The sequence below is a fragment of the Mesorhizobium sp. NPDC059025 genome, from assembly GCF_042739655.1.
Taxonomy (GTDB): domain Bacteria; phylum Pseudomonadota; class Alphaproteobacteria; order Rhizobiales; family Rhizobiaceae; genus Mesorhizobium.
The window spans coordinates 1-113,163 of sequence record NZ_JBHYIM010000007.1 but is presented as its reverse complement, the minus strand read 5'-3'; the positions used below and the strand labels follow the sequence as shown (position 1 = coordinate 113,163).

Below are 113,163 nucleotides of genomic sequence, written 5' to 3'. Positions count from 1 at the left end.
GGCGGTCAATTACGGGCTCATCAGCCAGCAGACGGCGGACGAGATCAAAGCCAAGACCGATGAGGTTCTGACCAACGAGCAGACGGCGCAGCCCGAGGGTACCCAGCAACCGGCGCCGCAGGCTCCCAAGCCTCCGTCGGCCGAGCCGTCGCAAACGCCGCCCTCCACGGGCAGCCAGGAACAGCCCCAGCCATCTCCGGTCAACTAGAGCAATTCCAGGAAAAGTGTGTAACGGTTTTCCGTCCGGACTTGCGAAAAAACAAAGGGTTAGAGTGTTCTCGTTAAAAACGGAAACGCTCCAGGCTACGGCCATAGCCCGGTAGCCATCCGGGGCGCTACCTGCCAGTCCCCGATGCGAAGTTTCTTCACCGCCCGGTGTCGAAAAAGATATTGACTAAATAGTTAGTAATAATAATCTCACGATCGGGAAAAGACCAGCCAGCCGGCGACTGCCGGTGAATGGCTGCCCCGTGGGAACACAAAGCGAGACCGTCCCCGGCAGTCGTCTGCCCGGGGCGAAATGGACCCGAGCGGGTCCCAAAGGGAGAAATGTGCATGAAGCTGAAAATGGCAGCAGCAGCGCTTGGCCTGTCGCTTCTGGCGGCAGGAGGCGCGGCCCACGCCGAAGGCGTGCTCAACATCTACAACTGGGGCAACTACACCAGCCCGGAGCTGATCAGGAAGTTCGAGAAACAATACGACATCAAGGTCACCGTCACCGACTACGATTCCAACGACACCGCGCTCGCCAAGGTGCGGCAGGGTGCGTCCGGCTACGACATCGTCGTTCCCTCGGCCAGCGTCATACCGATCTGGATCAGCGAGGGGTTGCTGCTCGAAACGCGCCCCGACCAGATGGAGAACTTCAAGAATGTCGACCCGCGCTGGGTCGACGTGCCGTTCGATCCTGGCCGCAAATACACCGTGCCGTGGCAGTGGGGCAGCACCGGCATGTCGGTCAACAAATCCGTCTATTCCGGCGACATCAACACTTCGGCGATCTTCCTCGACCCGCCGCCGGAGCTCGTCGGCAAGATCAATGTCGTGCCCGAGATGGGCGACATCATGTATTTCGCCATCACCTATTTCGGCGGCAAGTTCTGCACCGAAGACAAGGCGCTGCTGAAGAAGGTGCGCGACAAGCTGGTCGAGGCCAAGGCGAAGTGGCTTTCGCTCGACTACGCTGCCGTCGACGGGCTTGGCCGCGGCGATATCGCGGCCGGTGTCAACTGGAACGGCATCTCGCTGCGCCAGCGGCTGCAGAACAAGGACATCACCTACGGCTATCCGAAGGAAGGCTATCCGATCTTCATGGACAATGTCGCCGTGCTGAAGGATGCCAGGAACGTCGAGAACGCCAAGCTGTTCCAGAACTTCATCATGGATCCGGAAAACGCGGCGATGATCTCCGCCTTCGCCCGCTATGCCAACGGCATCAAGGGTTCGGATAAATTCATGCCCGCTGACATGAAGGGCGCGCCGGAAGTCGACATCCCGGCCGAGTTCCTTGCCAAGGGCGAAGTCATGCCGATCTGCCCGACGCCGGTGCTGCAGCTTTATACCAAGATCTGGACCGACATCCAGAAATAGCGCCTCTCACCAGCCAGTTCCGGGCGCCGCACCGCCCGGACAGCCATCCCTGGAGCGTTCTCACGGAAAAAGCGGAAACGCTCCAGCTCCTTGTTTTCACGCAATTCCAGACGGAAAACCGCACGCACTTTTCCTGGAATTGCTCCCAGACCACATTCGCGATCGCCCGATCGCCGGAGACCACGCATGTCCGATCTCGACCTTTGCTACATGCCAGCCAACAAGGCGCTGCAGCTTTTCAGGGCCAAAAAACTTTCGCCGGTGGAATTGATGCAAGCCACCATCAGGCGCGCCGAGGCTACGAAATCCTCGATCAACTGCCTGACGTTCACCTATTTCGATGAAGCCATGGCGCTCGCCAGGAAGGCTGAAGCCAAATACGCCAAAGGCGCCAGGACCGGCGCGCTCGAAGGCCTGCCGATCGGCGTCAAGGACGAGAGCTATATCAAGGGCAAGCCGACCTCGCATGGTTCGCTGCTGACCCAGGGCGCGGTGAGCGGCCACACCTCCACGATCAACGAACGCATCATCAAGGCCGGCGGCATCGTGCATGCGCGCACCGCAACGCCGGAATTCAGCTGCGCCGGCTACACCTGGTCGAAGCGCTGGGGTGTCACGCGCAATCCGTGGAATCCCGAGTTCACGCCTGGCGGTTCCTCGGGCGGCTCGGCGGCGACGCTGGCCGCGGGCACGTCGGCGATCGCGACGGGGTCCGACATCGCCGGTTCCATCCGCATCCCGGCCTCGGCATGTGGTCTCGTCGGCTTCAAGCCGCCCTATGGCCGCAACCCGGACGAGCCGCCGTTCAATCTCGATTTCTACTGCCACACCGGGCCGCTGGCGCGCAACGTCACCGACGCGGTCCTGCTGCAGAACGTCATGACGGGGCCGAGCCCGCTCGACATCTCCACCTTGCGTCCGAAGCTGAGGCTGCCGCTCGACTACAAGCCGATCAAGGGCTGGCGGATCGCCTTCTCCATGGACCTCGGCTCGTTCGAGGTGAGCCCGGACGTACGCAGGAACACGCTGGAAGCCTGTGAGGTTTTCCGTTCGCTGGGGGCGACTGTGGAAGAGGTCGATCTCGGCTGGGGCGACGAGGTGCTGAAATCCGGCATGGCCTATCTCGAGCATATCTTCGGCGCGTCGCTGGCCGGCCTGCTCAAGGAGCATGGCGACGACATGACGAGCTATGCCCGGCAGTTCGCCCTGGACGGGCAGAAATCGAAGGCGACCGACTTCGTCGCAACGCTGGAGGTGGCGGGGCGGATGTATCAGAGCCTCGGACCGCTGCTCGAGAAATACGATGTGCTTGTGTGTCCCACCAATGCGCTGCCGGCGGTGCCGGCCGAGTTCGACCAGACCAAGGATAGTGTGCAGATCAACGGCAAGACGGTGAACCCGTCGCTCGGCTGGGTGATGACCACGCCGTTCAACATGCTGAGCCGCTGTCCCGTTGTCTCGATGCCGTCTGGCCGGGCGACAAATGGCGTGCCGACAGGCATCCAGATTGTCGGGCGTACCTACAGCGATGCCGATGTATTCCGCGCGGCAATGGCCTATGAAACGGCACGGGGCCAATGGTATGGCGACGGAGCACGCCCGTCGCTGTGACCAAGGCGCATGTCGGCCCGAGACGAAATCAGCCGGCCCCGCGGATGAGCGCGTGGCCGGGCAGGGGACTGAAGCAGGATGGTTCAACGCAGCGCAGTCACGGCTGAAGGAAAGCAGGCCGTATCAGGCAAGCGCCCGGCTGCCCGCGACCGTCGGCGCGAACGCGGCGAGGCGAGCATCCAGCGCATCATCGACGCCGCCATCGACCTCATCGCCGACGAGGGCCTGTCCAGCCTGACCATGCAAGCCATCGCCAAACAGGCGGGAGCTTCCAATGCGCTGGTGGTCTTCCATTTCGGCAACAAGGAGAACCTGCTTCGCGCGGTGCTGCAGTATCTCAGCGATCAGTATGACGCGCTCTGGACGAGCATGGTGCGTGCGCCCGGCCTGTCGCCGGTGCAACGCGTGACGGGGGCGGTCGAATGCGGGCGCCGGTTTGCGCGCCAGCATCCAAAATGGGTTTCGGTCTTCGTCATCTTCGGCAGCGATCGCAAGAGCATGCAGATCTACAAGGAAATCGGCCTGCCCGGCGACCTTGCCTACAATGCCGAAGCCAGCGACCTGCTTGCCGAGATCGTGCGCCTCGGCAACTACACCGGCGTCGATCCAAGGGCGCTGTCCGAAAGCCTCAACTACCTGGTCCAGGGGGCCTGGTATTGGGGACACCTCAATCCACCCGATCGCGAGTCCGAAATTCCGGCCAAGACGATCGCGACGCTGCTGCATCATGCCTTCCCAAGGCATTTCGACCCGGCATGAAGACGAGCTCGGTGCCCCCGGATGACCATCTGAGGGCACTGTTCAGACCGACAGCTCAGGCTGCGGCGGCGGTGCGTACGAAACGAGCCTTTTCGGCGAGCTGCCTGGTGGCGTCGACAGTGTCCTGCGCGGCGTACCAGTAGCGTTCCTTCAGCTCGATGTTGAACAGCACACCGTCAGGGAACTCGCATTCGGCCATCAGCCTGTCCCAGGGAATGTCGCCCCAGCCGACCGGCAGATGAAGGTCGCCGTGACCGTAGGCGATGCGTTCGCCGTCGGTGAACATCCAGATGTCGTCCTGGCGGCCGAAGCTGTCGTGAACGTGCAGATGGCGCGCATAGGGTGCCAGCGCCTTCACCTCCTCGACGAATTCGTCACGACGGCCGTCGAAGTCGAGTTTCAGATAGGCATGGCTGAAATCGAGCGTGGCCATGACGTTCGGATGGTTGATCGCACCGAGCTCCGTGGCAAGCCGTGACGGCGAGGCCGCAAGCGCCTTGCCGTCATAGCCTGCGAACAGGGTCTCGACGCAGAGGATCAGCCCATGCTGGCGGGCGACGTCACCGCTCTTGGCCAGCCATTCGCGCTGCCGCTGATAGCCGGCCTCGACGCCGTCGGCCTGTTGCATCGGCATCAGGCCGGAATGGATCACATAATGCTCGGCGCCGACCTCGGCCGCCACTTCGAGCGACGCCTGCAGCACCTCGAAATGCCGCGGCAGCCGGTAAGCTTCGTCCATGAAGTTGATGGCGAGCGGGCCATGCACGGAATAGACGATGTCGCGGCCGGCGCAGGCGCGCGTCAGGGCGGCAAGCTGCGGCTTCCTGATCTTGCCGCCGACGACGATATCCATGTCGTAGGTCGGCAGTTCGATCGCCTCGACGCCCAGTTCCTCGATCATGTCGAGCTCTTCGGCGAAGTCCGAGAGATCGTTGGCGCGCTTGTGGGCGGAGATTCCGGTGCCGGTGACGGCTGACATGGGCTTGGTCCTTCAGTTTACGGGCTTGCGACTTTGCAGGCTGGATCTTGGGCAGGCTGGATTTTGGCCGAGCGGTGCTCGGCAGGCCGTTCGCGACAATGGCGCGCTTTCATGTCCGGCATCTGACCGGCGCATGACACTTCGCTGACGCGGCCTGGGGAAAACCATCTGCCGCTGCCTTCAATCGAGCCTCGACAGAAGCCGGCAAATGTCATTGAATCGTCACCTGATCGTCATGGATGAGGATTCGGGCTTTGCGTGGCATGGCTTTGCATTCGGCACTCCTGGTCGCTTCGCTGCTTCTCTCCGGCGAAACGAGCGCGGGCGATCTCACATCAGCCGAACTGAAGAACGAATTGGTCGGGCATTCCATCGCCTGGTGGGAGGATGGCGGCTGGCGCGGCGGTTCGCTGATCCTGGCACCCGACGGCTCCGCCGAGATCACGATCGACAATTCGGGCGACAACTCGGTCCAGCAGGGCGACAAGGGGCGGTGGGCGCTGCGCAATGGTGAACTGTGCACCGTGTGGAGCGAGATCCGCGACGGCGGCGAGAAATGCTACAGCGTTCGCCGCGGCGAGCGCGGGCGCTTCCTCACCAGCGGCGGCAATGTCTTCGAGATCCGCGACGCCGGTGTCTGATCCGGATTGACCGTTCAGGCCCGGCCCTGGCCCGGTTCTGCCTCTCAGAGGCGAATAACAGCTTTTGCTGGCCCGCGCCGGTGGGGATTGTCGTCATTTCATCACGAAACCACAACGCGGCTGTCATGTGATCTCTCTAGGGGAGGCGCCGTAGCGGGCGTTGCGCTCGCGCAGCAACCTTCCTGTCTGGAGAGGACGAATGAAACGATTAATCCTGCTCGCGACGACGGCCGTCGTGCTTGCTAGCGGCGCCAGCGCCGCCGAACGCACCAAATTCGAATTCTGGTACGGCCTCACCGGCGACCTCGGCGAAGTGGTGGCCAAGCACTGCCAGCTGTTCAACCAGTCGCAGGACAAATACGAAGCCGTCTGCACCGGGCAGGGTGGCTACGACAAGGCCGAGCAGAACACGATCGCGGCCTATCGCTCCAAGCAGCATCCGACGATCGTCCAGATCTATGATGCCGGCACCGTGAACTTCATGCTGTCGGGCGCCATCTATCCGGCCACCAAGTTCGCCAAGGATTACAAGCTCGACATCGACTGGAAATCCTATTTCCCGGGCATCGCCAACTACTACGCCACCTCCACCGGCGAGATGTGGTCGTTCCCCTACAATTCCTCGACCGCCGTCTTCTACTGGAACAAGGAAGTCTTCGCGAAGATCGGCAAGACCGAAGCGCCGAAGACCTGGGCCGAGTTCGGCGAAGACCTGAAGGCGATGAAGGCTGCCGGCGTTCCCTGCGGTTTTGCCTTCGACTTCGATTCCTGGATGGACCTCGAACAGTTCTCGGCGACCAACTCCATTCCGCTGGCCACGCTCGACAACGGCTACGGCGGTCTCGGTGCCGAACTCGCTTTCAACAAGACCGCCTTCGTCGGCCACATGAAGGATTTCAAGTCCTGGCTCGACGCCGGCTATGCCAAGATCCAGACCAAGCAGATGGGCAAGGACGTCGTCCAGGCGTTCGCCGACGGCACCTGCGCCGCCACCATCACCTCGATCGCCAACCACGGCACCGTGCACAACACCCAGGCCAAGGACCTGAAGTGGGACGTCGCCATGATGCCGGTCATCGATGCCGCCAAGCGCACCAATTCGATGGTCGGCGGCGCTTCGCTGTGGGTCATGGAAGGCAAGTCGCCGGCAGAATACGAAGCCGCGGCGGCTTTCCTGAAATACGTCACGGCTCCGGATACCGGCGAGAAGTACATCGCTGAAAACACCGGCTATATCCCGGTCACGACCAAGGGCTATGAGCTGCTGAAGGCAGAAGGCTTCTACAAGGATCCGAAGCGTGTCAACCGCGACATCGCGATCGCTTCGCTGACCGCGTCCGACGTCACCCCGCTCTCGCGTGGCATCCGTCTCGGCAACTTCACCTCGGTCCGCGCCGAGCTGCGCTCCGAGCTGGAAGCTGCCTTCACCGGCCAGAAGGACATGCAGACCGCCATCGACGCCGTCGTCGAACGCGGCAACCAGATCCTGCGTCGCTACGAGCAGACCTACAAGGGTGTCGCCCTGCCGTAAGCAGGCCTGACCTTATCCGGGCGTCGCGGCTGGCCGCGACGCCCCTTTCATAATCATGACCGGCAAGGAGCATCCGCGTGGAAAAGCGTGCGACTTTCTCCAATCTGTGGCTGGCGGCAGCTTTCATCGCTCCGCAGATGCTTCTGATCTTCGTTTTCTTCTACTGGCCGTCCGGCGAGGCGCTCTACTGGTCGCTCACCCTGGAGCCACCTTTCGGCGGCAGCAATCAGTGGGTTGGCCTGCAGAACTTCATGACCGTGTTCGAGGATCCGAAATACTGGAACTCGGTGCGGGTTTCGCTGACCTTCGCCTTCTCGGCCACGGTGCTCTCGCTTGCGATTGCCGCGTTGCTCGCGCTTTTCGTCGACCGCCGGCTGCCCGGCCACCAGGTCTACAAGTTCACCTTCTTCCTGCCCTACGCGCTGGCGGCCCCCGCCGTCGGCCTGGCGTTCCGCTTCATCTTCTCGCCGGATGCCGGCTTCGTGTCGGTGATCAACCATGCTTTCCCCGGTCTCTGGAACCCGGCGCTCAACGGCTACGACGCCTTCACGCTCATCGTGCTGGCGCAAAGCTGGAAGATGGTCGGCTACAATTTCATCTTTTTCCTGGCCGCCCTGCAGTCGATACCGCGCACGATTTCCGAAGCAAGCGCGATGGACGGTGCCAGTGTGCTGAGGCGGATGTGGGATATCCAGCTGCCGCTGATCACCCCGACACTGTTCTTCCTGATCGTGATCAACATCACCGACAGTTTCGTCGACAGTTTCGGCATCGTCGACATCACCACATCCGGCGGTCCGGCGCGGGCGACCGAACTGATGGTCTACAAGATCTACACCGACGGCTTCCAGGGCAAGGACTACTCGCTCGCCGCCGCGCAATCGATCGTGCTGATGGTGCTCGTCATCGCACTGACCTTCATCCAGTTCCGCTTCGTCGAGCGGCGCGTCCACTATCGCTGAGCGGAGGCCTGGCCGTGATCGAACGCACCCCCGTCCTCGATTTCCTCACCCACGCGCTGCTCATCTTCAGCCTCGCGGCACTGCTCATTCCGTTCTGGATCATCTTCGTGGCTGCGAGCCACGACTTCCATACGGTCAACCAGGTGCCGATGCCGCTATGGCCCGGCAGCCATTTCTTCGAAAACATGGCCACCGCCTGGGAACGCGGCAATTTCGGCCGGGTGATGCTGAATTCCATCATCGTCGCCGGCGGCGTCACCATCGGCAAGATCGTGATCGCCGCGCTTTCGGCATTCTCGATCGTCTACTTCCGCTACAAGCTGCGCATGGTGATGTTCTGGCTGATCTTCATCACCCTGATGCTGCCGCTGGAAGTGCGCATCGTGCCGACCTATGCGGTGGCGGCCGACGCGTTGAGGCCATTCAAGGCGATCTTCGGACTGTTCGGGATCTCGGTCGGATTGCCGGAGTGGAACCTGCTCAACTCCTATTCCGGCCTGATCCTGCCGCTGATCGCCACAGCGACCGGCACGTTCCTCTACAGGCAGTTCTTCCTCACGGTTCCAGACGAATTGACCGAAGCGGCCAAGATGGATGGCTCGGGCCCGGTCCGCTTCTTCCTCGAAGTGCTGATGCCGCTCTCCAAGACCAACATGGCCGCGCTCGCCACCATCATGTTCGTATGGTCATGGAACCAGTATTTGTGGCCGCTGCTGGTGGTGACCGACCAGTTGAACTTCGCCACCGCCACCATGCAGCTTCAGAAGATCGTGCCCGGGCCGGTGTTCGGCGAACCGCCGATCTGGAACGTTGCCATGGCCGCCAACCTGATCGTGCTGACCCCGCCGGTGCTGGTCACCATCTTCCTGCAGCGCTGGTTCGTGCGCGGCCTCATCTCCACCGAAAAATAAGGGATCACACCCCATGGCCGAAATCACCTTGCGCGACGTGCGCAAATCCTACGCCAAGAACGAGGTCGTGCACGGCGTGAATCTCGACGTCGCCAGCGGCGAGCTGATCGTCATTCTCGGGCCCTCAGGCTGCGGCAAGTCCACGCTGCTGCGCATGGTGGCTGGCCTGGAAACGATCACCTCGGGGGAGGTCACGATTGCCGGCCGCGTGGTCAACAGACTGGAGCCGCGCGAACGCGGCTGCGCCATGGTGTTCCAGAACTATGCGCTCTATCCGCATATGTCTGTCGCGAAAAACATCGGCTACTCGCTGAAGATCGCCGGGCTGCCGAAAGCCGAACGCATCGAACGCGTCAACAAGGTCGCGGCTACGCTTGGCCTGACCGATTTTCTCGAACGCAAGCCGGCCCAGCTTTCCGGCGGCCAGCGGCAGCGCGTGGCGATGGGGCGCGCCATGATCCGCGAACCGAAAGTGTTCCTCTACGACGAGCCCTTGTCCAACCTCGATGCAACGTTGCGCGTCGCCATGCGTGTCGAAATCCGCAAGCTGCACCAGCGGCTCGGCGCGACGACCCTGTTCGTGACGCACGACCAGGTCGAGGCCATGACGCTCGCCGACCGTATCGTCGTGATGAACAAGGGCGGCATCGAGCAGGTCGGGACGCCGAGCGAGGTCTATGGCCGCCCGGAAACCACCTATGTCGCCAATTTCATCGGCTCGCCCGGGCTCAATCTGCTGAAGGGTGCCGCTCATCCGGACGAAGGCGTCATCAAGCTGCCGGATGGCCAGCAGCTCGCCTATGACCGCAACCAATGGCCGGAGATCGGCCATGGTCCGGTCGTCGCGGGCTTCCGTGCCGAAGCGGTGAAATTCGGTTCCGGTCCGCTTTCCGCGCGCTTCGACTTTGCCGAAGAGCTCGGCATCGCCAAGCTGCTGCATGGCTCGTTCGGTGGACAGGGGATGATCGTGCACGTCGCGACACGCGCCGACCTGCAGCCGGGCCAGCCGTTCTTCTTCTCGGTCGATCCTGCCGATATCCAGTTGTTCGACGCCGACAGCGGTCGACGGCTGGAGGAGGTCAGCGCGCCCGTGGCCGCAGTGAAAAATACGACGCCTTCGCAGATCATCGCTTGACGACGACGACCACCGGCCGCCTTTCGGCTTACCGGTGGTTTACGACATCGCGCTAGGCTTGCTCATGTCCGATTCGTGAGGGAAGCCCCGTGAGCAAGATCGTCACTTCATTCGCCGTGGTTGCGGTGTTTTCCGCCTTGCTGATGGCGCTGAGCCTGGCGGTAGCGCAGCACGGCTATCCGTTCGGCGCCATCGGCGTGAAGCGGCTGGACGACATTGCGGATGCAACGACCTTCCTGCCGCTCGCCGCGCTCTATTTCTTTTCGGCCATGCTGATGATGGTGCTGCCGCTGCGCGCGGCGAGCATCGTCCTGCTCAATGCCGCCGATATCGTCGTCTGGGCGGTTGTGGTGCTGTTCGCCAGCATTGTCGGGTCGCTGGCGGCACGCTGGGCCTTCGGCCAAAGCAGCGCGCTGTGGGCATTGTGGAACTGGCGCTTCCTGTTTGTCGCGGCTGTGGTGGGCTGTCACCTCGTCATGAACGAGTTGAGGCGCAACGTTCTGTTGCGCAGCCTCTTCCTGGTCGTTTTTGCGGCAGCAACGCTCGCCTGCCTGTTCTGGTCCTTCGCGCTCTGAACCACGGTGGGGTGCAAGGAACGCGCCAACACTCGAAGCTACGTACCATGACTGCCGAAATCGATTTCGATTTTCAGGTCGATGCGCTAGCTTGGAGCTTCCGGCATGTGCGGGTTTACAGGCTATTATCCATTCCCGTTCATGCGATTTTATTGCGGTTAATTTAGAGGAAGGGCGAGGATAGCGCGTTCCTTCTTGGGTAGGGTGAGTATCGTGGGCGATGTAAAGTCGAAAATTCGTGAAATTCTGGCCGCGCGTGGCGGTTTGCCGGGCGGGATCGAAACGCTCGGCGACCAGTCGGACCTCTACGCGGCGGGATTGTCGTCCTTCGCCTCAGTTCAGATCATGCTGGCTCTGGAAGAGGCGTTCGACCTCGAATTCCCGGATTCGCTGCTCAACCGCAAAACATTCCAGAGCGTCGATGCGATTGCCGCAGCCGTGCAGGGCATCCTCAACGGGGCCACGGCGGCAGAATGAACGCGCCGGCCAGCACACGTCTTGCCGAACGCGCCGGCCGCGTGGCGGCGGTCGCCGCCGCTCATGCCGACGACGTCGACATCAAGAGCCGTTTTCCGCAAGAGGCGGTCGATGCCATGCGGCTCGAACGGCTGCTTTCCGTCCAGATCGCCGACGAGTTCGGCGGCGAGGATGCCACGATATCGGACGTTGCCGAAATCTGTTCGCTGATCGGCCAGTCGTGCGCCTCCGCGGCCATGGTCTTCGCCATGCACCACATCAAGCTTTCCAGCCTCGTTTCGCACGGCTCGGAGAGTGGCTGGCACCAGGCTTTCATGCGTCGCGTCGCCGACGAACAACTGCTGCTTGCCTCGGCCACCACCGAAGGGGGCATCGGTGGCAATCTGCGCAACAGCATCTGCGCCATCGAAGTGAACGGAGCCGATTGCCATCTGGAGAAGGATGCCACGGTCATCTCCTATGGCGAATATGCCGATGCCATCCTGATCACCTCGCGTGCCAATGCCGAAGCCGCTTCTACCGACCAGGTAATGACGGTGTTTGGCAAGGATCAATACACGCTGGAGCGTACCCAGGTATGGGACACGCTCGGCATGCGCGGCACCTGCTCCGACGGCTACCTGTTCAAGGGCGATGCGCCCGCCGTGCAGATCCTGCCGAAGCCCTTCGCCGAAATCGCAGCGCAATCGATGCTGGCGACCTCGCACCTTTTGTGGAGCGCGGTCTGGTACGGCATCGCCGTCAACGCCATGGCGCGCGCGCAGAGCTTCGTGCGCGCAGCTGCCCGCAAGAGCCCCGGCGCGCCGCCGCCAGGCGCGTTGCGGTTGGCCGAAGCGTCCAGCCTGCTGCAGCTCCTGAAATCCAACATCATTGCCGGACTGCGTGAGTTCGAGGCGGCGAAGGCCGATCACGATCGCCTGTCCTCCATCGGGTTTGCGGTGGCGATGAACAACGTCAAGATCGGCTCGTCCGAGACGATCCTCACCATCATCAACCACGCCATGCTGGTATGCGGTATCCTCGGCTACAAGAATGGCACGCCCTACAGCCTTGGCCGCCACCTGCGTGACGCGCACTCGGCGCAATTGATGATTTCCAATGACCGTATCCTCGGTAACACGTCGAACCTCCTGCTTGTGCACAAGCAGGACACGAGCCTGATGGGGTAAGCCATGGACCAGCAAACCTCGCTTCTGGACCGGCTGTTCGAAACCGGCCTGCTCATCGAAACCGGCGTCGAAGGGCTTTATGGCCGCAGCGGCCGGTTCGAGGACATCATCACCCGTTTCGAGGCTCTGATCGACAGGGTCGGTGGCGGTGACGGCGCCGAAGCGATCCGCTTCCCGCCCGGCATGAATCGCGCGCATTTCGAGGGCAGCGGCTACATGAAGAGCTTTCCGCAGCTCGCCGGCACGATACATTCCTTCTGCGGCAACGAACTCGACCACATGAATCTCCTGCAGTGCATGGAGACCGGCGAGGACTGGACCAAGACCCAGGAAGGCACCGACATCGTGCTGACGCCCGCCGCCTGCTATCCGCTCTATCCGACGGTGGCCAAGCGCGGTGCCTTGCCGGAGGGCGGCGGTCTGTTCGACCTGCAATCCTATTGTTTCCGGCGCGAGCCTTCCAATGATCCTGCGCGTATGCAGCTTTTCCGCATGCGCGAATATGTGCGCATGGGCACGCCGGAACAGGTGATGGCGTTCCGCAACGACTGGATGGAGCGCGGCAAGGCGCTGATGGCTTCCGTGGCGTTGCCGGTGGAGATCGACGTCGCCAATGATCCGTTCTTCGGTCGCGCCGGGCGCATGATGAAGAACAACCAGCGCGACCAGAACCTGAAGTTCGAACTGCTGATCCCGATCACCTCGACAGCCAAGCCGACGGCCTGCATGAGCTTCAACTATCACCAGGACCATTTCGGCAAGGGCTGGGAAATCAACACGGCCGACGGCGAAGTCGCCCATACCGCGTGCGTCGGCTTCGGGCTGGAGCGCATCGCGCTGGCGCTGCTGAACCACCACGGCCTCGATATCGATGCCTGGCCGGCGCCGGTTCGCAAGACCTTCGGATTCTGATCTTGACGCTGCCGACGGTCTTTGCCGGGCTCGACCCCGCCAGCTACAAACCACATGCGCTGCACCAGGCGGAGCGCATGTGGCCCGAGACCAATTGTTATGTCGATCTGTGGATCGAGACGCTGCACGCCTTCGGCAGCGAGCCGGAGGCGATGCTGGGTTTCACGCTGACGCAGGATTTCGAGGGCGACCAGTTCACCTTCTTCAAGGTGCCGCTGGAAGATCTCGAGGCACTGTACGGCATCCGTTGCACGGAACTCGCCATCTACGACCGCGTCGAGGCGCATGTCGCCGAACAGCTGAAGCGTGGCCGTCTGTGCCTTGTCGAGATGGACAGTTTCTATATGCCCGACACGCATGGTGTCGGTTACAGGCACGAGCACGGCAAGACCACGGTGGCGATCAACCGGCTTGATGTCGCCAGCCGCAGTATCGACTATTTCCACAATGCCGGCTTCTTCAACCTCGAAGGCGATGATTTCGACGGCTTGTTCCATATGAAGGACGGGCCGGAGGACCTGCCGTTCCTGCCCTATACGGAATTCGCCAAATTTCCGGCGCAACGGCCCGCGCACGACCATCTGCATTCGCATGCCGAGCGCCTGGCAATTCAGCATTTTGCGCGTCGGCCGGTCGACAATCCGGTGGCGGCCTTCGCCAAGGCCTTTCCCGGCCAGGTCGAAAAGCTGGCGGAGCGGCCGTTCGATTTCTTCCATAAATATGCGTTCAACACGCTGCGCCAGCTCGGTGCGAATTTCGACCTGGCCGCGGCTCACCTCGACTGGCTGTACCCCGACGGTTCCCTGGCCGGAGCGGCCGGTCATGCGCGGCGTATTTCCGAAGTTGCCAAGGCGGCGCAGTTCCAGGTGGCGCGCGCCGTGGCGCGGCGCAAGTTCGAACCGCTGGCCACCGCTCTCGATCCGGCCATAGAGGCCTGGGATGCCTTGATGCGCGACCTCGCCGGCAGGCTCGGCTAGAAGCGCCGTGAACGCGGCTACTCCAGCACGTGGCAGTCAGGGCGGCCTCCTCGTACAGGGCTGGCGGATGGCGCTCACACCTGCCGGTGCCTGGGATACGCCGCCGCCGGATGCAGGGCCTTTTCGGACGGTGTCAGCGCCTGTTCCCGGTACTGTTGCCGGTGCGCTGGAGCGGGACGGTCAGTTCGAGCGCACCGCGCCGCGACCGTTGAACACGTCCGACGCCTGGTACCTTCTCGATCACCTGGGAGAGCCGCCCGGACCGGCCATGCTCCATTTCGATGGGCTGGCGACCATTGCGGAAATCTATTGGAATGGCGATCTGGTCCTCACTTCCGGCTCGATGTTCATAGGCCATGAACTGGCTGTCACCTTGACCGGGAAGGACAGGCTGGCCGTCTGCTTTCGGGCGCTCGCACCCCATCTGGAAAAGCGGGGAACCCGCGCACGCTGGCGGCCGCAGATGATCACGCCGCCGGGTTTGCGCCTGGTTCGCACCACCGTGCTCGGCTACATGCCCGGCTGGTGTCCGGAGATCCATGCCGCCGGGCCCTACCGCCCGATCCGGCTGACCCGGCCGGACAGCGGCGAGCCGCAGGATGTCCGCGTCGCCGCGACGTTGGATGAGGACGGAACCGGCCAGTTGAAGGTAAGCTTCAAGGCGTCCGGCTTGAAGGGCACCGTCCACCTCATCTGCGCGGGCAGCGAAGCCGAGCTTTCGAGCGAGGGCGGGCACTTCGAAGGTCGCTTATCCATTCCGGATGTCGCGGTGTGGTGGCCGCGCACGCACGGAGCGCCGGTTCTGCACGATGTCGAAATCCTGGCGGGCGGTGAGCGCCGCACAATCGGCCGCACCGGCTTTCGGCGGATAGCCGTCGATCGAGGCCCCGACAGACGGGACTTCGCCCTTCTCGTCAACGGTGTGCGTGTCTTCTGCCGCGGAGCGGCCTGGACCAGCGCCGACATCGTTGACCTTCCCGGTGAGCGGGATCGCTACGCGCCACTTCTCGAACTCGCGGCCGACGCGAACATGAACATGGTCCGTCTTGGCGGAACCATGCTCTACGAGACGCCGGAATTCTTCGCGCTGTGCGATGAACTCGGCATTATGGTCTGGCAGGACTTCATGTTCGCCAACTTCGACTATCCGATCGGCGATGCCGATTTCGCGGCGTTGGTGCGCAGTGAGGCGGAGCAGTTCCTGCATGGCATTTCGTCCTCGCCGTCACTGGCGGTGCTGTGCGGAGGCAGTGAGATGGCGCAGCAGGCGGCCATGCTTGGGCTGCCGCCGGCATCGTGGTCGGGCCTGCTGACGGACGACCTGCTGCCCACCATTGCGACCGCGATCAGGCCGGACGTGCCTTACGTGCCGAACAGTCCAAGCGGCGGAGCGATGCCGTTTTCGCCCAATGAAGGCGTCACCCACTATTACGGCGTCGGCGCTTACTGCCGGCCGCTGGAGGATGCGCGTCGCGCCGGCGTCCGTTTTGCCGCCGAGAGCCTGGCATTTGCCAATGTGCCGGAACAGACGCTGCTCGACAGTGCGTTGCCGGTGCCGGCCGTTCATGATCCGCGCTGGAAGGCGCGCGTGCCGCGCGATCGTGGCGCGTCATGGGATTTCGAAGACATTCGCGAACACTATCTGGCACTGCTCTACGGTGTCGATCCGATACGGCTGCGTCGCGAAGATCCAGTCCGCTATCTCGACCTCTCGCGTGCCGTGACAGGCGAGGTGATGGAAGCGACCTTCGCCGAATGGCGCCGAGCGGGCTCAAGCTGCAACGGAGCACTGGTCTGGACGTTCCAGGATCTGCTGCCGGGTGCCGGGTGGGGTGTTGTCGATGCCAGGGGCATGCCAAAGCCAGCCTGGTATGCGCTAAAGCGCGCCTTTCGCCCGGCGCAGATCATGCTGACTGACGAAGGTACAAACGGTATCGACGTGCATGTCGTCAATGATAGTGGCATGGACCGCGAGTTCATCATCGAGATCGCCTGCCTGCGCGATGGGATGCAGCCTGTGGTGCGTGGCACGCAGACGATCATGGTTCCAGCCCGCCGGGGCATCGCCTTGCCGGCGACGGATCTGTTCGGCGCCTTTTTCGATACCGCCTATGCTTTCCGCTTCGGGCCGCCTGCGCACAATGTGACGGTTGCCCGGTTGGAGGACGACGGCGGTCAAGGCCTGGTTGCCGAGGCGTTTCATTTTCCGCTCGGGCGGGCCGAAGCTTTGACCGAAGCTGCCTTGACGGCGGTGCTGTCTGAAGCGGAGGGGCGCTGGCTGCTGACGCTCTCCACCGACCGTCTGGCCCAGTCGGTTCATATCGACGTGCCCGGTTTCCGGCCTTCGGACAACTGGTTCCATCTGGCGCCGGGAGACGCGAAGACCGTGCGGCTTGTTGCGCTTGGAGGCGTTGAAAAGCCGACTGGCGGTGTCAGTGCCCTGAATTCAAGGGCAACCGCACGGTTCTAACGGGACGTGGTGCAAGGTCGCGCAAGTCGAGCCCGATCTTCGAAAATCATCCGCCAGCTTGCGATGTCGGAGCGCCGTTTGCATGTGTGTTTGAACGTGCGCCGTCAGGTTCGCCCGCCTTCAGGGCAGCTTCAAGAATGCGTTCGCGCACCACAGCCTTGGCAGCAGGTGGCGAGATGTTGTGGTCGGCATCGGCAATGATATCCAACGTGGCGTTGCCGTAGCGTTTCAGCCCTTCGCCGTCCTTGCCGAAATGGAAGCGGAAGCGGTCCAGGCCGATATCGGTCGCGCTGTAGATCAATGTCAGCGGCATGTGCCGCTGGGCGAGGCGCTTGAACAGGGCATGTGTCGCTTCTCCCAGGCGAGCATATTTTGAAACCGGCGCCATCAGCGACGGCATCATCCCGGCGATGCGCCTGGCGACCTGCTTGCCGATGCTGGTTACGGCACTGCGGACATCGATGCGGCCGGCAAACAGGCGGCGCAGGGTATCGCCGCTGACCATGCGGCGACCATAATCTTCGAGCGATCGGGCATTGTAGCGCAAGGCGTCATCCACCGCCTCGTCCTTGTCCCAGACGAATGTGAAGGGATTGACCAGAACGGCGGCCTTGCAGCGGTCGTCGGCAATGGCACTGCGGAAGGCGAGATAGGCGCCGCTGCAGCGACCGGCGAGCACAGCCAGACCGAGTGCCAGCCCATCGAGCAGGTCAAAAGCGGCGATCACGTCGTCCACCTGATAGTCGGTATACAACGTCTGTTCGGGCGCCCCGACCACCGGTGGACTGTCACCGACGTCAGCCCCGTCGAAACGCAGGGAAGCCACGCCTTTGGCCGCCAGATAGCGGGCGGTTTCAACAGTCATGCGTGCCCAGCCGGCCTGGCGGTCGTAGCCACTTCCAAGGCAGATGACGGTGGCGCCTCGCCTTTGACCTCGAGGCTGGCAGAGAACACCATAGAGGCGATCGTCGGCACCGAAGCGCAGCGGAGTCTCCACGAAATCGGGACCTTCCAGTCGTGCCGCGCCGGGGACCTCCGATGCCTGCAGGTGCGCTTTCTTGCCCTTCGACTGCGTGGCTGCCTCGGACACCCATGCCACGACCTGGCCAATGACCGTGAGTGGCTGTTTGGCGAGTGTCGGGTTGGAAACCAGATCATCATAGCCCAGATAGGGCAGGCGGGTGACCTTGGCGCCCAGCGTGGCCAGATGTTTCGAGAGCGCGACTTCCTTGTCGTGTGCCGACCGCTCCAGCATCAGGACACGGCCCGCCGGTGGCGTGGGCAGCGCTTCGATGTTGAGCTTCTTGATCTGCGCAGCGATTTCGTCGGGCATGACCAGGCCCGCCACTGCGACATGATCGGCAATTCGTTGATCCTTTCGAAGGCCGAGTCCCTCGTCCACCATCTTTGACCAGGCAGCCAGCTCGCGCAGGTAGGAGCGGCCGGTGACGACCGGCGCCATCAGGACGGCTGCGTCGACGGCCGTGAGCCTGGGAGCGAAGCTTGCAGCCAGCGTTGCGCCGATGCCATGACCGATCAGGATCAGGCGGGCGGCGCCGGACAGGCGCCGCAATTCTTCGGCGGCGCCAAGCACAGCCCTCTCCCAGACAGCGAGACCGTCGGCGAAGTCGGCTCGGTCCAGCGCGTCGCCGGTCCCCGGGTAGTCGAAGCGCAGGCTGGCAATGCCGGACATCGCCAGGCGCTCAGCGAGATCGCGCCAGAGCTTGCGCGTGCACATCTCCTCGAGGCCCCATGGGCTGAGGAAAAGAACTGCGCTGTCGCGCTTTGTGGAACCAGCTGCCGCTTCAGCGTAGAGCCCGACTGTGCCGCAGAACGTCACGGGCTGTGCCGCGGCCCATTGCCTGCGCATCTGGTTCTCGGTCATGCCTGGTGCCTGGCTCGATGAAACAGGAACAGATGGAGCATTCATTTCGAAGCCTGTGAGGTGGAAGGCAGTGGTGCGATCAAACCGAACAACAATCGCGCCATTCGTCCGATGCCAGATGGAAGACGCGATTGCAGGCGATTGATGGCTGCCGCGTCCTCCGATGGTATCGCCGCCAGCAGACGCATTGCAAACGCGTACACAAGCGCGCCGACCGCGATGCCGACAACAAGGCCGAAAATCCCCTGCAATGCGCGTGCTGCCAGATATGCAGCGACACCGCAAGCGATAGCAGCCAAGGCTGTCCTGACCACGACGAGAACAAGATCCTTCGCCTTTCCTTCGAGGGTGATACGACTGGCGAGGAGTGCGCCCATGGCCAGAAAAACGAAACCACGAACCATCGCTGCGCCGGCCAGGCCCCATGAGGGCACCGCGACAAGGCAGCCTACAACCATCAACAGGGCGCCAATACTGCTGATGACCAGGCGATCCGTCACCTGGTTCCTGGAGTAAAGATACTGGGTGACGAGCAGCATGAAGACATAGGCAGGCGAGCCGACAGCCAGGATCGCCACGGCCATGGCGGCTGGTTGGAACGCATTGCCGAAAACGGCGACGACCAGAGGCGAGGCAACCGCGGCCAGACCGAAGCAGAGCGGCAGGGTGATATAGGACAGTGAGCGGACCACGGCGGCAAACAGGTCGGCAGAGCTGATATCGTGCTCGGTTTCGTGTCGTTCGGCATAGAAAGGGATCAGGCTTCCCGCCAGTTGCACAGGCAGCTGAAGTGCAAGGTTCGCCAGGGACAGCGCGACCGCATAGAAGCCGACATCCTGTGTGTCCCGGAAATGCTGCAGGAAGACCAGCTCCGGTCTGGTCAGAAAAACAGCAGTGATAAGGAATTCGAAGAACAGCAGGAGCGACGTCGCGGCGAGGGCGCGGCCGCTGTGCCCGGCCTTTCGGCGTCGGGTCGAAAGAATGCGCAGGGTGTAGATAAAGAACACCGATTGGCCGGCTATGTAGCCGACCAGGACGCCTTCGGTGCCGGCAAGTCGCGCACCGCCCAGAACGATGCCGAGCTGCAGGATCGATGCAATGACGGTGAAGATGAAGAAGGTGCCGAGACGCGTCTCTCCGATCAGGTAGTTCTTGGTGAAGGAGCCGATCGACTGGATGAACAGCAAGGCGATGGCGAACGCAGCCACGCTGGCGGTTGAGTTGCTCCATTCAAGGCCGCCGCCCTTCCAGCAGAACAGTGCATAAAGCGCCGTCAGCAAGCTCGTGGCGAGGACGACCGGCACGGCCAGAAAAGCGGCGAAACCGCGCCGTTCGTCCGCGTCCACGCCCTTGGCCTTCAATTGAGGCAGCAGCCTCAGCAACAGGATTCCCGTGCCCAGTTCGGCCACCAGCGAGCCGGTGGCCGCCACCCATAGCGCGAAAGCGACAGTGCCGCTGGCAGCGGGGCCGAGCAGGCGCGCGACGATAACCGAGCAAGCGAAGCCGGTGACCAGAAGCAGCATGCCTGCTGCCGCATTGATCAGCGAATTCGACATGATGCTTCTGCTCAAAGAGTTCCTCGCAACTGCGCTACACCCCACCCCGATCCTGGTCTCAGCTTAAACGGAATGGTGTTTGCGCACACTTTACAAACCGCTACGCGAAATCGGGGCGCCATGAGGCGAAATGGGTGTTGGGGCGGTGCGCCAACCGACCCAGCGGCCGGCGAAGATGCTCCACGAGCGGTATGCCATACCAGGTTTGCCGGTAAACGTATAAACGACGACCCCGGCCAAGGGGCGCAGGAGCCGCGGCAGGTAGTCACCGAAGCCATAACCATGCTTGCGCATTACGTAGCCGAGGCCCATTGAATAAAGGCGCATCTTGGCCACTGCGGCAGGCGTGGTCCGGTTGGAGCGATCGTCTGGGTGGTGGCCGATAAAAGCGGGATCGTACCATCCTGTTCGTCCCGCGGACAAAAGTCTCAGCGCCAGGTCCTGGATTTCATAGCCCCCCCACTGCGTATCGGAGCCCGGGCCGATCGCGACGTCGAAGCCACCGGCCGCGTCGAAGTCAGATCGTTTAACAACCAGCATCCATTCGATCAGGGTTGTCCAGACCGTCGCAGGCTCGATCGGTACCGCCTCCGCAGCGAAGTCGCCCATGATTGTTTGACCCAGCGCATTGGTGGCGCGACCGCAGTAGAAATCGGCGGGATGATCCTTCCTGAGGGTGTCTATGCGAGCGAGCAGGTCCAGCGGATACCAGCAGTCGTCGTCCGGAAACATCAGCCATTGGCCTCGGGCCCGGGCAGCGCCAAGATTGCGCGCGCGGCAGACACCCTTCCTGTCGGTACGCAGGTGGATGATGGTCATGAGCCCGACGAAGCTGGCCAGTACCGGGACCAGCCGGTCGTCGGGATTCTGATCGACAATGATCAACTCGAAGTCGCGACGCTCCTCGGCAGCCAAGGAGCGCAGCAGCACGGCCAGCTCGTGCGAACGGCCCAGCGTGGCGACGACCATAGAGGTCTCGATTTCCGGACCGTTCCGGGACATGCATGCCCTGTCTGCGGCGAGGTTGCGGCTGTCGGACGAGGCCTCGTCCTGATACCGGCCTATCTTGGCTTCGACGCGTTAAATTGACGTGAAACCAGCCTGGATCGGGCTTATTGATTTTGCGTTGGAGAGCGACGCAGCAGCCTGCCTGCCAATGTGATCGTGGCGATGCCAATGAGCCCGGCAGCTGCCTTGATGACCATGTCCTCGATCCGCCCGTGGCGACCGGGATCGATCAACTGAAGCAATTCCAGCACTGTCGCGATGCTCACGACGAAAACGGCGATGCGTAGCGTGTGCCGCGGGAAGCTCAGCGCCAACGCACTGCCCAGCAGCATATAGGCCAAGGCCCGCTCCAGATTGGCATCGCCGAGATGCGGTCTCAGTCCGATCGGCGAGAGGGTGGCGAAGACGATCAAAGCCAGGAGGAAGATCGAAGCAAGGCGGTAAAGAAGAATCATCGCGCGTAACTAATGTCGGATTCAGGCAGTTTAAAGCACGCTTTTTGTCGCTGCCCAAGGGATGCTGCCGGTCAACAGAATTTTACTGCAGAGCAGGCGGGCCAAGATTCAAACGGCCGATTTAGCGGTTTGTTAACCATAAATTGGAACATTCGCGATACGCCAATCTGCGCGCGGCAGTTCGTTGCGTGAGGCAGAATGGGGGTTAGGTCGTGCCGCTTGCCCAGGCTCAGGCGTAACGACTTTTATCTCGGGGCACCATGGACATAGATATCCTTCAACTGCCTGGGGTTCTCAGACGCCGGTGGCCTTATGTGGTGCTGGCGGTGCTGGCGTCCCTGGCGTTGGCGGTGGCCTTTCTCGCCACCCAGAATGCATACTATCGTTCTACCGTCGAAATCCTGCTGGATACCAGCCGTGACGCTGCAACGGGCGACACCGGTTCGGGCGAAGCACAGGTGAGCACGCAGCAAACCGTCACCAGCCAGATTTACGTGCTCCAGTCGCGCGAGACATTGCGCAAGGTCGTCGACAAGCTCGACCTGACAAACGATCCCTACCTGGCCGCCAGTGGTGGTGGCTTGTTGCAGATCTTCGGGGGAGGCACGCCGGCACCGGCGGATCGTACGGACGCGGTCGTCGATGCGCTGGTGAAGAACCTGACTGTCGCTCAGGCTGGAGATTCGCTGGTGCTGTCGGTGACGGTGAAGCACCAAGACAGCGAAAAGGCGGCCAAAATCGCGCAGGAGATTGCCGATATCTATCTCAAGAGCTCGAATGAGGCTCGGACCGATGCAGAAGAACGCGCCAACACCGCGCTGCAGCAGCAGGCGGAAACCTTACGGAAACGCCTGTCGGATGCCCTGGCCGCAGCCGAAAAATTCCGAAGCGAGAATGGGTTGATCACCGCCGGGCAACAGGGCCTGGTGACAGATCAGCAACTGGCGGGCATCAATCAGCAACTGCTTGCGGCGCGGCAGGCAGCCGAGCAGCAGAAGGCGATCGCCGACCAGGCCAGCCAGCTCAACATGTCCAATGTCGAGACCGGCGCCATTGCCGAGGCGCTGCAGTCGCCGACGCTGATCGACCTGCGCAGCCGCTATGCGCAACTGCTGGACAGACAAGCGGAGGTCGCAACCAGCCTCGGTGGGGAGCACCCGCAAATGCGGGCCGTGCGTTCGCAGATCGCCGCCATGCGCGTCTCGATCGAAAACGAACTCGAGCGTGTCCGCAGGACCGCACAGTCCAATGCCGATCGCGCGCGCGCCAATCTCAACTCCTTGCAGACGCGCTTCGACGCCTTGGCCGAGATGAACAGCGAGAAGGGTGATGCCCGGATCAAGCTGGCGCAACTCGAGAATGAGGCAGCCTCGATCAATTCCGTCTACCAGTCCTTCCTGAGCCGCTCGGAGGATCTGGTCAGTCGACAGAACATCGGCAAGGGCTCTTCGCGGATCATTTCACCGGCCATCGCGTCGACGAAGCCAGTGCAGGCGCCGAAGAGCCTGGTACTCATTGCTGCGCTGCTGTTCGGTACGGCAGCAGGATCGGTGCTCGCGGTGCTGCGCGATGCGATCAGTGGTGCCGTCCGTTCGGAACGGGAACTGGTAGCCACGACCGGCGCTCCGGTACTGCGCACCGTCACACGCCTTGTGGACAGCGGCAAGATCGGCTGGCGTCAGCGGTTGAGCCAGATCTTCCAGCTGCGTCGCGCAGACGCCCCACCCGCCGAGGTGAAGGGCCAGCAAATACCGGAAATGGGTCTCGCCAGGATCAACAATCTGACGGGGCTTCGACGTTCCGACGGACTGCCTACCGTCGTCGTCGTCGCGGCAGCCGATCCGACCGTGGTCAGCGAGCATGCGGCGCCAGGGATTGCCCGCCAACTGCACGGCCTCGGCGAAGAAGTCTACCTGTTCAATGGCGCGCTCCGTACCGAAGCGCGGGCAAGGCCTCACGGCCGCGCGGATCATCATCCACTTAAAGACGTGCTGGAATATGAGCACATTGGCGACAGCCGTTCGCCCGCGTTGCTTTCGTTGGCCGCGGAGCTTGAACGCGTTTCCGGCGCGGTGCCTCCTTTCTTTGTGGTCGATGCTTGCGGCACCGAGGCGCAGGAGCTGTTGCCAGTCCTGCTCAAATTTGCCGACGGCATCATTCTGCAATCTGAGATCGGTTCAACTCACAAGAACGAACTGGCCTTGCTGATCAGCGAGATCGAACCGTGGCGCGAGAAGCTGGTTGGCAACATCGTCGTCGGAAGAGCTGCGTGAGTATCGGGGCGGGATCATGACCGCAGCGTCCGCGACCGTCCAAGGCTTGAGCCGTTCCCAGTCGACTATGGCAGGATCGGCGGATGACACAATGCCGGGGCTGATTAGGTTCCTGGCAATCGCCGCGCTTGTCGCGGCACTGGTGTTCAACTTCTTCCTCTGTTTCGTGAACACCAAGCTGATGGGCATCACCGACGGCTATGTAATCCTGTCGGAAATGACGATTGTCGGCACCGCGTTTGTCGTCGCATTGACGCGGCGCGCGCCAATCTACCTGCTGCTGGGAGCCTTCATCAGCTACATGTTGTTCATCTTCGCCCTGAGAGGCGGTGAACTCAATCTGAAATCCGTGCGCGACATCCTGATCCCGATCGCCTTCTATTTCGCCGGCATGCGCCTGCGCGATCCGAAACTGGGCGACAGCCTCGTGCTGGTTTCGGGGATCATCGTGGTTGCCGCCGGGCTGTTTGAATATCTCGCTGTCGACACCTACGTGTCCTACTTCAATATCGTCGGCTACTACATCGCCCGAGGCACCATAACGGCCGACCAGATTTTTGGTGTCAGGGAGGGCCTGTTCATCTCCGGCATGCGACCAGAGCCGCGTACGATCCTGCCTTTCCTTGGTCAGCATCGCGTCTCATCGGTGTTCCTGGAGCCGGTGTCGATGGGCAACTTCGCGGTCATAATCTATGCCTGGGCACTCTATCGCGGCCGCGCCTTCAAGGGTTTTTGGCTGGCGTTGACCATGGCGTTCGCGGTGATCGCGCTGGCCGATGCTCGCTTCGGTCTCTATACCTGCGTCCTCATTACCGTGTTCTACCCGTTCTACAATCTTGTGCCGCGGCTCGCCTGGGCCATTCTTCCCTTCCTGCTGCTGGCTGTTCTGGCGGCCTATGGCACGGCAAGCGGCACTGACGGTGGTGCAAACGATCTGGTGGGCCGCTTCATGGTGACAGCCCATATCCTGACGCAGTTGTCACCGGCGGTTGTGCTGGGCTCGGAGCAGACCTCGCAGTTCACGGCCGATTCCGGTCTGGCCTACTCACTCACCGCCTTCGGAATCTTCGGCTTCGTGGTGCTTTGGGCAATCCTGGTGTTTGCACCGGCGGCCGAAGCACGTGCCTGGCGGTTCCATTGCATGGTGATGGTCTATCTGTTGCTGCTGATGCAGATCAGCGACTCGCTCTACTCGATCAAAACCGCGGCGCTGCTGTGGTTCCTGCTCGGAACGTCGAATGCCTACAAGTCGTTCGTCGCGGATGAGACTTCGCTCAGGCCGGCTGTGAGGCCAGCGCCCGCGCGATAGGATTGCCTGTCAGCTTTTCTTTTCAAGCGCGGGGCAAGAACCCCTCGCAGCCGGGATCGCTCCTGCCGCCTCCAAAGCTTTGAGTTGCGGACGATCGCCTGCCTTGGTCGGCTGGATGTTCAGGCCCTCGCTTTCCGGCCACCAGTCGCCACCTGCCCAATAGGTCCAGCCGGTCCATGTTTCCGGATTCTTGCCAATGAAATCGGCCATGGCGGTGATGCCATCCATGCAGACCTTGTTGGGAGCGCCGCCAAACTCTCCAAGGAAACCGCGCTTGCCGTTCTTCCGCAGCCACCCCGTGACGTCCCTGAGGGCGGTCAATGCATCAGCTGCCCGCGAGCATGTTTCGTTCGTGCCGGAGAAGTCGCTGTCGAGATACTGGTGGACTTCGTAAGCGTAGTTGTTTGCGCTATCCTCCACACCGAGCATCACCACGCCATTGGCCTGCTCCGGATCATCATTCAACCAGCTGTGCGCGCCGGTCCAGTTGGTCCCCGGTACCAGGATCAGGTTGCCGGCACGGGCCTGGCGTATGGCGGAAATGGCGGCATTGGCTGCCGAAAGCCATTGTGTGGCAGCGACATCATATGGCTCGTTCATCAGGCCGAACTGCACCGCCGGATCGTTGCGGTACTCGCTGGCGAGGCGCTTCCACAAATCCGCGAAGGCGGCATTGGGCACTGCTTCCGAGCCGATCAGCTGGCCGCGATAGCGGGCGTAATTGTGCACGTCGAGTATGACGGTCAGGCCGGCACCCTTGAGCCTGGCGATCGCATCGGTGAGACGCGCGTGTTCGGCCTTGTCAAAGGCCTTGCCGAGGTGCGGCTGCAGATGTTCCCATCGGAAGGGCAGGCGCACTGCATTGAAGCCTTTCCCTGCGAAGTAGCCGATCGTGGCGTCGCTGGGATAGATGTAATCCTTGCCGTAGACGCCTTCAGAATTCCCGAATTCGGCGCCAGCCAGGTTGACGCCTCTGAGGCAGCCGGCCGAGGCCGCATTTGATGCCAGGATCATGGATGCAACCAGGGTGGCCATGGTTCTCCAGGAGCGGGGACAGGATCGAGCCATGCGATGTCCTAGCCTGCTTCCGATGCGACCGCCATGGCCGCAGCTGGTGCGCTTGCGCCCAGGACCTCGCGGTAGACTGCGAGATAGCGTTCGGAAACGTGTTCCCAGGAGTAACCGTCAGCTGCTTGCATCGCAGCGGTGCGATAGCCTGCCGTGTCCGCCGCAAGCGTGTCAAACGCCGTTTCCATCGTTGTGGCGGTGGTTTCACTGTCCGCGAAGTCGCTTATGGAGATTTCGGCATGTTGCGAGGCCAGATCGCTATAGGCGGTGTTGGTGTTGAGCACCGGCATCAATCCGGCACTGAGGGCCTCCACCGCAACAAGACCGAAGCCCTCATAGTCCGAGGCCGAGGCAAATAGCGAGCAGTTGCCGAGTATGCTGCGGATTGTCTCGTTGGAGGGGCCGATATGCATGGTGGCATGGCGGCCAAGGTCGCGCGCGGTGATCATGTTTTCAACATCCGCCACGCTCTGGTCGCCCGGCACGCCGACAATGTCGAGATGCCAATCCCCGGATCTTGCGACCAGCGCCCGAATGGTATCGAGCAGATTGTCGAGACGCTTGTTGATCGAGAACCGGCCAAGCGTGACCACACGGCGCACTGCCCGAGGCGAACCTGCATCGACGAATTTTCGCGTGTCGACGCCGTTGTCGATCTGAATGACGCGGCTGCCGGCAATTGCCTGGAAAGTTCGCGTATCCTGGGCGCTGCAGCCGACAAGGCGGCGATAGGCACGCGCGGACAGCCGCGTCGCCGTGTTGAACCATACGGTCTTCAAGCCGGCGTATTTTTCGGTGTGGAAAAAGCCGCCATGCGTCGTGGCAATCATCGGTTTGCCGTGAAGGAAGCGTGTCCAGGCCAGTGCATCGAAGAAGAAATCGATGGCGTGCACGTGAACGATATCGGCGTCGCCGATATGCCGGAAAACCTGCGGCGCCAACGGATAGCGCGTGCTGCCGGAGAACGGAATCCGCACCACCTCGACCCCGTTGATGGTTTGCCTGGGCGGCAAGGTCTCGTGAAGTACGGTAAACCGCCGGTCGAGCGTCACGACGCGAACCCGATACCCTTGTTGCAGCAACTGGCTCGCCAGGTTGGCGACGACTTCCTCAAGCCCGCCTCTATTGGGCAGATATTGTCGCACCACCTGCACAGCAAGCGGAGCGCCGCGGTCGAAGGTGAGCTTGTCGGCTGTCAAAGACATGAAATTCTCGAGCTGCGGCGGCAGACCTTGGCATACCCGATATCACAAGGGGTGGTGAGAGGCTAAGACCTGGTTAATTGAAGCGGGGTCGACAGCCCTGCGGGCGCAAATTCATTGCGGGAGACGGTGAGCCGCCGGCATGCATCCGCCTATTTGCAGGTCACGTGCACTCGCCCATCAGCCTGTTTTGCCTCGCCGCAAGCAATTGGCTCAGACGTCTGAGAAGCAGGGGACGGGGTATTCAGTCGTGGGGCGGATGCCGTCCGGGCAGGCCGTCGCTTGCGCTGGACTACCGGTCTTTGCGGCGCAACCGGTTCTGCCGTCGGGCCAACCGGGAAGACCTCGGTGCCGCTTTCGACAGGTGGTGTCTGCACGGAGGGGGCGTCGTGCAGCCAGGCACGCCGCATGTCCATGGAGGGGGGAATAACGACGGTTCCATCATCGGTACGCGCACAGCCACCTGCCGCCATGGGCAGGCAGAAAATCATTCCCAGGACGTAGGGCCGTATCCGCATCATTCCGAAGACATCCATTACTCATATGTCGCATCCCCCGCAACTGCCTATCGGACAGAACAGGCTGGCACGTGCGCCGGTTCCGATTTGTTAAGGTTAATCGCCCATTAAACCTTCTCGGGCAGATTTGGCCGCCGGCTTGGGGAAGGCGGCGAGGCTTTTGGGCGAGGGGGTGGCTATGATGGACGACGCGATCGGAGCAGGCTTGTCTCCGGCGGCAAACGGACATGGCGTGGCCCACCTGACGACCGCCGATGACGCCTTTTCCCGCGAGACAGTTCACGAGTTGATCGAGGCCGACTCCGCCTGGTTGTGGGAGACCGATGCGGACCTGCGGTTCTCCTGGCTTTCCGCGAGTTATCACGCGGCGACAGGCAACGAGCCGGGCACCGTCATCGGGCATTTCCGCTTTGATTTTCTGGATCAGGTGCAAAAAGGCAGCGAGAATGCAGCCGCTCACCTGGAGAATCTGCAGGCGCGCCGCCCGTTCAAGGATTTTCTCTATCAACCCAAGGACAGTGGTCCCGGGTTCCGCTGGATCTCGACATCAGGATTTCCAAAATTCGATGCCGATGGCCGTTTCACCGGCTATCGCGGTATTGCCCGCAACGTCACCGCCATGGTCGAGGCAGTGGAGGATGTCAAAGGGCTGTCGAACCGGGGCGCCCAGCCGCGCGAGGAGCACATTGACCACATGATGGCAGCGCTCAACGCGATGAGCGATGCGATATGCTATTACGACGCCGAAGACCGGCTTGTGCTCTACAATCATGCCCTGCCGGCAATGTATCGCGGCATTGCCGACATCATCCACAAGGGCACCACCTTTCGCGATATCGTAGACGTCGGGCTGGAGCGCGGTTTCTGGGATACAGAAGGTCGGAGCAGCGACGAATGGCGCGCTGCAGTGCTGGACAAGCGGCGCAACGCGCAATCGTCGTCCTCGATCCTGCGCTTTGCCGACGGTCGCATCATCATGCATCGCGAAATGCATGGGGCCGAAGGCGGCACCATCTCTATCTGCACCGATATCACCGAATTCGAGGCGAATCGCTCCGAGGCGGCAGCGGCTGGCGAACGTGGCCGCGAGTTGGAGTCGGATCTGCAACGCACCATCGATTCCATGACCATGGGTGTGATCATTCTCGATGCCACGATGAATGCGGAGATCATCAATCGCGCATTCTATGACATCTGGAAGGTTACGCCCGAGCAGGTTGCCGTTGGTTGCCCGTTCCGCGCGCTGATGGACGTCAATCGCTACAACGGGGTTTACGATATCGCCGACGAGCATTGGGAGGACTATGTCGCTTCTCGTGTCGCGGAAATCAAAATCGGCGACGTCGCCCCACGCGAATTCCGCCGGGCTGACGGCCGCACCATGATTTATTCGGTGACGAAGCTGTCCGGCGGCAAGCGGCTGATCTCCTATGTCGACGTTTCAGAGGGGAAGAAGCGTGAAGCCGAAGCGGAAGAAGCGCGTCGCTACCTGGCAAATGTGCTGGAGTCGCTTCCGGCCAGCGTGTTGATCTACGATCGCGACGATCGTTTCGTCTTCGCCAACAGGAAGCTTCTGGATTCGATCCCGGCACTGCGACCTGCCTGGCAGGAGGGCAAGACGTTCCGCGACTCGTTGGAACTCGGCCATGCCAATGGCTGCTTCCGTCTCAGTGGTGACCCCGCCATTGACCAGCTCTACGATGTCGATCCCGATGCCTGGCTGAACGCCATGCTGCTTCGTTGCCGGCAGCGCTATTCGAGCTTCGAACGACAGAATCCCGACGGGCGCTGGTATCAGGCCTTCGACATGCGTGCGGAGGACGGCACGTTCATCGGTGTGCGCGTCGATATCTCCGACCTGAAGGATCGTGAGCGGGCATTGCAGGAATCGATGAGCGAGAACGAGGTGTTCCGCTCGCTGATCGACAATGTTCCGGTGTCGATCTACGCCAAGCGTTCGGACCTCAAGCTGTTCTATGTGAACGAAGGCTGGTGCGAGCTTACGGGCGTGGCTCGCGAGGACGCGATCGGCAGGACGGATGTCGAAATCTTCGGCGAGGAAGGCCAGGCCTTCGTCGAAGGAGATCTGGCGGTTCTGCGCACAGGCAAGACCTACGAGGTCGAGGAAGAAGTCACCGCGGCCGATGGCTCGACGCGGCATCAGTTCGCGCGCAAGGGCGCGATGATTGCTTCGGACGGGTCGCTTTATCTGATCGGCTCGACCACCGACATCACAGACCTGAAGGAACGTGAGGTCGAGTTGAAGGAAGCTCGTCAGCGCGCTGTACTCGCCGACCGCGCCAAGTCCGAATTTCTCGCCAATATGAGCCATGAGATCCGTACGCCGATGAATGGCGTGCTCGGCATGGCTGAGTTGCTCGCCAAGTCCGATCTCGACGCCAAGCAGAAGACTTTCACCGATATCATCGTGAAGTCGGGCAATGCGCTGCTTACCATCATCAACGACATCCTCGATTTCTCGAAAATCGATGCTGGCCAGCTCGTGCTCGATCCGGCGCCATTCAATCTGGCGGAAGCCATCGAGGATGTGGCCACGTTGGTCTCGACGAGAGCCAAGGAAAAAGATCTCGAGCTCATCGTACGTGTCCAACCTGGGCTGGACGGGCTGTTTGTCGGTGATGTCGGGCGCATCCGCCAGATCGTGACCAATCTGCTTGGCAACGCGGTGAAGTTCACCGACAATGGCCATGTCCTGGTCGATGTCACCGGTCAAAAGATGCCATCCGGCACGAAACTGACGATCTCCGTCACCGACACGGGGATAGGCATTCCCCAGGAAAAGCTCAGCCAGGTCTTTGAGAAATTCAGCCAGGTCGACACGTCTTCGACGCGGCGACACGAGGGAACTGGTCTTGGATTGGCGATCACGTCCCGGCTCGTGGAGCTGATGGACGGCGAAATCGGGGTTGAAAGCGCCGAAGGCAAGGGTTCGACCTTCTGGTTCACGGTGACATTGGCCAGCGCAGAGCAAGCCGAGAAACAGCGCGTGTTGCCGATCGACGTCACTGGCGCGCGCGTGCTCGTTGTCGACGACAATGCGGTGAACCGCTCGATCCTTAGCGAGCAGATGGCATCGTGGTCGTTCGATTCGTGCGCGGCGGCGAGCGGACCCGAGGGGCTGAAGGTTCTGGCTGCCGCGGCAGCGTATGGCGTGCCAGTCGATTGCGTGGTGCTCGATTACCAGATGCCTGAAATGACCGGCGCGGAAGTCGCGCGTGCGATCCGCAACACCGAGGGCCTTTCCAGTACACCCATCATCATGCTGACGTCGGTCGACCAGACACTGTCCAACGCCAGCTATCGCGATCTTGGCATCGCCGCGCATCTCATCAAGCCGGCTCGCTCTTCGATATTGCTGGAGGCATTGGTTTCGACCATCCAGAAGCACAGGGGCGGGTTGGCTACCCGCCCGCCGACGAGCGATGTTCTGAAAACACCGGCCTCGGTCCCGGATCGCGGCAATGTCGAAACCTGGGCGCCGGTCGTGCCGGTTCCATCTCAGCCACCGGCCGCGGACGGCAATGGAGCGCTCGATATTCTCGTTGCCGAGGACAATGAGGTGAACCAGCTCGTCTTCACCCAGATACTGGCCGATACCGGCTACAGTTTTGAAATCGTCGGCAATGGCAAGCTGGCGCTGGAGACGTCAGGCCGACTGAAGCCACGGATGATCCTGATGGATGTCTCAATGCCACAGATGAACGGCCTGGAGGCGACCGGCGAAATCCGCAAACGCGAAGCATTGGATGGAACACACATACCCATCGTCGGCGTGACCGCCCACGCGCTGAAGGGAGACCGGGAGCGTTGCCTCGAAGCCGGTATGGATGACTACCTGCCCAAACCGATCAGCCCGAAAGCCTTACTTGAGAAGCTCGATCGCTGGCTCGGCGGTAAAGACACAGCCTATCGCAGCGCCGGATAGAAAGCCGGCGTCGAGATCAGGTAGAGTTTTCGTAAATCTGGCAGAAAAGTTGTTTGCCGGCTCCGATTAAGGTCTGGCCCTGGCAACCTGCTGATTCACAGCCAGAATCCAAGCTTTCACCAAAGTGGACTCGGCGGCGCTTTGCCGACCTGCCGAAAGCGCGTTACCGGGGTGACACGAAACTGTCATGTGACTGTAATAAACGAGCGCTATGGCCTCAGCCGGCGCCGCAGGAAAGGCGTCTAGAGACCACCTTCCTAACAGGAGCAGGCCCAATGAAAAAAGCCCTTCTTACCGCGTCGGCTGCTGCCTTCGCGCTCGCTGCATCGGCTGGCTACGCCGCCGCGCGCGACCAGATTCAGGTTGCCGGTTCGTCGACCGTGCTTCCCTACGCCAAGATTGTTGCCGAGCAGTTCGGCGAGACGTTCTCGAAGTTCAAGACCCCGGTGGTCGAGTCCGGCGGTTCGGGCGCCGGCATCAAGGAATTCTGCAAGGGCGTCGGTGAAAACACCATCGACATCGCCAACTCCTCGCGTCCGATCAAGAAAGACGAAGTGAAGTCCTGCCAGGATGCCGGCGTGAAGGACATCCAGGAAGTGAAGATCGGCTATGACGGCATCGTCTTCGCCACCGACATCAAGGGTCCGGATTGGGCGCTCGTTCCGGAAGACGTCTACAAGGCGCTCGCCGCCAAGATCGTGGTCGACGGCAAGCTGGTCGACAACCCGAACACCAAGTGGAGCCAGGTCAATCCGAAGCTCCCGGATTGGGACATTGCCGCTTACATCCCGGGCGAAAAGCACGGCACCCGTGAAGTCTTCGAAGAGAAGCTGCTGATCGCCGGCTGCAAGAAGCTCGGCGGCGTGGAAGCCGGTAAGGCCGGTGGCCTCGACGACAAGGCCGCGGAAGCTGCCTGCAAGGCGGTTCGCAAGGACGGCAAGGCTGTCGACATCGACGGCGACTACACCGAGACGCTCGCCCGTATCGACAGCAACAAGACCGGCGTCGGCGTGTTCGGCCTGGCTTTCTATGAAAACAACGCCGACAAGCTGAAGGTTGCCACTGTTTCGGGCATCACCCCGTCGACCGAGACCATCGCCAAGGGTGAGTATCCGGTATCGCGTCCGCTGTTCTTCTATGTGAAGAAGGCGCATCTCGGCGTCGTTCCGGGCCTGAAGGAATATGTCGACTTCTTCCTCGCCGACCAGATGGTCGGTCCGGAAGGCCCGCTCGCCGAATACGGCCTGGTTGCTGCTCCTGAGGCAGAACGCAAGGCTCAGCGCGAAGCTTTCGACGTCGGCAAGTCGCTGTAATCCTCCCAGGTGTCCGGGGTGCAGGTCCGACCTGTGCCCCGGTCGCCGCTGCCGGTCGTTGACCGGTAGCCCTTGTGACCTTTCAGAGGCCGCTCCATGTCATCCATGCTTGTGCTGGCAATCGTTCTCGTCATCGGCATCGTCGCCTTCGTCGTCGCAAGACAGCGGGCTCTTTCGCAGGATGACGGCAAGGTCAAACCGCATTCCAGACCTCACTACCATGGCTGGTGGGCGTTGCTGCTGGGTGTTCTTCCGGCGGTGCTTTTCCTTGCTGTCTGGAGCATCGGCTCCTCCGTCTATCTCAACAGCCGCCTGCATGCGCAGATGCCGGCTGAAACTGGCGTGGCCAGCGAGCCGCTGGCGGTCAGCCTGACCAAGAGCCTTGCAAATGGCCTGCGCAAGCTCGATGCCCAGCAGGTGGCGGCTCTGCCCGCGACCTTCGCCGAATTGCAGCCGCTTCTCAACGCCAAAGGCGTCGCGCTCGCCACCGATACGCAGGATTACATGATCCCGATCGCGGCGGAGGCCAACCGGACCACCGACTGGCTTGGTCTGATCGGCGCCATTATCACGATCGGACTGACGCTGGCTGGCGCCTTCTACGGAATTTCGCAGGTGCAGCTCCGCGCCCGCGCCCGCAACAATGTCGAAAGGCTGATGCTGTGGGGACTGCTTGGTGCCTCGACCATAGCCATCCTGACGACGATCGGCATCGTGTTGTCGATGCTGTTCCAGACACTGAACTTCTTCAACCGCGTGCCGCCCATGCATTTCTTCTTCGGCACGGTTTGGGATCCGCGTTTTGCCGCGGCCGGTGCCGGGGCGTCCGAAGGCCAGTTCGGTCTGATCCCGCTGCTGGCCGGTACGCTGTATATCGCCTTTGTCGCCCTGCTTGTCGCGGTGCCGGTTGGCCTGATGTCGGCGGTCTACATGTCCGAATATGCCGCGCCGAAGGTGCGAGCCGCGGTCAAGCCCGCACTCGAACTGCTCGCGGGTATTCCAACCATCGTCTACGGCATCTTCGCTCTCGTCACACTTGGACCCTTCCTGCGCGATCTCAGCGCGGCTCTTGCCGGCGGCACGTCGTTCATTCAGGCGCAGTCGATCCTGACCGCCGGCCTGGTGATGGGCGTGATGCTGATCCCGGTGGTGTCTTCGCTGTCGGACGACATCATCACCGCGGTGCCCCGGGCGATGCGTGACGGTTCGCTTGGCCTTGGCGCCACGCGCTCCGAGACGATCAAGCGTGTGATCCTGCCGGCAGCCTTGCCCGGCATCGTCGGCGCCATCCTGCTCACCGCCTCACGCGCCATCGGCGAAACAATGATCGTGGTGCTGGCCGCGGGCGTGGCCGCCAACCTCACCCTCAACCCGTTCGAGGCGATGACAACCATCACCGTCAAGATCGTCAACCAGCTGACGGGCGACCTTGAATTCAACTCGCCGCAGACGCTGGTCGCGTTTGCACTCGGCATCACGCTGTTTGCGCTGACGCTGGTGATGAACATCGTTGCCCTTTATATCGTGCGCAAATACCGGGAGCAGTACGAATGACCGACGTCACCCTGGATACGGTCGCCACCGCAACCCCTCCCGCGCGTCGCGACATCGGCCTCAAGCGCCGCTATGCCGCCGAACGCCGTTTCCGCCTCTATGGCGTGCTGGCCATCTGCATTGGCCTCGCCTTCCTGGTTGTCATGCTCCTGTCGATCCTGACCAAGGGCTATACGTCCTTCTGGCAGACGACGGTGTCGCTGCCGGTCACCTTCGATGAGAAGGTGATCGATCCGGACAACAAGCGGGCAACGGACCCGGAAGTCCTGTTGACCGCCAACTATCCGGCACTGGCACAGAAGGCGCTTGCCGAAAAACTCGGCATCGACGCGAAAAACAAGCCGATGATGACGAAGCTGAAGGGCTTCCTCTCCGAAGGTTCTCGCGTGCAACTGCGGGACGTGGTCGTTTCCGATCCGAAGGTGATCGGCACCACACGCACCGTCAATATCCTGGCGGGCGCCAACCTCGATTCCGCCTTCAAGGGCCAGATCGATCTCACTGTGCCCGAAGATCGCCGCAAGGTGTCGGACCAGCAGGTCGAATGGATGAACAAGCTCAAGGCCGAAGGCGCGATGGCCGAGCATTTCAACACCGGCCTGTTCACATTCGGGGCTTCGAGCCGCCCCGAGACGTCGGGCCTCGGTGTTGCCATCATCGGTTCATTCTACATGATGGTAATCGTGCTTCTGCTTGCATTGCCGATCGGCGTCGCCGCCTCGATCTATCTCGAGGAGTTCGCCAAGAAGAGCCGGTTCACCGACCTGATCGAGGTGAACATCAACAATCTGGCAGCCGTGCCCTCGATCGTGTTCGGTCTGCTCGGCCTCGCCGTATTCGTCAACTTCCTCGGCATGCCGCGCTCGGCCGCTTTCGTCGGCGGCCTGGTGCTGACGCTGATGACGCTGCCGACGATCATCATCGCAACGCGTGCCGCACTCGCGGCCGTGCCGCCTTCGATCCGCTCGGCCGCGCTCGGTCTCGGCGCTTCGAAGATGCAGATGGTGTTCCAGCACATCCTGCCCTTGGCTGCCCCCGGCATCCTGACCGGCACGATCATCGGCCTGGCGCGCGCACTCGGTGAAACGGCGCCGCTGCTGCTGATTGGCATGGTGGCATTTGTCGCAAACTATCCCGCAACCCCATTTGATCCCGCGACGGCGCTGCCGGTGCAGATCTATATGTGGGCCAACGAAGCTGAACGCGCGTTCGTGGAACGCATGTCCGGCGCAATCATCATCCTTCTGGTCTTCCTGATGGCCATGAACATCACAGCGATCGTGCTCAGGCGCCGCTTCGAACGGCGCTGGTAGAAAGGGAGCCTGATATGAATATCATGACGGAAAAGACCCTCGAACAGGCAGTGAGCAGCCAGATGAGCGCCCAGACGAACGAAATCATCAAGATGCGCGGCGACAAGGTGACCGTGCACTACGGTGAGAAACAGGCACTCTTCGACGTCAATCTCGACATTCGCCAGAATCAGGTGACGGCGCTGATCGGCCCTTCGGGCTGCGGCAAGTCGACCTTCCTGCGCTGCCTCAACCGCATGAACGACACGATCGATGCGGCCAAGGTCGGTGGCAAGATCACCCTCGATAGCGAAGACATCTACGATCCGAAGATCGACGTCGTGGAACTGCGTGCCCGCGTCGGCATGGTGTTCCAGAAACCCAATCCGTTCCCCAAATCGATCTACGAGAACGTCGCCTACGGACCGCGCATCCATGGCCTTGCCAAGAACAAGGCGGAGATGGACCGTATCGTCGAATCCAGCCTGCAGAAGGCTGCAATCTGGAACGAAGTGAAGGATCGCCTCAACGAGCCCGGCACCGGCCTTTCCGGCGGCCAGCAGCAGCGTCTGTGCATCGCGCGCGCCATCGCGGTGTCGCCTGAAGTCATTCTGATGGACGAACCGTGCTCGGCGCTTGATCCGATTGCGACCGCCAAGGTCGAGGAACTGATCGACGAACTGCGCCAGAACTACACGATCGTCATCGTCACCCATTCGATGCAGCAGGCCGCCCGCGTCTCGCAGCGCACGGCGATGTTCCATCTCGGCTACCTGGTCGAGGAAGGTGCTACCGACAAGATGTTCACCAACCCCGACGACAAGCGCACGCAGGACTACATCACCGGCCGTTTCGGCTGAGTGAGCGATTGCTGCCGAGGAAAAAGAGGACATAGATATGGGCGAACATACCGTCGCATCGTTCGACGAAGAGCTCGGACAAATCAGCAGGCTCATCAGCGACATGGGTGAACTGGCGAGCTCGATGGTCGAAAGCTCCACCAAGGCGCTGCTGAAGTCAGACAATGGACTTGCCCAACGGGTCGTGTCGGACGATGCGATCATGGATGCGCGCCAGCGCGAGCTGGACACCAAGGCAATCACGCTGATTGCCAAGCGCCAGCCGATGGCGCAGGACCTGCGCGCCGTGGTCGGCGCCATCCGCATGGCCGGAGATCTGGAACGCATCGGTGACCTGGCCAAGAACATCGCCAAGCGAGTCGGCGCGGTCGGACAGGGCGCCACGCCGCGCGACCTTTCGCATTCGATCGACGCGATGGCCCATCTGGTGCTCGACCAGGTCGACGGTGTCGTCGAGAAATATGCGGCGAGGGACGCAGAGGGGCTCGCCCAACTGAGGGCTGACGACGAGCGGATCGATGTGAAATACACGTCCGTCTTCCGCGAGCTTCTCACCTACATGATGGAAGATCCACGCAACATCACGGCCTGCACGCACCTGTTGTTCTGCGCCAAGAATCTCGAGCGCATCGGTGACCATGTCACCAACATCGCCGAGAACGCCTTCTACGTGCTGACGGGCGAGCAGTTGCCGCCCAACCGGCCAAAGCTCGACGAGACGGCTGCTGCCGTTCCGGCGGCCTGACCACGGGACGGACGGCAAGATGATCGCGCCGCGTGTCATGGTGGTGGAAGACGAGGAGCCGTTGGGCGTCCTCCTCCGCTACAATCTGGAATCCGAGGGCTACCAGGTCGAGGTAGTAGCCAGGGGCGACGAAGCCGAAATCCGGCTTCAGGAAAATGTGCCGGATCTCCTGGTGCTCGACTGGATGGTGCCGGCAGTATCCGGCATCGAATTGTGCCGGCGGCTTCGGATGCGACCGGAGACCGAGCGCCTGCCGGTGATCATGCTGACGGCACGCGGCGAGGAAAGCGACCGTGTGCGCGGTCTGTCCACCGGCGCCGATGATTATCTGGTCAAGCCATTCTCGATGCCTGAGTTCATGGCACGCGTGAAGGCACTGTTGCGCCGCGCGAAACCCGAGGTGCTGTCTTCCGTGCTCAAGGTCGGCGACATCGTACTCGACCGCGAGTCGCACCGGGTCTACCGCAAGAAGAGCGAGATCCGGCTCGGGCCGACGGAGTTCCGGCTGCTGGAATTCATGATGCGGCATCCCGGGCGGGTCTTCTCGCGCAGCCAGCTGCTCGACAATGTCTGGGGCGAGACGATCTATATCGATGAGCGTACAGTCGATGTGCATGTCGGGCGCCTGCGCAAGGCGGTCAACAATGGCCGCATGCCGGACGTCATCCGCACGATACGCGGCTCGGGCTACGCCATCCGCGAGGATTGATCAGGGACAAGGCCGGTTCATCGCTATTGCGCCCTGATCGCCGGCTCAGACCTCCAGAAGCTGAGGGATGGGAGCCATCGGACCGCCAAGCGCGAAGATCTCCTGATCGATGAAGGTCAGCGCGCGCATGGCGCAGCCTTCGCGGATCAGCATCTGCTCCTTGGGTTCCGTATCAAAGACAATTGAATTCGAATGTTGTCCGCCGGCGGTCTGGGCAATTGCCCGCCGCAATGCCGGCTCGATCAGATCGAAGGCCGTTGCACCGATGCCGACAAAGGTTACCGGGGCAGGGTCGATGACGGCGAAAAGTGAACCGAGGCTGTAGCCGAGGGCTGTGCCTGCGCGTTCATAGGCCTCGCGTTCGGGGCCGACGCCTGCGCGTGCTTTTTCAGCCAGCCTCTGCATTTCGTCGTCGGGAATGTCAGCGGCCGGTTCGGTGTTTTCATCGAGCCCGTGGGCACTGCGCCAGATTGCATAGTTGCCGGCATAAGCCTCGACGCAGCCATGGCGGCCACAGCGGCATCGCGCGCCATTCGGCCGGTGGATCATGTGTCCGAATTCGCCGCCGGACGACTGGGTGCCGATGAACAATTCGCCATTGAGCACGATGCCCATGCCGATGCCGTGCGAAAGCAGAACGGCAATGAAGTCGTCACGATAGCGGTCCGTGCCGCGCCAACGCAGCGCGACCGCCATCATGTTGCAGTCGTTCTCGACGATGACGGGAATGCCAAAAGCGTTTTCCAGGATATCGGCAAAGGGGATATCGCCATGCGGGGTGATTGGCGTCCACAGCATGGTGCGCGCATGCGAATCTGCCGTGCCCTGAACTGCGAAAGCTATGCGCAGGACCCGATGTCTTGCCAGGCTCCGGTCGTGGAGCTGTCGCCGGACCATCTCGACGCATTCATCGACCAGCGCTTCCCGGGGCAGAGACAGTGTGTCCAGACGGCGTGTTTCTTCCGTCAGGACCTTGCCCGAATAGTCGATGGCTGCGGCCGTCAAAAGGTTGAGCGACAGAACGACCGTCAGCACAGCCGCTGCGCCGGGATCGAGCTGCAGGCCCACTTGCGGACGCCCCCGCTTCGATGCCGTCGGTTCACTGCGGCCCTCGCGCAGAATGCCCTCCGCGATGAGATCAGACGAAATCGCTGAAATGGTCGAATGGCTGAGGCCGGTGATGGCGGTGATTTCCGTGCGGGACGGCTCACCGGAGCGACGCACGGCAGCAATCACCATCGCGCGGTTCCTGCGGCGCAAATCGTCGTGACGGATCCCGACAGTCATGTCCTTGCCGTTCCTCCCCCGCCGGCCCCGTGGACACCGAGGCCGTTGCGCTTGGGCCGCCAATGGCGTTCCAGATGCGCTGTTCGTGCATAGGTCGATGCATGAGCGAATGCAAAACCCGTTTCGCTCCTGCCGTCGCGACAGCGCGCTCCTCCACAGATAGTGGCAGAACATGCCCTCGTCGTCACTATTATTTCGTGATCCGAAAAAAATATCGCGAAGGACTCGAATCCCGTTGACAGAAGGCTGTGCCTGCGCGATTATTTTTTCGAAGCTCGAAAAAAAGCTTCTCCAACGGCCAACGCACACAAGCGCGCCCTTGGGCGCGGGGAGGAAAAAATGAGGAAATTTACGGCCGCCATTCTGGCGGGTGCCGCCATGACGCTTGCGCTTTCCGCTGTCGCCGAAGCGAAGGACAAGGTAATCGGCGTGTCCTGGTCCAACTTCCAGGAAGAGCGCTGGAAGACCGACGAAGCCGCCATGAAAAAGGCGATCGAGGCGGCAGGCGACAAATATATTTCCGCTGACGCGCAGTCGAATCCCGGCAAACAGCTCACCGACGTCGAAAGCCTGATCTCGCAGGGCGCCAACGCCCTTGTCATCCTGGCGCAGGACACCTCCGCCATCGGCCCGGCTGTGCAGAAGGCCGTGGACGAAGGCATTCCGGTCATCGCTTATGACCGTCTGATCGAAAACAAGGACGTCTTCTATCTGACCTTCGACAACAAGGAAGTCGGGCGGTTGCAGGCGAAGGGCGTCTTCGACGTCAAGCCGGAAGGCAACTATGTCTTCATCAAGGGCTCCAGCACCGACCCGAATGCCGATTTCCTGTTCTCAGGTTCGATGGAAGTGCTGAAGGCAGCAATCGACGCAGGCAAGATCAAGAATGTCGGCGAGGCCTACACGGACGGCTGGCTGCCGGCCAATGCTCAGAAGAACATGGAGCAATTCCTGACCGCCAATGACAACAAGGTCGATGCCGTCGTGGCCGCCAATGACGGCACCGCCGGCGGAGCGATTGCCGCCTTGGCGGCACAGGGCCTGGCGGGTTCCGTTCCGGTCTCGGGCCAGGACGGCGACCATGCCGCGCTGAACCGCATCGCGCTGGGCACGCAGACCGTTTCGGTGTTCAAGGACGCCCGTGATCTCGGCAAGAATGCCGCGGAAATCGCGGCGCAACTCGCCGACGGCAAGAAGACGAGCGACATCGCCAACGTCACCGACTTCACCACCCCGGGCGGCAACAGCGTCAAGTCGGTGTTCCTGACCCCGGTCGCGATCACCAAGGACAATCTCAACGTCGTCATCGACGCCGGCTGGGTTTCCAAGGATGTCGTCTGCCAGGGCGTGAAGGCCGGTTCCGTCAAGGCTTGCAACTAAGCGCGCCCGCGGCAACAAACGAGACCACGGCCTGAGAGCCGTGGTCTTTTTGCAATGGCTCCCACCCCCGGAGCTCAAAAGTCCCTGTAAAGTGGCACGCCATGCCGCCAAAGGCGGTGTGTGGTCTGGGAGGAATATCATGACTGATACGGCCTCGAATGCGCCGGTCGATCGCGCCCGCGCTGCGGAACTGTCCACGGTCGGGCGCTTTCTCAAGGCGACCGAACTGGACACCCGCATGCTTGGGATGGTCGCTGCCCTGCTGATCATCTGGGTGGGATTGCATCTGCTTTCCGGCGGCCTCTTCCTGACGCCGCGCAATCTCTGGAACCTGTCGGTGCAGACCTCGTCCGTCGCCATCATGGCGACCGGCATGGTGCTGGTTATCGTCATGCGAAACATCGATCTGTCGGTCGGTTCGGTCGAGGGGGTGATCGGCATGGTCATGGGCGTGGCCCAGGCCGAATTCCTGATCCGGGTGATGGGCATGCAGCTCGGCAATCCGTGGCTTTGGATCATTGCGCTGGCAACTGGCATCGTGGTCGGCCTCGCAATCGGTGCACTGCAAGGCTTCATCATCGCCTATCTGGAGGTGCCGGCTTTCATCGTCACGCTCGGTGGCCTGTTGATCTGGCGCGGGGTCGCCTGGTGGATCACCAGCGGCCGCACGGTGGCGCCGATGGATGCAACTTTCCAGCTCATGGGTGGTGGTCCGGCCGGATCGATCGGATCGACCTGGAGCTGGGTGCTCGGCCTTGTGGCGTGCGCCGGAGTGGTCGCCATGCTGTTCAACGGCCGCGTGCAGCGCAAGCGCTTCAAGTTTCCCTTGCGTCCGGTCTGGGCGGAAGCTTTCCTCGGGGTCATTTCCTGCGCGGTCATCCTCGGGGCGGTGAAGATCGCCAATTCCTATCCGTGGCCGGTCGGCGTCGTGAACAAATATGCTGCCGCCAACAACATCACGGTCCCCGAGGGCGGTCTCTTCATCGCCCACGGCATCGCCATCCCCGTGCTGATGGCGGTCGCGGTCGGGCTTGTCATGACCTTCGTCACCAACCGCACGCGTTTCGGCCGCTACGTCTTCGCCATCGGCGGCAATCCGGAAGCAGCCAATCTCGCCGGCATCAACACGCGCTGGGTGACCATGAAGGTGTTCATGATCATGGGCGTGCTGGCTGCGATCGCCGCCGCCATCTCATCGGCTCGTCTCAATGCATCGACCAATTCGCTTGGCACGCTGGACGAACTGCTGGTGATTGCGGCTGCCGTCATCGGCGGCACCTCGCTTGCCGGCGGTTCCGGCACGATCATTGGCGCGATGCTGGGCGCCTTGCTGATGCAATCGCTGCAGTCGGGCATGGTTCTGCTCGGCCTCGATACGCCGCTCCAGAACATCGTCGTGGGACTGGTGCTGGTCGTCGCCGTCTGGCTCGACACCATGTACCGCAAGCGCGTCTAGAGCAATTGCGCAGCGGTTTTGCGTCCGCAGTTGCGTAAAACAAAGAGCCAGAGTGTTTCCGCGTTTCCGGAAATCGGAAACGCTCCAGAAAGGGCAGGACCATGGAACAGACCCAAACTCCGCTCGTCGAAATGAAGGACATCTCCATTGCATTCGGCGGCATTCGTGCCGTGGATGGTGCCAGTTGCGATCTCTATCCCGGTGAGGTCGTTGCGCTGCTCGGCCACAACGGCGCCGGCAAGTCGACCTTCATCAAGATTCTCTCGGGCGCCTACAAGCGCGATTCCGGTCAGATATTCATCAATGGCGAAGAGGCGGCGATCGCCAATCCGCGCGATGCCAAGAAGTATGGCATCGAGACGATCTACCAGACGCTTGCCCTGGCCGATAATGTCGACGCCGCCGCCAATCTTTTCCTCGGCCGGGAAGTGATGACCAGATACGGCACGCTCGACGACGCGGCCATGGAAGCGGAGGCGCGCAAGGTGATGGGGCGCCTCAATCCGCGTTTCCAGCGTTTCAAGGAGCCTGTCGTCAAACTGTCCGGCGGCCAGCGCCAGTCGGTGGCGATTGCCCGCGCCATCCTGTTCAACGCCCGGATCCTGATCATGGATGAGCCGACAGCCGCGCTTGGCCCGCAGGAAACGGCGCAGGTCGGTGAACTGGTCAAGCAGCTCAAGGCGGACGGTCTCGGTATCTTCCTGATCAGCCACGATATCCACGACGTGTTTGACCTGGCGGACCGCGTCTGTGTGATGAAGAACGGTCAGGTTGTCGGTACGGCCCGAACCCAGGACGTCACAAAGGATGAAGTGCTGGGCATGATCATTCTCGGCAAATGCCCGCCAGGCGCGATACCGGGGCCGGGTGCACTCAAGGAAGCTGCCTAGAACGTTTTCGGTGGATTGTTCCGGCATCATTTGTCAGCAATGCCGGAACAGGGGCTTGTCGCTACCAGGCTAACAAAGCATACCGCTTTCGGTTTGTTTTTCCGTAGTCTAAAAGGACCACGGGGGCTCTTTCGGGCTGGCGGCTGATTTTGAAGAAGTTTTTCCCGACGATTGCTTTTGTTGCCGTCGCCTTGGCCAGCCTTGTCTTGGCCGGCTTCGCCTATTTTGCGTCGCGCGATGCAGCCCGAATCAAGTTCGAGGCCGCCGCCGACGACGCTGTCAGTCGCATGGAAAGCAGGCTCGACCTGCATATGTCGCTGCTGCGGGCAACAGAAGCGTTCTTCAGCGCCCGGTCGGGTGATGTCTCGCGTGCCGAGTTCGAAAATTTCTACAAGACGCTCGATGTCGACGGGAATCTCGCTGGCCTGCTTGGCCTGGGCTACCTCAAACTGGTCAAGCCGGGTGAAGAAGCTGCCGCCGAGCAGGAGATAAAAGAAAACTACGGCTTCAGCCGGACGATTGCACCGGCGGCGGGTGTTCCCTGGCACGCGCCGGTGATGTTGCTCGAGCCGGCGGAAGAAGAAAGCAAGCGCTATCTCGGTTTCGACGTCGCTGCCGATCCTGCTTCGCGAACGGCCATGGAGCAGACCATGGCCGACAACAAGCTGCACACAAGCGGCCGGCGTATGCTCGATCCACTTTCCAGCTGGAAAGATCAGGCGCCGGCTATGGTCACGGGATTCGTGATCTTCGCCAGGCTTGGCTCACCGGAGGCGGCGCGGAGTGCAGACCCTGTGGCCGCCACGAAGGGGTTCCTGTACGCGATTTTCCGCGCGCGCGACCTGTTTGATGTCATCCTCGGCAAGACTCCACGGCTCCCCGTCAACATCGAGGCCTATGATCAGTCGATCGGACCGGACAATCTGCTGTTCCGGTCGGAAGAGCCACCGGTGCATGGTTTTGGCCTGAAAACCGTGCGCATGATCGAGGTTGCAGGCCGGCCATGGGCTATCGTCTTGCGGCCGACGGCCGAGTTCACCGAGCCGTCTTCCCCTTTCGTTCCCGTGGTGCTCGGTCTGTTCGGTCTGCTGCTCGCTGGTACGATCGCCATGATCGCGCGCTACCAGGAGCGAGCGTTCGATGCGGCCTCGCAACTTCACGAGGCCACGGAAAAGAGTCTCTTGGAGAAGGACCTGATGCTGCAGGAGATGCGGCACAGGATCAAGAATTCCATTGCCCGCGTCCTGGCGATTTCGCGCCAGACAGCGGCACACTCCGCCGATCTCAAGGATTTCTCCAATTCGTTTTCGGCAAGACTGCAGTCGATGGCCGCTTCGCAGGACATGCTGACGCGCTCGCGTCGCCAGCAGGCTGATCTGGGTGATCTCCTGCGCGTCGAACTCAGTCAGGTCTTCGGCAAGGACCTGCCAGAAGACCTGCTGTCGGGTCCGCAAGTCATGCTGGACGAGACCATGACGCAGGCTCTCGGGCTCACCTTTCACGAGCTCGCCACCAATGCCTTGAAATATGGCGAGGCCGGCAATTCGGTCGGCGCGCTGAAGGTTGCCTGGAGCATCGAAGGCAAGGGGCGCGAACGGACCCTGGCATTCAACTGGATCGAAACCGGCAAGACCAAGCTGGAGGCGCCCTCCAAGACCGGTTTTGGCACCCGCCTGATCGATATGAACATCACGCGCGAATTGCGTGGCACGATCGAGCGGGAGTTCCGCGATGACGGTTTGCGGGTGAAGATCCGGCTTCCCTACTCAAGCTAGAACGGTTGCAGGGCGGGACGATAGCCAAGCAAAAAAAAGAGGCCGGCAAGCCGGCCTCTTTCGTTTGATACCGCGCTGATCAGTTGCAGCGGCGGGTATAGATACGGCCGGTGTCCGGATCGCGATACTGGCAGTAGCCATTGCGCAGGTTGCGGACCAGCAGGCCCGAGCCAGCGCCGACGGCCGCGCCGATGGCAGCGCCCTTCCAGCCGCCGACAGCGCCGCCGATCAACGCGCCGGCTGCGGTGCCCACGGAAACGTCCTGTTCTGTGGTGGTGCAAGCGCTGAGGGCAAGTACACCCGCCAGAGCCAAAATAGTCTTACGCATCAATTCACTCCTCTCGCTTGAAGTCCCTCGCATTGCAGCGCGGCGTCCACTTCCAAGCGGTTCTTTAGCATGGGTGGATGGATTTTGTCTGCCCCCTCAATCGCTTGGCTCGCAAGGTGGTCTTTTTCGAGGCAGGTGAAGGCGTCGAGATGTGCTTCGGCGAAGGGTTATCCCATCAGCAGTATCAGGGCGACGATCAGCGTCATCGCGCCGGCAATGACAAGCAAGACGGGCACGGGCGTCAGGTTTCGGGATTTTGCTTCCGTGGTCGCTGGCTCTTCGAAATTTCCCAGCGAAAGGCGCGCTGCGCGTTCCAAGCCCTGCATGTCGCTGGTCACCGCGATATCTCCCCGCTCCGAACTCCCTGCGCCGACCTTGTCCGGACGCCGGCAAAGTATCGGAAATCATGGTGAATATCGGGTTAAGGCACGGCCTGGATCAGTCCGCGGCGAAGTTGCCGGCCGGCACCACCAGGTGGTACTCGACCCGGTCGTCCGAGATTTCGAATGTGGCCATGCCGTCAAGCGCGGCGGGAACCACCCGCTCAAGCGCCACCGAACCGAAACGCTTCTGCTCGGGGCCGCCGCAGGACGGGAAACGTTCATTCCAGCGCAGCCACAGCGCCGGTGGGTTTGCATCGAGATCCGCCAGTCCGGCCGTGACGTCGACAACGGCATCCGATTGCGACAGCGCGCCGTAGCTCATCGAATTGACGACGAGTTCATGCACGGCAAGGCCAATGTGCAGTGCCGCGTTTGGATTGAGGAATGGGTCTACGCCTTCGAAACGCAGGCTGCGCGAGGGATCAGCGCCGTAGCGCTCCATCTGGCCTTCGATCAATTCGCGGAGCCGGGCACCACGCCAGTTGGAAGAGGTGACCAGGTCCTGCGACGAGGAAAGCGACTGCAACCGGCCTCTGAAGCGGGTCAGGAAATCACCGATATCGCTCGAATAGCGGCCGGTCTGGCTGGCGATGCCCTGGATGATGGCCAGCAGGTTCTTGGAGCGATGACTGACCTCGCGCAACAACGTCTTCAGCGTCTGCTCGCGACGTTTCTGCTCGGTCACCTCGATCCAGGTCGACACGATGCCCTGCACTGTACCGTCTTCGTCGAGGTCGGCATCGAGCCAGATGTCGAACCAGCGCACGCCGTCCTCGTGCGGCATGCTGACCTCGATGCGTCCGGATTCGCCGGTCTCCAGCACATGGCGCTGGGCAGCTTCTATCCTCTCCAGCTGCGCTGGAGGCAAGCCGCCGCCCTTCTTCTTTGGCACCAGCGGGGCAAGGATGTTCCGCGTCCAGACCTTGGTCAGCGACCGATCATGGTAGGCGACATAGATACCGGTATGCCGCAATGCGATGTTGAACGCTCGCCTAATCTGGGCGTCGCAACCCGGAGGCAGGTCATCCTGGTCAAGTCCCTTGACCTGATCGATATGAGCCGCCGCGGCGGCTTCAGCAACGACCGTCTGGATGTTCTCGTTGGCCGGCAGGCTCATAGCACGCTCTGCTTTTCCGCAATATCGGTTGCGGAGCCATTCATGCTCTTTTGAAGATGCCGGCGAGCAGGGAGATCACCAGGAAAGCCAGGAAGATGAAGAACAGAATCTTGGCCAGACCCGCTGATGCTCCGGCGATGCCGCCGAATCCAAGCGCGCCGGCCACGATCGCCACGACCAGAAAAACCAGCGCCCAGTAAAGCATGAAACGACTCCTTCGTTAGATGCGGCAGAACGTGTTGCTGCCCTTGTTTGTTCCGCTCAGATGCGAAAAACACGATCGGAACCGCCTTCGTCAAGCCGCCGCCCTGGCGTGGCGGTCAAAGAAGAGCGCCTGGCTGATCAACGCCTTGACCATGTCGGGGTTGAACGGCTTGGTGACGAGGAAAGTCGGCTCCGGCCTCTCACCCGTCAGCAAGCGCTCGGGGAAGGCCGTGATGAAGATGACCGGTACGGAAGCCGATCTCAGGATGTCGTTGACAGCATCGATGCCGGAGCTGCCGTCGGCGAGCTGGATGTCGGCCAGCACCATCTTCGGCCGTGCCTTGGCAAAAAGTGCCACGGCTTCGGTCTGGGTGCGGGCGATGCCGACAACACGATGGCCGAGGCTCTCGACCATCTCCTCGATATCCATGGCAATCAGCGGCTCGTCTTCGATGATGAGGATATCGGTCGCGACCTGGCGGGAAATCTCATTGCTCGCCTCGACGAGAAGTTCAGTGAAGCGATCTTCTCCGATGCCAAGAACCTCGGCAGCTTCTGCCTCGCTGAAGCCTTCGACTGCAACCAGCAGGAAGGCCTGGCGCGGCAGCGGCGCAAGCGCATCAAGGTTGGCGGCCGCACGTTCCTCCCAACCTGTCGGCTCATCGCCCTTCGGAACGCGGATCGCGACGGATGTGAAGAGTTTGGCGAAAATCTTGTAGAGTGCGATGCGATCCGAGGAACTTTCGGGGAAGATCGACGTATCTGCTATGATCGCCTCGAGCATCGTCGCCACCATGGCATCGCCGCTGTGCTGGGAACCGGAAACGGCGCGGGCAAATCTGCGCAGATAAGGAAGATGCGGCGCGATAGTGGCGGACAAACCCATGACAAACGGCTCCCTCGGATGGCGTCTCTAGAATGTAACAGATAGAAGTATACACATATCCGGGACAACGAACGTTTCCGCCATGAAAAAGTTCCACCATGGCGGAACCATTGTCCAGGGGCACACGTTACGAGCCAACCAAGCGAATGGATGAACGACAGCTTGTTGGATCAAGCCGAAAACAGCTCGGGGGACTGGATAAAAGGCGAATGAAGGACACCACCAAGACTGGCGCCGCCGCGCGCCAGGCCGGTTCTGCCGACGCGCTCGGCACCAATTCTGAAATCGGCCGCAAACTCAAGCAATATTACGATGAACTCGTCTCGGACGAAGTTCCGGATCGCTTTGCCCAGTTGCTGGCGCAACTGGAGCAGGTCGAGCCAGGGCGCAAGAAGGACTGACGCATGTCCGCATCCGAGGGCTTTCGGACCGACCTGCTCGGCGCCATTCCAAGTCTGCGTGCCTTTGCCGTCTCGCTGACCCAGAATGCCGACCGCGCCGACGACCTTGTCCAGGAAACCCTGGTCAAGGCTTGGGACAAGCAGGACAGCTTTCAACTGGGCACCAACCTCAAGGCCTGGCTTTTCACCATCCTGCGCAACGAGTTCTATTCGCAGATGCGCAAGCGTGGGCGTGAGGTCCAGGACAGTGACGGCATCATGACGGCTCGGCTCGCCATCCATCCATCGCAGCACGGGCAACTGGATCTCAAGGATTTCCGGGCCGCGCTGGAACAGTTGCCGGAGGATCAGCGCGAAGCGATCATCCTGATCGGCGCATCCGGCTTTTCCTATGAGGAAGCAGCGGAAATCTGCGGCTGCGCCGTCGGCACCATCAAAAGCCGCGTCAGCAGGGCCCGTACCCGGTTGCAGGAAATCCTTCAGATTTCCGGCGATGAAGATTTCGGCCCCGATGCGATTTCTGCGCAGGTGACGGGATCATCCGTCCTTTGAAGGCCGCAGTCTTGCGGCTGGACTGGGCGGCTGGACTGGAGTGTCAAAACCATCTTTTATGGAACCGGCCGTTTGTGAACGGGTTGAGATGATGTCGGGCGTGTGGGCTCGGCAAGATGCAAGGAGTTCAGCATGGCCAAAACCACGGATAAGATCAGCGCAACCGCTAAGTCCACCGAGGATCTGGAGGCCGATATCCGCCAATTGCAGGCCGATATCGCAAGGCTGACCCAACAACTGGCCCAGACCGGCGAGCATGGGCTTGGCGCCGCGCGTCGTGCTGCCGCGCAGGGTGCAGAGCATCTGCGCGAACGCGGCGAGGCGGCGATGGAAAAACTGCGCGGCAACGCGCATGACATCGAGGACCAAATCGCCACCACGGTCCGTGAGAAACCGATGACGTCGCTCGCGGTGGCCGCGGGCGTCGGCTTCCTTTTCGCCCTTCTGTCGCGGCGTTGAGTTCCGGCGGCACGTGGGACCGCTGGCTTCCCTTCTGATAAGCCTTGTCACCGGCGAGGCAGGCACCGTCGCCCGGAATATCCGTGGCGCTGCGATCGCGTATGGGATCGCTCTTCTCGCAGCCTTGATTGGTGCGAGCTTCCTGCTGCTGGCAGCCTATCTCTGGGCCGCGGCGCGATTTGGCGCGATCAATACGGCGCTCGCTTTTGGGGCGGTGTTCCTCGTGTTTGCCGGGATCGTCGTCCTGGTCTACCGCTTGACCGCGAAAAAGCGCGCGCGTCGCCGCGCGGAGCGTCGTAAGAGTGATCTCACCGCACTTGCAATCGCCGCAGGCATTGCTGCGTTGCCTGAGTTGCTGCGCAGCAAGGAGGGGCTCGGAGCACTTCTCGGCCCGCTTGCGGCGTTTCTTGCCTATGCTGTCTATCGGGAAAACTCGACCAAACCGGATCAAGGGGAAGCGGGAGACGAAACGTCCAGTCCCGACGTTTCAACCAAACCCTGATCTACTCTTTGAGTGAACGATTGCTGCGCCATCGTTCACAATTAGAGCACAGTCCATTCTGTCTTCGCTGTCTTTGCCTGTGTCGGCCGTACGCTCATATTGGCGTCGAGAGCGGCCAAGGGGCCGAGCCGGACAGAAAGGGCAAAATCATGCTCACCCAGATCAAAGGCCTGCATCATGTCACCTCGATGGCTGCGGATGCGCGCCAGAACAATGATTTCTTCACGCACAAGCTTGGCCTGCGCAGGGTCAAGAAGACGGTCAATTTCGACGCACCGGACGTCTATCATCTCTATTACGCGGACGAGTTCGGCACGCCCGGCTCAGTGATGACCTATTTCCCGTTCCCGAATATCGGCAAGGGTCGCCAGGGGGTTGGTGAGGTTGGAACCACGGTGTTCTCCGTACCCGAAGATACGCTGCCTTATTGGCAACGGCATTTTGCGGATCAAGGCGTTGCGGGCGTCGCAGCCGACGAGATTTTCGGCCAGAAACGGTTGAAGTTCCAGGGACCGGACGGCGATGGCTTTGCGCTTGTCGAAGACAAGGCGGACGGCCGGGATCCCTGGCTCAAGGGTGGGGTGCCGGGAGACGCGGCGATCCGCGGATTTCATTCCGTATCGATGCGGCTCAAGGACGGCGGCGCCACCGAAGAACTGCTCAGGTTCATGGGCTATGAAGAAGTCGACCGTGCCGGCAATGTAGCCAGGATGGCACTGAAGAACGGCAATGGCGCCGATGTCATCGATATCGAAACGCTGCCGGCAGCATCTTTCGCCGGGCTGGGCGCTGGGTCAGTGCATCACGTTGCCTTTGCCGTCGAGGACCGCGCCGCGCAACTCGAAGTTCGCAAGGCGCTGATGGATACCGGCTATCAGGTGACACCGGTGATCGACCGTGACTATTTCTGGGCGATCTATTTCCGTACCCCCGGCGGTGTGCTGTTCGAAGTGGCGACCAACGAACCCGGTTTCGACAGGGATGAAGATACCGTGCATCTCGGCGAGGCGTTGAAGCTGCCTGCGCAGCACCAGCACCTGCGGCCTTATCTCGAGAAACATCTGCAGTCTCTGGAGAGCTGAAGGAATGATACCCGCCGCTGTCGCGGCGGGTATCGCCGAAATGTGGACAAGGAGGTCAGAATGTCGCGTAGTTCTTATATCCATGAAATCCTGCCGGGCGCTCCACGCAGCCCGATCCTGTTCGTTTTCCATGGAACAGGCGGAGATGAGCGCCAGTTTCTGGCCTTCGGGCGTGAACTGCTGCCAACCGCGACGATCGTATCGCCCCGTGGCGATGTGTCGGAGCTCGGCGCCGCGCGGTTTTTTCGCCGCACCGGCGAAGGTGTCTACGATATGGACGATCTGGTCCGGGCGACCGCCAAGATGGCCGATTTCGTCCAGTCGCATATCTCGGCAGTGCAGCCATCGACGGTGTTCGGGCTGGGTTATTCCAATGGTGCAAACATCCTGGCGTCGCTGGTCTTCGAGCAGCCGAAGCTGTTCGATGCCGCGGTGTTGATGCACCCGCTGATCCCGTTCGAGCCGCAGGTGAACGGTAGTCTCGCAGAGAGCCACATCCTCATCACCGCCGGCCGACGCGATCCCATCTGTCCACCAAACCTCACCAGCCGGCTCGACGCCTATTTGCGCGCGGCAGGTGCCGATGTCACAGTGGAATGGCACGACGGCGGCCACGAGGTGCGGCCGAATGAGATCGAAGCGGCGAGACGGCTCTTGGCCGCCGAACCAGTGAAAGGAGCATAGCCATGGTCGATGCGTTGCCCGAGGTCGAACTCGAAGATCATGGCTCCAAGGGTCGCTATGTCCTGCGTGGCCCTGATGGCGCCGAAGCCGAGATGACTTTCACCAAGGTCGGTGAACACAGGATCATCATCGACCACACCGAGGTTCCGGATGCATTTCGTGGGCAGGGTGCAGGTCTCAGGCTTGTGACACGAGCCGTTGAAGATGCGCGCGCTTCGCAAAAGAAGATCATTCCGCTTTGCCCATTCGCGGCAGCGCAGTTTCGTCGACATGCTGAATGGGCTGATGTTCTTGCCACATAAGCCCCCATATCGTTCGCCTCAACGAATTTTGACGTGGATTTGAGATCTCTGTCGCGTAACAAATCGCCATGTCGATGCGAACACTCCAGGAGTGGTGCCTGTGGCGGGCCTGAATGAAGCCGAGCTTGCCCGATTGATGCGGGCGGCAACCGCAGGTGACGAGAAAGCCTATGCCGAGTTCCTGCGCGGAACCGCAGCGATCGTTCGCGGCTTTGCGCGGCGTAAGATCGTGCAAGGCGGTGTCGATCCCGAGGATGTCGTGCAGGAGACTTTGCTGGCCATTCATCTCAAGCGGCACACCTGGCGTCAGGATGCGCCGATCCTGCCGTGGATCTACGCCATCGCCCGCTTCAAACTGATCGACGCTTTTCGTCGCCGCGGTCGGCGCATCGAGGTGGCTGTGGATGATTTTGCCGAGACGCTGGCCGAACCGGAACAGGAAACGGTCAGCGAGCGCGACATAGGTCGAGCGCTCGACAGTCTGCCTCCAGGGCAGCGTTCGGTGGTGTCATCGATTTCCGTCGATGGCCATTCGATTGGTGAGACGGCGAAAAAGCTTGGCATGAACGAGACGGCGGTGCGGGTGGCGCTGCATCGTGGGCTGGCGGCCATCGCAAAGCGGTTCGCGCGAGGCTGAGATGAAGACGGACGAATTGATCAAGACATTGGGCGCTGATGTCAAAACGACGGCCATGCCGCTTGGCAGGATGTGGCTTGCGGTGCTGGCATTTGCGGCGGTTGCCGCCGCTGCCGTGTTCTTCATGACCATCGGCATGCGGCCTGATTTCATGCAGGCGATGCAGACGATCCGCTTCCTGTTCAAGTTCGTCTTCACGATCACCCTGGCAATCACGGCTTTTCTGGCGCTGCGGATGCTGGCAATGCCTGGGGCGCCGGCAGGCAGATATGGCCGCTGGCTGCTGGTCGCGCCGCTCCTTATGGCAGCCGCCGTCGTGCTTGAATTGTTTGCGATGCCGTCGAGCGACTGGGGCAAACGTCTCGTAGGCAACAATATGATGATTTGCCTGTCGTTCATCCCATTGATCGGTCTTGTTCCTCTTGCAGCTCTCCTGGTTGCCCTGAAACAGGCTGCTCCCACGAGGCCGGCACTGTCAGGCGCGGTCGCGGGATTGCTGGCAGGCGCTTTGGCGGCTACGTTTTATGCCGCGCACTGCACGGACGACTCCCCGCTTTTCGTGGCAACGTGGTACAGTCTGGCCATTGCTGCCCTGGGCGGCATCGGAGCGATTGCGGGGCGCTTTATCCTGCGTTGGTAAAGCGGGAGATAAAACAGCAAAATCTTATAGATACAGACTGTTGCCCAGTTGCTTCACTACACCTTTAAATGGTGGACGCGCCCTCTATGCAATCATTGCTTAAATGAGATACTCCATAGTGTAGGTGAAGGGATGCGCCTAGGTAGATAACGTTGTGACGTTTCACCAGTACGAGGGACGTGCTCCGGGCAAGTATCTGTCAGCGATTGTGCTGGGCTTGGGGTTCTGGTTAGCAGCGGTGGTTTCGATCCTGCTGTCGCGGGTTGGCGACGGCGTTGCCACGATCTGGCTGGCTTCGGCGTTCGCTTTCGTGATGCTGGCCAGACGCCGGTACGCAGCCAGCTGGATCGACTATGCGGCCATCGCGGTCGCCACTCTGGCTTCGAATGTCGCCTTCGGCTCATCCTGGATGATGGGCGCACTGTTTGCCGTCATCAATGGTGGCCACACCGCACTATCGCTCTGGTTGGTCGATCGTTTCGCTGGTGGTTTGCCGGTGAAAACCGACGTATCGGCCCGCGCGTTTTCGCTCATTCTTTTTCTGACTGCAGTGCTGACTGATGCGATTACCGGCCTGGCTTTTGCGGGGGTCACGTATTTTCTGCATGGCTGGCCAGTTGTGCCCACCGCCTGGACGTTTCTCTCCGGCAATGCGCTGGGCTTCGCGTTTCTCTTGCCACTGCTGATGTATGCGTCGCGGTCGGAGGTCGCGGCGGTACTCAAACCGCAAGCCGTGCTGCGCGTGGTGGTCATGGCGGCAATCTGTGCTGGCCTCGCTTATCTGGCACTCAGCCAGAGCCGCTTCCCGTTCGCGCTGGCAATGCTGCCCTTGATGGTTATCGCGCCAAGACTGGCTCATCTCGAATTGGCGCTCGTTTGTGGTGTGACGGGAGTTACATGTGTTGCCGTGGCGATGAGCGGCTTCATGCCGGGCATCAATGGCGGCGTTGAGATGTTGAGCGACGGCTTCCAGGTCTCGGTCGCCATCATCGTTTCCACTCCGTTTCTGGTCGGCCTGTTCATCAAGCAGATCAGCGAAGACCATGCGCGTCTTGCCGAAGCGGAAACACGTTGGAATTTCGCTCTTGCCAGCGCTGGGCAAGGCGTCTGGGACGCCGACATGCGCAACAACACCGTTCACTACTCGGCGACGTGGAAGCACATGCTCGGCTATGAAGAACATGAACTGGGCAATGACCCAGACCTTTGGCTCGAGCTCGCGCATCCCGACGACGTTGCGCGCATGGCTGCTGCCGATCGAGACCACATGGAAGGACGTACGCTCGAATACAAACTTGAGTACCGCATGCGACACAAGAGCGGGCGCTGGATCTGGGTGGAGGATCACGGCAAGGCGATCGAACGAGAGCCCGACGGGGCGGTAGCGCGGGCGATCGGATCGATGACCGATATCACCGAGCGCAAGGAGGCCGAAGAGCGATTGATGGTTTCGGCAGCCCTTCTTGCCGACGAGAAGGAGCGGCTGCGCGTCATGCTGCAGTCTATCGGCGATGCCGTCATCGGTACCGATGCCGAAAACCGCATCACGTTCATGAACCCCGTTGCGGAAAAGCTGACGGGAACCACCAGCATTGCTTCGCTCGGCAAGCCGCTTGGCTTCGTCTATCGCGCCGTGGATGAGGAAACGGGACGTCGGCTCGACGAACCGCATCTGGCCGATAACAGGCTGGAACGAACCGAACAGAACAGCCGCGCACTTCTTACCCGCAACGACGGCACACGATTCAGCATCCGTCAGATGGTATCGCCGATCCTGAACGAACTGAATGAGTTCAGCGGTTCCGTCATCGTCTTCCAGGATTTCACCGATGCACGCACATTGCAGCGGCAACTCGCTTATGCCGCAACCCACGATGCCCTGACCGGCCTGGCCAATCGCCCCAGCTTCATACGGACGGTGGAAGATCTGCTCGACAAGGCCAGAAAGGACGCATCCCACTACCAGCTGATGTTCATCGATCTCGATCACTTCAAGCCGGTCAATGATACCAGCGGCCACGCAGCCGGTGATGCATTGTTGCAGAAAGTGGCCTCGACGATCAAATCGGCCCTGGCCCCGGCGGATATCGTGGCCAGGTTTGGTGGCGACGAATTTTCGGCCGTGCTGATGTCGCCTTCCCTTGTCGAGGGCGAGAGGGCAGCTTTGGCGGTTCTCGATGCTGTGAGCGCGCTGGAATTCACCTGGGAAGGCCAGACGCATCGTGTGTCCTCCAGCATCGGCCTCACGTCGATTGCAGCCGATTCCGGCGAGGCCAACGAGATTATCGCGAGGGCTGATGCTGCCTGCTATGCGGCCAAAGCGGCCGGCCGCAATTGCGCTTTCGTGGCGCTACCTGGTTCGGAAGCAGGTGTTGCGATCCCGATGACAAGGGTGGCGACTGGGACCTGAAGCTGCGGAAGCGCTGGCCTACCGGCGCGACCGAACAGACGCGAAACACCCGCAAGTCGGAAACACTCTAACTCTTTGTTTTTACGCAATTCCGGACGGAAACCGTTGCCTGGAATTGCGCTAGCGCGTCGGCACCGGATGTTCGCCTCGATAGTCGTAAAAGCCGCGGCCGGACTTGCGTCCGAGCCAGCCAGCCTCGACATATTTCACGAGCAGCGGACAGGGGCGATATTTGGAGTCCGACAGACCTTCGTGCAGCACCTGCATGATCGACAGACAGGTGTCGAGGCCGATGAAATCGGCGAGTTGCAGCGGTCCCATCGGGTGGTTGGCGCCGAGCTTCATGGCGGTGTCGATGGCCTCGACCGTGCCTACGCCTTCATAGAGCGTGTAGATGGCCTCGTTGATCATCGGCAACAGGATGCGATTGACGATGAAGGCCGGGAAATCCTCGGAGACGGTGATCGTCTTGTCGAGCTGCTTCACATAGGCCTTGGCCAACTCGAAGGTCTGGTCCTCGGTCGCGATGCCGCGCACCAGTTCGACCAGTTTCATGACCGGCACGGGGTTCATGAAGTGGATGCCGATGAACCGCTCCGGCCGATCGGTCTGGGCGGCGAGGCGGGTAATGGAGATCGAAGAGGTGTTGGTGGCAAGTACGGCTGTCGGGTTGAGCTGCGGGCAAAGCTGCGCGTAGATTTTGCGCTTCACCGTCTCGTCTTCGGTGGCTGCCTCGATGACCAGGTCCGCGGCGGCGAGATCGGCCATGGCCGCGGCGGAACCGATGCGTGAGACGGCGTCCTTGCGTTCCTTTTCGTCGAGCTTGCCGGACGCGACCTGACGGGCCAGGTTGCCGCTGATCGTGGCGATCCCCTTCTCGATACGGTCGACGGAGACATCGTACAGCAGGACGTTGTAGCCGGCCAATGCCGAGACGTGGGCAATACCGCCTCCCATCTGGCCTGCGCCGATAATGCCGATCGTTTCGATCTTGCCGGTCATTTTTTTTATCCCGCCAATGCTTCTTCTTGGTTTTGTGCAATGCAAACTAAATGGCCGGGGTAGGTTTCGTCTACCCCGGCCATCACATTTAATACCGATCCAGAAAGAGCGTCAAAGCGCCTTCTGGAGTTCAGGCAGCACCTGGAAGAGGTCGCCGACGATACCGTAGTCGGCAACCTGGAAGATCGGCGCTTCCTCGTCCTTGTTGATGGCGACGATGACCTTGGAGTCCTTCATGCCGGCGAGATGCTGGATGGCGCCCGAGATGCCGCAGGCGATGTAGAGGTCTGGCGCCACCACCTTGCCGGTCTGGCCGACCTGCCAGTCGTTGGGAGCGTAGCCGGCATCGACCGCTGCGCGGCTGGCGCCGACGGCGGCACCCAGCTTGTCGGCCACGGGAAGGATGACTTCCTGGAACTTCTCGGCCGAACCAAGTGCGCGGCCGCCCGAGATGATGATCTTGGCCGAAGTCAGCTCCGGACGGTCGCTTTCCGACAGCTTGTTCTCGACGAAGGTCGAGAGGCCGGGATTGGCGGCGGCCGAGACAGCCTCAACCGAAGCCGAGCCACCTTCCGGTGCGGCCTGGAACGAGGCGGTGCGCACGGTGACCACCTTCTTGCCGTCGGTTGCCTGCACCGTCTGGATGGCGTTGCCGGCATAGATCGGGCGCTTGAAGGTGTCGGCCGAAATCACCTCGATGATTTCCGAAACCTGGGCAACGTCGAGCAGTGCAGCGACGCGCGGCGAGACGTTCTTGCCGGTCGAGGTGGCAGCTGCAACGATGGTGTCGTAGTTGCCGGCCAGCGAGACGACGAGAGCGGCGGTCGGCTCGGCGAGGCGTTCGGCCAGTTCATCGGCTTCAGCCAGAAGCACCTTGCGGACGCCCTTCAGCTTGGCGGCGGCGTCGGCTGCTGCCTTCGCACCCTTGCCGGCGACCAGGACGTCGACGTCCGCGCCGATCTTGAGGGCAGCCGACAAAGCCTTGGCGGTCTGGTCGGAGAGCGAGGCATTGTCATGCTCGGCGATGAGGAGGATTGCCATGTTGTTGATCCCTTTCCGCTTCGCTTAAAGCACGCCGGCTTCGTTCTTGAGCTTGTCGACAAGCTCGGCAACCGTCTTGAGCTTGACGCCCGCCTTGCGGCCGCCCGGTTCCTCGGTCTTGATGACCTTGAGGCGCGGCTTGATGTCGGCACCGAAATCTGACGCGGTCTTTTCGTCGAGCGGCTTCTTCTTGGCCTTCATGATGTTGGGCAGCGAAGCGTAACGCGGCTGGTTGAGGCGCAGGTCAACCGTCACGATGGTCGGCATCTTGAGTTCGATCGTCTGCAGGCCGCCGTCGACTTCGCGGGTGATCCTGGCCTTGTCGCCGGCCAGTTCCACCTTCGAGGCGAAGGTGCCCTGCGACCAGCCGAGAAGAGCTGCCAGCATCTGTCCGGTCTGGTTGGAATCGTCGTCGATCGCCTGTTTGCCGAGAATGACCAGGCCAGGCTGTTCGGCATCGACGACGCCCTTCAGCACCTTGGCGACGCCAAGCGGCTCGACGGCTTCATCGGCCTTGACCAGGATCGCGCGATCGGCGCCCATGGCGAGAGCGGTACGCAGCGTTTCCTGCGCCTGCGCCGGACCGATCGAGACCACGATGATCTCCTCGACCTTGCCCGCTTCCTTCAGGCGGATCGCTTCTTCGACCGCGATCTCGTCAAACGGATTCATCGCCATTTTCACATTGGCGAGTTCCACGCCCGAGCCGTCCGCTTTCACACGAACCTTCACATTCGCATCGACGACCCGCTTCACGGGCACCAGGACTTTCATCTGTCTCTCACCTCTCAAAGATGCATTCGGGGCGCTATAACAGTACCGGCCCGCTCAGGGTTGTCGAATGCCGACATTTCGGGCGCAATTTCTGTAGTTTGCCCGCCAGCTTCGGCCGCCTGGACGGTGGCTGACAGGGCTGCCGCAGGCGCGCGGACCGTAGTTGCGGGCGCTATCCGCGTCAATATCGGCAAAAGGTCCAAATCGGTTGAAACCATACTGGCGCAACGGGAAAAGGCAGCGATCTACTGCCTGCCCCAACGTGATGCCGGCTTCGTTTCCGCCGCGGCAGGGAGGGGAGGCGAGGCCGTTTCGGCGGGGGTGACAGCCGGAGCGGTTTCCTCTTCATTTTCCAACAGGGGAACGCCGCGGCTGCGCAGTACCAACACCAGGATGGCACCCGTCACGATGCCGCCGATATGGCAGGCCCACGATATCTGCTGGTCGCCACCCATCGCAAACATGACGAACTGCAGCAGCACCCACAGGATCAGGACGATATAGGCCGGCAATCTGAGCGGAATGCGGGCAAAGGCCAGCACCCATACCTTCACGCGCGGATAGAGGATCAGATAAGCAGCCACCACGCCGGCGATGGCCCCCGACGCGCCGATCAGCGGTTGCTCGGACCCTGGAGCCACAAAGCCGTGGAAGAAGGCACCTCCGGCTGCGCAGGCAAGATAGAAGATCAGATAGCGGACATGCCCGAGCGCATCTTCGACATTGTCGCCGAACACCCAAAGGAACAGCATGTTGCCGCCAAGGTGCCAGATATCGGCATGGAGGAAAGAGTAGGTGAGATAGCTGAGCTGTTCCGGGATGACGATGAATTGCGGCGACAGTTCCGCGATGTCGTGGACCACGGAAGGGATGAAGCCGTAGCTGAGCGTGGCGCCCGCGGCATAGTCATCGCCGCCGACGCGCGTGACCAGATAGATCGCGACGTTGAACAGAATCAGCGCGATATTGACGTAGGCATAGCGAATGCGGCGCAGGTGATTGGAATCGTAAAGCGGAATGAACATGTGGCCGGTTTCCGCCCCTTGTCCGCTGACGCCAAATCAGCGGTTCTTGCCCGGCACCCATAACACGTCGGACTTTCCATTGTCATTGACCGTGCGCGCGGCCACGAACAGGAAGTCGGACAGGCGGTTGATGTATTTGAGCGCCTCGGCGCCAACCTGCTCGTCCGGGTTCTGGGCCAGCGCCACCATGACGCGTTCGGCGCGGCGGGTGACCGTTCGGGCGAGATGCAGGGCGGCAGCAGCGGGCGTGCCGCCGTTGAGGATAAAGGATTTCAGCGGCTGCAGGTCCTTGTTGAGCAGATCGATGTCCGTCTCGACACGTTCGACCTGCGAGGCAATGATGCGCAGCGGCTCGTATTCCAGCGGCTTGCCATCGTCCGGCACGGAAAGATCGGCCCCCAGATCAAACAGATCGTTCTGGGCTCGGCCAAGCATCACATCGATCGCAGGGTGGGCTACAGCCGTGTGCAGGCGTGCCAGGCCGATGCAGGCATTGGCCTCGTCCACCGTCCCGCACGCCTCGATGCGCAGGTCGGATTTCAGCCGCCTAGCACCGGTCCCGAGCCCTGTAGTGCCGGCATCGCCGGTGCGGGTGTAGATCTTGTTGAGCTTGACCATGCGTGTCCTCTCGCCCGCCCTGAGCCTGTTTGGGCTATTTGCGCGTGAAGTAGACCGCGAGCATGATCAGGACCAGCGCCAGGAACTGCAGCAGCACGCGCGCCTGCATCAGTTTGTTCGAGGTGACGCCCGAACCGCCCCGCATCATGTTGACGAGGCCGCGGATCAGCACCGCGACCACGGCCACCATCACGACGATGGCGAGGATGTTGAAAACAGTGCCCATGGCGTATTCCGTTCCGTTCAAGCGCGCTTGGCGAGGATGCGGTAGAGCATTGAAGCCGGCAACAGGCGTTTCAGCACTACCCCGATTCTGGCCGGCATCGTTACCACATAGTGGGGCCGGGGGCGTTGCGACAGAAGCGCATGGGTCAGCACTTTGTAGACGGCTTCCGGTCCGAGCTTGTAGGGCGAGCGGATTCCGCCCTGTTTGAGCCGCTGCAATTGCGCCTGATAGGCCGCGCGGTGCACCGAATTCTCATGATCGATATGCTTCAGGAACCAGGGCAGGCCGTTGCTTGCAAACTTCGAGGCAATTGGGCCGGGTTCAATCAGCGAGACGTGGACGCCACTGCCTTCCAGTTCCTGACGCAGGCACAGCATCAATCCCTCCAGCGCGTGTTTGGACGACGCATAGGCTCCGCGAAACGGCACCGGCGTAAGGCCGAGGATAGAAGAGCAGTGAACGATGCGGCCATGACCCTGGGTGCGCATCAGAGGCACGATCCGGCGGGTGAGATCATGCCAGCCGAACAGATTGGCTTCGAACTGTTCACGCAGCGCTTCGACGGGCAGGTCCTCGACCGCGCCGGGCTGGGCGTAGGCGCCGTTGTTGTAGAGTGCGTCAAGCCGGCCGCCGCTGCGTTCGAGCACGGCCTCGACCAGGATCCTGATCGACTCCGGTTCGCGATAGTCGAGATAGAAGGCCTCGATGCCGTCGGCTTCCAGTGCTGCAATGTCTTGCGATTTGCGGGCCGTGGCGAACACGCGCCAGCCGTCTGCCTTCAAGGCTCGCACGCAATGGGCGCCAATGCCCGACGATGCGCCGGTGACGATGATCGTGCGCGGCGCTTGCGATGACGTGCTGGAAGATGCGGCGAGGCTTGCCATTTGCCGCAATCACTTCCCATATTCGCCGCCTGGAAACAACTGGAGGAACACTATCGTTGCTGCGTACCATCGTCGCCCTCCGCCGCGTGCTCTACGATGCGGCCGGCCATTTCAACAATGACGACGGCTGGGCGATGGCCAGTCACCTGGCGATTACCTCGCTGATGGCGCTGTTTCCATTCCTGATCTTTGCCACCTCGCTGGCGAGTTTCCTTGGCGCGCAGGCTTTCGTCGAGACGATCGTGCCACTGTTGTTCGACACCTGGCCGGAGCAGATTGCCAAGCCGATCGCGCGGGAGGTCATCAACGTACTGACGGTCCGGCGAACGGACCTTCTCACCTACGGCGTGCTGCTCGCCGGTTTCTTCGCCTCCAACGGCATCGAGGCGGTGCGCACTTCCTTGAACCGGGCCTATCGCATGACGGAGACACGTTCGATCTTCTTCCGTCGCACACAGAGCATCGTCTTCGTGCTGATCGCCGCCGTCGGCTTCCTGGCCATCAGTCTTCTGCTGGTTTTCGCACCGTTGATCGCACGTCTGGCGGAGGCGCATTTCCACTGGATCGGCCCCTATATGGGCACGATCACGCTGTGGCGGTTCGTCATCGCTTCGGCGGTCATCGTGTTCGCGCTCTTTGCCGTGCACATCTGGCTGCCGATGGGGCGGCGCAGCATCGTGTCGATCCTTCCAGGCATCGGCTTCACACTGATCGGCTGGCTGATCGGGTCGACGATCTTCGCCTCATACCTCGACCATTTCTCGTCCTATGTGACGACCTATGCCGGCCTAGCCTCGATCATGATCGCCGTGGTTTTCCTCTATATCGTCTCGGTGGTCTTCATTCTGGGCGGAGAACTCAATGCCGCCATCAGCCGCTACGCCGAAGCACGCGCCCGCGTCGGCTGAGCCGTGGCCAGCCCGACACCGAAGGTGGTGATGGCCATGCCGACGATCTGGACCAGGTTCAGATGTTCACCGAAAAGGACCCAGGCCATCACTGCGGTCACCGCGGGAACCAGGTAGAACAGCGACGCGACCTTCGACATCGCTCCCTCGCGGATCATCACCATCAGCAGGAAGATGGCGCCGACCGACAGCACCAGAACGAGCCAGGCCATGGCGAAGATGAAGTCGCCATTGACGGTGAAGACGCGGGTCTCGAAGACGAAGCTCGCGATCACCATCACGGCCGTGCCGCCGACATACTGCCAGAAGGTCGACGCGACGAGGTTGCCGGATGATCCGAAACGTTTCTGCCAGACGGTGCCGGCGCTCATGGCAATGACCGAGATGACGGAGGCCGTGAGCGTGGCCGCCGTGACGCCGCCGCCCAAGGCACCGAGCTTGGGCCACAAAACGGTGACGACGCCGACGAAACCGATTGCCAGGCCAGCCCAGTGTCGGGGCTGGATTTCCTCACCGAGAAGTTTGCCGGCCATGACCGCGGTGATCAGCGGCTGCAGGCCGACGATCAGCGCCGAGATGCCGGCAGGAAGACCACGGTGGATCGCCCAGAAGACCGCTCCGAGATAGATGCCGTGCATGAGAATGCCGGCGATGACAGCGTGCTGGGCCTGCGTACGGTTCGGCCACGGCGCCTTGAGGAACACGATCAGTACGGCGAACAGCGCCGCGGCGATGGCAAAACGGATGGCCAGGAAGGTGAATGGCTCGGCCCACGGCATCGCGTAGCGTGCGCCGATGAAACCGGTTGCCCACAGCACGACGAAAGTGGCGGGAATGAACCGCTTGAGCTCGTGCATGGAAGGACCGATCGCTTTCTGATGAGGAATGTGCCGCTCTAGCCTGCTAACCGGGCCGGGCAAAGCCAAAATCGCTTACTTTTAAAGTAACGCGAATTGAAGCTGCTGGCGGAGCGGTCCTATAGGCCAATCATATTGCGAATGGCCTCAACCGTCGCACCGTCGGTACGCAGTGCGGCGAGTCCCGTGTCCTTGATGCTCTTCGAGAGTTTGCGTCCGTCCGGACCCAGGATCAGCCGGTGGTGGAAATAGGCGGGTCGCGGCAGGCCGAGCAGTTCCTGCAACAGTCTCTGCACGGCCGTTGCGTGGAACAGGTCCATGCCGCGCACGACATGGGTGACGCCTTGCAGGGCATCATCGAGCACGACGGACAGATGGTAGCTGGTCGGAATGTCCCGACGCGCCAGCACGACGTCTCCCCAGTCCTGCGGCTTTGCCGGGATATGACGGGCCGTCGACAGGCTCGTGTTTTCGAATTCCGTCCAGGAGAGATCACCACCGACCCGAGACAGCGCGGCCGCAACGTCGAGGCGCCAGGCGAAAGGTATCCCTTCGGCAATGCGCGCCTTGCGCTCCTTCCGGGACAAAGCCTTGTCTAGTGCCGGATAGAGTGGTGCGCCATCCGGATCGCGTGGCCAGTCGCGCCCGCGCCGTTCGCGGTCGCTGATGAACGCGCGGATATCGCCGCGGCTCATGAAGGCAGGGTAGACGAGGTCTTCGGCGATCAGCCTTTCAAGGGCTGCCTGGTATTCGTCGAAATGCTGCGACTGCCGTCGCACCGGTTCCTCCCAGCGTACGCCAAGCCATTCGAGATCACGGAAGATGCCGGTCTCGAATTCCGGTGTGCAGCGCGTGGTATCGATGTCTTCGATGCGCAGCAAAAGGCGTGCTCGATTGTCGTTCGCCAGTTGCTGGTTGAGCAGCGCCGAGTAGGCGTGGCCAAGATGCAGGTCGCCATTCGGGCTGGGGGCGAAACGAAATGTCAGGAGTGTCATCGATCGGCGGCAATCGGGTTTTGCAAGCGTTAGCCGGATTGCTACCTTGCCGGCCTCTCCCGGACAAGGAACATGCAGCGTATCACCTCTCTCAATGACATCGCCGCGGGCCTGGATGCCTTGTGCGGCATCGATCCGCGCCTGGAAACGGTGCGTGCCTTTGCCGGCGACGTGCCGCTGCGGCTTTCGGAACCCGGTTTTGCCAGCCTCGCCTCGATCATCGTTTCGCAACAGGTATCGCGCGCCAGCGCCGACGCCATTTTCGGCCGACTGACCAGGTTGCTGGATCCGCTGACGGCTGACGCCATCCTGGGTGCAGGTGAAGACGTCTTTCGCGAGGCCGGATTGTCACGGCCCAAGCAGCGTGGGCTGCTCGCTGTCGCTGGCGCAGTCGCGGACGGCCTCGACCTGCATCATCTCTGTTCCCTGGAAGCCGGCGAAGCAATCACCACATTGACGGCTGTTCCGGGCATCGGTCCATGGACGGCGGAATGCTACCTGCTGTTCGCTGCAGGGCATCCGGATGTGTTTCCTGCGCGGGACGTCGCGCTGCAGAGCGCGGTCGGCCACGCATTGTCGATCGACCCGCGTCCGGCCGAGAAAAGGCTCATCCTCCTGGCCGAATCATGGGCGCCCTGGAGAGGTGTCGCGGCGCGACTTTTCTGGTCCTATTACAGGGAATTGAAGGGCAGGGACGCCGCTCCACCGGTCTGAGCCGCAAAAAAGCTTAAAAATCATGCTCTTTTGAGGGGTGTTCGGCACGGCTTCCCGCTTCACATCCCTGTCATGTCGGGCTTACAGTATCCGCGTCGTTCGGTTCGGGAACGAAGGAGGCAAACAACGTGACGGTTGCCGTATCTCCGGATGGGCTTCCAGCACTGGTGCTGAATGCGGATTATCGTCCGCTCAGCTATTACCCGCTTTCGCTCTGGTCCTGGCAGGATGCGATCAAGGCGGTGTTCCTCGATCGCGTCAATATCGTCGCCGAATACGAGCACGCGGTCTCCTCGCCGAATTTTTCGATGAAGCTGCCGTCCGTCGTCAGTCTCAAGGCTTATGTGAAGCCTTCGCGCTACCCGGCCTTCACGCGTTTCAACGTCTTCCTGCGCGACCGCTTCCAGTGCCAGTATTGCGGGACGCCGGAGGATCTCACCTTCGACCACGTGGTCCCGCGTCATCGCGGCGGTGCGACGACGTGGGAAAATGTGGTCGCCGCCTGTTCTCCCTGCAATCTGCGCAAAGGCGGCATGATGCCTTCCCAGGCCAAGATGTGGCCGCTGCAGAAGCCCTACCAGCCGACTGTGCACGACCTGCACAACAATGGCCGTCTCTTCCCACCCAACCATCTGCACGAAAGCTGGATGGACTATCTTTACTGGGATGTGGAACTGGAGCCGTAAGGCCCGCTATCTTTTCAAACGCGCTTGAAAGCCCCGCGGAAGGCAACTGCCGCCAGGATCACGCTGGCAATGGCATTCCAGCCGGCCAGGGACAGCCCGAGGATGCGCAAAGCGGCCTTGTCGCAGGAAGGCGGCACGAACTTGTCAAGCGCATCGAGCACGCCGTTGCCGCCGGTGTCGACCGGGCCGGCGACGTTGGTGCAATCGGTCGGGCCTGGCCACCAGCCCCATTCGACGCCGGAATGGAATACGCCGAGATAGAGGCCGTAGACCATGAGCAGGCCGCCGACGATCAGCAGGGCGCGAGTGATCCAGGCCGGCAGCTTGAAGACCGCCGCCAGAACCGCAAGCAGCATAAGTGGTGCACCGACGTAGTAGGGGATGCGCTGCTCGTAGCAGAGCTTGCAGGGGATGTAGCCGCCTATGTACTGGAAGGCGAGCGCTGAACCGACCGTGGCGGCCATGGCCACTGTCAGGAACGCGGCGGTAAGCATCGGAGCGCGTTGAGTGGGCGTCGTCGCTTCGGACATCTGGTTTGCTCCTGGTATCGGCGGCTGTCGCCTAGAGGGCGTATTTGGCCGCGAAATAAAGCAGAATGAGGATGACGGCAGCGGCCCCGGCCAGCAGGCCGAGCCGCTTCTCGATGAAGTCACGGATCGGTTCGCCGTAGCGGCGCAGCAGCCAGGCAAGCAGCAGGAAGCGGCCGCCGCGCGCCACGATGGCGAGCACGATGAACAGCAGCAGGTTCACGCCGATGACGCCGGAGAGGATCGTTACCACCTTGATCGGCGGCAGATGCGCGGCTCCCGACGTGATCAGCATCAGGATGATGAAGCCGATACCGGACGAGGTGCGCAGCGCTTCGAATTCGTCGTACTTGCCGTAGAATTCCAGCACCGGCTTGGCCACGGCTTCATAGGCATAGTGGCCGATGAACCAGCCGGCAACGCCGCCGAGGACGGAAGCGATGGTGGCGACGAGCGCGTAGCGGTAGGCGCGGTCGGGGCGGGAAAGCGCCATGGGCAGGTAAAGCACGTCTGCCGGCACCAGGAAGACCGAGCTCTCGACGAAAGCGATGAAGGCCAGCCACCACTCGGCCGATTTCCTGGCCGCAAGCGACAGTGTCCAGTCGTAAAGTCCGCGAAGCATGCAGCCCCCTTCTTGGTCAGCGTCATGCTCTAGAAAGAATTTCTTGGCCACACAATGGCCGGAGGCTTCACGAAACCGAAAGGTCGCACCTGGTGGGCTGGAGGTTTGTGGCAATTTCAGTTGCCGGATGCATTGCGCCAGTTGACGAACCAGTGCGCGACCGTATAGTCCGCGCCCATCTGGACCGCCCGGTCCGGGGCCCCTATGGCGGAATTGGTAGACGCGCTCGACTCAAAATCGAGTTCCGCAAGGAGTGCTGGTTCGATCCCGGCTAGGGGCACCAAACTTTATCTCATGCCAGTTCGCTTCGCTCACGGCTCCGATGGGACGGCCGACGCACGGTCGTCCTTGCACATCCTTCGAGTTCGAGTGCGCCCGGCCACGATGCGCTGGCTACCGGCGCCCCAAACCGATCCGGGCCATCGTTTCGGGTGACTTCGCAGCCCCAACGAGCCCGCTTGCCGGGGTGGGGTTGGGGGGTGTGGCAAGCGGGCTACGGTAACACGACGTGCCTTCGTCCTACCGTAGTTCCTGTGTACTCCATTCGGACGGCGTTAGGAATGAAAACTTTGAAAAGATGATACATATCAATAGTTTAGATTAAACTAAAGTATGGGCAGTAAAAATCTCAGGCGGGCGGTCGAAGCTCGCCATGGTTTGCCGCGCGGGAATGTCGACAGCCGGTCCGTCTTCAATTCAGTTGCGGCTGAACAGGCTCCTCACCCTGTTGCGCAGCAACCGGGCGAAGTTACGGGTCTCGCGATAGAGGTGCAGATGGGAAGCGGCCTGCCTTGTCGCCTTGTCGGCGTCCGGCGTAAGGCCGATCACGAAAGTACCGACCGGCCTGCGTTCCATCCACAAGCGGCTCATGACGGGATGGTCGGGCACCGCGCATGAATCGGTCATGATGATGTTGGGATCGTCGAGGTGCTGCTTGGTCACCTCGATCATCAGCAGCGTGCCTGGTGAGAACGAGGCCAGCGTCTCATCATAGGCAGTCTTCCACGTATAGGCGTGGCCGGCTTCGACAAAGACGATGAGGCTGGCAATGGTGCGGCCATCCAATGTCAGCGCATGGATACGGCACATGTCCTGCTCGGCGAGGCGATGCACCGCTTCGCGGGCGAAGGCGGCGCGAAAGCGATCTATGGCCATGGCCGTGCGCTCGCGCCCTTTCCAGCCGGACGCTTCCAGCGTCAGGAAATTCTCGATTGCCTGCCGGATCTCTTCCGGCCCACGCGCCACTTCGTGCTGCAATTTTCCGGTTTCGCCAAGCCGTCGTTTCAGGCGGCGGAACTCGCGGTAGTGGTGTGAGCGCAGGGATTGCTTGAGGTAGGCCTCACCATCAAGCTTGCTTTGCAGGAATGGACGCTGCGTTTCGCCCGTGATCACCAATGGCAGGTTGCGTGCCTCGGCGAGCGCCCGCAGCAGGCTGGCCATCGGGCCATCGAGGCGCATGTCGGGCAGGGCAAAGACCTTGGGAAGCTTCAGATGCGGTCGTGACAGCATCGCGAAGAAATCTTCGATCACGCCGATGGGATCGTCCCGGTCGACCAGCGGGGTGCCGACGGGGCCGAATGGACTTGCCCAGGTTCGCATGATGGGGGCCGCCAGCGGAATGCCGGGCCGCTCGACTGAAAAAGGCACCAGGAGCCGCAGCCGGCTGCGATGTTCGTTACCGTCGCGGATCACGGCGAGCCGCACTTCCCGGTCTTCAAGGCGTGGCATTGCCGGTGCCAGGAAACGCGGGTTGAAGAAGACGTTGGGCTCGACGGTCCGGTTGCACAGATAGTCGAGTTCCTCGACCAGATCGAAACCCGCCGAAGCCGGATAGACGGCGAGCGTCCGTTCCGGCCGGCTGGAAGCCAGCAATTCGATCTCGGCAAGGTGGGCGGCATCGGCAACGACACCAGCCAAACCAGTCATCAGGGTCCCGGCGGGACCACCACTGGTTTCCTCGATCAGTGGGACGGCGGCCATCAGGCGGCTCCTCTGGCGGGAATGAAGATAGCCATTGTGATGCCGAGCTTGCGCCAGACCGTGAACGACAGGGCGACAGCCTCGAACACCATGGCGAGCGCCGTGGCCAGCGCGGCCCCCCAGAGATGGAAGGTCGGGATCAGCACCACATTGAGTGCAATGTTGAGGGCCAGCGTCACTGCGAAAACGGCAGCGCAGATATTCTGATGGCCACTCATGGTGAGCAGGCTCTCGCAGGGGCCGACAGCTGCGCGGGCAACGACGCCACAGACCAGCAGGAACAGCAGCGGGTAGCCGCTGGTGAATTCCGGCCCGAACAGGATCAGCATCGGCTTGCCGAGAAGAAGAACCACAAGCGCCATCAGCAGCGATGGCCAGAAGGTCCACGAAACCGTTTCTCGGGCAAAGGTGGCGAGTTTTTCCCTGTCGCCATGGGTATAGTGGGCATAGCGTTGCGCGACACCGGCCTTGACGGCGAAATAGACGAAATGCACCAGTGCCAGCGTCTTCACCGTGGCGAAGTAGACGGCGACATCGTCGGGTTGCAGATAGAAGCCAACCATCAGAACGTCGGCATTGGTGAGCAGAAAAAAGAAACTCTCCACCAGGAAGATCGGCAGGGATACGGCGATCCAGTCGCGCATATGGATGGCTCTGGGGCCGGAGGGTACGCGTGCATCGGTGCGCGCGGTGATCTCGATCAACTGGAAGATGGTGGTGGCATAGGTGGCGACGATCGAGGCGATCAAGGCAGTCCTGGCATCCGCCGGCATGCCGATCAACAGCGCAAGCCCCATGCAGGCAAGGATCGCGATCGGGCGGACGATGTAGACGAGCGAGAGGGCCGAAAGTGTCCAGGAATGGGCCCGGGCGATGCCCTGGAGCAAGTCGGACATCGCGATCATCGGCAGGCAGAAGATGCCAAGGATGAACGGCACCACATAATAGTTTTCGAGCCAGCCGGAAAACAGCCAGACTCCGGCGATACCGATCAGTGCAATGAGGGTCGACGCAACCAGTACGAAAATCCGGCTGGCCAGCAGGATGCCGCGCAGTTCGTCAAGCTTGCCATGCTCGCGAAACTCGGGAATGAAGCGGATGACAGAGGTGTGAAAGCCGAGGCAGGACAGGTTGCCGACGATCACCATCGTCGTCCAGACCAGTACCAGAATGCCGTACTCGAAGGAGCCCATCCAGCGAGCCATCAGCACCTGGCTGACAAAGGCGATGACGGCGCTGATCACGCGGATGGCGAAGGCGATCAGCGAGATGCGTCCTGCTTGCCCACGTTCATCGGACGAAAAGAGGAGCGCATCGAGCTTGCCGAGCAGAGGCCGTGCACGCAGCGCCAGGCGCTGCGGCAGAAGCCGCTCGGCTGTCGTGGCTGCAGAAAAGCGCACGCGATACTCCAGGTCCTTGCCCTGGACCTTAACAGGCCCCGACATGGCAGACTATGTATGACGGACAGCTTAAGAAACGGTTCGGGGTAGGATGATCGACGAAACCGAGCGCAAGGCAATGCTCAAGGCGCATTCGATCGGGCCCAGGATGATTGCCTGGTTGGAAGAGATCGGCATAGAGCAGCTGGCCCATCTGAGAGGTGCGGATGCCGATGAGATCGCCATGCGTATCAACATCGCGCTCGGTCGCAGGCATTTGAACCGGCTTGGCGTCGAGGCATTGCGAAACCTTATCGCGCTGGCAGATGCACAACCGGATCGGTGAACCAGGTTTGTGATGTCGGTGCTGAGTTTGGCAGGCATAGTCAGGAGACTGTCGGCATCTCCCCGCGAAATCGCCTCCTGGGTTCCAATGACGAGATTTCCGCACTAGTTTGCCACGCGGTTGGCGGGCGCAAGATTCGGAAGGCTTCATGTTCGGCGGCGCCCGTTCAAAGCTCAAAGCCTGGCTTGTTGGCGGTATCGGCACCTTCGCGGCACTCGCGGTGGGTAGCGCCCTTGGCATGTTCGATGCGATCCAGAAACCGGTCGTCGTGCTGCAGCCGGGCCAGCCGGTCGAGACCGGCCCTTGGGAAGTCAGGCCCTTGCGCGCCTATACGGTCGACAAGGGCGTCTACGGGCTGCCGCTGAAAGCCGGTGAGAAGGCCCTGGTCTTCGAAGCCGAGATGACGAACCGCACGGCGCTATCGAGCAAGGACTATTTCACGACCTTCAAATCGACCGGCGGGACGGACGACAAGCCCTATATCGTGCTTGTTCGGGACTCGTCGATGTCGCCGGCGCTGCAGCCCGGGCTGCCGGAGCGCATGGCCTATGTCTGGGGGGTGCCGGCAGACGCAATGCCACCCGAACGTCTCGTGCTCGCCGTGAATGGCGAGATCTACAAAAAACGCGACAATCTTTACGGTGTGCCCGGCTGGTACAATGAACATGTCATAGGCACAGTGGCGATGCCCGTTGGGGCCGGGCCCGATACTCCGGATATCCGGCCATGATGCGGCGGATTGCCAATATTGCGGTTCTCCTTCTCGCTGCCCTGCTTTGCTACGGCATGCAGACAACCAAACCGCACTATGCCGATCTGACCGCTCCGATTCCGGTTTACGGCAAGATCGGCGAGACGATCCAAACACGGACATTCGACATCGCGGTCGACAAGGTCGTCTTTGCCCGTACGCTGAAATTCGACCGGTTCGGCCAGAAGAAACTGCTCACGACCGGCGGCATATGGGCCATCGTGACGGCCAGGCTCGACGCAAGGGACCGTTCGGCCATGGTCGCGGCCGCGACCTGGCAAGGGCCGGATGGTCTCAACTATCGGGCCAGCGAGCGCGCGTCGCTTGCAGCCGGTGCGTTGCCTGTCGCGCTGGATCCCGGCGTGGCCGGCAGGACGAGACTGGTGTTCGAAATCCTGCCCTCGCAGGCTGCCGGTGCCGTGCTGCTTGTATCCGGCAAGCTGGCGGGGCCGCTCGATTCGGAAGCGCGGATTGCGCTCGGAGCAATCCCCGCACAGGCCGACGGGCTGCCGGAAGGCACAATCGAAACCTATGAACTCGGCGACGCATTCTGAGGACCTGTCTTGAGCATCGCGGCACAGCCAATCGATGAAACCGGGAACGAACGTAAGCCGGCCGAGAGACGCTGGTGGCTGCGTAGCCTGATGGCGCTGATCGTGCTGATCCCCGCAGCGCTGGCGGTGATGTCGTATGAGGACGTAAGGGAACTGCTGCGCAACCGGGACTTCTTTGCCAGGGACGTTGCCTGGGGCAGCAAAGCGCGTTTCGGTGGCAGCGACTGGCAATTGAGCGACCTGCGTGCCGCGCTCGGGCGCGCCGACATCCCGCCGGAGGTGGTTCCGGTGCTGGTCGACCTCACGGTGACTGTCGGCGAGACCGATCTGCAGAGCTTGTGGCTGGGCTGCAGGATCATGCTCATCGACGGCGCAGGCCGCCGTTGGCTGCCGACGGCAGCAGTGTCGTTCAGGCAGACCGAAGATGCCATGACTTGCAACTCGGCGATCTTTTCCGGTGCCAAAACTGGCGATGCGCTGAAGATACGCGAGACCTTCCTGGTGCCGAAAGATGCCACGGCGACCATCCGGCCAGCGGTAGGCGTAGCCAGTGAGCGACCGGGCTTCCTGCTGTTTCAGCGGCCGCAGAACTGACACAGGGCTGCCTGCCTGAGTTAGGTAGCCTCGCTGGCAATCTCCGCAGAGGTTCGTTTCGGCAAGGCGAACGCGCATTCCAGAACGGCGGCCAACAGGCAGATGCGCAGGGGCTCGACCAGGATGCCGGTGGAACTGTCCTGGAACGGGCTGCCGAACAGGAACGTCACGCCATTTGCCAGCACCTGCCAGCTGTCGAGATCGTGGGGGCCGATCAGTCGTGTTGCACCCAGCCAGGCCCAGGCGGCAGCCCAGTCGATCAGCCGGTAGCCGACGATCAACACGATGATCAGCAATACGCCGGAATTCAGGGTCAGGCGCACGCCGTTGGCGATCGGCAGATAGCGCGAGCGATAGCCGCTGATGAAGTGTTCGACGAAATCGCGCAGGAATTTCGGGATCGCCCGGTAGCGCTCGCCAAGGCGCTCGACACGCTGGTGGACGCGCATCAGCTCCCTGTCGTCGCGCACGTCATAGCCATAGATCAGCGCGGCAAGCACCAGCCAGATGACCGGTACGAGCATGTAGAAGAACAGGTTGATCAGTGTGGCTGAAGTGCCGGCGGGGGTCATTTCGACGGGCACAATCGGCGCTGCCGCCATGGCGTTGCCGACTGGCGCGGCGATGGTGTCCAGCGTGGCTTGAAAAAACGAGCCGATGTTGCGGCTCATCACCCAGGAGAGGACGTCATCCTTCCAGCGGCTGATGACGTAGATACCGATGAAGATCCAGTTGGTCTCGCAGATGACGACAATGATCTGCCAGGCCGAAGAAGCGCCACCGCGTTTCTGCATTTCCTTGGCGCCACGGCGGATCAGCCAGGAAATGGCGACGGAAAACAGCAGCCAGCGTGAATCCAGAACATCCAGCACGTTTCCCGATTCGCCGAACGGCGCGAGATCGAGCGCCGCGCGCGAATATTGCCGCACGGTGTCGCTGAGAAAGCCCCATGCGGCGTAGTAGGCGAAGAACGGCAGCAGCGCGACCGTGACCATGTTGGCGAGGCGGGCGCTGCCGCTCGTCCCGGGTTCTTCAACAGTTCCACCGCTGGCGGCTGCCTGGGCGGCACGCACGGCAGGCAGGGCCGGCCGCAAGGTCTGGAACATGGCGACGGTGACAACCAGCTGAGATAGAGCAACCAGCGTCAGCAGCGCCAGGCCGGCCATGTGGTTGGCAATCGCGACATGCGTGGCAAGCCGCATGAACAGGCCATTGGCGATCAGCCCAACCAATACCAATGCAATGAGTTGCGGCCAGAAACGCCAGAGCAGGCGCAGCGTCAGTCCGATCGGCCTTGCGATCTCAGCAAGCATATCAACCTCGCGACGCCCCCGCAGCCTTTTAACAAAGTTTCGGGGAATGTCTTCCCTTGCTCCCGCCATTGCAGTCGGCTGCTGACAGCCTTGTGGAGAAGGCGGGTCATCGCAGGCCGCGACAGCAGAAACACGCTCTCGAAAAGCTGATTGGGCCAGTGGAACAAAAGCCTGTCGGTCATCATTGAAAAATCGTCGGACGAGGAGGGAGCCGACGCGGAGGAAACCACAATGAAAATCGCATCCGGTATCGTGCTGGCAGCCCTGACCGTCGGGCTGTCGGCAGGAACGCTGTCGGCTGAACCTTTGAACACGATGGGAGAGGTTGGGTCTGCGCTGCAGAGCTGCTGGGCCCCATCTTCCGACGCGGCGAAAGGTTCAATCACGCTGCAATTCAGTTTCAAGCGCGACGGAACGTTGATCGGCCAACCGAAGGCGACCAGCATCCGTGTCGACGGTGACGCCGACCAGCGCAAGAAGCTGGTCCAGGCGGCGACCGAAGCCGTTCAGAAATGCGTTCCGCTGACCTTCGCGCCGAAACTGGCAGACGGCATGGCAGGGACCGTCTTCACCCTGCAACTTGCATCACCAAAGCCGCAATAGCGACGCCTGGCTGGTGCCATGGTGCGCCCGGCCGATCAGCCGAAGGCGCCGTGGCAGTGCTTGAATTTCTTGCCCGAACCACAAGGGCAGGGCTCGTTGCGGCCGACCTTGCCCCAGCTTGCGGGGTTTTGCGGGTCGCGCTGCTCGGCAGGAACGATGCGCGCGTCTTCAAGGACAGCTACGTCCGTGCCCTCGCCGAAATCGTTCTCGCCGGTGCTGGCATCGATATGCTGGCCGAACATCTCAGGGGCATCCGGCAACGGTGCGTCGGCTGCCTCGCGCACCAGTTCCACGCGCATCAGCTGTGCGGTCACAGCCTGGCGAAGATTGCCCAGCATGGCCTGGAACAGCTCGAAAGCCTCACCCTTGTATTCGTTAAGCGGGTCGCGCTGGGCGTAGCCGCGGAAGCCGACCACAGAGCGCAGATGGTCAAGATTGACGATGTGCTCGCGCCACAAATGATCGAGGGTCTGCAGGACGACGGAGCGCTCGACATAGTTCATGACGTCCGGGCCGAAGCGGCCGGCGCGTTCGTTGGCGGCTTCGTCGGCGGCCTTGGTGATGCGTTCGCGGATATCGTCTTCGGCAATACCCTCTTCCTTGACCCATTCCTCGATCGGCAGATCAAGATTGAGGTACTGCTGGGCCTCCGCCTTGAGGCCGGCGATATCCCATTGCTCGGCATAGGCATTTTCCGGAATGGCCTTGGCGACGATCTCGTCGATGACGTCGTTGCGCATTTCGGCAACCGTCTCGGAGAGGCTTTCGCCGTCCATCAGCGCGATGCGCTGCTCGAACACCACCTTGCGCTGGTCGTTGGAGACGTCGTCATACTTGAGCAGATTCTTGCGGATGTCGAAGTTGCGCGCCTCGACCTTCGTCTGCGCCTTCTCGAGAGCCTTGTTGATCCAGGGATGGATGATGGCCTCGTCTTCCTTCAGGCCGAGCTTCTGCAACATGCCGTCCATGCGCTCGGAGCCGAAGATGCGCATGAGGTCATCCTGCAGCGACAGGAAGAACTTCGAGCGGCCGGGGTCGCCCTGACGGCCGGAACGACCGCGCAGCTGGTTGTCGATGCGCCGGCTTTCGTGGCGCTCTGTCGCGAGAACGTAGAGACCGCCGGCAGCGAGCGCCTTTTCCTTGAGTTGCTTCACATCCTCGCGAATGGCGTTTTCCCGCGCCTCGCGCTCGGGACCCGCAGGCATGTCGGCGAGTTCCTCGGCAATGCGCATATCGGCATTGCCGCCCAGCTGGATGTCGGTGCCGCGGCCGGCCATGTTGGTGGCGATGGTGATGGCGCCGGGCTTGCCGGCCTGGGCGACGATCGCCGCTTCGCGCTCGTGATGGCGGGCGTTGAGGACTTCGAAATCCTTGAAACCGTCCTGGCGCAGGCGTTCGGCCAACTGTTCGGACTTCTCGATCGATGTCGTGCCGACAAGTGTCGGCTGTCCCTTGGCATTGGCTTCGCGGATCTCCCGGACGATCGCCTTGTATTTCTCCTCGACCGTCCGATAGACCTCGTCGTCTTCATCGATGCGGCTGACCGGCAGGTTGGTCGGAATCTCGGTGACTTCGAGATTGTAGATGTTGCCGAACTCTTCCGCCTCGGTGAGTGCCGTACCGGTCATGCCGGCAAGCTTTTCGTACATGCGGAAGTAATTCTGGAACGTGACGGAGGCCAGTGTCTGGTTTTCCGGCTGGATCTGCACATGCTCCTTGGCTTCGAGCGCCTGGTGCAGACCTTCCGAATAGCGGCGGCCGGGCATCATGCGGCCGGTGAATTCATCGATGATGACGATCTCGCCGTTGCGAACGATGTAATCCTTGTCGCGCTGGAACAGGCGATGCGCCTTCAGGGCGTTGTTGACGTGATGGACCATGGCGACGTTCTCGACGTCGTACAGCGATTCGCCTTTCAACAAGCCGGCGCCGCGCAACATGTTCTCCACCTTCTCGGTGCCTTCTTCGGTGAAGATCGCCGTCTTCTGCTTTTCGTCGACTTCGTAGTCGACGGGCTGCAATTGCACGATGAAGGCATCGACGGTGTTGTACATATCCGAGCGGTCCTCAAGCGGACCGGAGATGATCAGCGGGGTGCGAGCCTCGTCGACGAGAATCGAATCCACTTCGTCGACGATCGCGTAGTTGTGGCCGCGCTGCACCATCTGCGCGCGCTCATATTTCATGTTGTCGCGCAGGTAGTCGAAGCCGAGTTCGTTGTTGGTCGCGTAGGTCACGTCGCAGGCATAGGCAGCGCGCCGCTCCTCATCCGACAAGCCATGCACGATGATGCCAACGCTGAGGCCGAGGAATTTATAGACGCGGCCCATCCATTCGGCGTCGCGCGTGGCGAGATAGTCGTTGACGGTGACGACATGAACGCCGTTGCCGGAAAGAGCGTTGAGGTAGACGGGAAGTGTGGCGACCAGCGTCTTGCCTTCACCCGTGCGCATTTCGGCGATGCCGCCATTGTGCAGGACCATGCCGCCGATCAGCTGCACGTCGAAGGGCCGCATGCCGAGCACGCGTCGGGCCGCCTCGCGGGCCGTAGCAAAGGCCGGGATCAGCAGATCGTCCAGCGACGCGCCATTGGCGATATCCTGCCGGAATTTTTCGGTGCGGCCGGTAAGCTCTGCATCGGAGAGGGCGCGCATCTCGTTTTCCATGGCATTGATCGCTTCGACCCTGGGCCGGGTCGATTTGACTCGGCGGTCATTGGAAGAGCCGAAAATCTTACGGGCGAGACCGCCGAGACTGACCATTCAATGGTCCTTTCGCTTGCAATCCAGGGCACGGGAGCGGACGTGGAGGCATCCTGCAGACCCGCTTGAACGGAAAAACACCAAAAAGCGCCCGGAAAACGGTTCTGGACGCCAAGTGGTTGGACAGATAAGAGGGGGCACAATCGATGTCAACGCTGCGTTACTGACCCGCAGAGCGCCTAATTCTGCCACATTCCGGCTGATCAAAAGACCCAATCATCCTCATCGGAGCTCTTTCGCATGACCTTGTTGTTTCGCCGCGCGTCGCTTGCCAGCCTCGGTCTGGCCATCGGCCTGTCGGCTCTGGCGGTTTCGCCGCTTGCTGCCCAGGAAACCAAACCGGCAGATGCCGCTGCAGCTCCGGCCCCGGCTCCGGTCGATCCCAACGCGGTTATCGCTACCGTGGATGGCAAGCCGATTACCGAAGCGGATCTGACGCTTGCCGAAGGTGAGCTGTCGCGCCAGTTCGCGCAGCTTCCCGCCGAACAGCGTCGCGCCGCGGCACTGTCGGCCGCCATCGAGATCAAGGTTCTGTCGGCCAAGGCCATCGCCGACGGGCTCGACAAGGATCCCGAATTCCAGCGTCGTGTCGCTTTCCTGCAGCAGCGTGCCCTGCATGGCGAACTGGTCGAGAAGGAAGTGGTCGGCAAGATCACCGATGCCGAAATCCGTGCTCGTTACGACAAGGAAATCGCCTCACAGCCGCCCGTCAATGAAGTGCATGCCCGTCACATTCTCGTGAAGACCAAGGAAGAAGCCGACGCCATCGTCAAGAAGCTCGATGCCGGCGAAGATTTCCAGAAGCTCGCCAACGAGAACACCAAGGACCCGAGCGGCAAGACCAATGGCGGCGATCTCGGTTTCTTCGGCCCCGGCCAGATGGTGCCGGAGTTCGAAAAGGCGGCAATGGCGCTGGAAGTCGGCAAATACACCAAGGAGCCGGTGCAGACGCAGTTCGGCTGGCACATCATCAAGCTTGAAGACAAGCGCCAGCAGCAGCCGCCGGCCTTCGACCAGGTCAAGGACCAGGCCAAGTCGGCGGTGATCCGCGACAAGTATTTCGAAGCCGTCAAGGAAGCGCGCAAGGCCGCCAAGGTCGAGATTCCTGATGAGAATCTGCGCAAGGCCGTCGAGGCGGCTGAAGGCAGCGCCACCAAGTAAGTTGCGACTTCGCCGATCCGGCTCTTCAAAGGGTGGCGCCTGCAACGGCGCCGCCCTTTTTATTCCTGGTGAAAGGACCTGCGTCCGATGGCTCTACCCTGAACGCGGGGTCTTCATGCCGTGGACGATGATCCGGACCGCGGCCCGGATCCTGGCCTCATCTTCGTCCAGGCGCCCCGTCAGAAGACGGACCCAGGCGTAGGACGACACCATATCCGCCACCTGCAGCGGGTCGACGTCATCGCCCACTTCGCCGCGCGCCTTCGCGCGTTCGGTTATCTTGCCCTGCTCGACGCGGCGGCTGGCCGCATAGGCCGTGAGTGCTTGCGCCGCAGCTTCGTCCGACTGGGCTTCGGCGATGATCGAGCGGAAAATCGATCCTGAAGGGGTGTCGCGCCAATGCGCGAGCAGGCCGGTGAGGAATGCCACGAGGTCGCCTTCCAGATCTCCGGTGTCCGGATAGTCGAGATGCTTCTGTCGCTGATAGACATCGATCAGCAGCGCGGCCTTGCTCGGCCACCAGCGGTAGATGGTCGGCTTGCCGGCGCGGGCGCGCCGCGCCACCGCCTCGATGGAAAAGCCGGAATAGCCGTCTTCCTGGAGTGCGGCTTCGGCCGCCTCGAGAATGGCCTCGGCGCTGGCGGGGTTGCGCCGGGCACCGATCGAACGGCGGGCCTTTCCTTCACTTGCGGTCAACGCGTCCACACTCCTCGAAACTCCGCCCGCAACCATACATCAACTCTTGACGAAACGAAACGGAGCGTTCTATATATGCAACGAAACGTATCGTTCTTATGGAGGCTGTCTTGTCCAGCACGAGCGCATCGCCTGTCGTCACTCAATCCCGGTTTTCCCGCCATCGATTTGCACTGCTGGTGCTGGCCGGCGTCTATCTGCTTATCACCACGATCCTCTATGTGCTGGCACCGCTGACGGAAGAGTGGGAAATCTGGCAGCGTACGCTGGTCATCGCGCCAACGATGGTATCGGCGATGATCTGGGGCCTGATACCGACGGTTCATCGCGTCTTTGGCCGGTTCATCAATCCAGCGGTGGGTTAGAGCAGGCGCGGCCGCGGGCGTCAGAAAACGCCTTGCGAAGGTTCGCACTATCGGGCAAACGGAGCGTATCCTTCCCGTTTATCGGACCGCCGAGGTTCCTTATGTCCGCTACGATTTCCCCGCTCGCCCCCAAGAAATATCCCAAGATGCCGGCGATCGAGGGGGTACGCATCGCGACAGCCGAGGCAGGCATCAAGTACAAGAATCGCACCGACCTCCTGACAATGGTCTTCGACTCCGGGACTGCCGTTGCCGGTGTGTTCACCCGCTCGAAGTGCCCCTCGGCTCCGGTCGACCTGTGCCGGGAAAATCTTGGCCAGGGCAAGGCCCGAGTGCTGGTGGTCAATTCCGGCAACGCCAACGCCTTCACCGGGAAAAAAGGCCGTGAGACGACGTCGATGACCGCCGCGGCCGCCGCCAAGGCTGTCGGCTGCGGCTCCGATGAGGTTTTCCTGGCTTCGACCGGCGTGATCGGCGAACCACTCGACCCCGGCAAATACAGCCATCTCCTGGCCGGCATGGCCAAGGAAGCGCGCCCGGAGCAGTGGACCGAGGCAGCCAGGGCGATCATGACCACGGACACCTATCCGAAAGTGGTCACTGCCACGGTCAAGCTGGGTGATGTCGATGTGACGCTCAACGGTATCGCCAAAGGTGCCGGCATGATCGCGCCGGATATGGCGACGATGCTGTCTTTTGTCGCGACCGATGCTCCGATCGCCGCATCGGTGCTACAGGATCTCCTCTCCAAAGGGACAGCCAAGACATTCAATGCTGTAACGGTGGATAGCGACACCTCGACCAGCGACACGCTGCTTCTGTTTGCGACCGGAGCGGCCGCCAAACGTGGCGCACCCAAGATCACGGATGCCAAGGATGCACGTCTCGGCGGCTTCCGCCGCGCCCTCAACAAGATGTTGAAGGCACTCGCGATCCAGGTGGTGCGCGACGGTGAAGGTGCCCGCAAGCAGATCGAAGTCACTGTAACAGGCGCGAAGTCGGCGCGTTCGGCCAAGCGCATAGCGCTGTCGATCGCCAATTCGCCGCTTGTGAAGACTGCGGTTGCCGGTGAAGATGCCAATTGGGGCCGGGTCGTCATGGCGGTCGGCAAGGCTGGCGAGCCCGCCGATCGCGACAGGCTGGCGATCTGGTTCGGCGACAATCGTCTTGCCGTCGATGGCGAGCGCGACTCGGCATATTCGGAAGCTGCGACCTCGGCCTACATGAAACGCGACAGTATCGTCATTCGCGCGGACATCGGCATAGGCCGCGGCAAGGCGACGGTGTGGACCTGCGATCTCACCAAGGAATATGTTGCCATCAACGGCGACTACCGGAGCTGATTTGTTGAATCCGCAGCATCCTGCCACCGTCCTGGCAAAGGTCCGCCGCTACGAAGCGGCAGGCTTTCGCGCGTGGCCGGCGGCAGCGGCGCACTATGACGGTACCTGGGTGGTGCGGTTGACGGCCGGCCATCCAGCCAAGCGGTTGAATTCGATCAATCCGCTCGACCCGAATGATGTTCATCACCTGCCCGAACGCATTGCGCGTGCCGGCCGGCGCTTCGAAGCTTACGGGCGGCCGCTCACCTTCCGCATTTCGCCGCTCGCGGGAGCTGCCCTTTCGCGACATCTCGACGCCGAGGGCTGGTCGCGTTTCGGCGAGTCGCTGGTCATGCGCATGCCGCTCGCAAAGGCGCCGGTCGACGATGTCCTCGATCAGATACCGCTCAAGGACATCAGCCGATTCGTTTCGGCGACGCTGAAAGTGCATGGCGCCGACGCTTCGTTGCGGCCCGGTCTGTCGGAAATCATTGGCGCGATCCAGCCCGAGGCTGGATTGTTCGCGCTGGAACGCGGTGATGAGGCGATGGCAACGCTGATCTGTGTGCATGACGGCGATCTGGCCGGCCTGTTCGAGATTGCCACGGACAAGGCCGTGCGGCGGCAGGGATACGGCCGACAGCTGGTGTTGTCAGCGCTGAAATGGGCGCGGCTGCGCGGCGCTCGCGAAGCATGGCTGCAGGTCGAGGCCGACAATGCTCCGGCCCTTGCCCTGTATCATGGGCTCGGCTTCGAGGAAGTTTATCGTTATCACTACAGGCAGCCGGCCGCCGCATGAGCTTCGAACCGTCCAAACCGAAGCGGCTGCTTCTGGTCGTTGCCTGTGCGCTGGTCGATGCCGATGGCCGCGTGCTGATCGCGCAGCGGCCCGAAGGCAAACAGCTTGCCGGCTTGTGGGAATTCCCGGGTGGCAAGGTTGAACAGGGCGAAACACCTGAAGATTGCCTCGTGCGCGAACTTCGCGAAGAACTCGGCGTCGAAACCAAGACGGCCTGCTTGGCACCGCTGACCTTTGCCAGCCACAGCTACGACGACTTTCATCTGTTGATGCCCCTTTACGTCTGCCGCCGCTTCTGGGGCACGCCGGAGCCGAAGGAAGCGCAGGCATTGAAATGGGTTCGCCCGAAGCAGATGCGCGATTATCCGATGCCACCGGCGGATGCGCCGCTTATCCCTTTCCTGATCGACCTGCTCTGATCGCCACAATTAGCGTTAACAGAGGTTTAATCCACTCATGAAAGAGTAATCCCGGGGCTGCTGCGGCAAGGTGCCGTCTTGGGGTTGGCGCATGAGCATTGATCGGGACTGGGCGGATATCCGCCCGCAGCGTTCGCTGGGCATGATCGGCATGGGCATGCTGAGGGTCACGCTGCTTTTTGGGTCGGCGGCGGTGGCGCTATCCATCCTTGGTGCTTCCTATCTCAACAGCCAACTCGGACAACGGTTTGCCAGCGCGGACCCTCAGGCCGGGCTCGACATGATGAGCACCGGATCGATCAGCCGGATGAACACCTATACGGTGCGGCGCAGCGTGTTGCAGCCCAGCCCCGAAGCGGTATGCATCATCCGCGACAACGGCACCCGTTCAGGCGCGTGCTGAGTGCTGTCTGGCAGATTCACCGAGCCTTAAGCCTGCTCCGTTAACCTTTGTAAATCAGTTGTCGCTAAGAGAGCTCGAACGGGAAGGGGCGACCATGTCATTGCTGTGGCGATTCTTGGCGGATAACAAAGGCACGACCGCCATTGAGTATGGCTTGATCGGAAGTTTGATAACCCTTGTCATCATCGCCGGCGTTGGCGCCTTCGCCGACCGGCTGGCATGGTTATGGAACAACAACAGCAGCGAACTCGTCCAGGCTCTCAGCAAGTAATAGGGTTACCTACTTGTCTGCCCCGTTGTCGCCCAGGATCTTAGCCAGCGATACCGTAGCCGATCCAGGTTTCAGTGGCTTCTGCTGTGAAACATCCGGTGCCCAGCCGGACAGCCAGATGATCGAAAAGCTTGCCCTGATACGTCCATCGGCGTCGGAGAATCTCTCGAAATAGATTTCAGCTGCGCGGGCAAGCAGTGCGCGGCCGGCCGGTCGGCGGCTGCGATCGATCAAGACATTGGTTTCACCCATCGCCTTGAGGTCGTTCATGAGGCTGAATGGCGTGCCATAGCGCACGGTCACCGTCTCGATGTCGGCAACGGGCAGCGCGAACCCGGCCCTTTGCAGCAAAGCGCCGGCATCTCGCACATCGGCAAAGGGAATGACCCGGGGGCTTGCGCCGCCATGGAGCTCGGTTTCGGCTGCAAGCAGGCTTTCGCGCAGTTCGCTCAGCGTGCCGGCGCCAGTCATCGCACCGAGAAAGAGGCCGTCCGGCTTCAGGGCCCTTCGGATCTGGGCGAACATGCCGGGAATGTCGTTCATCGATTGAAAGGCCAGCAGCGATACGATGAGGTCGACGCTGCCGGGTTCGAAGGGAACTGTCTCGCCGGTTGTGATCACTCCCGGACCATCGGCAAGAAAGGCGGGATCGGCTTCGACGCGGATGACTTCGTCGACCTTGCCGCTCGCAGCAAGAACATCGGCCGCATGCCCGGTCTGGCAGAACAGGGTTGCGCCACGGTTGAAGCGGCGCTCGACCGCAGCCAAGCGGTCGGCCAGATCATCGGCGGCGCGTTGCATCAGGAAATCCGCGCCATTGCTGGGCCGAGCCAGTGCCCGGCGCTTTCGCGTCAGAAAGAGGGCGGTGTCGAACAAAGGCTGCAAAGAAGGGACCTGCTTCTGCTATGCTTGCGGATCTGGTGACGGACAATCACGTGGCCGATCCGATGGCGGATATCAAGGGGCTAGCCCAGACAGCGCTGCAATGGCCGGCGCGGATGCTGTTTCCGCCGGTCTGCGCTGGTTGCCGCCGCCACGTCTCCCAGTCCGGTGTTTTATGCGGCGATTGCTGGCCGAAGCTGCGGCTTATCGAGCGGCCCTGGTGCCCGGTCATGGGTACCCCGTTCACACATGACATGGGCGACGGTTTCCTGTCCGCCGAAGCGATTGCCGATCCTCCTCCCTTCGAACGTGCGCGTGCAGCGGCCGCATATTCGGGGGTGGCGAGGCAGATGGTGCAGGCGCTGAAATACAACGACCGCACTGACCTGGCGCCGTGGATGGCGGGTTGGATGGCGCGCGCCGGCGCCGACTTGCTTGAAGAGGCAGATGTCATTGTACCGGTACCGCTGCACTGGCAGCGGTTCTTTCGGCGCAAGTTCAATCAATCCGCCGAACTGGCGCGCGCTCTTGCCGGACGGTCAGGGCGGCATTTCCTGCCGCAGGCGATAAAACGCATAAAGCCAACGCGCCAGCAAGTGGGGCTGGAGCGCGCTGCGCGCGAGGAAAATGTGCGGGCCGCTTTCCAGGTGCCGCCAGAAGTCGAGATCGAAATCGCAGGTCGACGTGTGCTGGTGGTGGACGATGTCTACACCACTGGCGCGACCGTGAGAGCGGTGGCCAAAGCCCTGAAAAGAAAAGGTGCTGCCGCTGTCGATGTGCTTACCTTCGCGCGCGTCCTGCCGGGGGACTTTCGGGCCGACGAGTCCGAGACTATATAGGTTTCATGACAAGGCAGGATTGTTGACCCATGGTCGACGTGACGATCTACACACGCATGATGTGCGGCTATTGCGCAGCCGCAAAACGCCTTCTGGACAGGAAGGGCGTAACCTACACCGAGCACGACGCATCCTTCTCGCCGGAGCTGCGCCAGGAAATGATCCAGCGCGCCAATGGCCGTGCGACCTTCCCGCAGATTTTCGTCGGGGATGTCCACGTCGGCGGATGTGACGACCTGCACGCGCTGGAAGACGCCGGGCGGCTCGATGTATTGCTTGCCGGTGCTGTGGCGCGCTGAACGCACAGGACGATCAAAAAGCGAGGACGAAACGATGGGTGTTTTCAAGGCAGCCGCCATTCAGATGCGCTCCGGTACCAGCCCGGAGCGCAATGCTGCCGACATGGAGCGCCTTACGCGCGACGCGGTGGCACAGGGGGCCACCTATGTACAGACGCCCGAGATGACCGGCGCGCTGGTTCGCGACAAGGATGCCAAGCAGTCCATATTCACCAGCGAGGACAAGGATGTCGTCGTCGCCAAGGCCAGGCAATTGGCGCGCGAACTCGGCATCTATTTTCACATTGGCTCGACAGCCATCCTGCGGACCGACGGCAAGCTTGCCAACCGCGCCCTGCTGATCGCGCCGGATGGCAAGACGCTCGCGTCTTACGACAAGATCCATATGTTCGATGTCGATCTCGACAACGACGAGAGCTGGCGGGAGTCCTCGGCATATGAACCAGGCGCCGAAGCCGGTGTCGTTGATCTTGCCGGTACGAGACTCGGCTTCGCCATCTGTTACGACCTGCGCTTCCCGCAGCTTTTCCGCACCGAGGCGCTCGGTGGGGCCGCGGTGCTGTCGGTGCCTGCCGCCTTCACCCGCCAGACCGGTGAAGCGCATTGGCATGTGCTGCTCAGGGCGCGTGCGATCGAGAACGGTGCCTTCGTCATCGCCGCCGCGCAGGGTGGCCTGCACGAAGACGGCCGTGAAACCTATGGCCATTCGCTGATCGTCGATCCGTGGGGGCGCGTCCTTGCCGAGGCAGACCACAACGAGCCGGCGGTCATCGTTGCCGAAATCGATCCGGCCCAATCGGCGGCAGCACGCGCCAAGATCCCGAATCTGAAGAACGCGCGCGACTTCTCGCTGCGCCGGTTCGAGCCAGAGCCGGCCTCGCTCAGGGGAGCCGCGTCTTGATCCGCTTTTCCCTGGTGTGTGAGCGGGAGCACGATTTCGAGGGCTGGTTCCGCTCCAACGATGACTTCGACAAGCAGAAGAAGCGCGGTTTCGTCGAGTGCCCGAGCTGTGGCTCGCACAAGGTCGAGAAAGCGTTGATGGCGCCGGCGGTTTCGACAAGCCGCAAGCAGGAAAGGATGGCGCTGGCCATGGGTGAGCAGCAGCGCCAGGCGATGGTGCAGCTCAAGGCGCTGGCCGACAAGATGCGCGAGAATTCGGACTATGTCGGCGACAAGTTCGCCGAGGAAGCGCGCAAGATCCATTTCGGGGAGGCCGATGCGCGCGGTATCTACGGCGAAGCGACCATCGAGGAGGCCCAGAGCCTGGCCGAGGACGGCGTCGAATTCATGCCGATGCCGACTTTCCCGGACGATCGCAACTAGAGCGTTTCCGTTTTTCACGGAAACGCGGAAACGCTCTAAGTTTTTGTTTTCGTCGCATTTTTGTAACGCCAAGTGATTCCACTTGGCTACAAAATGCTCAAGGCCGTATTCCATCAGCGCGCAGATCCGCCAGCGGCGTTCGGCCTCTGGTCGTCAATCGTTTGCGTCGAGTCCCCTGATCAGCTTCTCGAGCAGCGCCGCCAACTGATCCTGTTCGTCCCGCGTCAGCGCCGAGAGAACCTGGTGCTCGTTCGCGACATGGGCGGTTACCGCTTCGTCGATGAGGGCGCGGCCTTTTTCCGTCAGTTGCACGATCACGCCGCGGCGGTCCTGTGGATGAGGCGCACGCGCGATGAGCCCTGCCTTTTCCAATCGATCCAGCCGATTGGTCATGGCGCCTGAGGTCACCATCGTGGCTTCATAGAGTGCTGTCGGCGTCAATGCGAAAGGCGTGCCCGAGCGCCGCAAGGTCGCCAGAACGTCGAATTCGCCATTCTGCAGGCCGAACTGGGCGAACAAGGGGTTCAGCTTGTCCCGCGCCACCACCAGGGCGGCGTAGCTGAGGCGCCCGAACACCGCCATGGGACGGACATCGAGATCCGGCCTTTCCTTCTGCCATTGCGCCACAGCATTCCCAGCACGGTCCATTTATCTCACCATAAAGTATCTTGACACTAAGATTCTTTCTATTAAATGATATGTCATCGATCAGCAATCGCCAAGTGGCCAAGCCTGCCAGGAGATCAAAATGAGCAAAATCGCAGTCCTCGTCGGCAGCCTGCGCCAGGAATCCTTCAGCCGTAAGGTGGCGAAAGCGGTGGCGGAGCTCACGCCGGCGCTTTCCCTCGATTTCATAGACATCGGCGCCGTATCCTTCTTCAACGAAGACCTGGAAGCAAATCCGCCTGCTGACTGGCAAGCGTTGCGCGATCGAGTCTCCTCGGCCGACGCCGTGCTTTTCGTCACCGCCGAATATGTGCGTTCGGTGCCGGGTGTGCTCAAGAATGCCATCGATATCTGCGCCCGGCCGCAAGGGCAGGGTGCATTGGGTGGCAAGCCCGCAGCAATCATCTCGACATCACTTGGCGCAATCGGCGGTTTCGGTGCCAACCATCATCTCAGGCAATCGCTGGCTTCGCTCGACATGAAGGTGCTTGGCCAGCCTGAAGCCTACATTGGCAACACGGGCGCGCTTTTTGATGCCGGCGGCAAGTTGATCGATGAGCGTGCGCGCGCATTTCTTGCGGCTTTCGGCACTGCCTTCGAGACATTCATTCAACGTCAGGTTCCGCCGTTCGAGCAGCGGCAGGTCGCCTGAGCGCGTAAAGGATATCGTCATCATGACCACGCTATCTGAAGAAAATCACGCGGGCGCCTCGATGAAATCGGTGTGGGATTCGGCCTTCGGCCTGCTTTTGATCACCGGCGTCCTGCTGGGGCTGACGCTGCCGCTCGGCAAGCTGGCGACGGCGAATACCGTGCCGCCGATGCTGTGGGCATTCATGACGTCGTTCGGCATTGGCGGCGTGCTTCTGCTGGTTCTGTTCTACCGGCGCCATCGCCTGGTGATGACGGGTCACAAGCTGCGCTACTACATCATCGCGGCGGCCATTTCCTTCGCCATCCCGAATTTCCTGATCTTCTCCGCCATCCCGCATCTCGGCGCCGGCTATACCGGCATCATGTTCACGCTTTCACCGGTGGTGACGCTTACTCTGTCCATCCTCTTTGGCGTGCGCCGCCCCAATCTGCTCGGTGTGATCGGCATCGTGATCGGTTTTGGGGGAGCCCTCCTGGTGGCGTTGACCCGCGGTGAGGCCGGTCAGCCAGCCGATCTGTTCTGGGTGCTGATAGGCCTGCTGATCCCGGTCTTCCTCGCCGCCGGCAACATCTATCGCACCATCGACTGGCCCACAGGCACCGACGCCATCGAACTGGCGGTCGGCAGCCACCTTGCGGCAGCAGCTATGCTGCTTGGCGGACTGCTCTTTTCTGGCCAGGCCGCTTCGTTCGGCATTCTGGTCGAGGTGCCCTGGCTGGTACTGGCCCAGGTGGTGACGGGAGCGGCGATGTTTGCCTTCTATTTCCGCCTTCAGGCGGTCGGCGGTCCGGTCTATCTCAGCCAGATCGGCTATGTCGGCGCTGCCGTCGCGCTGGTCTCCGGCACGCTGTTCCTTGGCGAGAACTATCAGCTGCTGACCTGGGCCGGCGCTGCCATCATCGTGGCCGGCGTGTTCATCACCACCAAGGCGCAGCGACAGTCGGCCTGATCTTCTTTCAGTCCTCGTCGTTCTCGCGAACGCCGATTGCTTCCGGCTGCGGGTGGCGCCTGCGGTGGGTGGCGGCGGCGCGAGCGGACTGTTCGTAGATACCTGTCATCAATTCCAGCGTGCGTGCCGCATCTTCCAGCCTGTCTGCAAGATCGGGCACGCGCGTTACCGCATCGATCAGCAGTGCCGAGCGGATATCGGCGTAACGTTCCGTCACGCGGTGCCCCAGCGGCGTGACCTCATAGGTGACCCCGGCGCGGCCGCTGCCCTGACGCTTGACGAGATCAGCCTTAACCAGCTTGCGCAGGCTGTACTGGATGTTGGGAATGTCATCACGATTGGTCATCTGCGCGAGGTCGCGGATGCTCTTCGGCCGGTCGTTCATGCGGATGATATGCAACAGCGCGTTCTCTGGGCCGCTGGCCGAAAACTCGATCACCGTCTCAAGACATTCTGCCTGCCAGCGGCCGAAAGCCTCGTAGGAGCGCATCAGCGCGTATTCGATTTCGGCGACGTCGATCTCGAGCGGCGTGCGAGCAAGGTGCCAGCCTCGATCGAGAAGATCCCTCTGGTTCGATGTCTTCTTGGCTTTCATCCACGCCTCCTCGCGCTGCGACCATGCACCAGCGGACCGGGTTGCGTCCATGAGGTTTTATGATAGACTTTCTATTATAAAATATAACAAATGGTGAGGATATCGATATGAGCATGCTCGGCGGCGGCGTGACTGCGCAGCCTTTCTTTCTTGGTACGTTCGCTTCCAACTGCTCCGGCGGCATGACCGTCACCAAAGTGCCTGAGCGGTGGGTCAATTCCTGGGACAACAACCTCCGGCTGGCGCGGCTTCTCGATGACGCCGGCATCGATTTCATGCTGCCGATCGCACGCTGGATCGGATATGGCGGCGAGACCAACTTCCACGGCAACGTGCTCGAAACGGTCACCTGGGCGACAGGACTGCTGGCACTGACGCGCAACATCACCCTGTTTGCCACCACTCATACGACGGCAAACCATCCCGTTGTCGTTGCCAAACAGCTCGCGACCATTGATCAGATCAGTGCCGGGCGCATCGGTCTCAACATCGTCGCCGGCTGGAACAAGCCGGAATATGAAGCGCTGGGGCTGACGCTGCCGGACGATCACATCACGCGATACGGCTATGCGCAGGAATGGTTCGACGTCATCCAGGCGCTCTGGAGCCGCACCGAAGCCTTTGATTGGGACGGGACCTATTTCAAGCTGAAGAATGTGCTCGGCGATCCGCGACCGTCGTCACCCCTGCCGATCCTCAACGCCGCCGGTTCGGAAGAAGGACGGCGTTTTGCAATCCGCAACGCCAACTTCCTGTTCACGCCGGCGATCGACCTGGCGCGCTCGAAGGACGAGATCCAGGCCCTCAAGGGTCAAGCCCAGGAAGCTGGTCGCAAGGTGGACGTGCTCACCTTCTCCCACGTCGTGTGCCGGCCGACGGAAAAGGAGGCGAGGGACTATCTGGAGCATTTCGGCCGCACCAACGCCGACTGGGCGGCGGTCGACAATCTGGTGCGCCTGCAATTCGCGCATGCGCAGTCGTTCCCGCATGACCTGCTCGCCCTTATCCGGGATCGCATGGCAGCCGGTCACGGCGGTTTTCCCCTGACGGGCACGCCCGAGCAGGTCGCCGATGGCATCACTGCCCTGCACGAGGCCGGTTTTCGCGGCACGACGCTTTCCTTCGTCGACTATGCGGAGGAGTTTCCCTATTTCCGTGATACCGTGCTTCCGATCCTGGAACAGCGCGGCATCCGGATGGCTGCTGCCGCCGCACGCTCGGCGGCGTAAGGGACCATCACCATGGCAATGGCTTCAGAACCGGTTGATGCCGGCACTTTCCGCTCGGCGATGCGGCTTATCGTCGGCAATGTCAGCGTCATCACCGCCGGCGTCGGTGATGACAGGTCCGGCCTTGTGGTGATCTCGGTGGTTTCACTATCGGCTGAACCGCCCAAGGTGATTGCCTGCGTCAACCGCTCGTCCTCGACCTGGCAGGTCATCGAACGCCACCGTCATTTCGCCGTCAATTCACTGGGACCGCAGCACCAGAAGGTGGCCGAGCGCTTCTCGGGCTTCGGCGGCGTAAAAGGGCAGGACCGCTATGCCGGCGTGCAATGGACGACGATGAAAACCGGTGCTTCGGTTCTCGCTGATGCCGTGGCGGCATTCGATTGCAGCCTCGACGAAATGATCGATCGCGGCACGCATTCGATCATCATCGGCTCGGTCGAAGCCGTACGCACCCAGGACGCCGCCGAGGCGCTGATCTATTGGCGCGGCGCCTACAGGCCGCTTCTGGCGGAAACCTGACCGGGCGTAGTCAGGCCGCCTTTTCGGCGAGCACCATGTAGTTGACGTCCATGTCCTTGGAACGCTGCCAGCGATCGGCGAGTGGATTGTAGATGACGCCGGAGCGATCGGTTATGGCGAGGCCCGCGCCGCTCAGGGCGTGCTCCAGTTCTTCCGGCCGCACCAGCTTGCCAAACTTGTGCGTGCCGCGCGGTAGCCAGCGCAATACGTATTCCGCACCGATGATGGCCAGCCCGAGTGCCTTCAGCGTGCGGTTGATGGTAGCCACGAACATGATGCCACCCGGCTTCACCATCTCGCCGCACTTGCCGACGAACAGGTTGATGTCAGCGACATGCTCGACCACCTCCATGTTGAGCACGACATCGAACTTCTCGCCGGCATCGGCCAGATCCTCGGCCGTAGTGGCACGATAGTCGACAGCCACACCGGCTTCTGCCGCGTGCAGCCTGGCTACTTCGATGTTCGTCGTGGAAGCATCCGCTCCCACGACTTCGGCGCCCAGGCGCGCCATCGGCTCGCACAGCAGTCCGCCGCCACAGCCGATGTCGAGGATACGCAAGCCCTCGAAGGGTTTGGCCGCGCGGGCGTCGCGGCCGAAGCGGGTCGCGATCTGGTCGCGGATATAGGCCAGCCGCACAGGGTTGAACTTGTGCAGCGGACGGAATTTTCCGTTGGGGTTCCACCATTCGGCGGCAAGGGCTGAAAAGCGCTCGACTTCTCCGGCGTCGATCGTCGACCGTCGGGGCTCTGGCATGACTTTGTCTCCTTCGGGGGAAAGGAAGTCGGCAGAAGGGAGCCGATTGTCAAGGCGCGTTTTGTGCGCGCGTCATTCCGGCGCGACAAAGCGGCATCACAAAGCCGTTGTTTTCCAAAGTCCTGCTTCGCTCAAAGCGTTTCGGCGAGCGCCACCAAATTTCCCGTGTATTGTCTCCAGCCGGCATCGAGCAGTTGCAATGTCGGCTCAGGCACCAGTCCATCATGGGTCAAAACCAGGCGCACGAAGCCGGCGTGCTCGGCCAGAGAGAAGATGCATGCTCATGTCCGCGTCAACGGCTCCGATGTCATGACCGCTGGGGGATCGGCGGCTCAAAGGGAGAGCCAGTCCAAGGCGAGTCTCTTTGGGCAATGGAGCAAGCCAAGGCGCAAGAGACTTGCGCCACGCTGCCACATCACTCGTGTGTGCCTTGCGAAGGTCTTGTGTTTTGGCTAAGGAAGCCGCGCATTTTTGCGTCCCGGCCAGCCGGGGCTTTCCTGTCCATCCCTGGCCATCAGGCCTGCATTCAAAGGCTTTCCGCTCCCATGGCGCGCATCGTGATGAAGTTCGGCGGGACCTCCGTCGCCGACCTCGACCGCATCCACAATGTGGCGCGTCACGTCAAACGTGAGGTCGAGGCCGGCCATGAGGTGGCAGTCGTCGTCTCGGCGATGTCGGGAAAGACCAATGAGCTTGTCGGCTGGGTGCAAGGCATGCCCAAGGCAACTGGCGCCAACAGCCCGTTCTTCGACGCGCGCGAATATGACGCCATCGTCGCTTCCGGCGAGCAGGTCACGTCCGGTCTGCTCGCGATCGCGCTGCAGTCGATGGGCATCAACGCCCGCTCCTGGCATGGCTGGCAGATCCCGATCAAGACCGATGGCGCGCATGGCGCGGCACGTATCACCGACATCGACGGCTCGTTCCTGATCCAGCGTTTCAAGGAAGGCCAGGTCGCAGTGATCGCCGGCTTCCAGGGCATCGCGCCGGACAACCGCATTTCGACGCTCGGCCGCGGCGGTTCCGACACCAGCGCCGTGGCGATCGCGGCTGCCGTGAAGGCCGACCGCTGCGACATCTACACCGATGTCGACGGCGTCTACACCACCGACCCGCGCATGGAGCCAAAGGCCAGGCGGCTCGATCGCATTTCCTTCGAGGAAATGCTGGAGATGGCCTCGCTCGGCTCGAAGGTGCTTCAGGTACGCTCGGTGGAGCTCGCCATGGTACACAAGGTGCGCACTTTCGTGCGATCGTCCTTCGACGATCCCGATGCGCCCGGCATGGGGGATTTGATCAATCCGCCCGGAACGCTCATTTGCGACGAGGATGAAATCGTGGAACAGCAGGTCGTCACCGGAATTGCCTACGCCAAGGACGAAGCACAGATCTCGCTGCGCCGCGTCGCCGACCGGCCGGGTGTGGCCGGTGGCATCTTCGGCCCGCTCGCCGAAGCCAACATCAACGTCGACATGATCGTCCAGAACATCTCGGAAGACGGCAAATCGACCGACATGACCTTCACCGTGCCCTCCGGCGATGTCGCCAAGGCCCTGGCTGTGCTGGACAAGGTCAAGCAGACAGTCGGCTTCGATGCCCTCCAGCATGACGAAGGCATGTCCAAGGTTTCCGTCATCGGCATTGGCATGAGAAGCCACGCCGGCGTGGCAGCGACTGCTTTCCAGGCACTTGCCGAAAAAAGCATCAATATCCGCGCGATCACCACCTCCGAGATCAAGATTTCGATCCTGATCGACGGTCCTTACACGGAACTGGCTGTTCGCACTTTGCATTCCGTCTACGGTCTCGATAAGCAATAAGAGACCCGAGTCGGTTTTTGCGTCGGGCCGGTGCGAAGGGAACCGCACCGGCCCAATCGCCTTTGGAGAAGCCGCGATGCGTGAGACGGCCATCGGCCCGCGCGTTTTGTTGAAACGGCTCCGCGAGCTCATGCAGGAGCCGCTGGAGCCGCAGGATCGGCTTGACCGAATCGTGCGCGACATCGCCTCCAACATGGTGGCGGAAGTCTGCTCGCTCTATGTCCTGCGCGCCGACTCCGTGCTCGAACTCTATGCCACCGAAGGTCTCAACAAGAACGCCGTTCACCTGGCGCAGTTGCGCCTCGGCCAGGGCCTCGTCGGCACGATCGCCGCAAGCGCGCGCCCGCTCAATCTGTCCAACGCGCAGGAACATCCTGCCTTCGCCTATCTGCCGGAGACCGGCGAAGAAATCTATCACGCCTTCCTCGGCGTGCCGGTGTTGAGGGCGGGCCGTACGCTCGGCGTGCTCGTCGTGCAGAACCGCACCAAGCGCGTCTATCGCGAGGACGAGGTCGAGGCGCTCGAGACCACGGCCATGGTGATCGCCGAAATGGTTGCGACCGGCGACCTTGCGCGGCTGTCGCGCCCCGGCATGGAGCTCGATCTCAGCCGTCCTGTTTCCTTTACGGGTGTGTCCTTCAACGAAGGTGTCGGGCTCGGCCATGTCGTGCTGCACGAGCCGCGTATCGTCGTCACGAACCTGTTCAACGAGGACAGCGAAGAAGAAGTTCGCCGGCTCGAGGAATCGCTCGGCTCGCTCAGGCTCTCCATCGACGACATGCTGGAGCGGCGAGATGTCGCCTTCGAAGGCGAACATCGCGAGGTGCTGGAAGCCTACCGCATGTTCGCCAATGATCGTGGCTGGGTGCGCCGCCTGGAAGAGGCGATCCGCAACGGCCTTACGGCGGAAGCCGCGGTGGAAAAAGTGCAGTCGGACATGCGCGCCCGCATGATTCACATGACCGATCCTTATCTGCGCGAGCGGATGAGCGACTTTGATGACCTCGCCAACCGGCTGCTGCGCCAGTTGATGGGGCGCGGGCCTGAAGACGTGGCCGCCTCGCTGCCGAAGGATGCCATCATCGTCGCCCGTTCGATGGGGGCGGCCGAGTTGCTCGACTATCCGCGCGACAAGATGCGCGGGCTCGTGCTGGAAGAGGGCGCTGCGACCAGCCACGTCGTCATCGTTGCGCGCGCCATGGGCATTCCGGTGGCCGGCCAGGTCAAGGGCGCGGTGTCGATGTCGGAAAACGGCGATGCCATCATCGTCGACGGCGACGAGGGCGCCATTCATCTGCGGCCACAGCAGGATCTCGAGGCGGCCTATGCGGAGAAGGTGCGCTTCCGTGCGCGCAGGCAGGAACTCTACCGGGAGCTGCGCAAGAAGCCGTCCGTCACCCGTGACGGCGTGCAGGTCGACCTTTTGATGAATGCCGGCCTTGCTGTCGACCTGCCGCAGCTGACTGAATCGGGCGCCGCAGGCATCGGCCTGTTTCGCACCGAGCTGCAATTCATGGTGGCGGCGACCTTCCCGCGCGCCGAGGCACAGGAAAAACTCTACCGCGATGTGCTGGAAGCCGCGCGCGGCAAGCCTGTCACCTTCCGCACCATCGACATCGGTGGCGACAAGGTGCTGCCCTACTTCAAGAATGCCACGCAGGAAGAGAACCCGGCACTTGGCTGGCGGGCGATCCGTCTGACTCTGGACCGCCCCGGCCTGTTGCGGACGCAGATCCGTGCGCTGCTCAAGGCCGCCGGCGGGCGTGAATTGAAGCTGATGCTGCCGATGGTGACCGAGCTTGGTGAAATCGCGCAGACGCGGGAGATCATCGAGCGCGAGGTGAGGCATCTTTCGCGCTTCGCCCACCATTTGCCGACCAGCCTGAAGCTGGGCGCGATGCTGGAAGTGCCGTCGCTGCTGTTCCAGCTCGACGAACTGATGAAGTCGGTCGATTTCGTCTCGGTCGGCTCCAATGACCTGTTCCAGTTCGTGATGGCGGTGGACCGCGGCAACACGCAACTGGCCGATCGCTTCGATCCGGTCTCGATCCCGTTCCTGCGTGTGCTGAAGCAGATCGCCGATGCCGGCCATCGCAACAATACGCCGGTGACACTTTGCGGCGAACTCGCCGGCAAGCCGATTTCGGCCATGGCCTTGATCGGCCTTGGCTTCCGTTCCATCTCCATGTCGCCGGCGGCGATCGGCCCAGTCAAGGCGATGCTGACCGACCTGCCGCTGGAAGAGCTGCAAGCCTTCTTCGCCGATAACCTCAACCAGCCCGCCACGGGTATGCCGATCCGCGCGCTGCTGCAGGCCTTCGCGGATGACCGCGGCATTCCTTTGTAAGAAGCCTTCGACACCCCATGATCAATCTGCCCCGCGACCGCATGGACCAAGTTGTCAAGCGTTTCGACATGCTCGAAGCGCAGATGGCGGCCGGGCCGGCACCTGATGCCTATGTGAAGATGGCGGCCGAATATGCCGACATGCAGGAACTGGTCGCCAAAATCCGGGAACTGCGTGCCGCGGAGCGCGAGCGGGAAGATCTCGAAGCGATGCTCGGCGACAAGGGCACGGATAGCGAGATGCGCGCGCTGGCCGAGGCCGATCTGCCGGAGGTGGAGAGCCGTATCGAAGCCTTGCAGCAGGAAATCCAGGTATTGCTGCTGCCGAAGGATGCCGCCGACGAACGCAACGCCATCCTGGAAATCCGCGCCGGCACCGGCGGCGACGAGGCCGCCCTGTTCGCCGGCGATCTGTTCCGCATGTATGAGCGCTACTCGGCGTCCAAGGGGTGGCGCTTCGAGGTTGTTTCAGCCAGCGACGGCGAAGTCGGCGGGTTTAAGGAAATCATCGCCTCGGTTTCCGGCAGGGGCGTCTTCGCCCATATGAAATTCGAATCCGGCGTGCATCGGGTGCAACGCGTGCCGGCCACGGAAGCACAAGGGCGCATCCACACTTCGGCGGCGACGGTCGCCGTGCTGCCGGAAGCCGAGGAAGTCGATATCGAGATCAAGGCGGAAGACATCCGCATCGATACGATGCGTGCGTCCGGTTCCGGTGGCCAGCATGTCAACACCACCGATTCCGCCGTGCGCATCACCCACCTGCCCACCGGCATCATGGTGGTGCAGGCGGAGAAGTCGCAACACCAGAACAGGGCGCGTGCCATGCAGATCCTGCGCGCGCGGCTTTACGATCTCGAACGCAGCCGCGCCGACGAGGAGCGTTCGGAATCGCGCAAGTCGCAGGTTGGTTCTGGCGACCGCTCCGAGCGCATCCGCACGTATAATTTCCCGCAGGGGCGCCTGACCGACCATCGCATCAATCTTACGCTCTACAAGCTCGACCGCGTGATGGAGGGGGAGCTGGACGAAGTGGTCGACGCGCTGATCGCTGACCACCAGTCGAGGCTTCTGGCGGAGATGAAGGAAGGGTGAGGCCGTGACAGGCACGACCCTTGCCGAGCTGTTGCTTTCGGCGCGCAGGCGCCTCGTGGAGGCCGGCATTGAAGGTGCGGTGATCGACGCAAGGCTTCTGGTCGAAGACCTTACCGGTACGACCCGCACCGAGGCGATCGTGGATTCCGACCGTGTCATCGGTACCGATATGCTGTCAGCCGTCGATGCCGCCCTGACCCGCAGGATTTCCGGCGAACCGGTGCATCGAATCCTCGGCTATCGCGAATTCCACGGGTTGCGGCTTGGGCTTTCGCCTGAAACCCTCGAACCGCGTCCCGACACGGAGACGCTGGTGGATGCGATGCTGCCGCTGCTCGCCGAGATAGGTGAACGCAAAGGGGCCTGCCGTATCCTCGATCTCGGCACGGGAACCGGTGCCATTGCGCTGGCGCTGCTCGCGGCATCCCCGCAGGCGCGAGCCGTAGGCGTGGACATTTCCGAGGATGCGCTTGCCACCGCAGCCCGCAATGCTCGGGATCTCGGCCTTTCAGAGCGGTTTAGTGCCGTCAGATCCGACTGGTTTGAAGCAATTTCGGGTCGATTTGATGTAATCGTCTCCAACCCTCCCTATATATCGAGTGCTGAGATCGAAACGCTGCAGAAGGAGGTGCGCAATTTCGATCCATTGCGGGCGCTTGATGGCGGTGTCGATGGGCTAGATGCCTATCGGACAATTGCTGCAAAAAGCGCCAGGCATCTGGAAGCCGACGGCGTGGTCGCCGTTGAGATCGGCAGCAGCCAGAAGGCAGAAGTGACCGATATTTTCCTGGATGCAGGATTCCTCATGAAAACAGCGCTGCGCGATCTTGCCGGAAACGATCGCGTTCTACTGTTCACAAGTGGCGGAAAAGCTTGAAGGCGCGGCGAAAAACCGCTTGGCAAGGCTAAGGAATGCGGCTAGGGTCGATTTACCGGATGAGACGAAGCAGGCAGTGCTCTTAGCGATTCGGTTCCTTTGAAATAGCTGCCTTCTTGCGAAACGACGCTCAAGCTTCGTGCGGGAATCGTCCGGAAAGTGATGTAACCGGAACAGGATGACACGTGGCGCCAACGCAATCGATGCGGGCGAGCACCGGTGAAACAGCGAAACGGCAGGCTGCATGAGCGCCGCCGTATGCGAAGATTTTCAAGTTTTTGAAGCGAAGAGACCCTTATGAGGCCACAACAGCAGAATAGACGCATGCGCGGTCGCAACAATGGCGGCGGCGGCAACAACAATAATAATAACAACAACAACCGCAAAGGGCCGAACCCGCTCAACCGCAATTACGAGAGCAACGGTCCGGATGTGAAGATCCGCGGTTCCGCCCAGCAGATCGCCGAGAAATACGCGACCCTCGCCCGTGATGCGATGAGCTCGGGTGACCGCGTGATGGCTGAGAACTATCTCCAGCATGCCGAACACTACAACCGCATCATTGCCGCCGCCCAGGCACAGATGCCGATCCAGAATTTCCAGCAGAACCGCGACGATTTCGATGACGAACTCGATGAAGAGCGCGATGAATTCGACAACAGCGGGAATGCGGGCGAAGGCCAGCAGCCGGCCAATCACGGTTCCGGCCCACAGCCGGTGATTGAAGGCACTCCCGCCGAAGTGGCGCTCAACTCCGAGGGCGGCCGCGACAACAATGGCCGCGAAGGTGGCTACCGAGACAGCAACCGTGACAATGGCAATCGCCACCATCGCGATCGCCGCCACAACAATGGCCACGGCCAGAATGGGCCGCGTGGAGACCGTGGCCCGCGCGGAGAAAACGGCAACAGGCGCGAGGATGGGCAGCCCCAGGCTGCCGCCCCGGCAGAAGCTGCTCCGGTCGTCGCAGCCGAAGAGCCGACGCCGGTGACCGTTGCTGAACCAGCACCACAGTTCGAGAGTTTCAACCCGGCGCAGCTTGCCGCCCATGCCGAAGCGCGTGAGGCAGAAACTGAAGCGGTAGCGCCGCGCAAGACCATGCGGCGGCCGCGCAAGCCGAAGGCTGAAGCTGCCGAGGCAGCGCCTGCCGATACGGCTGAAACGGCCGGCGCCGACAGCTGAGCACAGGTTCCCTTCGAGATCACGGACGGCGGAGAGAAATCTCCGCCGTTTTTGTTTGGCTGGGCTATAGTCCCTCCTCGGGCGGCTCGGATAAATATCTGCCTTGATCGGTATCAATGCGTCTTGAGAGACAAGGGCTTACGTCCCATATCACGGCTGAACAGGATCCGGCTCAGACGAGCGGGTCCGTCACCAAGGCTGATCCGGTGCCGCAAAGCGGGCCGGTGACGGAAGGAGACAATGATGAACCTTGAAAAATATTCCGAACGCGTCCGCGGTTTTATCCAGTCCGCACAGCAGTATGCACTGAACCGCAACCACCAGCAGTTCACCCCGGAACATATCCTGAAGGCATTGATCGACGATGACGAGGGTTTTGCCGCGTCTTTGATCGAGCGCGCCGGCGGGCGCCCGCGCGCTGTCGAAGTCGCTGTCGACGCGGCTCTCAATGCCCAGCCCAAAGTCGAAGGCGGCAATGGCCAGCTTTACCTGGCGCAACCGCTGGCCAAGGTGTTCTCGACCGCTGAGGACCTTGCCAAGAAGGCGGGCGACAGCTTCGTGACCGTGGAGCGACTGCTGCAGGCTCTCGCCATGGAGAAGTCCGCCAAGACCGCCGACATATTGTCCAAGGCCGGTGTGACCGCACAGGCGCTCAATGCCACGATCAATGATATCCGCAAGGGCCGTACCGCGGATTCCGCCTCCGCCGAACAGGGCTACGATGCGCTGAAGAAATATGCACGGGATCTCACCGCGGACGCCCGTGCCGGCAAGCTCGATCCGGTCATCGGCCGCGACGACGAGATTCGCCGCACCATCCAGGTGCTGTCGCGCCGCACCAAGAACAATCCCGTGCTGATCGGTGAGCCCGGTGTCGGCAAGACGGCGATCGCCGAGGGCCTTGCGTTGCGTATCGTCAATGGCGACGTGCCGGAAAGCTTGAAGGACAAGCAGTTGATGGCGCTCGACATGGGGGCGCTGATCGCAGGTGCGAAATATCGCGGCGAGTTCGAAGAGCGGTTGAAGGCGGTGCTCAACGAAGTCACTTCGGCAGCCGGCGGTATCATCCTGTTCATCGATGAGATGCACACGCTGGTCGGCGCTGGCAAGGCGGATGGCGCGATGGACGCCTCCAACCTGCTGAAGCCCGCGCTCGCACGCGGCGAACTGCACTGCGTCGGAGCGACCACGCTCGACGAATACCGCAAATACATCGAGAAGGACGCGGCCCTTGCCCGTCGCTTCCAACCGGTCTTTGTCGAGGAGCCGACAGTCGAGGACACGATCTCGATCCTGCGCGGTCTGAAGGAGAAGTATGAGCAGCACCACAAGGTGCGCATCTCGGACTCGGCGCTGGTCTCGGCGGCGTCGCTGAGCAATCGCTACATCGCCGACCGGTTCCTGCCCGACAAGGCGATCGATCTGGTCGACGAAGCGGCCTCGCGCCTCAGGATGCAGGTCGATTCCAAGCCGGAAGCGCTGGATGAAATCGACCGCCGTATCATGCAGCTGAAGATCGAGCGCGAAGCGCTGAAAGTCGAGAAGGACGACGCTTCCAAGGATCGTCTGGTCCGGCTCGAAAAGGAGCTGACCGGGCTCGAGGAAGAGTCCGACGCCTTGACCGCGAAGTGGCAGGCCGAGAAGCAGAAGCTCGGGCTCGCCGCAGACCTGAAGAAAGATCTCGACGACGCCCGCAACGAACTGGCCATCGCACAGCGCAAGGGTGAGTTCCAGCGTGCCGGCGAACTTGCCTATGGCAGGATCCCCGAGTTGGAAAAGCAGCTCGCCGATGCCGAGGCCCGCGACGGGCAGGGCGGCGGCATGGTCGAGGAAGTGGTCACGCCGGATCACGTCGCCCAGATCGTGTCGCGCTGGACCGGCATTCCGGTCGACAAGATGCTGGAAGGCGAGCGCGAAAAGCTGCTGCGCATGGAAGACGAGATCGCCAGGCGCGTCGTCGGTCAGGGCGAAGCGGTGCAGGCTGTATCCAAGGCTGTACGGCGTGCCCGTGCCGGCCTGCAGGATCCGAACCGGCCGATCGGCTCGTTCATGTTCCTGGGACCGACCGGTGTCGGCAAGACCGAACTGACCAAGGCGCTCGCCTCGTTCCTGTTCGACGATGAGACCGCGATGGTGCGCATCGACATGTCGGAGTTCATGGAGAAGCACTCGGTTGCCCGTCTGATCGGCGCCCCTCCCGGCTATGTCGGCTATGAGGAAGGTGGTGCGCTGACCGAAGCCGTGCGTCGGCGCCCGTACCAGGTCGTGCTGTTCGACGAGATCGAGAAGGCGCATCCGGATGTCTTCAACGTCCTGTTGCAGGTGCTGGATGACGGCCGGCTGACCGATGGGCAAGGCCGTACGGTCGACTTCCGCAACACGCTGATCATCATGACGTCGAACCTCGGTGCCGAATATCTCGTCGGTCTCGGCGAAGACCAGGATGTCGATGCTGTACGCGATGAGGTGATGGCGGTGGTGAAAGCCTCGTTCCGTCCGGAATTCCTCAACCGCATCGACGAAGTGATCCTGTTCCACCGGCTGCGCCGCAAGGACATGGGTCAGATCGTCGAGATCCAGCTCAAGCGGCTGGAGAAGCTGCTGGTCGATCGCAAGATCACACTCAACCTCGACAATGAAGCTGTCGAGTGGCTGGCGGACAAGGGCTACGATCCGGCCTATGGTGCACGGCCGCTGAAGCGGGTGATGCAGAAGGAACTGCAGGATCCGCTGGCGGAGAAAATCCTGATGGGCGAGATCCTCGACGGCTCGACCGTCAAGGTGACCGCCGGCTCGGACAGGTTGAATTTCCGTTCGAAGCCGACCGTGGTTGCCGAACAGGCTGCTTAACAGCAGTTCGCGCAACTGCTGTTGTCAAAACTAGGTGCGCCTCTTCAGGTGAAGGGGCGCGCTTTTTCGCATCGAAAGTACGTTCTACCTGGCGAACCGTTTGGCGCCGGCGACACACACGACCACACCGAGGGTGACGACCACCATGGCGGCGCTGACCTGTTCGTGCAACAGGAAAGCCGCCAAGGCGAGGCCGAAGAAGGGCTGCAGCAACTGCAACTGCCCGACGGCGGCGATGCCGCCCTGCGCCAGTCCGCGATACCAGAACACGAAGCCGATCAGCATGCTGAACAGCGACACGTAAGCGAGGCTTATCCATGCCGGCATGCCGACACCGGCCAGGGAGGGCGGGAAGGTGACGAAGGTCAGCACCAGCATCAGCGGCAGTGAAATCACCAGTGCCCAGCAGATCACCTGCCAGCCGCCCAGCCGTCGCGACAGTTTTCCACCTTCCGCATAACCCAGCCCGCAGACGACGATGGCCGCCAGCATCAGGGCGTCGCCCACCGGCGAGGCGGAAAGGCCGCGCGACAAGGCAAATCCGGCAACCAGCGCGCTACCCAGGCAGGAAAACACCCAGAAGGCCAGACGCGGCCGTTCGCCGCCGCGCAGCACGCCGAAGATCGCCGTCGCAAGCGGCAACAGGCCGATGAAGACGATCGAGTGCGCCGAAGTGACGTGCTCGAGCGCGAGTGCGGTGAGCAGCGGAAAGCCGACCACGACGCCGAGCGCCACGATGGTGAGTGAGATCAGGTCGTCCCGGCTTGGGCGTTTCTCGCGAAAGGCCAGCAAAAGGGCGAGGCCGAGCAGGCCGGCCAGGGCGGCACGTGTCACCGTCAGGAAGACCGGGCTGAAATCCATCACCGCGACTCGCGTTGCCGGCAGCGAACCGCTGAAGATCAGCACCCCCAGGAAACCGTTGAACCATCCACTCGTCGTCTTGTCCACGCGTACACTCTTCCTTTTCGCATGACCCTTGTCCGTAAAGTCTGCAACTTGACGGGATCTTGCCTGCAATCGTTGCGCTCTTATCGGCGGGACGGGGGTAGCGCCGCCAGATACGCTGAGATACAATTCAATCAAACTGTTATGGATACGGTGGCAATACAGATGGACGGGATTGCTGCACCCGCAAGCAAGGACGGGACGCTGATCGAGACCGTCATGGCGACAGTGCGGCAGCGTATCGGCGCACGGCAATTGACGCCCGGCGCCAAGCTGCCTTCGGTGCGGGCCTTCGCCAAGACCATGCAGGTCTCCACCTCCACGGTGGTGGAGGCCTATGAGCGGCTGGCAGCGGAGGGTGTGATCCGCTCGCGGCCGGGATCAGGCTTCTATGTCTGTGGTCCGCTGGCCCCGCTTTCGCTTGCCGAGGTCGGCCCGAGGCTCGATCGCGAGATCGATCCGTTGTGGATTTCGAGGCAGTCCCTGGAGGCCGGAGAGGGGGTATTGAAGCCCGGTTGTGGCTGGCTGCCCGCCGACTGGATGCCACAGCAGGCGTTGCGGCGCGCGCTGCGCGGCCTTGCCCATGCCGGGGATGCGACGCTGGCTGACTATGGCACGCCGCTCGGGCTGGCGCCGTTGCGGCAACTGCTTGCAAGGCGCATGGGCGAGCACGGCATCGAGGCTTCCCCCAACCAGATCATGCTGACGGAGTCGGGCACGCAGGCGATCGACCTCCTGTGCCGGCTTCTCATCGAGCCCGGCGATACCGTACTGGTCGACGATCCATGTTATTTCAATTTTCATGCGTTGCTGCGAGCGCACCGCGCCAGCATCGTCAGCGTGCCCTATACGCCGACCGGGCCGGACCTCGATTTGTTCGCGCAGGCGCTGACCGAGCATCGGCCGCGCCTCTACATCACCAATTCCGCGCTGCACAATCCAACTGGTGCGACCCTTTCGCCAGTCACCGCGCATCGCCTGCTGAAGCTGGCGGACCAGTTCGAGGTGACCATCGTCGAGGACGATATCTTCGCAGATTTCGAGACGGAGCCGGCGCCGCGGCTGGCGGCATTCGACGGGCTCTCCCGCGTGGTCCATATCGGCAGTTTTTCCAAGACGCTGTCCGCGTCGGTGCGTTGCGGCTTCATCGCGGTGCCGCGCGACTGGGTCGAACGGCTGACTGACCTAAAGATCTCGACCACTTTCGGCGGCGGGCACCTTTCAGCCGAACTGGTGCTTTCCCTGCTCAAGGACGGCAGCTACCGCAAGCATGTCGAAACATTGCGGCAGCGCCTGTCGGCTTCAATGGTCGATACGTCGAAGCGGCTCGAGCCGCTCGGTATCAGGCCCTGGATCGAACCGCGTGCCGGCATGTTCCTATGGTGCAGTCTGCCGGATGGGTTCGACGCGGCCGACGTTGCCCGCCGTGCTCTGACCGATGGTGTGGTTTTGGCACCCGGCAATGCGTTCAGCCTGTCACGGACGGCGAATGGTTTCCTGCGTTTCAACGTCGCTCAGTCGCAGGATCCAAAGGTGTTCGACGTACTGGCCAAGGCCATGCACGGTTGAGTTGATTGCGATAGCGAAAACCGGGAGGCGGAATGATCAGCTATACCAGCATCGGTGTCGACGACATGGAGCGGGCGCTTCGATTCTATCAGCCACTGTTTGCCGAGATGGGGCTCGATCAGTGCTTCCTCGATGAGACATCCGCTTCGTGGGGGCGCAGGGGCGATACCACCTTTACACGGTTTTCGATCGGATATCCGTTCGATGGCAGGCCTTCCAGTGCGGGCAATGGCGCGATGACCGCTTTCCTTATCGATGGACCAAGCCGTATCGCGCGTCTTCACGCGATCGCCTTGCAGAATGGTGGTGCCAATGAAGGCGATCCTGGCCGACGGCCGCGCTATGGTGGCGAATTCTATGGCGCCTATGTGCGCGACCCCGACGGCAACAAGCTCGCCTTCATCCACTATGACGAGCCGAAGAGTGAAGCCTGAAATTTGGTTCAAGCCGCAGCGGACGCTGGCGATTTCCGGTAGGCATCGAGACTCCATGGACCGGGACCCGCGGCAAACAGGTACAGAAACACGAAACAATAGACGATGGCGAGGTTGCCGCCGTTGAGGATCGGGAAGATCGAATTCGGCGCATGGCCGATCCAGTAGGCAAATGCCATCAGGCCGGAGATGACGAAGGCGACAGGCCGGGTAAACAGGCCGAGCAGAAGCAGAGCGCCGCCGATCAGTTCCAGGGTACCGGCAACCCATGGCAGGGAAAACATCGCAGGGACGCGCTCAAGGGCTGGGAACCCCAGCAACTTTCCCGTGCCGTATTGCAGCAGGGTGAGGGCGCTGACAATTCGCAGTATGCTTAGAAATTGCGGTCGCAGTGCATCGATGTCGATCATGGGCTTCTTCCGTGTTCAGCCCGGTACTGATAGCGGCCGCACCCGATAACAGGGCAATAAACTGTTCGAGATTTTAGCTGTTGCTGATCCGTGGCGACGCGGTCGGTCAGGACAAACGAAACGTGCCGCCGCGCAGGGCTTCAACTACAGTGGCAAGCGTTTGTTCACGAGCCTGGTTGCCGATGTCGATGGCATGCCGTTCCAGTTCCCCCAAGTCGGAAAGTTGCCGGTGCAGTGCGGCGATCGGCTCCGGGTCCGTCAGCGTGTCACCGCCGCGGTCGTGGCAGCGGCGAATGGCTACCTCAAGAGGGGGCCGCAGCACCACATAGTGCAGCGGTACGCCAAGTGTCGTGAAAGGTTCCAGGAACCACGGGCCGAGAATGCCGTCGATGATGACGAAGAAACCGCCTTTCGCGTAACCCTCTGCCGCGCTGGCGAGGACATCGATCACCACGGCATTCTGCTGATGGGCTTCCGGCAGATAGGGCGCGACGGCGCCATTTTTGATGAAGTGCCAGAAATCGTCGGAATGAAGATGGACTTTTGCCGATCCGCCTTCCGCCGCGAGTGCCTTGGCGGTGGTGGTTTTGCCCGATCCCGGCGCTCCGGTCAGGATCAGGATCTCGCCTGCAAAGCTTATCATGGCCGCCTCTTACACGATGCGGCCGGAGCGTCCAAGTTTGGCGACGCCGGCGGGATGATCAGTCCCGAATGTCGCCACGGTGGACGATATGCACCTTGTTGCCGTCGGGGTCGCGGAGATAAGCGCCGAAATAGCCATCGCCGTAGTGGGGGCGAGAACCCGGCGCGCCTTCGTCTGATCCACCTGCGGCAACACCCGCGGCGTGGGCAGTCGAAACGGCCTCCGGAGAAGGAGCCAGGAACGCGACCATGGAGCCGTTACCAGCGTTCGCCGGTCTGCCGTCAAAGGGAATATAGGCGTAGAAACGCGGCAAGGTGTGGTCCTTGCCCACCCAACAGGCGGATGCCGGGCCGCCGTCAGGCGTGACGGGGCGCCGTTGAAGATTCAGCGGCAAAAGCACGGCGTCATAAAAGCGCCCTGCGCGATCGAGGTCGCTGACGCCGACAGTCACGTGGCTGAACATGGGCACGTCCCTTGGATATCCGACGAGGCTTTTTAGGCCGGCCTATCGATTCTGGCCTGCGCCACTTGCCGGTGTTCGAGATGCCAACTGTCTGGAATTGCTCCAAAGCGCCGCAGAAGCGATAAAAGCGCCGGGTATCGCGATTCAACGGAGGCCGATTTGACGCTCGACGAATACAATGGCTTCTGTGCTTCGCTGCCAGCCAGCCATCATGTGGTGCAATGGGGCGGCGCCCATGTGTGGAAGGTTGGCAGCAAAGTCTTCGCCATCGGCGGCTGGAGCAAGGAAGCTGAAATTCCCTTCTTCACCTTCAAGTGTTCGGACATGGCGTACGATATCCTGAAGGAACAGCCCGGCTGCAGGCCGGCGCCCTATCTTGCCTCGCGCGGAATGAAATGGATCCAACGCGTGACCAGCGAAAGCATGGATGACGAGGCGCTGAAGGATTACCTGAGGGATAGCCATCGCCTCGCTGCACGCAATCTGACCCGGCGCGAGCGGCGGGAACTCGGATTGGAGGAGTAGCGCGACGGCGCTTTCAACGCGCAGGTCTTGCGAATCCGCCATGTTCATGCCCAGTTCATGGTTGAATCGTTAGGCGGATCATGGCCTCGCAGGAGACGTATGGCTCCTGACCGGTGGACCAGATCGGTGACGGAACGCGCCGGAGACTTCGGACTATATGCTGCGCACGATGCTTTCGCTTTCAGCCCTGACGCTTGGCGTGACGCTGGCCTTCGGCGCCCAGGCCGCGCCAACCCACCAGCCAATCGCGGAAAGCAGCGTCGCAAGTACAGATGAGGGTATCCAGGTCGCCCAGAATGGCGACTATCAGGTTTTCTACGACGGCAAAGGCAACCGCGTCATCGTCGATCCCTATACCGGCAAGGTCATCGCGATCCAGCCGCCGCAGACGCGTTTTGACCGGCGTGCCTTACGTCTTGAAAACCGGGAACGGCGTGTCGAGCGCGCGCCTGACGACGAGCGTTATTATCTCGACGATCCCGAGGACATGGCCCGTTTTCGCCGCCGGCAGATGGAAGATCGGCGTGCCTACCAGTATCCGGAAGACGACAGCGGATTTTACGACAATCCTCCTCCCGCCGACGGGGGCATGGTCGAGACTTTTCCGCCGGCGCCCGGCCAGCGTGATCGCTATGGTGATCCCTTGCCGGCCAACCGCGAGGGCATTCCCGCACCGCAACCGGTGGAGCGGCAGCCGTTGAAGGAAGCGTCGATCGATCCGGCGCAACCGACGTCACTGGATGGTTCGGTCGCTCCGACCGAGCCATCGACCGGGGGCAAGTCGGCGATCAATCCTTCGCTGTCGCTGGGCGCGCGCGAAGACATCGCCGCGCTGCAGGTGCTGCTCGACCGCGCCGGCGCTTCGCCCGGTGCGATCGACGGTCGCTTTGGCTCCAACATGGACAAGGCGCTCGCTGCCTATCGCGAAATAACCGGCACCAATCTCAAGTCGACCGATGTTGCGGCCATCAAGGCCGAGCTGGACAAGACGGGCGGACCGGCATTTGCCAGCTATTCCATCACCCCCGAGGATGCGGCTGGGCCGTATGTCGCGTCGATCCCGGAAGACTACAGCCAGAAGGCGACGCTGGAGCGGATGAGCTTTACCTCGGTGACCGAGGCGCTCGCCGAACGTTTCCATATGGACGAGGCCTATCTCAAGGCGATCAATCCAGGTGTCAATTTCAACCGGCCGGGAACGCTGGTGAAAGTCGTCAATTTCGGCAGGTTGGCGCAGACCCCGGTCACGCACATCATTGCCGACAAGGGCCGCAAGCAGGTTCGGGCCTATGACGGGTCGGGCAAACTGGTCGCTGCCTATCCGGCAACGATCGGCTCGTCCGATACACCCTCGCCCACCGGAACGCACGCCGTGTCACGCGTGGCTTTCGACCCGAACTACACCTACAATCCCAAGATCAATTTCAAGCAGGGCGCCAACGACAAGGTGCTGACCATCCCGCCGGGACCGAACGGTCCGGTCGGTTCGATCTGGATCGCGCTCGACAAGCCGACCTATGGTATCCACGGTACGCCGGAGCCGTCGAAGATCGGCAAGACCGAAAGCCATGGCTGCGTGCGTCTGACCAACTGGGATGCTGCCGAACTGGCCAGGTTGGTGAAACCCGGCGTTCCGGTCGATTTCATCGAATAGCCCTGTCCGAGGACAAACAGGCCGCGTTTTCGATTTGACGCAACGTTTGGTCCGAAAATCGATACCGGTCGCAGCAAGGCTGCGCTAAGCAAAGCCATGCAGGCGAGCAGTGATACAGGCATGGATGCCAGCGTTCTCGGCGGTTTGGCTTCGAAGGAAACCTTCTGTCCTCAGCGCAGCCGTCGTTATGTGCTGATCGCCGCCATTCTCGCCTCCGCGCTGGGCTTCATCGATGGCTCCGTGCTTTCGATCGCCATGCCGGTGCTGCGCGCCAATCTCGGTGCAAGCCTCGTCGAGGCGCAGTGGATCTCCAATGCCTACGCGTTGACGCTGTCCGCGCTCATCCTGGCTGGCGGGGCGGCCGGAGACCGGTTCGGTCTGCGCCGCGCCTTCGTTGCCGGGATCGCGCTGTTCATTGCCGCATCGATCGCCTGCGCGTTCGCGCCGACCGCGCCGCTGCTCATCCTGTTTCGGGCGATCCAGGGTATCGGCGCCGCCGTCATGGTGCCCGGCAGCCTTGCCATCATCGCCAAGGCCTACCCGAAAACCGAGCGGGGTCGCGCCATCGGTATCTGGGCGGCTGCGTCGGCCCTGACAACAGCCCTCGGTCCGGTCCTCGGCGGCATGGTGCTCTCCAGCTTCGGCGCAGGCGTCTGGCGTGCGATCTTCGCCATCAACCTGCCGCTCGGCGCGATTGCGATCTGGCTGCTGCTTGCCAAGGTGCCTGCCGATTCTCCAACGCAGCAAAAAGGCCTGGATCTCGGCGGTGCGGCGCTGGCCACACTGGCCTTCGGCGGCATGGCTTACGGGCTGACCGCGATGAGTTCGGAAGGCGGCAATGGCTCGGTCATGGTCAACATCGCCGCCTTTCTGATCGGTCTTGCCGCGCTTGCGGTGTTCCTGTTGTGGGAGAGCCGCCATCGCGAACCGATGGTCGATCTCAGGCTGTTTCGGATTGCTGCCTTCTTCGGCGCCAATGCCGCGACCTTCTTTCTGTATTTCGCGCTGTCGGCGGTGCTTTTCTACCTGCCGATGCTCCTGATCGCAGGCTGGGGGCTGAGCACCGCGGAAGCGGGGTTCATCTTCCTGCCATTGTCGGCGGCGATCGCGTTGTTGTCGGGCCCAGTCGGTCGATGGTCCGATCGGACTGGAGCACGCCTGCCGATCACCCTCGGCAGTTTCGTCGTGGGGCTGGCATTTGTCGGACTGGCTTTGTTGGCGGGGACCGATTTTCATGGCTTCTGGAGCGGTGTTTTCCCGCTTGCGGCACTGATGGGGCTTGGCATGGCGCTGGTGGTATCGCCTTTGTCGACGGCAATCATGACGTCGGTCGATGATCGCGACACCGGTGCTGCATCCGGCATCAACAACGCAGTTGCGCGGATCGCCGGCCTGATGGCCGTCGCCGCGCTGGGCGCGGTGGTCGGACTGGTCTACGCCGTTGCCGGCGGTCCGGCGAGCGGCGTGGAGTTCGGAGTGTTGCCGCAGTTCGTCATCGAGCCGGCTGCGGAGGCTTTGCGTGCAAGCGCAACGGGCCGTGCTTTCCAGGCCGTTGCGGCGATCTCGGCAGCGATGTGTTTCGTCGCGGCCATAACCGCATGGCTGACGCAGCCCGCACGGCCGGCGTCGCCGCCTGACGAGGCTGCGGCAGGTCCGGCAACTCATTAAACTTTGAACGGTCACGGTAAGGAATGGCTCATCATCGGGCCACGGCTGTGGTGACCACCGCCTAATAAAGCGATGCGCTTCTATTGAACGATATTTGCTGACGCTAGTGTGCTAAAATCCAGACGGACACACGACGTGATCCTGTCGTCGAGTGGGGGCGTGCATGGCGAAGAATGATCTGCGGCGGGAGCTGGGTTCTTCCGAGATCGCAGCTGGCGGTCGCCAATGGCCAGATCGACGCATGCTTGCCCTTGCCGGGTGCTGGATATTGCTGGTCGGCGTGCTTTTTGCCCTCGCGGTCAGGATCGAGCTTTTCGAATGGCTCTATGAGGTCACGCGTGCTCACGAGGACTGGCAGCTCGATGAAATCCTCGCGCTGCTTCTCTGTGTCGGTGTTGCCTCTCTGGTCGCTCTGGTCATTCGGACAAGGCAGCTTACCCACGAGATCAGGCGTCGCGAGGCGGCCGAACAGCTGGCCCATGATTCCGCGCGACACGATCCTCTGACAGGCCTCGCCAATGGCCGGCGTTTCCGTGAAGCACTGGCCCATGCAATCGAAAGCGCCAGTCAATCCCAGTCGAATTGCGCTGTCCTGTTCATCGATCTCGATCGTTTCAAGCCGGTGAACGACATGCATGGGCATGCGATCGGCGATGAGGTGCTGATCGATGTCGCGCAGCAGATCGCGCAAGCGGCTCCGGCCGGAGCTACCGCAGCCCGGCTCGGTGGCGACGAATTCGGGATCGTCGTGCCCTCCGTGCCTGGTCGGGAATCCGTGCTCTTCCTGTCGCAACGGCTTTCGCGCGATATCGGCAAGGTGCGACAGGTCGGCGAGCGGCAACTGGAAGTCGGGGCCACTGTCGGCATTGCAGTCTTCCCGGATGACGGCCTTGATGCCAATGCGCTCATCAGTGCGGCGGATCAGGCCATGTATGCCGCCAAGCCGTCGCGGCGCGGCCTGCTGGGACGTGGCGATCTGCACGGCAGTGCGATCGCCAACTGAACCGATTCTGGAAGGTCGCTATTTGCTCGTGGCAGCGCCTGCGCTGGCGACTTTGAGGCCCGTGCCGTTCTGCTGCTTCAGCAGATCGTCGATTCGTTCGCGCTCGCGCTTGAAGGCGACAAGGTCGTCGCCTTGCAGCACCTTGCCGGTGGGCAGGCGCACACGCATCGGATCCACCTTGGTGCCGTTGACCATCAGCTCGTAGTGAAGGTGCGCGCCGGTCGACAGACCTGTGGTGCCGACATAACCGATCACCTGGCCTTGTCGGACGCGTGCTCCCGGCTGGACTCCACGCGCGAAGGCACTTTGGTGGTTGTAGGATGTCTCATAGCCATTGGCGTGGCGAAGGATCGTCTGTTTGCCGTAGCCGGCGGCCCAGCCGGCTTTTTCGACAACGCCGTTGCCGGCTGCGATGATCGGCGTGCCGGTGGGGGCCGCCCAGTCGACGCCGGTGTGCATCCTGACATAACCGAGGATCGGATGGCGGCGCGCGCCGAAGCCGGAACGGAAGGTGCCGTTCGGCACAGTCTTGCGCAGCAGGAATTGCTCTGCGCTGCGACCGTTCTCGTCAAAATAGTCGGTGCTGCCATCCTGAAGCTGGAAGCGGTAGAGTGTACGGGTCATGCCGCCAATGGCGGCAGATACATAGAGAAGTTCCGAGTCCTCGGAAGCCTGGTCGTCGCTGTCGGGTTGTGAGAACAGCACTTCGAGGCGATCGCTCGATGTCAGCCGCGCCTGGTAGTCGACATCGGAGGCCAGGATCTTGATGACCTGCTGGGCCATCTTGGTCGACAAGCCATAAGAATAAGCAGCCCGGTAGATGCCGTCATAGATGCTTGGCAGGTTGCCACGCACCACCACCGGAGGAGAATCGTCGAAGGCGGTCTGCAACTCGGGATTGGGATCGGGTTCCTCGGCTGGCACGAACTGGCCGCGATCGTCGAGTGCGATGGTGACGATATGGCGGGTCCGGTCATAGACGCCGGTGCGAACGACCTTGGCTGCATCGCCGCGGACTTCGAGGCCGACACGCAGCACGGTGCCCGCCTTGAGCGCCGTGGTGTTGAGAAGCTTGCCTATCGCCTCGGCCATGCCGAAGGCGTCGGAATTGGTATAGCCGGAATCGGAAAAAGCCTCCGCGATGTCGCGGTCCTTGGTGAAAGGAATAATGTCTTCGGCAAAGGTCAGCGCCTCAGTCTCGGTTTCGGCACGTGGTGCCACCGAAACGTTTTCCGGCACGATCTTGACGTCGTAGGAGCCGGCGATCGACTGTGTCAGCTGGTCACCGAAACGCTGCGGGTCGACATAATGCAGAGCCGCGACCTGGACGGCGCCATCGCCGAGGCCGGCACTGGCACCGCGGACCACCTTCTCGACCTCGTCGGCCGAAAGGTCGCTCTTCTCGTCGAAAGCCGCCGTCGCGATCGGGAAATCGACCGTCTTCAGGCTCATCTCGCTTTCGACCTTGGCGCCGTAGATCTGCCCAGCGGGCGCCGGGGCGGGATTGGATGAGTCCGAACCATCGTCACGGAACACCTGGAGCGGGTCGAAGGGCGGATAGGACTTGTTGGTGGTGTGGTTGGCGGCAAGCGCCATCTTTACCTGGACGAAGGGCATGGTGTTGATGACGTCGCGGTCGCCGACCTTGGTGACCATCGAGACTTCCATGCGCCGCCGGTCCTTGGCCTTGGCGATCTGGCGCGGCGCAACAAGACGTGTGGTCTTCGCCTCTTCGCCGGAATCTCCGCCATCCGCCAGGCTTGCGAGTTCAGCGATTTCCGGCGGCGTCGCCAGTTGCTGGCGCCCATCGAGGGCGGCGACGAGAGCCACGCCCATCAAGACGGAAGAGGTGATGCCGGTAAGGAATGTGCCGGACAGCCATCGTGCCGAGACCTCGCGGCGGTCAGGCGGACCGCTGCGACCGTCCGCGATCAGCGGCGGCTCGTTGCCGAGTTCGGCTATGACCTCGTCCGTGTCCTGCATTCAAAAAGGCGGTTTCTTCCCCAGGCGGGTTCTTCTCTGTTCTCTTGCAAGGCCATGACATTTGCCTGCCGCAGCCGACGAAGTCAACGAAAGCCCCGTACGTGTGCGGGAACTCCAGCCGTGTCTCCATTCTCTGACGGGTCGCTTCTTATAAGAGGCGGGTGAATGGCGGACGACACGGCTGCCTTCACCAAAACTGCTCTCTTCTTCCAATAAGGCGGCAATAGGGCTTTGGCTCTTGCTACAGGGCTGCCTAGCGTACATTCCACCGGTAATGGGCGGCGAGCGATATCCGGCGCGCTCTGCAGCGCAATAGGTACGGGAAAACATCCCATGGTGTTCCTTGTCGTTAGCCCGCGAATATATGGTGGCTCGTCAGGACAGGCTGCCCGAAGGGAACCGCAGGGCGGGAGCTCGCTGAAAAAAAACCCCGGATTTATTTGTCGCAAAAAATTCAAAAAACTCGAAATCGTTGTTGACACTTCGAACGCCACCCGACTATATACGCCTCATCAACGAGGGCGGCGACGCTGCTGGCGACGAAGAAGTTCGCTTCTGGGTTTCGCGGAGTTGGACAAATTCAAGAGAGCCGCGTGAGCGACACTCTGCTGGTCTG

111 protein-coding genes and 1 tRNA gene (1 of these 112 only partly in view) are annotated in these 113,163 nt (G+C 61.8%); 74 read left to right on the top strand and 38 right to left on the bottom strand.

Annotation, left to right across the window (positions count from 1 at the left end; translation table 11 throughout):
• The 4 genes from ACFWYE_RS18125 to ACFWYE_RS18110 form a co-directional block, all read left to right on the top strand.
• A protein-coding gene (locus tag ACFWYE_RS18125) for a hypothetical protein (protein WP_379113274.1) crosses the window boundary here: on the top strand, positions 1-208 show its 3' portion. It extends 200 nt beyond the left edge of the window; 208 of the gene's 408 nt are visible here — the last part of the coding sequence; the start codon falls outside the window, past its left edge; the stop codon is at positions 206-208.
• Positions 209-555: 347 nt separating this feature from the next.
• The gene (locus tag ACFWYE_RS18120) at positions 556-1,590 is read left to right on the top strand and encodes an extracellular solute-binding protein (RefSeq protein ID WP_379113272.1); all 1,035 of its coding nucleotides are present in this window, start codon (positions 556-558) and stop codon (positions 1,588-1,590) included.
• A 186-nt stretch (positions 1,591-1,776) separates the two neighbouring features.
• A complete protein-coding gene (locus ACFWYE_RS18115) occupies positions 1,777-3,201 on the top strand; it encodes an amidase (RefSeq protein WP_379113270.1) in 1,425 nt (474 codons plus the stop codon).
• A 78-nt stretch (positions 3,202-3,279) separates the two neighbouring features.
• Entirely contained in the window at positions 3,280-3,960 is a 681-nt protein-coding gene (locus ACFWYE_RS18110; protein WP_379113268.1) for a TetR/AcrR family transcriptional regulator, read from the top strand.
• A gap of 55 nt (positions 3,961-4,015) precedes the next feature.
• On the opposite strand, the gene ACFWYE_RS18105 is transcribed toward ACFWYE_RS18110, so the two are convergent.
• Positions 4,016-4,939, bottom strand: coding sequence for a sugar phosphate isomerase/epimerase family protein (locus tag ACFWYE_RS18105; RefSeq protein WP_379113266.1), 924 nt, complete (start codon positions 4,937-4,939; stop codon positions 4,016-4,018).
• Between the two features lie 263 nt (positions 4,940-5,202).
• Here ACFWYE_RS18105 and ACFWYE_RS18100 point away from each other — a divergent pair, with 263 nt between their 5' ends.
• The 11 genes from ACFWYE_RS18100 (at position 5,203) to ACFWYE_RS18050 (ending at position 16,699) form a co-directional block, all read left to right on the top strand.
• Complete coding sequence (locus ACFWYE_RS18100; protein ID WP_379113264.1) at positions 5,203-5,580, top strand: hypothetical protein; 378 nt, start codon at positions 5,203-5,205, stop codon at positions 5,578-5,580.
• A gap of 199 nt (positions 5,581-5,779) precedes the next feature.
• Positions 5,780-7,111 carry an extracellular solute-binding protein gene (locus tag ACFWYE_RS18095; protein ID WP_379113262.1) on the top strand — a complete coding sequence of 444 codons (1,332 nt, stop codon included), beginning with the start codon at positions 5,780-5,782 and terminating at the stop codon, positions 7,109-7,111.
• A gap of 77 nt (positions 7,112-7,188) precedes the next feature.
• The gene (locus ACFWYE_RS18090) at positions 7,189-8,073 is read left to right on the top strand and encodes an ABC transporter permease subunit (RefSeq protein ID WP_379066222.1); all 885 of its coding nucleotides are present in this window, start codon (positions 7,189-7,191) and stop codon (positions 8,071-8,073) included.
• A 14-nt stretch (positions 8,074-8,087) separates the two neighbouring features.
• The gene (locus ACFWYE_RS18085; RefSeq protein ID WP_379113260.1) at positions 8,088-8,984 is read left to right on the top strand and encodes an ABC transporter permease subunit; all 897 of its coding nucleotides are present in this window, start codon (positions 8,088-8,090) and stop codon (positions 8,982-8,984) included.
• 13 nt (positions 8,985-8,997) lie between these two features.
• On the top strand, positions 8,998-10,119 hold the full coding sequence (gene ugpC, locus ACFWYE_RS18080) for a sn-glycerol-3-phosphate ABC transporter ATP-binding protein UgpC (protein WP_379113258.1): 1,122 nt from the start codon (positions 8,998-9,000) through the stop codon (positions 10,117-10,119).
• Positions 10,120-10,208: 89 nt separating this feature from the next.
• Positions 10,209-10,694, top strand: a complete 486-nt coding sequence (locus tag ACFWYE_RS18075) for a hypothetical protein (RefSeq protein ID WP_379066228.1) — start codon at positions 10,209-10,211, stop codon at positions 10,692-10,694.
• A 213-nt stretch (positions 10,695-10,907) separates the two neighbouring features.
• The gene (locus ACFWYE_RS18070) at positions 10,908-11,171 is read left to right on the top strand and encodes an acyl carrier protein (RefSeq protein ID WP_379113256.1); all 264 of its coding nucleotides are present in this window, start codon (positions 10,908-10,910) and stop codon (positions 11,169-11,171) included.
• Complete coding sequence (locus ACFWYE_RS18065) at positions 11,168-12,340, top strand: acyl-CoA dehydrogenase family protein (protein WP_379066231.1); 1,173 nt, start codon at positions 11,168-11,170, stop codon at positions 12,338-12,340. Before ACFWYE_RS18070 ends, ACFWYE_RS18065 begins: the two co-directional genes overlap by 4 nt.
• Positions 12,341-12,343: 3 nt before the next feature.
• Positions 12,344-13,252 (top strand): amino acid--[acyl-carrier-protein] ligase, encoded by a 909-nt coding sequence (locus ACFWYE_RS18060; RefSeq protein ID WP_379066233.1) that lies wholly within the window; start codon positions 12,344-12,346, stop codon positions 13,250-13,252.
• Between the two features lie 8 nt (positions 13,253-13,260).
• Entirely contained in the window at positions 13,261-14,229 is a 969-nt protein-coding gene (locus ACFWYE_RS18055) for a DUF1839 family protein (RefSeq protein WP_379113594.1), read from the top strand.
• 67 nt (positions 14,230-14,296) lie between these two features.
• Positions 14,297-16,699: a glycoside hydrolase family 2 protein gene (locus ACFWYE_RS18050; RefSeq protein ID WP_379113254.1), complete on the top strand. Its 2,403-nt coding sequence runs from the start codon at positions 14,297-14,299 to the stop codon at positions 16,697-16,699.
• Positions 16,700-16,745: 46 nt separating this feature from the next.
• On the opposite strand, the gene ACFWYE_RS18045 is transcribed toward ACFWYE_RS18050, so the two are convergent.
• From ACFWYE_RS18045 to ACFWYE_RS18030, 4 genes are all read right to left on the bottom strand, one after another.
• Entirely contained in the window at positions 16,746-18,584 is a 1,839-nt protein-coding gene (locus ACFWYE_RS18045) for an alpha/beta hydrolase (RefSeq protein WP_379113252.1), read from the bottom strand.
• 41 nt (positions 18,585-18,625) lie between these two features.
• The gene (locus ACFWYE_RS18040) at positions 18,626-20,140 is read right to left on the bottom strand and encodes an oligosaccharide flippase family protein (protein WP_379113250.1); all 1,515 of its coding nucleotides are present in this window, start codon (positions 20,138-20,140) and stop codon (positions 18,626-18,628) included.
• Positions 20,141-20,230: 90 nt separating this feature from the next.
• Positions 20,231-21,109, bottom strand: coding sequence for a glycosyltransferase family 2 protein (locus ACFWYE_RS18035; RefSeq protein WP_379113248.1), 879 nt, complete (start codon positions 21,107-21,109; stop codon positions 20,231-20,233).
• A gap of 143 nt (positions 21,110-21,252) precedes the next feature.
• Complete coding sequence (locus tag ACFWYE_RS18030) at positions 21,253-21,603, bottom strand: VanZ family protein (RefSeq protein WP_379066242.1); 351 nt, start codon at positions 21,601-21,603, stop codon at positions 21,253-21,255.
• Positions 21,604-21,863: 260 nt separating this feature from the next.
• Between ACFWYE_RS18030 and ACFWYE_RS18025 the strand changes: the two genes are divergently transcribed.
• Together ACFWYE_RS18025 and ACFWYE_RS18020 are read left to right on the top strand one after the other, a co-directional pair.
• Complete coding sequence (locus tag ACFWYE_RS18025; protein ID WP_379113246.1) at positions 21,864-23,876, top strand: GumC family protein; 2,013 nt, start codon at positions 21,864-21,866, stop codon at positions 23,874-23,876.
• 91 nt (positions 23,877-23,967) lie between these two features.
• Positions 23,968-25,185 carry a hypothetical protein gene (locus tag ACFWYE_RS18020; protein WP_379113244.1) on the top strand — a complete coding sequence of 406 codons (1,218 nt, stop codon included), beginning with the start codon at positions 23,968-23,970 and terminating at the stop codon, positions 25,183-25,185.
• Positions 25,186-25,194: 9 nt separating this feature from the next.
• On the opposite strand, the gene ACFWYE_RS18015 is transcribed toward ACFWYE_RS18020, so the two are convergent.
• Positions 25,195-26,220, bottom strand: coding sequence for a glycoside hydrolase family 5 protein (locus tag ACFWYE_RS18015; protein WP_379113242.1), 1,026 nt, complete (start codon positions 26,218-26,220; stop codon positions 25,195-25,197).
• 41 nt (positions 26,221-26,261) lie between these two features.
• Positions 26,262-27,458 (bottom strand): glycosyltransferase family 4 protein, encoded by a 1,197-nt coding sequence (locus ACFWYE_RS18010; RefSeq protein WP_379113240.1) that lies wholly within the window; start codon positions 27,456-27,458, stop codon positions 26,262-26,264.
• Positions 27,459-28,151: 693 nt separating this feature from the next.
• Between ACFWYE_RS18010 and ACFWYE_RS18005 the strand changes: the two genes are divergently transcribed.
• From ACFWYE_RS18005 to phoB, 7 genes are all read left to right on the top strand, one after another.
• Complete coding sequence (locus ACFWYE_RS18005; RefSeq protein WP_379113238.1) at positions 28,152-31,919, top strand: response regulator; 3,768 nt, start codon at positions 28,152-28,154, stop codon at positions 31,917-31,919.
• 275 nt (positions 31,920-32,194) lie between these two features.
• Positions 32,195-33,232: a substrate-binding domain-containing protein gene (locus ACFWYE_RS18000; protein ID WP_379113236.1), complete on the top strand. Its 1,038-nt coding sequence runs from the start codon at positions 32,195-32,197 to the stop codon at positions 33,230-33,232.
• 96 nt (positions 33,233-33,328) lie between these two features.
• Complete coding sequence (pstC, locus tag ACFWYE_RS17995) at positions 33,329-34,786, top strand: phosphate ABC transporter permease subunit PstC (RefSeq protein ID WP_379066254.1); 1,458 nt, start codon at positions 33,329-33,331, stop codon at positions 34,784-34,786.
• A complete protein-coding gene (gene pstA, locus ACFWYE_RS17990; RefSeq protein ID WP_379066256.1) occupies positions 34,783-36,099 on the top strand; it encodes a phosphate ABC transporter permease PstA in 1,317 nt (438 codons plus the stop codon). The genes pstC and pstA overlap by 4 nt, the downstream gene beginning before the upstream one ends.
• Positions 36,100-36,113: 14 nt before the next feature.
• The gene (gene pstB, locus ACFWYE_RS17985; RefSeq protein ID WP_379066258.1) at positions 36,114-36,938 is read left to right on the top strand and encodes a phosphate ABC transporter ATP-binding protein PstB; all 825 of its coding nucleotides are present in this window, start codon (positions 36,114-36,116) and stop codon (positions 36,936-36,938) included.
• 37 nt (positions 36,939-36,975) lie between these two features.
• Complete coding sequence (gene phoU / locus ACFWYE_RS17980) at positions 36,976-37,683, top strand: phosphate signaling complex protein PhoU (protein WP_379066260.1); 708 nt, start codon at positions 36,976-36,978, stop codon at positions 37,681-37,683.
• A gap of 19 nt (positions 37,684-37,702) precedes the next feature.
• On the top strand, positions 37,703-38,392 hold the full coding sequence (phoB, locus tag ACFWYE_RS17975) for a phosphate regulon transcriptional regulator PhoB (protein ID WP_054313665.1): 690 nt from the start codon (positions 37,703-37,705) through the stop codon (positions 38,390-38,392).
• Between the two features lie 45 nt (positions 38,393-38,437).
• On the opposite strand, the gene ACFWYE_RS17970 is transcribed toward phoB, so the two are convergent.
• Positions 38,438-39,679: an ROK family protein gene (locus ACFWYE_RS17970; RefSeq protein WP_379113234.1), complete on the bottom strand. Its 1,242-nt coding sequence runs from the start codon at positions 39,677-39,679 to the stop codon at positions 38,438-38,440.
• A gap of 339 nt (positions 39,680-40,018) precedes the next feature.
• Here ACFWYE_RS17970 and xylF point away from each other — a divergent pair, with 339 nt between their 5' ends.
• The 4 genes from xylF (at position 40,019) to ACFWYE_RS17950 (ending at position 45,180) form a co-directional block, all read left to right on the top strand.
• Positions 40,019-41,059: a D-xylose ABC transporter substrate-binding protein gene (gene xylF, locus ACFWYE_RS17965; RefSeq protein ID WP_379066264.1), complete on the top strand. Its 1,041-nt coding sequence runs from the start codon at positions 40,019-40,021 to the stop codon at positions 41,057-41,059.
• 139 nt (positions 41,060-41,198) lie between these two features.
• Positions 41,199-42,515 (top strand): sugar ABC transporter permease, encoded by a 1,317-nt coding sequence (locus tag ACFWYE_RS17960; protein WP_379113232.1) that lies wholly within the window; start codon positions 41,199-41,201, stop codon positions 42,513-42,515.
• Positions 42,516-42,616: 101 nt separating this feature from the next.
• On the top strand, positions 42,617-43,405 hold the full coding sequence (locus ACFWYE_RS17955) for an ATP-binding cassette domain-containing protein (protein ID WP_379066268.1): 789 nt from the start codon (positions 42,617-42,619) through the stop codon (positions 43,403-43,405).
• Between the two features lie 149 nt (positions 43,406-43,554).
• On the top strand, positions 43,555-45,180 hold the full coding sequence (locus ACFWYE_RS17950) for a CHASE domain-containing protein (RefSeq protein WP_379113230.1): 1,626 nt from the start codon (positions 43,555-43,557) through the stop codon (positions 45,178-45,180).
• Positions 45,181-45,259: 79 nt separating this feature from the next.
• Here ACFWYE_RS17950 and ACFWYE_RS17945 read toward each other — a convergent pair whose 3' ends face one another.
• The 5 genes from ACFWYE_RS17945 to ACFWYE_RS17925 all read right to left on the bottom strand — a co-directional run bounded on the left by ACFWYE_RS17945 (position 45,260) and on the right by ACFWYE_RS17925 (position 48,098).
• On the bottom strand, positions 45,260-45,508 hold the full coding sequence (locus ACFWYE_RS17945; RefSeq protein WP_129412936.1) for a YMGG-like glycine zipper-containing protein: 249 nt from the start codon (positions 45,506-45,508) through the stop codon (positions 45,260-45,262).
• 167 nt (positions 45,509-45,675) lie between these two features.
• Positions 45,676-45,846, bottom strand: a complete 171-nt coding sequence (locus ACFWYE_RS17940) for a hypothetical protein (RefSeq protein ID WP_379113228.1) — start codon at positions 45,844-45,846, stop codon at positions 45,676-45,678.
• A gap of 100 nt (positions 45,847-45,946) precedes the next feature.
• Entirely contained in the window at positions 45,947-47,008 is a 1,062-nt protein-coding gene (locus ACFWYE_RS17935) for a sensor histidine kinase (RefSeq protein ID WP_379113226.1), read from the bottom strand.
• 40 nt (positions 47,009-47,048) lie between these two features.
• Complete coding sequence (locus ACFWYE_RS17930; protein WP_024922700.1) at positions 47,049-47,213, bottom strand: DUF1328 domain-containing protein; 165 nt, start codon at positions 47,211-47,213, stop codon at positions 47,049-47,051.
• 90 nt (positions 47,214-47,303) lie between these two features.
• Positions 47,304-48,098, bottom strand: a complete 795-nt coding sequence (locus ACFWYE_RS17925) for a response regulator (RefSeq protein WP_379113224.1) — start codon at positions 48,096-48,098, stop codon at positions 47,304-47,306.
• A 209-nt stretch (positions 48,099-48,307) separates the two neighbouring features.
• Between ACFWYE_RS17925 and ACFWYE_RS17920 the strand changes: the two genes are divergently transcribed.
• The 10 genes from ACFWYE_RS17920 (at position 48,308) to ACFWYE_RS17875 (ending at position 55,767) form a co-directional block, all read left to right on the top strand.
• Positions 48,308-48,499, top strand: coding sequence for a NepR family anti-sigma factor (locus tag ACFWYE_RS17920; RefSeq protein WP_379066278.1), 192 nt, complete (start codon positions 48,308-48,310; stop codon positions 48,497-48,499).
• Between the two features lie 3 nt (positions 48,500-48,502).
• A complete protein-coding gene (locus tag ACFWYE_RS17915; RefSeq protein WP_129412939.1) occupies positions 48,503-49,051 on the top strand; it encodes an RNA polymerase sigma factor in 549 nt (182 codons plus the stop codon).
• Positions 49,052-49,183: 132 nt separating this feature from the next.
• The gene (locus tag ACFWYE_RS17910; protein WP_379113222.1) at positions 49,184-49,510 is read left to right on the top strand and encodes a YqjD family protein; all 327 of its coding nucleotides are present in this window, start codon (positions 49,184-49,186) and stop codon (positions 49,508-49,510) included.
• Positions 49,511-49,523: 13 nt separating this feature from the next.
• Positions 49,524-50,012 carry a hypothetical protein gene (locus tag ACFWYE_RS17905; RefSeq protein ID WP_379113220.1) on the top strand — a complete coding sequence of 163 codons (489 nt, stop codon included), beginning with the start codon at positions 49,524-49,526 and terminating at the stop codon, positions 50,010-50,012.
• 149 nt (positions 50,013-50,161) lie between these two features.
• Positions 50,162-51,094 (top strand): VOC family protein, encoded by a 933-nt coding sequence (locus ACFWYE_RS17900; protein WP_379113218.1) that lies wholly within the window; start codon positions 50,162-50,164, stop codon positions 51,092-51,094.
• Positions 51,095-51,154: 60 nt separating this feature from the next.
• Entirely contained in the window at positions 51,155-51,778 is a 624-nt protein-coding gene (locus tag ACFWYE_RS17895; RefSeq protein ID WP_379066287.1) for an alpha/beta hydrolase, read from the top strand.
• A gap of 2 nt (positions 51,779-51,780) precedes the next feature.
• A complete protein-coding gene (locus ACFWYE_RS17890; protein WP_379113216.1) occupies positions 51,781-52,080 on the top strand; it encodes a GNAT family N-acetyltransferase in 300 nt (99 codons plus the stop codon).
• A 100-nt stretch (positions 52,081-52,180) separates the two neighbouring features.
• Positions 52,181-52,717, top strand: coding sequence for a sigma-70 family RNA polymerase sigma factor (locus tag ACFWYE_RS17885; RefSeq protein WP_379066292.1), 537 nt, complete (start codon positions 52,181-52,183; stop codon positions 52,715-52,717).
• 1 nt (position 52,718) lies between these two features.
• The gene (locus ACFWYE_RS17880; RefSeq protein WP_379113214.1) at positions 52,719-53,357 is read left to right on the top strand and encodes an NrsF family protein; all 639 of its coding nucleotides are present in this window, start codon (positions 52,719-52,721) and stop codon (positions 53,355-53,357) included.
• 154 nt (positions 53,358-53,511) lie between these two features.
• A complete protein-coding gene (locus ACFWYE_RS17875; RefSeq protein WP_379113212.1) occupies positions 53,512-55,767 on the top strand; it encodes a diguanylate cyclase domain-containing protein in 2,256 nt (751 codons plus the stop codon).
• A gap of 120 nt (positions 55,768-55,887) precedes the next feature.
• Here ACFWYE_RS17875 and ACFWYE_RS17870 read toward each other — a convergent pair whose 3' ends face one another.
• From ACFWYE_RS17870 to ACFWYE_RS17840, 7 genes are all read right to left on the bottom strand, one after another.
• Positions 55,888-56,769 carry a 3-hydroxybutyryl-CoA dehydrogenase gene (locus tag ACFWYE_RS17870; RefSeq protein WP_054313649.1) on the bottom strand — a complete coding sequence of 294 codons (882 nt, stop codon included), beginning with the start codon at positions 56,767-56,769 and terminating at the stop codon, positions 55,888-55,890.
• Between the two features lie 111 nt (positions 56,770-56,880).
• Complete coding sequence (locus ACFWYE_RS17865) at positions 56,881-57,810, bottom strand: electron transfer flavoprotein subunit alpha/FixB family protein (protein WP_379113210.1); 930 nt, start codon at positions 57,808-57,810, stop codon at positions 56,881-56,883.
• A gap of 24 nt (positions 57,811-57,834) precedes the next feature.
• Positions 57,835-58,584, bottom strand: coding sequence for an electron transfer flavoprotein subunit beta/FixA family protein (locus tag ACFWYE_RS17860; protein ID WP_379113208.1), 750 nt, complete (start codon positions 58,582-58,584; stop codon positions 57,835-57,837).
• Between the two features lie 245 nt (positions 58,585-58,829).
• Positions 58,830-59,609 carry a rhomboid family intramembrane serine protease gene (locus ACFWYE_RS17855; protein ID WP_379113206.1) on the bottom strand — a complete coding sequence of 260 codons (780 nt, stop codon included), beginning with the start codon at positions 59,607-59,609 and terminating at the stop codon, positions 58,830-58,832.
• A 36-nt stretch (positions 59,610-59,645) separates the two neighbouring features.
• A complete protein-coding gene (locus ACFWYE_RS17850; RefSeq protein WP_379066301.1) occupies positions 59,646-60,227 on the bottom strand; it encodes a cob(I)yrinic acid a,c-diamide adenosyltransferase in 582 nt (193 codons plus the stop codon).
• Between the two features lie 34 nt (positions 60,228-60,261).
• A complete protein-coding gene (locus ACFWYE_RS17845; RefSeq protein WP_129412950.1) occupies positions 60,262-60,453 on the bottom strand; it encodes a twin transmembrane helix small protein in 192 nt (63 codons plus the stop codon).
• Positions 60,454-60,470: 17 nt separating this feature from the next.
• Positions 60,471-61,337 (bottom strand): SDR family oxidoreductase, encoded by an 867-nt coding sequence (locus ACFWYE_RS17840; RefSeq protein WP_379113204.1) that lies wholly within the window; start codon positions 61,335-61,337, stop codon positions 60,471-60,473.
• A 56-nt stretch (positions 61,338-61,393) separates the two neighbouring features.
• Between ACFWYE_RS17840 and ACFWYE_RS17835 the strand changes: the two genes are divergently transcribed.
• The gene (locus ACFWYE_RS17835) at positions 61,394-62,245 is read left to right on the top strand and encodes a YihY/virulence factor BrkB family protein (protein WP_379066305.1); all 852 of its coding nucleotides are present in this window, start codon (positions 61,394-61,396) and stop codon (positions 62,243-62,245) included.
• Here the strand turns inward: ACFWYE_RS17835 and ACFWYE_RS17830 are convergent.
• Together ACFWYE_RS17830 and gluQRS are read right to left on the bottom strand one after the other, a co-directional pair.
• A complete protein-coding gene (locus ACFWYE_RS17830) occupies positions 62,215-63,102 on the bottom strand; it encodes a DMT family transporter (protein WP_379066307.1) in 888 nt (295 codons plus the stop codon). The genes ACFWYE_RS17835 and ACFWYE_RS17830 overlap by 31 nt on opposite strands.
• Positions 63,103-63,221: 119 nt before the next feature.
• Positions 63,222-64,097 (bottom strand): tRNA glutamyl-Q(34) synthetase GluQRS, encoded by an 876-nt coding sequence (gene gluQRS, locus ACFWYE_RS17825; RefSeq protein WP_379066309.1) that lies wholly within the window; start codon positions 64,095-64,097, stop codon positions 63,222-63,224.
• A 72-nt stretch (positions 64,098-64,169) separates the two neighbouring features.
• On the opposite strand from gluQRS, the gene ACFWYE_RS17820 reads away from it, so the two are divergent.
• Together ACFWYE_RS17820 and ACFWYE_RS17815 are read left to right on the top strand one after the other, a co-directional pair.
• Positions 64,170-64,811 (top strand): DNA-3-methyladenine glycosylase family protein, encoded by a 642-nt coding sequence (locus ACFWYE_RS17820; protein WP_379066311.1) that lies wholly within the window; start codon positions 64,170-64,172, stop codon positions 64,809-64,811.
• 128 nt (positions 64,812-64,939) lie between these two features.
• Entirely contained in the window at positions 64,940-65,497 is a 558-nt protein-coding gene (locus ACFWYE_RS17815) for an HNH endonuclease (RefSeq protein WP_129412956.1), read from the top strand.
• Positions 65,498-65,511: 14 nt separating this feature from the next.
• Here ACFWYE_RS17815 and ACFWYE_RS17810 read toward each other — a convergent pair whose 3' ends face one another.
• Both ACFWYE_RS17810 and ACFWYE_RS17805 read right to left on the bottom strand, forming a co-directional pair.
• Complete coding sequence (locus ACFWYE_RS17810; protein WP_379113202.1) at positions 65,512-66,027, bottom strand: disulfide bond formation protein B; 516 nt, start codon at positions 66,025-66,027, stop codon at positions 65,512-65,514.
• A gap of 31 nt (positions 66,028-66,058) precedes the next feature.
• Positions 66,059-66,646, bottom strand: coding sequence for a YqaA family protein (locus ACFWYE_RS17805; protein WP_129412958.1), 588 nt, complete (start codon positions 66,644-66,646; stop codon positions 66,059-66,061).
• A 198-nt stretch (positions 66,647-66,844) separates the two neighbouring features.
• Between ACFWYE_RS17805 and ACFWYE_RS17800 the strand changes: the two genes are divergently transcribed.
• Positions 66,845-66,929 (top strand) — tRNA-Leu (locus tag ACFWYE_RS17800).
• A gap of 413 nt (positions 66,930-67,342) precedes the next feature.
• Here ACFWYE_RS17800 and ACFWYE_RS17795 read toward each other — a convergent pair.
• Both ACFWYE_RS17795 and ACFWYE_RS17790 read right to left on the bottom strand, forming a co-directional pair.
• Positions 67,343-68,626: a GNAT family N-acetyltransferase gene (locus ACFWYE_RS17795; RefSeq protein ID WP_379066315.1), complete on the bottom strand. Its 1,284-nt coding sequence runs from the start codon at positions 68,624-68,626 to the stop codon at positions 67,343-67,345.
• Complete coding sequence (locus ACFWYE_RS17790; RefSeq protein WP_379073275.1) at positions 68,626-70,026, bottom strand: lipopolysaccharide biosynthesis protein; 1,401 nt, start codon at positions 70,024-70,026, stop codon at positions 68,626-68,628. Before ACFWYE_RS17790 ends, ACFWYE_RS17795 begins: the two co-directional genes overlap by 1 nt.
• Positions 70,027-70,117: 91 nt before the next feature.
• Between ACFWYE_RS17790 and ACFWYE_RS17785 the strand changes: the two genes are divergently transcribed.
• The 4 genes from ACFWYE_RS17785 (at position 70,118) to ACFWYE_RS17770 (ending at position 72,250) form a co-directional block, all read left to right on the top strand.
• Entirely contained in the window at positions 70,118-70,351 is a 234-nt protein-coding gene (locus ACFWYE_RS17785) for a hypothetical protein (protein WP_379113200.1), read from the top strand.
• 148 nt (positions 70,352-70,499) lie between these two features.
• Positions 70,500-71,081, top strand: coding sequence for a hypothetical protein (locus ACFWYE_RS17780; protein ID WP_379113198.1), 582 nt, complete (start codon positions 70,500-70,502; stop codon positions 71,079-71,081).
• On the top strand, positions 71,078-71,656 hold the full coding sequence (locus tag ACFWYE_RS17775; protein WP_379113197.1) for a hypothetical protein: 579 nt from the start codon (positions 71,078-71,080) through the stop codon (positions 71,654-71,656). Before ACFWYE_RS17780 ends, ACFWYE_RS17775 begins: the two co-directional genes overlap by 4 nt.
• Positions 71,657-71,665: 9 nt before the next feature.
• On the top strand, positions 71,666-72,250 hold the full coding sequence (locus ACFWYE_RS17770) for a hypothetical protein (RefSeq protein ID WP_379113195.1): 585 nt from the start codon (positions 71,666-71,668) through the stop codon (positions 72,248-72,250).
• Positions 72,251-72,270: 20 nt separating this feature from the next.
• Here the strand turns inward: ACFWYE_RS17770 and ACFWYE_RS17765 are convergent, their stop codons facing one another.
• Positions 72,271-73,563, bottom strand: a complete 1,293-nt coding sequence (locus tag ACFWYE_RS17765) for a hypothetical protein (RefSeq protein WP_379113193.1) — start codon at positions 73,561-73,563, stop codon at positions 72,271-72,273.
• A gap of 231 nt (positions 73,564-73,794) precedes the next feature.
• On the opposite strand from ACFWYE_RS17765, the gene ACFWYE_RS17760 reads away from it, so the two are divergent.
• The gene (locus tag ACFWYE_RS17760; RefSeq protein WP_379113191.1) at positions 73,795-74,166 is read left to right on the top strand and encodes a hypothetical protein; all 372 of its coding nucleotides are present in this window, start codon (positions 73,795-73,797) and stop codon (positions 74,164-74,166) included.
• Between the two features lie 35 nt (positions 74,167-74,201).
• Here the strand turns inward: ACFWYE_RS17760 and secA are convergent, their stop codons facing one another.
• Positions 74,202-76,928 carry a preprotein translocase subunit SecA gene (gene secA, locus ACFWYE_RS17755; protein WP_379113189.1) on the bottom strand — a complete coding sequence of 909 codons (2,727 nt, stop codon included), beginning with the start codon at positions 76,926-76,928 and terminating at the stop codon, positions 74,202-74,204.
• 240 nt (positions 76,929-77,168) lie between these two features.
• On the opposite strand from secA, the gene ACFWYE_RS17750 reads away from it, so the two are divergent.
• Complete coding sequence (locus ACFWYE_RS17750; protein ID WP_379113187.1) at positions 77,169-78,089, top strand: peptidylprolyl isomerase; 921 nt, start codon at positions 77,169-77,171, stop codon at positions 78,087-78,089.
• Between the two features lie 93 nt (positions 78,090-78,182).
• Here the strand turns inward: ACFWYE_RS17750 and ACFWYE_RS17745 are convergent, their stop codons facing one another.
• Positions 78,183-78,785 carry a TetR/AcrR family transcriptional regulator gene (locus ACFWYE_RS17745; RefSeq protein ID WP_379113186.1) on the bottom strand — a complete coding sequence of 201 codons (603 nt, stop codon included), beginning with the start codon at positions 78,783-78,785 and terminating at the stop codon, positions 78,183-78,185.
• A gap of 110 nt (positions 78,786-78,895) precedes the next feature.
• Here ACFWYE_RS17745 and ACFWYE_RS17740 point away from each other — a divergent pair, with 110 nt between their 5' ends.
• From ACFWYE_RS17740 to ACFWYE_RS17715, 6 genes are all read left to right on the top strand, one after another.
• Positions 78,896-79,150, top strand: coding sequence for a hypothetical protein (locus ACFWYE_RS17740; RefSeq protein ID WP_379113184.1), 255 nt, complete (start codon positions 78,896-78,898; stop codon positions 79,148-79,150).
• A gap of 101 nt (positions 79,151-79,251) precedes the next feature.
• Positions 79,252-80,493, top strand: a complete 1,242-nt coding sequence (gene argJ / locus ACFWYE_RS17735) for a bifunctional glutamate N-acetyltransferase/amino-acid acetyltransferase ArgJ (RefSeq protein WP_379113182.1) — start codon at positions 79,252-79,254, stop codon at positions 80,491-80,493.
• The gene (locus tag ACFWYE_RS17730; RefSeq protein ID WP_379113180.1) at positions 80,462-81,271 is read left to right on the top strand and encodes a GNAT family N-acetyltransferase; all 810 of its coding nucleotides are present in this window, start codon (positions 80,462-80,464) and stop codon (positions 81,269-81,271) included. Before argJ ends, ACFWYE_RS17730 begins: the two co-directional genes overlap by 32 nt.
• A complete protein-coding gene (locus ACFWYE_RS17725) occupies positions 81,268-81,690 on the top strand; it encodes a (deoxy)nucleoside triphosphate pyrophosphohydrolase (protein WP_379113178.1) in 423 nt (140 codons plus the stop codon). Before ACFWYE_RS17730 ends, ACFWYE_RS17725 begins: the two co-directional genes overlap by 4 nt.
• Positions 81,691-81,781: 91 nt before the next feature.
• Complete coding sequence (locus tag ACFWYE_RS17720; protein WP_379113176.1) at positions 81,782-82,093, top strand: hypothetical protein; 312 nt, start codon at positions 81,782-81,784, stop codon at positions 82,091-82,093.
• Between the two features lie 94 nt (positions 82,094-82,187).
• Positions 82,188-82,364 (top strand): Flp family type IVb pilin, encoded by a 177-nt coding sequence (locus ACFWYE_RS17715; RefSeq protein WP_379066344.1) that lies wholly within the window; start codon positions 82,188-82,190, stop codon positions 82,362-82,364.
• Positions 82,365-82,373: 9 nt separating this feature from the next.
• On the opposite strand, the gene ACFWYE_RS17710 is transcribed toward ACFWYE_RS17715, so the two are convergent.
• Entirely contained in the window at positions 82,374-83,249 is an 876-nt protein-coding gene (locus tag ACFWYE_RS17710) for a methyltransferase domain-containing protein (RefSeq protein ID WP_379066346.1), read from the bottom strand.
• Positions 83,250-83,299: 50 nt separating this feature from the next.
• On the opposite strand from ACFWYE_RS17710, the gene ACFWYE_RS17705 reads away from it, so the two are divergent.
• Genes ACFWYE_RS17705 through ACFWYE_RS17690 form a run of 4 tightly spaced genes read left to right on the top strand, consistent with a single transcriptional unit; the run spans position 83,300 to position 85,707 of the window.
• Positions 83,300-84,085: a ComF family protein gene (locus ACFWYE_RS17705; protein WP_379113593.1), complete on the top strand. Its 786-nt coding sequence runs from the start codon at positions 83,300-83,302 to the stop codon at positions 84,083-84,085.
• Positions 84,086-84,114: 29 nt separating this feature from the next.
• Positions 84,115-84,384, top strand: a complete 270-nt coding sequence (gene grxC / locus ACFWYE_RS17700) for a glutaredoxin 3 (protein ID WP_379066348.1) — start codon at positions 84,115-84,117, stop codon at positions 84,382-84,384.
• Positions 84,385-84,418: 34 nt separating this feature from the next.
• A complete protein-coding gene (locus tag ACFWYE_RS17695) occupies positions 84,419-85,285 on the top strand; it encodes a carbon-nitrogen hydrolase family protein (RefSeq protein WP_379113174.1) in 867 nt (288 codons plus the stop codon).
• Positions 85,282-85,707 (top strand): DUF1178 family protein, encoded by a 426-nt coding sequence (locus ACFWYE_RS17690; RefSeq protein WP_379066352.1) that lies wholly within the window; start codon positions 85,282-85,284, stop codon positions 85,705-85,707. The genes ACFWYE_RS17695 and ACFWYE_RS17690 overlap by 4 nt, the downstream gene beginning before the upstream one ends.
• A gap of 153 nt (positions 85,708-85,860) precedes the next feature.
• Here the strand turns inward: ACFWYE_RS17690 and ACFWYE_RS17685 are convergent, their stop codons facing one another.
• Complete coding sequence (locus ACFWYE_RS17685) at positions 85,861-86,355, bottom strand: MarR family winged helix-turn-helix transcriptional regulator (RefSeq protein WP_379066354.1); 495 nt, start codon at positions 86,353-86,355, stop codon at positions 85,861-85,863.
• A 100-nt stretch (positions 86,356-86,455) separates the two neighbouring features.
• Here ACFWYE_RS17685 and ACFWYE_RS17680 point away from each other — a divergent pair, with 100 nt between their 5' ends.
• Both ACFWYE_RS17680 and ACFWYE_RS17675 read left to right on the top strand, forming a co-directional pair.
• Positions 86,456-87,025 carry an NADPH-dependent FMN reductase gene (locus ACFWYE_RS17680; protein ID WP_379113172.1) on the top strand — a complete coding sequence of 190 codons (570 nt, stop codon included), beginning with the start codon at positions 86,456-86,458 and terminating at the stop codon, positions 87,023-87,025.
• A gap of 61 nt (positions 87,026-87,086) precedes the next feature.
• Complete coding sequence (locus ACFWYE_RS17675; protein ID WP_379113591.1) at positions 87,087-87,977, top strand: DMT family transporter; 891 nt, start codon at positions 87,087-87,089, stop codon at positions 87,975-87,977.
• A gap of 7 nt (positions 87,978-87,984) precedes the next feature.
• On the opposite strand, the gene ACFWYE_RS17670 is transcribed toward ACFWYE_RS17675, so the two are convergent.
• Positions 87,985-88,572, bottom strand: coding sequence for a winged helix DNA-binding protein (locus ACFWYE_RS17670; RefSeq protein ID WP_379066357.1), 588 nt, complete (start codon positions 88,570-88,572; stop codon positions 87,985-87,987).
• A gap of 107 nt (positions 88,573-88,679) precedes the next feature.
• Between ACFWYE_RS17670 and ACFWYE_RS17665 the strand changes: the two genes are divergently transcribed.
• Both ACFWYE_RS17665 and ACFWYE_RS17660 read left to right on the top strand, forming a co-directional pair.
• The gene (locus ACFWYE_RS17665) at positions 88,680-89,801 is read left to right on the top strand and encodes an LLM class flavin-dependent oxidoreductase (RefSeq protein ID WP_379113170.1); all 1,122 of its coding nucleotides are present in this window, start codon (positions 88,680-88,682) and stop codon (positions 89,799-89,801) included.
• A 12-nt stretch (positions 89,802-89,813) separates the two neighbouring features.
• Complete coding sequence (locus ACFWYE_RS17660) at positions 89,814-90,323, top strand: flavin reductase family protein (RefSeq protein WP_379113168.1); 510 nt, start codon at positions 89,814-89,816, stop codon at positions 90,321-90,323.
• A gap of 10 nt (positions 90,324-90,333) precedes the next feature.
• Here ACFWYE_RS17660 and ubiG read toward each other — a convergent pair whose 3' ends face one another.
• Positions 90,334-91,080 (bottom strand): bifunctional 2-polyprenyl-6-hydroxyphenol methylase/3-demethylubiquinol 3-O-methyltransferase UbiG, encoded by a 747-nt coding sequence (gene ubiG / locus ACFWYE_RS17655; protein WP_379066363.1) that lies wholly within the window; start codon positions 91,078-91,080, stop codon positions 90,334-90,336.
• Between the two features lie 545 nt (positions 91,081-91,625).
• Here ubiG and ACFWYE_RS17650 point away from each other — a divergent pair.
• From ACFWYE_RS17650 to clpB, 6 genes are all read left to right on the top strand, one after another.
• The gene (locus ACFWYE_RS17650) at positions 91,626-92,900 is read left to right on the top strand and encodes an aspartate kinase (RefSeq protein ID WP_379066365.1); all 1,275 of its coding nucleotides are present in this window, start codon (positions 91,626-91,628) and stop codon (positions 92,898-92,900) included.
• Between the two features lie 76 nt (positions 92,901-92,976).
• On the top strand, positions 92,977-95,247 hold the full coding sequence (gene ptsP / locus ACFWYE_RS17645; RefSeq protein ID WP_379066367.1) for a phosphoenolpyruvate--protein phosphotransferase: 2,271 nt from the start codon (positions 92,977-92,979) through the stop codon (positions 95,245-95,247).
• A 17-nt stretch (positions 95,248-95,264) separates the two neighbouring features.
• Entirely contained in the window at positions 95,265-96,341 is a 1,077-nt protein-coding gene (prfA, locus tag ACFWYE_RS17640) for a peptide chain release factor 1 (RefSeq protein ID WP_379066369.1), read from the top strand.
• A 4-nt stretch (positions 96,342-96,345) separates the two neighbouring features.
• Positions 96,346-97,218 carry a peptide chain release factor N(5)-glutamine methyltransferase gene (gene prmC / locus ACFWYE_RS17635; RefSeq protein WP_379113166.1) on the top strand — a complete coding sequence of 291 codons (873 nt, stop codon included), beginning with the start codon at positions 96,346-96,348 and terminating at the stop codon, positions 97,216-97,218.
• A 324-nt stretch (positions 97,219-97,542) separates the two neighbouring features.
• Positions 97,543-98,400 (top strand): DUF4167 domain-containing protein, encoded by an 858-nt coding sequence (locus ACFWYE_RS17630; protein ID WP_379113164.1) that lies wholly within the window; start codon positions 97,543-97,545, stop codon positions 98,398-98,400.
• Positions 98,401-98,643: 243 nt separating this feature from the next.
• Positions 98,644-101,250: an ATP-dependent chaperone ClpB gene (gene clpB / locus ACFWYE_RS17625; RefSeq protein WP_379113162.1), complete on the top strand. Its 2,607-nt coding sequence runs from the start codon at positions 98,644-98,646 to the stop codon at positions 101,248-101,250.
• 84 nt (positions 101,251-101,334) lie between these two features.
• Here clpB and ACFWYE_RS17620 read toward each other — a convergent pair whose 3' ends face one another.
• Positions 101,335-102,198 carry a DMT family transporter gene (locus tag ACFWYE_RS17620; protein ID WP_379113160.1) on the bottom strand — a complete coding sequence of 288 codons (864 nt, stop codon included), beginning with the start codon at positions 102,196-102,198 and terminating at the stop codon, positions 101,335-101,337.
• Between the two features lie 162 nt (positions 102,199-102,360).
• Here ACFWYE_RS17620 and ACFWYE_RS17615 point away from each other — a divergent pair, with 162 nt between their 5' ends.
• Both ACFWYE_RS17615 and ACFWYE_RS17610 read left to right on the top strand, forming a co-directional pair.
• Positions 102,361-103,764, top strand: a complete 1,404-nt coding sequence (locus ACFWYE_RS17615) for a PLP-dependent aminotransferase family protein (RefSeq protein ID WP_379113158.1) — start codon at positions 102,361-102,363, stop codon at positions 103,762-103,764.
• 32 nt (positions 103,765-103,796) lie between these two features.
• Positions 103,797-104,198, top strand: a complete 402-nt coding sequence (locus ACFWYE_RS17610) for a VOC family protein (protein WP_379066378.1) — start codon at positions 103,797-103,799, stop codon at positions 104,196-104,198.
• An 8-nt stretch (positions 104,199-104,206) separates the two neighbouring features.
• Here the strand turns inward: ACFWYE_RS17610 and ACFWYE_RS17605 are convergent, their stop codons facing one another.
• From ACFWYE_RS17605 to ACFWYE_RS17595, 3 genes are all read right to left on the bottom strand, one after another.
• Entirely contained in the window at positions 104,207-104,608 is a 402-nt protein-coding gene (locus ACFWYE_RS17605) for a DoxX family protein (RefSeq protein WP_379066380.1), read from the bottom strand.
• 106 nt (positions 104,609-104,714) lie between these two features.
• The gene (locus tag ACFWYE_RS17600) at positions 104,715-105,251 is read right to left on the bottom strand and encodes an AAA family ATPase (RefSeq protein ID WP_379113156.1); all 537 of its coding nucleotides are present in this window, start codon (positions 105,249-105,251) and stop codon (positions 104,715-104,717) included.
• A 58-nt stretch (positions 105,252-105,309) separates the two neighbouring features.
• Positions 105,310-105,714: a VOC family protein gene (locus ACFWYE_RS17595; RefSeq protein ID WP_379113154.1), complete on the bottom strand. Its 405-nt coding sequence runs from the start codon at positions 105,712-105,714 to the stop codon at positions 105,310-105,312.
• Between the two features lie 159 nt (positions 105,715-105,873).
• Between ACFWYE_RS17595 and ACFWYE_RS17590 the strand changes: the two genes are divergently transcribed.
• From ACFWYE_RS17590 to ACFWYE_RS17575, 4 genes are all read left to right on the top strand, one after another.
• Positions 105,874-106,239, top strand: a complete 366-nt coding sequence (locus ACFWYE_RS17590; RefSeq protein ID WP_379113153.1) for an MmcQ/YjbR family DNA-binding protein — start codon at positions 105,874-105,876, stop codon at positions 106,237-106,239.
• Positions 106,240-106,396: 157 nt separating this feature from the next.
• Positions 106,397-107,893 carry a L,D-transpeptidase family protein gene (locus tag ACFWYE_RS17585; protein ID WP_379113152.1) on the top strand — a complete coding sequence of 499 codons (1,497 nt, stop codon included), beginning with the start codon at positions 106,397-106,399 and terminating at the stop codon, positions 107,891-107,893.
• A gap of 120 nt (positions 107,894-108,013) precedes the next feature.
• Entirely contained in the window at positions 108,014-109,561 is a 1,548-nt protein-coding gene (locus tag ACFWYE_RS17580; protein ID WP_379113151.1) for an MFS transporter, read from the top strand.
• Between the two features lie 163 nt (positions 109,562-109,724).
• Positions 109,725-110,564 (top strand): diguanylate cyclase domain-containing protein, encoded by an 840-nt coding sequence (locus ACFWYE_RS17575; RefSeq protein WP_379113150.1) that lies wholly within the window; start codon positions 109,725-109,727, stop codon positions 110,562-110,564.
• An 18-nt stretch (positions 110,565-110,582) separates the two neighbouring features.
• On the opposite strand, the gene ACFWYE_RS17570 is transcribed toward ACFWYE_RS17575, so the two are convergent.
• Positions 110,583-112,547 carry a M23 family metallopeptidase gene (locus ACFWYE_RS17570; RefSeq protein ID WP_326889526.1) on the bottom strand — a complete coding sequence of 655 codons (1,965 nt, stop codon included), beginning with the start codon at positions 112,545-112,547 and terminating at the stop codon, positions 110,583-110,585.
• Positions 112,548-113,163 lie beyond the last annotated feature (616 nt).

Coding starts and splice junctions, on each gene's coding strand:
- ACFWYE_RS18120 (WP_379113272.1), top strand. CDS start 556: ATGAAGCTGAAAATGGCAGCAGCAGCGCTTGGCCTGTCGCTTCTGGCG.
- ACFWYE_RS18115 (WP_379113270.1), top strand. CDS start 1,777: ATGTCCGATCTCGACCTTTGCTACATGCCAGCCAACAAGGCGCTGCAG.
- ACFWYE_RS18110 (WP_379113268.1), top strand. CDS start 3,280: ATGGTTCAACGCAGCGCAGTCACGGCTGAAGGAAAGCAGGCCGTATCA.
- ACFWYE_RS18105 (WP_379113266.1), bottom strand. CDS start 4,939: ATGTCAGCCGTCACCGGCACCGGAATCTCCGCCCACAAGCGCGCCAAC.
- ACFWYE_RS18100 (WP_379113264.1), top strand. CDS start 5,203: ATGGCTTTGCATTCGGCACTCCTGGTCGCTTCGCTGCTTCTCTCCGGC.
- ACFWYE_RS18095 (WP_379113262.1), top strand. CDS start 5,780: ATGAAACGATTAATCCTGCTCGCGACGACGGCCGTCGTGCTTGCTAGC.
- ugpC (WP_379113258.1), top strand. CDS start 8,998: ATGGCCGAAATCACCTTGCGCGACGTGCGCAAATCCTACGCCAAGAAC.
- ACFWYE_RS18065 (WP_379066231.1), top strand. CDS start 11,168: ATGAACGCGCCGGCCAGCACACGTCTTGCCGAACGCGCCGGCCGCGTG.
- ACFWYE_RS18060 (WP_379066233.1), top strand. CDS start 12,344: ATGGACCAGCAAACCTCGCTTCTGGACCGGCTGTTCGAAACCGGCCTG.
- ACFWYE_RS18050 (WP_379113254.1), top strand. CDS start 14,297: ATGGCGCTCACACCTGCCGGTGCCTGGGATACGCCGCCGCCGGATGCA.
- ACFWYE_RS18045 (WP_379113252.1), bottom strand. CDS start 18,584: ATGACCGAGAACCAGATGCGCAGGCAATGGGCCGCGGCACAGCCCGTG.
- ACFWYE_RS18040 (WP_379113250.1), bottom strand. CDS start 20,140: ATGTCGAATTCGCTGATCAATGCGGCAGCAGGCATGCTGCTTCTGGTC.
- ACFWYE_RS18035 (WP_379113248.1), bottom strand. CDS start 21,109: ATGGTCGTCGCCACGCTGGGCCGTTCGCACGAGCTGGCCGTGCTGCTG.
- ACFWYE_RS18030 (WP_379066242.1), bottom strand. CDS start 21,603: ATGATTCTTCTTTACCGCCTTGCTTCGATCTTCCTCCTGGCTTTGATC.
- ACFWYE_RS18025 (WP_379113246.1), top strand. CDS start 21,864: ATGGACATAGATATCCTTCAACTGCCTGGGGTTCTCAGACGCCGGTGG.
- ACFWYE_RS18020 (WP_379113244.1), top strand. CDS start 23,968: ATGCCGGGGCTGATTAGGTTCCTGGCAATCGCCGCGCTTGTCGCGGCA.
- ACFWYE_RS18015 (WP_379113242.1), bottom strand. CDS start 26,220: ATGGCCACCCTGGTTGCATCCATGATCCTGGCATCAAATGCGGCCTCG.
- ACFWYE_RS18010 (WP_379113240.1), bottom strand. CDS start 27,458: ATGTCTTTGACAGCCGACAAGCTCACCTTCGACCGCGGCGCTCCGCTT.
- ACFWYE_RS18005 (WP_379113238.1), top strand. CDS start 28,152: ATGATGGACGACGCGATCGGAGCAGGCTTGTCTCCGGCGGCAAACGGA.
- ACFWYE_RS18000 (WP_379113236.1), top strand. CDS start 32,195: ATGAAAAAAGCCCTTCTTACCGCGTCGGCTGCTGCCTTCGCGCTCGCT.
- pstC (WP_379066254.1), top strand. CDS start 33,329: ATGTCATCCATGCTTGTGCTGGCAATCGTTCTCGTCATCGGCATCGTC.
- pstA (WP_379066256.1), top strand. CDS start 34,783: ATGACCGACGTCACCCTGGATACGGTCGCCACCGCAACCCCTCCCGCG.
- pstB (WP_379066258.1), top strand. CDS start 36,114: ATGAATATCATGACGGAAAAGACCCTCGAACAGGCAGTGAGCAGCCAG.
- phoU (WP_379066260.1), top strand. CDS start 36,976: ATGGGCGAACATACCGTCGCATCGTTCGACGAAGAGCTCGGACAAATC.
- phoB (WP_054313665.1), top strand. CDS start 37,703: ATGATCGCGCCGCGTGTCATGGTGGTGGAAGACGAGGAGCCGTTGGGC.
- ACFWYE_RS17970 (WP_379113234.1), bottom strand. CDS start 39,679: ATGACTGTCGGGATCCGTCACGACGATTTGCGCCGCAGGAACCGCGCG.
- xylF (WP_379066264.1), top strand. CDS start 40,019: ATGAGGAAATTTACGGCCGCCATTCTGGCGGGTGCCGCCATGACGCTT.
- ACFWYE_RS17960 (WP_379113232.1), top strand. CDS start 41,199: ATGACTGATACGGCCTCGAATGCGCCGGTCGATCGCGCCCGCGCTGCG.
- ACFWYE_RS17955 (WP_379066268.1), top strand. CDS start 42,617: ATGGAACAGACCCAAACTCCGCTCGTCGAAATGAAGGACATCTCCATT.
- ACFWYE_RS17945 (WP_129412936.1), bottom strand. CDS start 45,508: ATGCGTAAGACTATTTTGGCTCTGGCGGGTGTACTTGCCCTCAGCGCT.
- ACFWYE_RS17935 (WP_379113226.1), bottom strand. CDS start 47,008: ATGAGCCTGCCGGCCAACGAGAACATCCAGACGGTCGTTGCTGAAGCC.
- ACFWYE_RS17930 (WP_024922700.1), bottom strand. CDS start 47,213: ATGCTTTACTGGGCGCTGGTTTTTCTGGTCGTGGCGATCGTGGCCGGC.
- ACFWYE_RS17925 (WP_379113224.1), bottom strand. CDS start 48,098: ATGGGTTTGTCCGCCACTATCGCGCCGCATCTTCCTTATCTGCGCAGA.
- ACFWYE_RS17920 (WP_379066278.1), top strand. CDS start 48,308: ATGAAGGACACCACCAAGACTGGCGCCGCCGCGCGCCAGGCCGGTTCT.
- ACFWYE_RS17915 (WP_129412939.1), top strand. CDS start 48,503: ATGTCCGCATCCGAGGGCTTTCGGACCGACCTGCTCGGCGCCATTCCA.
- ACFWYE_RS17910 (WP_379113222.1), top strand. CDS start 49,184: ATGGCCAAAACCACGGATAAGATCAGCGCAACCGCTAAGTCCACCGAG.
- ACFWYE_RS17900 (WP_379113218.1), top strand. CDS start 50,162: ATGCTCACCCAGATCAAAGGCCTGCATCATGTCACCTCGATGGCTGCG.
- ACFWYE_RS17895 (WP_379066287.1), top strand. CDS start 51,155: ATGTCGCGTAGTTCTTATATCCATGAAATCCTGCCGGGCGCTCCACGC.
- ACFWYE_RS17890 (WP_379113216.1), top strand. CDS start 51,781: ATGGTCGATGCGTTGCCCGAGGTCGAACTCGAAGATCATGGCTCCAAG.
- ACFWYE_RS17880 (WP_379113214.1), top strand. CDS start 52,719: ATGAAGACGGACGAATTGATCAAGACATTGGGCGCTGATGTCAAAACG.
- ACFWYE_RS17870 (WP_054313649.1), bottom strand. CDS start 56,769: ATGACCGGCAAGATCGAAACGATCGGCATTATCGGCGCAGGCCAGATG.
- ACFWYE_RS17865 (WP_379113210.1), bottom strand. CDS start 57,810: ATGGCAATCCTCCTCATCGCCGAGCATGACAATGCCTCGCTCTCCGAC.
- ACFWYE_RS17860 (WP_379113208.1), bottom strand. CDS start 58,584: ATGAAAGTCCTGGTGCCCGTGAAGCGGGTCGTCGATGCGAATGTGAAG.
- ACFWYE_RS17855 (WP_379113206.1), bottom strand. CDS start 59,609: ATGTTCATTCCGCTTTACGATTCCAATCACCTGCGCCGCATTCGCTAT.
- ACFWYE_RS17850 (WP_379066301.1), bottom strand. CDS start 60,227: ATGGTCAAGCTCAACAAGATCTACACCCGCACCGGCGATGCCGGCACT.
- ACFWYE_RS17845 (WP_129412950.1), bottom strand. CDS start 60,453: ATGGGCACTGTTTTCAACATCCTCGCCATCGTCGTGATGGTGGCCGTG.
- ACFWYE_RS17840 (WP_379113204.1), bottom strand. CDS start 61,337: ATGGCAAGCCTCGCCGCATCTTCCAGCACGTCATCGCAAGCGCCGCGC.
- ACFWYE_RS17830 (WP_379066307.1), bottom strand. CDS start 63,102: ATGCACGAGCTCAAGCGGTTCATTCCCGCCACTTTCGTCGTGCTGTGG.
- gluQRS (WP_379066309.1), bottom strand. CDS start 64,097: ATGACACTCCTGACATTTCGTTTCGCCCCCAGCCCGAATGGCGACCTG.
- ACFWYE_RS17820 (WP_379066311.1), top strand. CDS start 64,170: ATGCAGCGTATCACCTCTCTCAATGACATCGCCGCGGGCCTGGATGCC.
- ACFWYE_RS17810 (WP_379113202.1), bottom strand. CDS start 66,027: ATGTCCGAAGCGACGACGCCCACTCAACGCGCTCCGATGCTTACCGCC.
- ACFWYE_RS17805 (WP_129412958.1), bottom strand. CDS start 66,646: ATGCTTCGCGGACTTTACGACTGGACACTGTCGCTTGCGGCCAGGAAA.
- ACFWYE_RS17795 (WP_379066315.1), bottom strand. CDS start 68,626: ATGGCCGCCGTCCCACTGATCGAGGAAACCAGTGGTGGTCCCGCCGGG.
- ACFWYE_RS17785 (WP_379113200.1), top strand. CDS start 70,118: ATGATCGACGAAACCGAGCGCAAGGCAATGCTCAAGGCGCATTCGATC.
- ACFWYE_RS17780 (WP_379113198.1), top strand. CDS start 70,500: ATGTTCGGCGGCGCCCGTTCAAAGCTCAAAGCCTGGCTTGTTGGCGGT.
- ACFWYE_RS17775 (WP_379113197.1), top strand. CDS start 71,078: ATGATGCGGCGGATTGCCAATATTGCGGTTCTCCTTCTCGCTGCCCTG.
- ACFWYE_RS17765 (WP_379113193.1), bottom strand. CDS start 73,563: ATGCTTGCTGAGATCGCAAGGCCGATCGGACTGACGCTGCGCCTGCTC.
- ACFWYE_RS17760 (WP_379113191.1), top strand. CDS start 73,795: ATGAAAATCGCATCCGGTATCGTGCTGGCAGCCCTGACCGTCGGGCTG.
- secA (WP_379113189.1), bottom strand. CDS start 76,928: ATGGTCAGTCTCGGCGGTCTCGCCCGTAAGATTTTCGGCTCTTCCAAT.
- ACFWYE_RS17750 (WP_379113187.1), top strand. CDS start 77,169: ATGACCTTGTTGTTTCGCCGCGCGTCGCTTGCCAGCCTCGGTCTGGCC.
- argJ (WP_379113182.1), top strand. CDS start 79,252: ATGTCCGCTACGATTTCCCCGCTCGCCCCCAAGAAATATCCCAAGATG.
- ACFWYE_RS17730 (WP_379113180.1), top strand. CDS start 80,462: ATGTTGCCATCAACGGCGACTACCGGAGCTGATTTGTTGAATCCGCAG.
- ACFWYE_RS17725 (WP_379113178.1), top strand. CDS start 81,268: ATGAGCTTCGAACCGTCCAAACCGAAGCGGCTGCTTCTGGTCGTTGCC.
- ACFWYE_RS17720 (WP_379113176.1), top strand. CDS start 81,782: ATGAGCATTGATCGGGACTGGGCGGATATCCGCCCGCAGCGTTCGCTG.
- ACFWYE_RS17715 (WP_379066344.1), top strand. CDS start 82,188: ATGTCATTGCTGTGGCGATTCTTGGCGGATAACAAAGGCACGACCGCC.
- grxC (WP_379066348.1), top strand. CDS start 84,115: ATGGTCGACGTGACGATCTACACACGCATGATGTGCGGCTATTGCGCA.
- ACFWYE_RS17695 (WP_379113174.1), top strand. CDS start 84,419: ATGGGTGTTTTCAAGGCAGCCGCCATTCAGATGCGCTCCGGTACCAGC.
- ACFWYE_RS17685 (WP_379066354.1), bottom strand. CDS start 86,355: ATGGACCGTGCTGGGAATGCTGTGGCGCAATGGCAGAAGGAAAGGCCG.
- ACFWYE_RS17680 (WP_379113172.1), top strand. CDS start 86,456: ATGAGCAAAATCGCAGTCCTCGTCGGCAGCCTGCGCCAGGAATCCTTC.
- ACFWYE_RS17675 (WP_379113591.1), top strand. CDS start 87,087: ATGAAATCGGTGTGGGATTCGGCCTTCGGCCTGCTTTTGATCACCGGC.
- ACFWYE_RS17670 (WP_379066357.1), bottom strand. CDS start 88,572: ATGAAAGCCAAGAAGACATCGAACCAGAGGGATCTTCTCGATCGAGGC.
- ACFWYE_RS17665 (WP_379113170.1), top strand. CDS start 88,680: ATGAGCATGCTCGGCGGCGGCGTGACTGCGCAGCCTTTCTTTCTTGGT.
- ACFWYE_RS17660 (WP_379113168.1), top strand. CDS start 89,814: ATGGCAATGGCTTCAGAACCGGTTGATGCCGGCACTTTCCGCTCGGCG.
- ubiG (WP_379066363.1), bottom strand. CDS start 91,080: ATGCCAGAGCCCCGACGGTCGACGATCGACGCCGGAGAAGTCGAGCGC.
- ACFWYE_RS17650 (WP_379066365.1), top strand. CDS start 91,626: ATGGCGCGCATCGTGATGAAGTTCGGCGGGACCTCCGTCGCCGACCTC.
- ptsP (WP_379066367.1), top strand. CDS start 92,977: ATGCGTGAGACGGCCATCGGCCCGCGCGTTTTGTTGAAACGGCTCCGC.
- prfA (WP_379066369.1), top strand. CDS start 95,265: ATGATCAATCTGCCCCGCGACCGCATGGACCAAGTTGTCAAGCGTTTC.
- ACFWYE_RS17630 (WP_379113164.1), top strand. CDS start 97,543: ATGCGCGGTCGCAACAATGGCGGCGGCGGCAACAACAATAATAATAAC.
- clpB (WP_379113162.1), top strand. CDS start 98,644: ATGAACCTTGAAAAATATTCCGAACGCGTCCGCGGTTTTATCCAGTCC.
- ACFWYE_RS17615 (WP_379113158.1), top strand. CDS start 102,361: ATGGACGGGATTGCTGCACCCGCAAGCAAGGACGGGACGCTGATCGAG.
- ACFWYE_RS17610 (WP_379066378.1), top strand. CDS start 103,797: ATGATCAGCTATACCAGCATCGGTGTCGACGACATGGAGCGGGCGCTT.
- ACFWYE_RS17605 (WP_379066380.1), bottom strand. CDS start 104,608: ATGATCGACATCGATGCACTGCGACCGCAATTTCTAAGCATACTGCGA.
- ACFWYE_RS17600 (WP_379113156.1), bottom strand. CDS start 105,251: ATGATAAGCTTTGCAGGCGAGATCCTGATCCTGACCGGAGCGCCGGGA.
- ACFWYE_RS17595 (WP_379113154.1), bottom strand. CDS start 105,714: ATGTTCAGCCACGTGACTGTCGGCGTCAGCGACCTCGATCGCGCAGGG.
- ACFWYE_RS17585 (WP_379113152.1), top strand. CDS start 106,397: ATGCTGCGCACGATGCTTTCGCTTTCAGCCCTGACGCTTGGCGTGACG.
- ACFWYE_RS17580 (WP_379113151.1), top strand. CDS start 108,014: ATGGATGCCAGCGTTCTCGGCGGTTTGGCTTCGAAGGAAACCTTCTGT.
- ACFWYE_RS17575 (WP_379113150.1), top strand. CDS start 109,725: ATGGCGAAGAATGATCTGCGGCGGGAGCTGGGTTCTTCCGAGATCGCA.
- ACFWYE_RS17570 (WP_326889526.1), bottom strand. CDS start 112,547: ATGCAGGACACGGACGAGGTCATAGCCGAACTCGGCAACGAGCCGCCG.